Origin of the sequence: Pseudomonas sp. MF6394 (genome assembly GCF_002018845.1) — a bacterium.
GTDB lineage: Bacteria > Pseudomonadota > Gammaproteobacteria > Pseudomonadales > Pseudomonadaceae > Aquipseudomonas > Aquipseudomonas lactis.
Map to the genome: position 1 here is coordinate 1 of NZ_MVOJ01000022.1, position 112,511 is coordinate 112,511.

General features: G+C 60.9%; 108 protein-coding genes and 1 pseudogene (1 of these 109 running past the window's edge). 60 read left to right on the top strand and 49 right to left on the bottom strand.

Annotated features, from left to right (window positions below):
- Positions 1-129: 129 nt before the first annotated feature.
- The 6 genes from ssuE (at position 130) to MF6394_RS20845 (ending at position 4,797) form a co-directional block, all read left to right on the top strand.
- The gene (gene ssuE, locus MF6394_RS20820) at positions 130-723 is read left to right on the top strand and encodes an NADPH-dependent FMN reductase (protein WP_014720392.1); all 594 of its coding nucleotides are present in this window, start codon (positions 130-132) and stop codon (positions 721-723) included.
- Positions 724-820: 97 nt separating this feature from the next.
- The gene (locus MF6394_RS20825) at positions 821-1,789 is read left to right on the top strand and encodes a sulfonate ABC transporter substrate-binding protein (protein ID WP_034134016.1); all 969 of its coding nucleotides are present in this window, start codon (positions 821-823) and stop codon (positions 1,787-1,789) included.
- A gap of 26 nt (positions 1,790-1,815) precedes the next feature.
- Positions 1,816-2,964, top strand: coding sequence for an FMNH2-dependent alkanesulfonate monooxygenase (gene ssuD, locus MF6394_RS20830; protein ID WP_003195260.1), 1,149 nt, complete (start codon positions 1,816-1,818; stop codon positions 2,962-2,964).
- A 9-nt stretch (positions 2,965-2,973) separates the two neighbouring features.
- Positions 2,974-3,759: an aliphatic sulfonate ABC transporter permease SsuC gene (gene ssuC, locus MF6394_RS20835; RefSeq protein WP_078467452.1), complete on the top strand. Its 786-nt coding sequence runs from the start codon at positions 2,974-2,976 to the stop codon at positions 3,757-3,759.
- Entirely contained in the window at positions 3,756-4,562 is an 807-nt protein-coding gene (ssuB, locus tag MF6394_RS20840; protein ID WP_044269683.1) for an aliphatic sulfonates ABC transporter ATP-binding protein, read from the top strand. The genes ssuC and ssuB overlap by 4 nt, the downstream gene beginning before the upstream one ends.
- A 19-nt stretch (positions 4,563-4,581) precedes the next feature.
- Complete coding sequence (locus MF6394_RS20845; RefSeq protein WP_003176783.1) at positions 4,582-4,797, top strand: TOBE domain-containing protein; 216 nt, start codon at positions 4,582-4,584, stop codon at positions 4,795-4,797.
- Positions 4,798-4,932: 135 nt separating this feature from the next.
- Here MF6394_RS20845 and MF6394_RS20850 read toward each other — a convergent pair whose 3' ends face one another.
- On the bottom strand, positions 4,933-5,562 hold the full coding sequence (locus MF6394_RS20850; RefSeq protein ID WP_003195254.1) for a TetR/AcrR family transcriptional regulator: 630 nt from the start codon (positions 5,560-5,562) through the stop codon (positions 4,933-4,935).
- Between the two features lie 229 nt (positions 5,563-5,791).
- Positions 5,792-7,168, bottom strand: a complete 1,377-nt coding sequence (locus MF6394_RS20855) for a glutamine synthetase family protein (RefSeq protein WP_003195252.1) — start codon at positions 7,166-7,168, stop codon at positions 5,792-5,794.
- A 278-nt stretch (positions 7,169-7,446) separates the two neighbouring features.
- Between MF6394_RS20855 and MF6394_RS20860 the strand changes: the two genes are divergently transcribed.
- The 8 genes from MF6394_RS20860 to MF6394_RS20895 all read left to right on the top strand — a co-directional run bounded on the left by MF6394_RS20860 (position 7,447) and on the right by MF6394_RS20895 (position 16,169).
- Complete coding sequence (locus MF6394_RS20860; protein ID WP_078467453.1) at positions 7,447-7,686, top strand: hypothetical protein; 240 nt, start codon at positions 7,447-7,449, stop codon at positions 7,684-7,686.
- 79 nt (positions 7,687-7,765) lie between these two features.
- Positions 7,766-9,124: a glutamine synthetase family protein gene (locus tag MF6394_RS20865; protein WP_003195249.1), complete on the top strand. Its 1,359-nt coding sequence runs from the start codon at positions 7,766-7,768 to the stop codon at positions 9,122-9,124.
- A 58-nt stretch (positions 9,125-9,182) separates the two neighbouring features.
- On the top strand, positions 9,183-10,547 hold the full coding sequence (locus MF6394_RS20870) for an aspartate aminotransferase family protein (protein WP_003195247.1): 1,365 nt from the start codon (positions 9,183-9,185) through the stop codon (positions 10,545-10,547).
- Positions 10,548-10,730: 183 nt separating this feature from the next.
- Positions 10,731-11,825, top strand: coding sequence for a polyamine ABC transporter substrate-binding protein (locus tag MF6394_RS20875; protein WP_044269694.1), 1,095 nt, complete (start codon positions 10,731-10,733; stop codon positions 11,823-11,825).
- Between the two features lie 242 nt (positions 11,826-12,067).
- Positions 12,068-13,162: a polyamine ABC transporter substrate-binding protein gene (locus MF6394_RS20880; RefSeq protein ID WP_014720384.1), complete on the top strand. Its 1,095-nt coding sequence runs from the start codon at positions 12,068-12,070 to the stop codon at positions 13,160-13,162.
- A gap of 66 nt (positions 13,163-13,228) precedes the next feature.
- Positions 13,229-14,371 (top strand): ABC transporter ATP-binding protein, encoded by a 1,143-nt coding sequence (locus MF6394_RS20885; protein WP_003195240.1) that lies wholly within the window; start codon positions 13,229-13,231, stop codon positions 14,369-14,371.
- On the top strand, positions 14,368-15,288 hold the full coding sequence (locus MF6394_RS20890) for an ABC transporter permease subunit (RefSeq protein WP_003195238.1): 921 nt from the start codon (positions 14,368-14,370) through the stop codon (positions 15,286-15,288). Before MF6394_RS20885 ends, MF6394_RS20890 begins: the two co-directional genes overlap by 4 nt.
- On the top strand, positions 15,285-16,169 hold the full coding sequence (locus MF6394_RS20895) for an ABC transporter permease subunit (protein WP_003195236.1): 885 nt from the start codon (positions 15,285-15,287) through the stop codon (positions 16,167-16,169). Before MF6394_RS20890 ends, MF6394_RS20895 begins: the two co-directional genes overlap by 4 nt.
- A gap of 141 nt (positions 16,170-16,310) precedes the next feature.
- Here the strand turns inward: MF6394_RS20895 and MF6394_RS20900 are convergent, their stop codons facing one another.
- On the bottom strand, positions 16,311-16,952 hold the full coding sequence (locus tag MF6394_RS20900; RefSeq protein ID WP_047712031.1) for an HD domain-containing protein: 642 nt from the start codon (positions 16,950-16,952) through the stop codon (positions 16,311-16,313).
- Between the two features lie 248 nt (positions 16,953-17,200).
- Between MF6394_RS20900 and MF6394_RS20910 the strand changes: the two genes are divergently transcribed.
- A complete protein-coding gene (locus MF6394_RS20910; RefSeq protein ID WP_047712030.1) occupies positions 17,201-18,166 on the top strand; it encodes a GlxA family transcriptional regulator in 966 nt (321 codons plus the stop codon).
- On the opposite strand, the gene MF6394_RS20915 is transcribed toward MF6394_RS20910, so the two are convergent.
- Positions 18,144-18,497, bottom strand: coding sequence for a carboxymuconolactone decarboxylase family protein (locus tag MF6394_RS20915; protein ID WP_034128991.1), 354 nt, complete (start codon positions 18,495-18,497; stop codon positions 18,144-18,146). The genes MF6394_RS20910 and MF6394_RS20915 overlap by 23 nt on opposite strands.
- A gap of 99 nt (positions 18,498-18,596) precedes the next feature.
- On the opposite strand from MF6394_RS20915, the gene MF6394_RS20920 reads away from it, so the two are divergent.
- A complete protein-coding gene (locus MF6394_RS20920; RefSeq protein WP_044269675.1) occupies positions 18,597-19,499 on the top strand; it encodes an AraC family transcriptional regulator in 903 nt (300 codons plus the stop codon).
- A gap of 133 nt (positions 19,500-19,632) precedes the next feature.
- Here MF6394_RS20920 and MF6394_RS20925 read toward each other — a convergent pair whose 3' ends face one another.
- Positions 19,633-21,987, bottom strand: a complete 2,355-nt coding sequence (locus tag MF6394_RS20925; protein ID WP_078467454.1) for a penicillin acylase family protein — start codon at positions 21,985-21,987, stop codon at positions 19,633-19,635.
- Between the two features lie 26 nt (positions 21,988-22,013).
- Positions 22,014-22,589, bottom strand: coding sequence for a DUF6436 domain-containing protein (locus MF6394_RS20930; protein ID WP_032894642.1), 576 nt, complete (start codon positions 22,587-22,589; stop codon positions 22,014-22,016).
- A gap of 98 nt (positions 22,590-22,687) precedes the next feature.
- Here MF6394_RS20930 and MF6394_RS20935 point away from each other — a divergent pair, with 98 nt between their 5' ends.
- Positions 22,688-23,629: an alpha/beta hydrolase gene (locus MF6394_RS20935; RefSeq protein WP_047712027.1), complete on the top strand. Its 942-nt coding sequence runs from the start codon at positions 22,688-22,690 to the stop codon at positions 23,627-23,629.
- Positions 23,630-23,715: 86 nt separating this feature from the next.
- Here the strand turns inward: MF6394_RS20935 and MF6394_RS20940 are convergent, their stop codons facing one another.
- Positions 23,716-24,468, bottom strand: coding sequence for a DUF2059 domain-containing protein (locus tag MF6394_RS20940; RefSeq protein WP_078467455.1), 753 nt, complete (start codon positions 24,466-24,468; stop codon positions 23,716-23,718).
- 131 nt (positions 24,469-24,599) lie between these two features.
- Between MF6394_RS20940 and MF6394_RS20945 the strand changes: the two genes are divergently transcribed.
- Both MF6394_RS20945 and MF6394_RS20950 read left to right on the top strand, forming a co-directional pair.
- On the top strand, positions 24,600-25,232 hold the full coding sequence (locus MF6394_RS20945) for a 2OG-Fe(II) oxygenase (RefSeq protein ID WP_003195222.1): 633 nt from the start codon (positions 24,600-24,602) through the stop codon (positions 25,230-25,232).
- Positions 25,233-25,234: 2 nt separating this feature from the next.
- Complete coding sequence (locus tag MF6394_RS20950; RefSeq protein ID WP_078467456.1) at positions 25,235-25,717, top strand: DUF523 domain-containing protein; 483 nt, start codon at positions 25,235-25,237, stop codon at positions 25,715-25,717.
- Positions 25,718-26,278: 561 nt separating this feature from the next.
- Here MF6394_RS20950 and MF6394_RS20960 read toward each other — a convergent pair.
- Entirely contained in the window at positions 26,279-26,752 is a 474-nt protein-coding gene (locus MF6394_RS20960; protein WP_047712024.1) for a transporter substrate-binding domain-containing protein, read from the bottom strand.
- A gap of 134 nt (positions 26,753-26,886) precedes the next feature.
- Between MF6394_RS20960 and MF6394_RS20965 the strand changes: the two genes are divergently transcribed.
- The gene (locus MF6394_RS20965) at positions 26,887-27,327 is read left to right on the top strand and encodes a DUF4399 domain-containing protein (protein WP_044269662.1); all 441 of its coding nucleotides are present in this window, start codon (positions 26,887-26,889) and stop codon (positions 27,325-27,327) included.
- 142 nt (positions 27,328-27,469) lie between these two features.
- Here the strand turns inward: MF6394_RS20965 and serA are convergent, their stop codons facing one another.
- Complete coding sequence (gene serA / locus MF6394_RS20970; protein ID WP_003195214.1) at positions 27,470-28,699, bottom strand: phosphoglycerate dehydrogenase; 1,230 nt, start codon at positions 28,697-28,699, stop codon at positions 27,470-27,472.
- A 205-nt stretch (positions 28,700-28,904) separates the two neighbouring features.
- Between serA and MF6394_RS20980 the strand changes: the two genes are divergently transcribed.
- From MF6394_RS20980 to MF6394_RS20995, 4 genes are all read left to right on the top strand, one after another.
- Positions 28,905-30,299: an FAD-binding oxidoreductase gene (locus MF6394_RS20980; protein ID WP_003195210.1), complete on the top strand. Its 1,395-nt coding sequence runs from the start codon at positions 28,905-28,907 to the stop codon at positions 30,297-30,299.
- Positions 30,300-30,321: 22 nt separating this feature from the next.
- Positions 30,322-30,987, top strand: coding sequence for a fumarylacetoacetate hydrolase family protein (locus tag MF6394_RS20985; protein WP_034134009.1), 666 nt, complete (start codon positions 30,322-30,324; stop codon positions 30,985-30,987).
- Between the two features lie 247 nt (positions 30,988-31,234).
- Positions 31,235-32,158 (top strand): SdiA-regulated domain-containing protein, encoded by a 924-nt coding sequence (locus MF6394_RS20990; RefSeq protein WP_003195207.1) that lies wholly within the window; start codon positions 31,235-31,237, stop codon positions 32,156-32,158.
- Positions 32,159-32,279: 121 nt separating this feature from the next.
- Complete coding sequence (locus MF6394_RS20995) at positions 32,280-33,188, top strand: SdiA-regulated domain-containing protein (RefSeq protein ID WP_078467457.1); 909 nt, start codon at positions 32,280-32,282, stop codon at positions 33,186-33,188.
- Here the strand turns inward: MF6394_RS20995 and MF6394_RS21000 are convergent, their stop codons facing one another.
- Together MF6394_RS21000 and rpiA are read right to left on the bottom strand one after the other, a co-directional pair.
- A complete protein-coding gene (locus MF6394_RS21000; RefSeq protein WP_078467458.1) occupies positions 33,189-35,135 on the bottom strand; it encodes an autotransporter domain-containing protein in 1,947 nt (648 codons plus the stop codon).
- A 348-nt stretch (positions 35,136-35,483) separates the two neighbouring features.
- Positions 35,484-36,155, bottom strand: a complete 672-nt coding sequence (rpiA, locus tag MF6394_RS21005; RefSeq protein ID WP_078467459.1) for a ribose-5-phosphate isomerase RpiA — start codon at positions 36,153-36,155, stop codon at positions 35,484-35,486.
- Between the two features lie 138 nt (positions 36,156-36,293).
- Here rpiA and ilvA point away from each other — a divergent pair, with 138 nt between their 5' ends.
- A complete protein-coding gene (gene ilvA, locus MF6394_RS21010) occupies positions 36,294-37,808 on the top strand; it encodes a threonine ammonia-lyase, biosynthetic (protein WP_032894657.1) in 1,515 nt (504 codons plus the stop codon).
- Positions 37,809-37,848: 40 nt separating this feature from the next.
- On the top strand, positions 37,849-38,262 hold the full coding sequence (locus MF6394_RS21015; protein ID WP_047712021.1) for a DUF2269 family protein: 414 nt from the start codon (positions 37,849-37,851) through the stop codon (positions 38,260-38,262).
- Positions 38,263-38,378: 116 nt separating this feature from the next.
- On the opposite strand, the gene MF6394_RS21025 is transcribed toward MF6394_RS21015, so the two are convergent.
- Positions 38,379-39,035, bottom strand: a complete 657-nt coding sequence (locus MF6394_RS21025) for an HAD family hydrolase (protein ID WP_047712020.1) — start codon at positions 39,033-39,035, stop codon at positions 38,379-38,381.
- Positions 39,036-39,178: 143 nt separating this feature from the next.
- Between MF6394_RS21025 and MF6394_RS21030 the strand changes: the two genes are divergently transcribed.
- Together MF6394_RS21030 and ptsP are read left to right on the top strand one after the other, a co-directional pair.
- Complete coding sequence (locus tag MF6394_RS21030) at positions 39,179-39,658, top strand: RNA pyrophosphohydrolase (protein ID WP_003176750.1); 480 nt, start codon at positions 39,179-39,181, stop codon at positions 39,656-39,658.
- 22 nt (positions 39,659-39,680) lie between these two features.
- Positions 39,681-41,960 carry a phosphoenolpyruvate--protein phosphotransferase gene (gene ptsP / locus MF6394_RS21035; protein ID WP_003195193.1) on the top strand — a complete coding sequence of 760 codons (2,280 nt, stop codon included), beginning with the start codon at positions 39,681-39,683 and terminating at the stop codon, positions 41,958-41,960.
- A 98-nt stretch (positions 41,961-42,058) separates the two neighbouring features.
- Here the strand turns inward: ptsP and MF6394_RS21040 are convergent, their stop codons facing one another.
- Positions 42,059-42,805, bottom strand: a complete 747-nt coding sequence (locus MF6394_RS21040) for an NRDE family protein (RefSeq protein ID WP_078467461.1) — start codon at positions 42,803-42,805, stop codon at positions 42,059-42,061.
- A 216-nt stretch (positions 42,806-43,021) separates the two neighbouring features.
- Here MF6394_RS21040 and lgt point away from each other — a divergent pair, with 216 nt between their 5' ends.
- Together lgt and MF6394_RS21050 are read left to right on the top strand one after the other, a co-directional pair.
- Positions 43,022-43,834 (top strand): prolipoprotein diacylglyceryl transferase, encoded by an 813-nt coding sequence (lgt, locus tag MF6394_RS21045; protein ID WP_003195189.1) that lies wholly within the window; start codon positions 43,022-43,024, stop codon positions 43,832-43,834.
- Positions 43,835-43,885: 51 nt separating this feature from the next.
- Positions 43,886-44,719, top strand: coding sequence for a thymidylate synthase (locus MF6394_RS21050; RefSeq protein ID WP_014720362.1), 834 nt, complete (start codon positions 43,886-43,888; stop codon positions 44,717-44,719).
- Positions 44,720-44,849: 130 nt separating this feature from the next.
- Here the strand turns inward: MF6394_RS21050 and cadR are convergent, their stop codons facing one another.
- Positions 44,850-45,290: a Cd(II)/Pb(II)-responsive transcriptional regulator gene (gene cadR, locus MF6394_RS21055; RefSeq protein ID WP_047712017.1), complete on the bottom strand. Its 441-nt coding sequence runs from the start codon at positions 45,288-45,290 to the stop codon at positions 44,850-44,852.
- Positions 45,291-45,375: 85 nt separating this feature from the next.
- Between cadR and MF6394_RS21060 the strand changes: the two genes are divergently transcribed.
- The 8 genes from MF6394_RS21060 (at position 45,376) to MF6394_RS21095 (ending at position 55,106) form a co-directional block, all read left to right on the top strand.
- Complete coding sequence (locus MF6394_RS21060; protein WP_078467462.1) at positions 45,376-47,688, top strand: heavy metal translocating P-type ATPase; 2,313 nt, start codon at positions 45,376-45,378, stop codon at positions 47,686-47,688.
- A gap of 16 nt (positions 47,689-47,704) precedes the next feature.
- Complete coding sequence (locus tag MF6394_RS21065; protein ID WP_078467463.1) at positions 47,705-48,568, top strand: LysR family transcriptional regulator; 864 nt, start codon at positions 47,705-47,707, stop codon at positions 48,566-48,568.
- 247 nt (positions 48,569-48,815) lie between these two features.
- Positions 48,816-49,880, top strand: a complete 1,065-nt coding sequence (locus MF6394_RS21070) for a putative 2-aminoethylphosphonate ABC transporter ATP-binding protein (RefSeq protein WP_003195180.1) — start codon at positions 48,816-48,818, stop codon at positions 49,878-49,880.
- Between the two features lies 1 nt (position 49,881).
- Complete coding sequence (locus MF6394_RS21075) at positions 49,882-51,594, top strand: putative 2-aminoethylphosphonate ABC transporter permease subunit (RefSeq protein WP_078467464.1); 1,713 nt, start codon at positions 49,882-49,884, stop codon at positions 51,592-51,594.
- A gap of 23 nt (positions 51,595-51,617) precedes the next feature.
- Positions 51,618-52,631 carry a putative 2-aminoethylphosphonate ABC transporter substrate-binding protein gene (locus tag MF6394_RS21080; protein WP_078467465.1) on the top strand — a complete coding sequence of 338 codons (1,014 nt, stop codon included), beginning with the start codon at positions 51,618-51,620 and terminating at the stop codon, positions 52,629-52,631.
- Positions 52,632-52,761: 130 nt separating this feature from the next.
- On the top strand, positions 52,762-53,889 hold the full coding sequence (locus MF6394_RS21085; protein WP_047712013.1) for a TIGR03364 family FAD-dependent oxidoreductase: 1,128 nt from the start codon (positions 52,762-52,764) through the stop codon (positions 53,887-53,889).
- Complete coding sequence (locus tag MF6394_RS21090; RefSeq protein ID WP_047712012.1) at positions 53,886-54,440, top strand: phosphonate degradation HD-domain oxygenase; 555 nt, start codon at positions 53,886-53,888, stop codon at positions 54,438-54,440. The genes MF6394_RS21085 and MF6394_RS21090 overlap by 4 nt, the downstream gene beginning before the upstream one ends.
- 90 nt (positions 54,441-54,530) lie before the next feature.
- A complete protein-coding gene (locus MF6394_RS21095) occupies positions 54,531-55,106 on the top strand; it encodes a hypothetical protein (RefSeq protein WP_047712011.1) in 576 nt (191 codons plus the stop codon).
- 45 nt (positions 55,107-55,151) lie between these two features.
- Here MF6394_RS21095 and MF6394_RS21100 read toward each other — a convergent pair whose 3' ends face one another.
- Positions 55,152-56,531: a DUF3482 domain-containing protein gene (locus MF6394_RS21100; protein WP_047712010.1), complete on the bottom strand. Its 1,380-nt coding sequence runs from the start codon at positions 56,529-56,531 to the stop codon at positions 55,152-55,154.
- On the bottom strand, positions 56,524-57,903 hold the full coding sequence (locus tag MF6394_RS21105) for a DUF2868 domain-containing protein (protein WP_078467466.1): 1,380 nt from the start codon (positions 57,901-57,903) through the stop codon (positions 56,524-56,526). Before MF6394_RS21105 ends, MF6394_RS21100 begins: the two co-directional genes overlap by 8 nt.
- 69 nt (positions 57,904-57,972) lie before the next feature.
- Here MF6394_RS21105 and MF6394_RS21110 point away from each other — a divergent pair, with 69 nt between their 5' ends.
- Together MF6394_RS21110 and MF6394_RS35225 are read left to right on the top strand one after the other, a co-directional pair.
- A complete protein-coding gene (locus tag MF6394_RS21110) occupies positions 57,973-58,485 on the top strand; it encodes a dihydrofolate reductase (RefSeq protein ID WP_078467467.1) in 513 nt (170 codons plus the stop codon).
- A gap of 13 nt (positions 58,486-58,498) precedes the next feature.
- A pseudogene (locus MF6394_RS35225) lies at positions 58,499-58,588 on the top strand (outer membrane lipoprotein carrier protein LolA); the annotation flags it as partial.
- Positions 58,589-58,596: 8 nt separating this feature from the next.
- Here MF6394_RS35225 and MF6394_RS21115 read toward each other — a convergent pair.
- The gene (locus MF6394_RS21115) at positions 58,597-59,988 is read right to left on the bottom strand and encodes an L-cystine transporter (protein WP_044269628.1); all 1,392 of its coding nucleotides are present in this window, start codon (positions 59,986-59,988) and stop codon (positions 58,597-58,599) included.
- 242 nt (positions 59,989-60,230) lie between these two features.
- Between MF6394_RS21115 and MF6394_RS21120 the strand changes: the two genes are divergently transcribed.
- Positions 60,231-61,292: a hypothetical protein gene (locus tag MF6394_RS21120; RefSeq protein ID WP_047712007.1), complete on the top strand. Its 1,062-nt coding sequence runs from the start codon at positions 60,231-60,233 to the stop codon at positions 61,290-61,292.
- 188 nt (positions 61,293-61,480) lie between these two features.
- On the opposite strand, the gene ilvD is transcribed toward MF6394_RS21120, so the two are convergent.
- The 5 genes from ilvD to MF6394_RS21145 form a co-directional block, all read right to left on the bottom strand.
- Positions 61,481-63,322, bottom strand: coding sequence for a dihydroxy-acid dehydratase (gene ilvD, locus MF6394_RS21125; protein ID WP_078467468.1), 1,842 nt, complete (start codon positions 63,320-63,322; stop codon positions 61,481-61,483).
- A gap of 228 nt (positions 63,323-63,550) precedes the next feature.
- A complete protein-coding gene (locus MF6394_RS21130; protein ID WP_003195157.1) occupies positions 63,551-64,759 on the bottom strand; it encodes an MFS transporter in 1,209 nt (402 codons plus the stop codon).
- Positions 64,752-65,717, bottom strand: a complete 966-nt coding sequence (locus MF6394_RS21135) for a diiron oxygenase (RefSeq protein WP_078467469.1) — start codon at positions 65,715-65,717, stop codon at positions 64,752-64,754. Before MF6394_RS21135 ends, MF6394_RS21130 begins: the two co-directional genes overlap by 8 nt.
- Before the next feature lie 5 nt (positions 65,718-65,722).
- A complete protein-coding gene (locus MF6394_RS21140; protein ID WP_003195155.1) occupies positions 65,723-66,799 on the bottom strand; it encodes a SagB family peptide dehydrogenase in 1,077 nt (358 codons plus the stop codon).
- Between the two features lie 399 nt (positions 66,800-67,198).
- Positions 67,199-68,395, bottom strand: a complete 1,197-nt coding sequence (locus MF6394_RS21145; protein WP_003195152.1) for a class I SAM-dependent rRNA methyltransferase — start codon at positions 68,393-68,395, stop codon at positions 67,199-67,201.
- A gap of 298 nt (positions 68,396-68,693) precedes the next feature.
- Here MF6394_RS21145 and MF6394_RS21150 point away from each other — a divergent pair, with 298 nt between their 5' ends.
- Together MF6394_RS21150 and mutM are read left to right on the top strand one after the other, a co-directional pair.
- On the top strand, positions 68,694-69,506 hold the full coding sequence (locus MF6394_RS21150; RefSeq protein WP_177345149.1) for an HDOD domain-containing protein: 813 nt from the start codon (positions 68,694-68,696) through the stop codon (positions 69,504-69,506).
- A 21-nt stretch (positions 69,507-69,527) separates the two neighbouring features.
- Positions 69,528-70,340: a bifunctional DNA-formamidopyrimidine glycosylase/DNA-(apurinic or apyrimidinic site) lyase gene (gene mutM / locus MF6394_RS21155; protein ID WP_044269621.1), complete on the top strand. Its 813-nt coding sequence runs from the start codon at positions 69,528-69,530 to the stop codon at positions 70,338-70,340.
- A 132-nt stretch (positions 70,341-70,472) separates the two neighbouring features.
- Here mutM and MF6394_RS21160 read toward each other — a convergent pair whose 3' ends face one another.
- The 5 genes from MF6394_RS21160 to MF6394_RS21180 all read right to left on the bottom strand — a co-directional run bounded on the left by MF6394_RS21160 (position 70,473) and on the right by MF6394_RS21180 (position 75,156).
- Positions 70,473-70,724: a YfhL family 4Fe-4S dicluster ferredoxin gene (locus MF6394_RS21160; RefSeq protein WP_003195146.1), complete on the bottom strand. Its 252-nt coding sequence runs from the start codon at positions 70,722-70,724 to the stop codon at positions 70,473-70,475.
- A gap of 102 nt (positions 70,725-70,826) precedes the next feature.
- On the bottom strand, positions 70,827-71,306 hold the full coding sequence (coaD, locus tag MF6394_RS21165; RefSeq protein WP_003195136.1) for a pantetheine-phosphate adenylyltransferase: 480 nt from the start codon (positions 71,304-71,306) through the stop codon (positions 70,827-70,829).
- Between the two features lie 103 nt (positions 71,307-71,409).
- Positions 71,410-73,005 carry a GMC family oxidoreductase gene (locus MF6394_RS21170; RefSeq protein WP_044269618.1) on the bottom strand — a complete coding sequence of 532 codons (1,596 nt, stop codon included), beginning with the start codon at positions 73,003-73,005 and terminating at the stop codon, positions 71,410-71,412.
- Positions 73,006-73,153: 148 nt separating this feature from the next.
- The gene (locus MF6394_RS21175; protein WP_044269617.1) at positions 73,154-73,699 is read right to left on the bottom strand and encodes a hypothetical protein; all 546 of its coding nucleotides are present in this window, start codon (positions 73,697-73,699) and stop codon (positions 73,154-73,156) included.
- A 29-nt stretch (positions 73,700-73,728) separates the two neighbouring features.
- Positions 73,729-75,156 (bottom strand): coniferyl aldehyde dehydrogenase, encoded by a 1,428-nt coding sequence (locus MF6394_RS21180; protein WP_044269614.1) that lies wholly within the window; start codon positions 75,154-75,156, stop codon positions 73,729-73,731.
- 145 nt (positions 75,157-75,301) lie between these two features.
- On the opposite strand from MF6394_RS21180, the gene MF6394_RS21185 reads away from it, so the two are divergent.
- Both MF6394_RS21185 and MF6394_RS21190 read left to right on the top strand, forming a co-directional pair.
- Positions 75,302-75,973: a TetR/AcrR family transcriptional regulator gene (locus MF6394_RS21185; RefSeq protein WP_005792294.1), complete on the top strand. Its 672-nt coding sequence runs from the start codon at positions 75,302-75,304 to the stop codon at positions 75,971-75,973.
- 33 nt (positions 75,974-76,006) lie between these two features.
- Positions 76,007-76,861 carry a sulfurtransferase gene (locus MF6394_RS21190; RefSeq protein ID WP_078467471.1) on the top strand — a complete coding sequence of 285 codons (855 nt, stop codon included), beginning with the start codon at positions 76,007-76,009 and terminating at the stop codon, positions 76,859-76,861.
- Between the two features lie 117 nt (positions 76,862-76,978).
- Here MF6394_RS21190 and MF6394_RS21195 read toward each other — a convergent pair whose 3' ends face one another.
- From MF6394_RS21195 to MF6394_RS21210, 4 genes are all read right to left on the bottom strand, one after another.
- Complete coding sequence (locus MF6394_RS21195) at positions 76,979-77,974, bottom strand: hydrolase (RefSeq protein WP_044269608.1); 996 nt, start codon at positions 77,972-77,974, stop codon at positions 76,979-76,981.
- A gap of 112 nt (positions 77,975-78,086) precedes the next feature.
- Positions 78,087-78,692: a 16S rRNA (guanine(966)-N(2))-methyltransferase RsmD gene (rsmD, locus tag MF6394_RS21200; RefSeq protein WP_044269606.1), complete on the bottom strand. Its 606-nt coding sequence runs from the start codon at positions 78,690-78,692 to the stop codon at positions 78,087-78,089.
- The gene (locus tag MF6394_RS21205; RefSeq protein ID WP_032894697.1) at positions 78,692-80,182 is read right to left on the bottom strand and encodes a M16 family metallopeptidase; all 1,491 of its coding nucleotides are present in this window, start codon (positions 80,180-80,182) and stop codon (positions 78,692-78,694) included. Before MF6394_RS21205 ends, rsmD begins: the two co-directional genes overlap by 1 nt.
- Positions 80,175-81,530 carry a M16 family metallopeptidase gene (locus tag MF6394_RS21210; RefSeq protein WP_003195117.1) on the bottom strand — a complete coding sequence of 452 codons (1,356 nt, stop codon included), beginning with the start codon at positions 81,528-81,530 and terminating at the stop codon, positions 80,175-80,177. The genes MF6394_RS21205 and MF6394_RS21210 overlap by 8 nt, the downstream gene beginning before the upstream one ends.
- A gap of 232 nt (positions 81,531-81,762) precedes the next feature.
- Here MF6394_RS21210 and ftsY point away from each other — a divergent pair, with 232 nt between their 5' ends.
- The 4 genes from ftsY (at position 81,763) to rpoH (ending at position 85,835) form a co-directional block, all read left to right on the top strand.
- Positions 81,763-83,163, top strand: coding sequence for a signal recognition particle-docking protein FtsY (ftsY, locus tag MF6394_RS21215; RefSeq protein ID WP_047712001.1), 1,401 nt, complete (start codon positions 81,763-81,765; stop codon positions 83,161-83,163).
- Positions 83,160-83,831, top strand: a complete 672-nt coding sequence (ftsE, locus tag MF6394_RS21220) for a cell division ATP-binding protein FtsE (RefSeq protein ID WP_003213784.1) — start codon at positions 83,160-83,162, stop codon at positions 83,829-83,831. Before ftsY ends, ftsE begins: the two co-directional genes overlap by 4 nt.
- A complete protein-coding gene (gene ftsX, locus MF6394_RS21225) occupies positions 83,828-84,850 on the top strand; it encodes a permease-like cell division protein FtsX (protein WP_047712000.1) in 1,023 nt (340 codons plus the stop codon). Before ftsE ends, ftsX begins: the two co-directional genes overlap by 4 nt.
- A 130-nt stretch (positions 84,851-84,980) precedes the next feature.
- Positions 84,981-85,835: an RNA polymerase sigma factor RpoH gene (gene rpoH, locus MF6394_RS21230; protein ID WP_005792286.1), complete on the top strand. Its 855-nt coding sequence runs from the start codon at positions 84,981-84,983 to the stop codon at positions 85,833-85,835.
- Between the two features lie 648 nt (positions 85,836-86,483).
- Here rpoH and mtgA read toward each other — a convergent pair.
- Complete coding sequence (mtgA, locus tag MF6394_RS21245; protein WP_078467473.1) at positions 86,484-87,206, bottom strand: monofunctional biosynthetic peptidoglycan transglycosylase; 723 nt, start codon at positions 87,204-87,206, stop codon at positions 86,484-86,486.
- Between the two features lie 74 nt (positions 87,207-87,280).
- On the opposite strand from mtgA, the gene MF6394_RS21250 reads away from it, so the two are divergent.
- From MF6394_RS21250 to trmB, 4 genes are all read left to right on the top strand, one after another.
- Positions 87,281-87,655 (top strand): DUF423 domain-containing protein, encoded by a 375-nt coding sequence (locus MF6394_RS21250; protein ID WP_078467474.1) that lies wholly within the window; start codon positions 87,281-87,283, stop codon positions 87,653-87,655.
- 79 nt (positions 87,656-87,734) lie between these two features.
- The gene (gene thiS, locus MF6394_RS21255; RefSeq protein WP_032878918.1) at positions 87,735-87,935 is read left to right on the top strand and encodes a sulfur carrier protein ThiS; all 201 of its coding nucleotides are present in this window, start codon (positions 87,735-87,737) and stop codon (positions 87,933-87,935) included.
- Positions 87,936-87,989: 54 nt separating this feature from the next.
- Positions 87,990-88,784, top strand: a complete 795-nt coding sequence (locus MF6394_RS21260; protein WP_003195103.1) for a thiazole synthase — start codon at positions 87,990-87,992, stop codon at positions 88,782-88,784.
- A 9-nt stretch (positions 88,785-88,793) separates the two neighbouring features.
- Entirely contained in the window at positions 88,794-89,516 is a 723-nt protein-coding gene (gene trmB / locus MF6394_RS21265; RefSeq protein ID WP_032894706.1) for a tRNA (guanosine(46)-N7)-methyltransferase TrmB, read from the top strand.
- Between the two features lie 119 nt (positions 89,517-89,635).
- Here the strand turns inward: trmB and MF6394_RS21270 are convergent, their stop codons facing one another.
- The 9 genes from MF6394_RS21270 to MF6394_RS21310 form a co-directional block, all read right to left on the bottom strand.
- On the bottom strand, positions 89,636-89,959 hold the full coding sequence (locus MF6394_RS21270) for a DUF3392 domain-containing protein (RefSeq protein ID WP_003195099.1): 324 nt from the start codon (positions 89,957-89,959) through the stop codon (positions 89,636-89,638).
- A gap of 19 nt (positions 89,960-89,978) precedes the next feature.
- Positions 89,979-91,181 carry a radical SAM family heme chaperone HemW gene (hemW, locus tag MF6394_RS21275; protein WP_078467475.1) on the bottom strand — a complete coding sequence of 401 codons (1,203 nt, stop codon included), beginning with the start codon at positions 91,179-91,181 and terminating at the stop codon, positions 89,979-89,981.
- Positions 91,178-91,774, bottom strand: coding sequence for an RdgB/HAM1 family non-canonical purine NTP pyrophosphatase (rdgB, locus tag MF6394_RS21280; protein WP_032894708.1), 597 nt, complete (start codon positions 91,772-91,774; stop codon positions 91,178-91,180). Before rdgB ends, hemW begins: the two co-directional genes overlap by 4 nt.
- Complete coding sequence (locus MF6394_RS21285) at positions 91,771-92,205, bottom strand: DUF4426 domain-containing protein (protein ID WP_032894709.1); 435 nt, start codon at positions 92,203-92,205, stop codon at positions 91,771-91,773. Before MF6394_RS21285 ends, rdgB begins: the two co-directional genes overlap by 4 nt.
- Positions 92,206-92,226: 21 nt before the next feature.
- On the bottom strand, positions 92,227-92,847 hold the full coding sequence (gene metW / locus MF6394_RS21290) for a methionine biosynthesis protein MetW (protein ID WP_003195091.1): 621 nt from the start codon (positions 92,845-92,847) through the stop codon (positions 92,227-92,229).
- Between the two features lie 7 nt (positions 92,848-92,854).
- Positions 92,855-93,994, bottom strand: coding sequence for a homoserine O-succinyltransferase MetX (gene metX / locus MF6394_RS21295; RefSeq protein ID WP_078467476.1), 1,140 nt, complete (start codon positions 93,992-93,994; stop codon positions 92,855-92,857).
- Positions 93,995-94,186: 192 nt separating this feature from the next.
- Positions 94,187-94,774 (bottom strand): YggT family protein, encoded by a 588-nt coding sequence (locus MF6394_RS21300; protein WP_003195087.1) that lies wholly within the window; start codon positions 94,772-94,774, stop codon positions 94,187-94,189.
- A gap of 25 nt (positions 94,775-94,799) precedes the next feature.
- Positions 94,800-95,618, bottom strand: coding sequence for a pyrroline-5-carboxylate reductase (gene proC, locus MF6394_RS21305; protein WP_069557449.1), 819 nt, complete (start codon positions 95,616-95,618; stop codon positions 94,800-94,802).
- Positions 95,619-95,651: 33 nt separating this feature from the next.
- The gene (locus tag MF6394_RS21310) at positions 95,652-96,338 is read right to left on the bottom strand and encodes a YggS family pyridoxal phosphate-dependent enzyme (protein WP_014720328.1); all 687 of its coding nucleotides are present in this window, start codon (positions 96,336-96,338) and stop codon (positions 95,652-95,654) included.
- A 57-nt stretch (positions 96,339-96,395) separates the two neighbouring features.
- Here MF6394_RS21310 and MF6394_RS21315 point away from each other — a divergent pair, with 57 nt between their 5' ends.
- Positions 96,396-97,430, top strand: a complete 1,035-nt coding sequence (locus MF6394_RS21315; protein ID WP_078467477.1) for a type IV pilus twitching motility protein PilT — start codon at positions 96,396-96,398, stop codon at positions 97,428-97,430.
- Between the two features lie 140 nt (positions 97,431-97,570).
- On the opposite strand, the gene MF6394_RS21320 is transcribed toward MF6394_RS21315, so the two are convergent.
- Positions 97,571-98,209: a C40 family peptidase gene (locus MF6394_RS21320; protein ID WP_078467478.1), complete on the bottom strand. Its 639-nt coding sequence runs from the start codon at positions 98,207-98,209 to the stop codon at positions 97,571-97,573.
- Positions 98,210-98,458: 249 nt separating this feature from the next.
- On the opposite strand from MF6394_RS21320, the gene MF6394_RS21325 reads away from it, so the two are divergent.
- Positions 98,459-98,887: an NINE protein gene (locus MF6394_RS21325; RefSeq protein ID WP_032894720.1), complete on the top strand. Its 429-nt coding sequence runs from the start codon at positions 98,459-98,461 to the stop codon at positions 98,885-98,887.
- Between the two features lie 126 nt (positions 98,888-99,013).
- Here MF6394_RS21325 and MF6394_RS21330 read toward each other — a convergent pair whose 3' ends face one another.
- The 7 genes from MF6394_RS21330 to gshB all read right to left on the bottom strand — a co-directional run bounded on the left by MF6394_RS21330 (position 99,014) and on the right by gshB (position 104,969).
- Positions 99,014-100,285, bottom strand: a complete 1,272-nt coding sequence (locus MF6394_RS21330) for a dihydroorotase (protein WP_078467479.1) — start codon at positions 100,283-100,285, stop codon at positions 99,014-99,016.
- Complete coding sequence (locus tag MF6394_RS21335; RefSeq protein WP_014720325.1) at positions 100,282-101,286, bottom strand: aspartate carbamoyltransferase catalytic subunit; 1,005 nt, start codon at positions 101,284-101,286, stop codon at positions 100,282-100,284. The genes MF6394_RS21330 and MF6394_RS21335 overlap by 4 nt, the downstream gene beginning before the upstream one ends.
- Positions 101,287-101,310: 24 nt before the next feature.
- Complete coding sequence (pyrR, locus tag MF6394_RS21340; protein WP_056783033.1) at positions 101,311-101,817, bottom strand: bifunctional pyr operon transcriptional regulator/uracil phosphoribosyltransferase PyrR; 507 nt, start codon at positions 101,815-101,817, stop codon at positions 101,311-101,313.
- 148 nt (positions 101,818-101,965) lie between these two features.
- Entirely contained in the window at positions 101,966-102,403 is a 438-nt protein-coding gene (gene ruvX, locus MF6394_RS21345; RefSeq protein ID WP_003195067.1) for a Holliday junction resolvase RuvX, read from the bottom strand.
- Positions 102,403-102,972, bottom strand: coding sequence for a YqgE/AlgH family protein (locus MF6394_RS21350; protein ID WP_032894725.1), 570 nt, complete (start codon positions 102,970-102,972; stop codon positions 102,403-102,405). The genes ruvX and MF6394_RS21350 overlap by 1 nt, the downstream gene beginning before the upstream one ends.
- 60 nt (positions 102,973-103,032) lie before the next feature.
- Positions 103,033-103,938, bottom strand: a complete 906-nt coding sequence (locus tag MF6394_RS21355) for an energy transducer TonB (protein WP_044269540.1) — start codon at positions 103,936-103,938, stop codon at positions 103,033-103,035.
- Between the two features lie 77 nt (positions 103,939-104,015).
- A complete protein-coding gene (gshB, locus tag MF6394_RS21360; RefSeq protein WP_003195061.1) occupies positions 104,016-104,969 on the bottom strand; it encodes a glutathione synthase in 954 nt (317 codons plus the stop codon).
- Positions 104,970-105,208: 239 nt separating this feature from the next.
- Here gshB and pilG point away from each other — a divergent pair, with 239 nt between their 5' ends.
- The 5 genes from pilG to MF6394_RS21385 form a co-directional block, all read left to right on the top strand.
- Positions 105,209-105,616 (top strand): twitching motility response regulator PilG, encoded by a 408-nt coding sequence (gene pilG / locus MF6394_RS21365; protein WP_014720321.1) that lies wholly within the window; start codon positions 105,209-105,211, stop codon positions 105,614-105,616.
- A gap of 46 nt (positions 105,617-105,662) precedes the next feature.
- On the top strand, positions 105,663-106,028 hold the full coding sequence (gene pilH, locus MF6394_RS21370; RefSeq protein ID WP_014720320.1) for a twitching motility response regulator PilH: 366 nt from the start codon (positions 105,663-105,665) through the stop codon (positions 106,026-106,028).
- A gap of 11 nt (positions 106,029-106,039) precedes the next feature.
- Complete coding sequence (locus tag MF6394_RS21375) at positions 106,040-106,564, top strand: chemotaxis protein CheW (protein ID WP_047711987.1); 525 nt, start codon at positions 106,040-106,042, stop codon at positions 106,562-106,564.
- Positions 106,561-108,612 (top strand): methyl-accepting chemotaxis protein, encoded by a 2,052-nt coding sequence (locus MF6394_RS21380; protein ID WP_069557447.1) that lies wholly within the window; start codon positions 106,561-106,563, stop codon positions 108,610-108,612. Before MF6394_RS21375 ends, MF6394_RS21380 begins: the two co-directional genes overlap by 4 nt.
- A gap of 175 nt (positions 108,613-108,787) precedes the next feature.
- A protein-coding gene (locus MF6394_RS21385) for an Hpt domain-containing protein (protein ID WP_078467480.1) crosses the window boundary here: on the top strand, positions 108,788-112,511 show its 5' portion. The gene runs 2,093 nt beyond the window's last position; the window shows 3,724 of its 5,817 coding nt (coding positions 1-3,724); it begins with the start codon at positions 108,788-108,790; its stop codon lies beyond the right edge, outside the window.

Sequence of the window (112,511 nt, forward strand, 5' to 3'; positions counted from 1 at the left end):
CACTCTGTGTTTTCTGGGCAGTGTCAGTTGGTTATAAGGGTCGGATATAAATCTGCTGATAAGGTCTATCCCATCTTGGCGCTATCGCCGTACAGCGAACCGCCGACACTTGCTCAAGGAATCTCCTGCATGCTGGTCGTAACACTTGGAGGCAGTCCCAGCCAGCGTTCCCGCTCTGGGGTCTTGCTGGATAAAACCCGTCAGTGGCTGCAACAGCAGGGCGTGGAAGTGGTGAGTTACCAGGTACGGGACTTCCCGGCTGAAGACTTGCTGCATGCGCGCTTCGACAGCCCCAAGGTCATTGACCTGCTGCAACAAGTCGCCAATGCCGACGGCCTGGTGATCGCCACGCCGGTGTACAAGGCGTCGTTTTCCGGTGCGTTGAAGACCGTACTGGACCTGCTGCCAGAACGCGCCCTGGCCCATAAAGTAGTGTTGCCGATGGCAACCGGCGGCAGCATCGCCCACATGCTGGCGGTGGACTACGCCCTGAAGCCGGTGCTGTCGGCGCTCAAGGCTCAGGAATTGCTCCACGGTATTTTTGCCGAAGACAGCCAGATCGCCTATGGCGAAGGCAGCGTCCAGGCGCAGTTGGTGCCGGTACTCGAACAGCGTCTGCACGAAGCCCTGGAGCAGCTCTACAGCGCCATGGCGCGCCGGCCAAAACCGCTGGACCCTGACGTATTGAATGAACGTTTGTTGAGTGCTCGCTGGAGCATCTGAGCCTCACCCCGAAAAGCTGGAAACCCTCACCTTACTCAGCCGACAACGGCCAAGCAGGTGCAGCCAAAACCCTAATCGCACAGTTGGAGAGAGCGCCATGCGCACTGTCATCTTGCGTCGTGGTCTGGTCGCACTCTTTGCTGCGGCTGTGTCCTTCGGCGCCATTGTTCAAGCCCACGCCGCCGAGACCTTGCGGATCGGTTATCAGAAGTACGGCACCCTGGTGCTGCTCAAGGCCAAGGGCACCCTGGAAAAACGCCTGGCCGCCCAAGGTGTGCAGGTGCAGTGGACCGAGTTTCCCGGTGGCCCGCAATTGCTCGAGGGCCTGAACGTCGGCTCCATCGACTTCGGCGTTACCGGCGAAACCCCTCCGGTGTTCGCCCAGGCGGCTGGCGCCGATCTGCTCTATGTCGCCTACGAGCCACCCGCGCCTACCAGCGAAGCGATCCTGGTGCCCAAGGACTCGCCAATCAAATCGGTGGCCGAGCTCAAGGGTAAAAAGGTTGTGCTCAACAAAGGCTCCAACGTGCACTACCTGCTGGTGCGCGCCCTGGAAGACGCCGGCCTCAACTACACCGACGTGAAGACCGTATTCCTGCCGCCCGCCGATGCCCGTGCCGCGTTCGAGCGTGGCAGCGTGGACGCCTGGGTGATCTGGGACCCGTACCAGGCCGCCGCCGAGAAGCAACTGCAAGCGCGCACCCTGCGAGACGGCACCGGGATTGCCGACAACCATCAGTTTTACCTCGCCACCAAGCCCTACGCCGAACAACACCCGCAAGTGATCAAGGCGTTGGTGGAAGAAGTGCGTGCGGTAGGCGAATGGTCCAAGGCCAACCCGCAGGAAGTGACTGAGCAGGTCGCCCCATTGCTCGGCCTGCCGGCAGATATCACCCTCACTTCGGTGAAACGCCAGGGCTATGGCGCGCTGTTTTTGACCCCGGAAGTGGTCGCCGCCCAGCAGAAAATCGCCGACAGCTTCTACCAACTCAAATTGATCCCCAAGCCCTTGAGCATCAAGGACGTGATCTGGACGCCACCCGCCGCGGTTGCCAAAGCGCCGTAATCCGATTTCATTCAGGAGACAACTCCATGAGCCTCAATATTTTCTGGTTCCTGCCCACCCACGGCGACGGTCATTACCTTGGCACCGCCGAAGGCGCCCGCGCCGTCGACCACGGTTATTTGCAACAAGTGGCCCAGGCCGCTGACCGCCTGGGTTTCGGCGGTGTGTTGATCCCTACGGGTCGCTCCTGCGAAGACTCGTGGTTGGTGGCAGCCTCGCTGATCCCCGTGACCCAGCGCTTGAAATTTCTGGTTGCCCTGCGCCCCGGGATCATCTCCCCGACCGTGGCCGCGCGTCAGGCCGCGACCCTGGACCGACTGTCTGGAGGTCGTGCGCTGTTCAACTTGGTCACCGGTGGCGATCCGGAAGAACTGGCAGGCGACGGTTTGTTCTTGAGCCATGAAGAACGCTACCAGGCGTCGGTGGAATTCACCCGCATCTGGCGCCGTGTCCTGGAAGGCGAGACCGTGGACTACGACGGCGAACATATCAGCGTCAAAGGCGCCAAATTGCTCTACCCACCGATTCAACAGCCACGCCCGCCGCTGTATTTCGGGGGTTCCTCCGAAGCCGCCCAGGACCTGGCGGCCGAACAAGTGGAGATGGTGCTGACCTGGGGCGAGCCGCCGGCAGCCGTCGCGGAAAAGATCGCGCAGGTACGCGCCAAAGCCGCAAAGCTGGGGCGCACGGTGCGCTTCGGTATTCGCTTGCACGTGATCGTGCGCGAAACCAACGACGAAGCCTGGAAAGCCGCCGACAAACTGATCTCCCACCTGGACGACGAGACTATTGCCCGCGCCCAGGCGTCTTTGGCGCGTTTCGATTCGGTGGGCCAGCAACGCATGGCAGCCTTGCATGGCGGTAGCCGTGACAACCTGGAAGTCAGCCCCAACCTGTGGGCCGGCGTCGGCCTGGTACGTGGCGGCGCGGGGACGGCGCTGGTGGGCGATGGCCCAACGGTTGCGGCGCGGGTCAAGGAGTACGCGGACCTGGGTATCGATACCTTTATCTTCTCCGGTTATCCACACCTGGAAGAGTCGTATCGGGTGGCGGAGCTGTTGTTCCCGCACCTGGATATCGAACGTCCCGAGCTGCCCAAAAGCGCCGGCTACGTCAGCCCGTTCGGCGAGATGGTTGCCAACGACATCCTTCCCAAAGCTGCGTCACAGAGCTGAGGCGCCGTTATGGACTTAGAAAAAATCAGCCATCGCGTGGCGCCCTGGGTGCTACCGATCTTATTGCTGGCGGTGTGGCAGTTGTCGGTGTCGGCGGGTTGGTTGTCGACGCGCATTCTGCCAGCGCCGAGCGCGGTGATCGAAGCCGGGGTGGACCTGGTGGTCAGCGGCGAAATCTGGACGCACCTGGCCATCAGCGGCTGGCGCGCCGGCCTGGGTTTTGTGATCGGTGGCAGCATCGGTCTGGCCCTGGGCTTTATCACCGGGCTGTCGAAGTGGGGCGAGCGCTTGCTTGACAGCTCCGTGCAGATGATCCGCAACGTGCCGCACCTGGCGCTGATTCCGCTGGTGATCCTGTGGTTCGGCATCGATGAGACCGCGAAGATTTTCCTGGTGGCCCTGGGCACCTTGTTCCCGATCTACCTGAACACTTACCACGGCATCCGCAACGTCGACCCGGCGCTGGTAGAGATGTCGCGCAGCTATGGCTTGTCCGGTTTCAGCCTGTTCTGGCAAGTGATCCTGCCGGGCGCGCTGCCGTCGATCCTGGTGGGGGTGCGCTTTGCCCTGGGCTTCATGTGGCTGACGCTGATCGTGGCGGAAACCATCTCGGCCAGTTCCGGTATCGGTTACCTGGCAATGAATGCCCGTGAATTCCTGCAAACCGACGTGGTGGTGCTGGCCATCGTCATGTACGCCATCCTCGGCAAACTGGCCGACCTGGCAGCCCGTGGGCTGGAACGTGTGTGGCTGCGCTGGCACCCGGCGTATCAAGTCAAAGGAGGTGCAGCATGACCGCTCAACAACCTCCGCGCTTGTTGAAGGGCATCCCGTTGGCGGTGCGCAAATTGCGCAAGGCCTTTGGTACCCGCGAAGTGCTCAAAGAGATTGACCTGCATATTCCCGCAGGGCAGTTCGTGGCCGTGGTCGGCCGCAGTGGTTGCGGCAAAAGTACCTTGCTGCGCCTGTTGGCGGGGCTGGACAACGCCAGTGGCGGCGAGCTGCTGGCCGGCTCCGCGCCACTGCACGAAGCGATTGAAGATACGCGGTTGATGTTCCAGGAAGCGCGTTTGCTGCCCTGGAAAAAGATCATCGACAACGTCGGCCTGGGCCTCAAGGGCGACTGGCGCCCCAAAGCGCTGGAGGCGCTGGAAGCGGTCGGCCTGGCCGAGCGCGCCAATGAGTGGCCGGCGGCGTTGTCCGGCGGCCAGAAACAGCGCGTGGCACTCGCCCGGGCGTTGATCCACCAACCGCGCTTGTTGCTGCTCGATGAGCCGCTGGGCGCACTGGATGCCCTGACCCGCATCGAGATGCAGCAACTGATCGAGAACCTGTGGCGCAAGCACGGCTTCACGGTGCTGCTGGTGACCCATGACGTCAGCGAAGCCGTGGCAATTGCCGACCGCGTGATTCTGATTGAAAACGGCGAAATCGGCCTCGACCTGAACATCGACCTGCCACGCCCACGGGCCCGTGGTTCACACCGCCTGGCCGCGCTGGAAGCCGAAGTGCTCAACCGCGTGCTGTCGCTACCCGGTTCCCCACCGGAACCCGAACCTGTTTCACCGCTGCCGACGCAATTGCGTTGGGCTCAATAACTCACACAGGAAAAACATCATGACGATTAAAGCCATCAACGTGCGTAACCAGTTCAAAGGCACCATCAAGGAAATCGTGGTCGGCGACGTGCTGTCGGAAATTGACGTGCAGACCGCGTCCGGCATCGTCACCTCGGTGATCACCACCCGTTCGGTCAAGGAGCTGGAGCTGGTGATCGGCAGTGAGGTGATTGCCTTTGTGAAGTCCACTGAGGTGTCGATTGCCAAGTTGTGATTGGCGTCGGCCTTGAGGCCGCTTTCGCAGCGATGCGGCGACCCGACAAGCCAGCTCCCACATTTGAATGCATTCACCTATCAAAATGTGGGAGCTGGCTTGCCTGCGATGAGGCCGGCCCAGGCAACACTGCATTCAGCGCTTGGGCAGGTAGGCCGGCAAATAAAGCCCCACATACGCATCAAACACCCGCATCCCTTCCTCCGCCATGCGCGGCGTAATCAGCCCATGCTGATGCACCGAGCGCGCGTACACGCGGTCGCTCAACTCCAACGCCAGGGCAAACACATCCACGTCGCTCGGTAGCGTTGGCACTTCAAAGTGGCGATTGAACACCGCCAGCATCAAGTCGCCCAATTCCAGATCATGCTGGCGATCGGCCTGGGTCACTTCGGTCAACCCATGCTGGGCCAGGATCAACTGGCGTGCCGCGGCATCGTTGCTGTAGATGCTGAGCATGCGTTGTTCGACGATGTAGGACAGGTCGCGCCAATGCTTGAGTGATTCATGCTCGATGGGCGCCTGGATGGCAGCGCGAAAGGCCGCGTGAATGTCAGCGGTCAGCGCCTCCAGCAATGCCGGCACACTGGCGAAAAAGTGGTACACCGACGACGGCGGAATCTGTGCTCGTTCGGCCACGCTGTAGATCGACAAACTGGCCACGCCTTCGGCGGCCAGCAAGGTGCGGGCGGCGTCGAGGATCGCATCGATCCGGGCCTGGCTGCGGGCGCGGGGTTTGCGAACAGTGGCGGGGCGGGTGGTCATGGATGTCTCCTACAAGGCAGCGGGCATTGTATGAGCAGGAAGGTGTGTTGTCTGCCAAACCGCCTTCGCGAGCAAGCCCGCTCCCACATTTAACTGTATTCCAAAGTTGAAACCCGACCCCTGTGGGAGCGGGCTTGCTCGCGAAGAGGCCAACTCGGTCTACCGGTAGAAACCCATAAAAAAACGCCACTGACCAAAATCAGCGGCGTTCTTTTATTGCAGCAACCGCTTACACGGTATGCAGGTACCAGTTGTACTCAAGGTCGGAGATGGAGTGTTCAAACTCCTCCAGCTCACTTTCCTTACAGGCGACGAAGATATCGATGTATTTAGGATCGATGTACTTGGCCATCACCTCGCTGTCGTCCAACTCGCGCAAGGCATCGCGCAGGTTGTTCGGCAGGCTCTGCTCGTTCTGCTCGTAGCTGTTGCCTTCCACCGGAGCGTTCGGCTCGATCTTGTTGGTCAGGCCGTGGTGCACGCCCGCCAATACCGAGGCCATCAGCAGGTAAGGGTTGGCATCGGCGCCGGCCACGCGGTGTTCGATACGCACGGCATCGGACGAGCCGGTAGGTACGCGAATCGCCACGGTGCGGTTATCCAGGCCCCAGCACGGCGAGTTCGGCACGTAGAACTGTGCGCCGAAACGACGGTAGGAGTTGACGTTGGGGCACAGGAACGCCATTTGGGCGGGTAGGGTCTCCAGCACACCGCCGATCGCGTGACGCAATGCGGCGTTCTGCTCGGGATCCTCGCTGGCAAAGATATTCTTGCCGTCCTTGTCCAGAATGGAGATGTGTACGTGCAAACCATTGCCTGCCTGGCCTGGGTAAGGCTTGGCCATGAAGGTGGTGTCCATCTCATGGTCGTAGGCGATGTTCTTGATCAGGCGCTTGAGCAGTACCGCGTAATCGCAGGCCTTGATCGGGTCGGCAACGTGGTGCAGGTTCACTTCGAACTGCGCCGGGGCACTTTCCTTGACGATGGCGTCCGCCGGGATACCTTGCTCCTTGGCACCTTCCAGAATGTCCTGGAGGCAGTCGACGTATTCGTCGAGGTCGTCGATCAGGTAGACCTGTGTAGAGTGCGGGCGTTTGCCGGAGATCGGCGAGCGGGGCGGTTGTGGGCGGCCGTTCACGTTCTCCTGGTCGATCAGGTAGAACTCAAGCTCGAAGGCGGCGCAGATGGTCAGACCGAGGTCGTCAAACTTGGTAACAACTTGGCGGAGCACTTCGCGCGGATCGGCGAAGAAAGGTTCACCTTCAAGTTCGTGCATGGTCATCAGCAGTTGCGCGGTAGGGCGCTTTTGCCAGGGCTCATTGCACAGGGTGTCGGGGATTGGATAACAGATTCGGTCAGCATCACCGATGTCCAGGCCCAGGCCGGTGCTTTCCACCGTAGAGCCGTTGATATCCAGAGCAAATAAAGAGGCAGGCAGGTTAATGCCCTTCTCGTAAACCTTGTGGAGGCTGGTGCGTTCGATGCGCTTACCGCGCACCACACCATTCATATCCGCAATTAGAAGGTCTACGTACAGAACCTCAGGATGATCCTTAAGGAACGCGTTCGCTTCGTTAAGCTGAACGGCACGCGGGGGTACCGACATGATGCAACACCTTTGTTGTTAAAAATATCAATCATTGATCTTTTCTGGTTTCAGTCAACCCGAACGGCCTGCTGAAGTCAAGCGAGGCATTTTTTGCCCTAAAAAAGCGCCATGAAGGCTTTTTTGCGGCGTTTTGGGGCGGTTTTTTGGGTTTGGGGGGCTTGGGACCTGCAGGCTTGAGCGGGCCGTGTAGGATTTTTTACGGGGGTGTTGTGTAAAAAAATGAACAAGGCTAAGCTCGATTCAAACCCATAACAGCAATAATACCGGGGTGCTTCATGTTTCACCTGCCGCCAATCGGCGTCTCTGCCTGCTTCAGCCAGGCTTTGTCTGCAGCTCGTTCGCCCCGCGTGAATGCCCAGGCACCGGCCAATATTCTTGACGGCCCGGCCGATCTCCTTTTTGCCATCTCCTACGCCACTGACCGGGCCTCATCCGCCGTGCCGATCATAATTGCGCACAACTTTGGCCTGAGGAATGCAACCCATGGGCAAATGGCAGGTAAGCTCCTACCCTGAATGAAAAAACGACGCGGATGCTGCGTCAACCAACGCCTGGCCTTTAATGGATGCCAGGAAACCCAGCCCAGAGGCATTTATGAGTAACAACCTCGACCAGCTCACCGATTGGTTGAAAGACCACAAGATCACAGAAGTCGAATGCATGATTGGCGACCTCACCGGTATTACCCGGGGCAAGATCTCGCCGACCAACAAGTTCATTGCTGAAAAAGGCATGCGCCTGCCCGAGAGCGTTCTGTTGCAGACCGTGACCGGCGACTATGTCGAAGACGACATCTATTACGAATTGCTCGACCCGGCCGACATCGACATGATCTGCCGCCCCGACCAGAACGCGGTATTTCTGGTGCCGTGGGCCATCGAGCCGACCGCCCAGGTGATCCACGACACCTACGACAAGCAAGGCAACCCGATCGAGCTGTCGCCGCGCAACGTGCTCAAGAAAGTCCTCAAGCTCTACTCCGACCGCGGCTGGCAGCCCATCGTGGCCCCGGAGATGGAGTTCTACCTGACCAAGCGCTGCGAAGACCCGGACTTCCCGCTGCAACCGCCGATTGGCCGCTCCGGCCGCCCAGAAACCGGTCGCCAGTCCTTCTCTATAGAAGCGGCCAACGAATTCGACCCGTTGTTCGAAGATGTCTATGACTGGTGCGAACTGCAGGAGCTGGACCTCGACACCCTGATCCACGAGGACGGCACCGCGCAGATGGAAATCAACTTCCGTCACGGCGATGCCCTGTCCCTGGCCGACCAGATCCTGGTGTTCAAGCGCACCATGCGTGAAGCCGCGCTCAAGCACGACGTGGCCGCCACCTTCATGGCCAAGCCCATGACCGGCGAGCCCGGCAGCGCGATGCACCTGCACCAGAGCATCATCGACATCGCCACCGGCAAGAACGTCTTCTCCAATGAAGACGGGACCATGAGCCAACTGTTCCTCAACCACATTGGCGGCCTGCAGAAATTCATCCCTGAATTGCTGCCTTTATTCGCCCCCAACGTGAACTCGTTCCGCCGCTTCCTGCCCGACACCTCGGCGCCGGTGAACGTGGAATGGGGCGAAGAAAACCGCACCGTCGGCCTGCGCGTACCGGATGCCGGCCCGCAGAACCGCCGCGTGGAAAACCGCCTGCCGGGCGCCGACGCCAACCCGTACCTCGCGATTGCCGCCAGCCTGTTGTGCGGCTACATCGGCATGGTCGAAGGCCATAACCCGAGCGCGCCGGTGGTGGGCCGTGGTTACGAGCGACGCAACCTGCGTCTGCCGTTGACCATCGAAGACGCCCTGGAACGCATGGAAAACAGCAAGACCATCGAGAAATACCTGGGGCAAAAATTCATCACAGGCTACGTCGCGGTCAAGCGGGCCGAGCATGAAAACTTCAAGCGCGTGATCAGTTCGTGGGAGCGGGAATTCCTGCTCTTCGCCGTCTGATGCGCCGGGCGCGTCCTTCAAACGGCGCGCCCTTCACTGAAAAGTCTAGGAGATTGGTATGTCCAGCAACAACCCGCAAACCCGTGAATGGCAAGCCTTGAGCAATGATCACCACCTGGCGCCGTTCAGCGACTTCAAGCAATTGAAAGAGAAAGGCCCAAGGATCATCACCAAAGCCCACGGCGTTTACCTGTGGGACAGCGAAGGCAACAAGATCCTCGACGGTATGGCCGGCCTGTGGTGCGTGGCGATCGGTTACGGTCGCGATGAACTGGCCGATGCCGCCGCCAAGCAAATGAAAGAACTGCCGTACTACAACCTGTTCTTCCAGACCGCACACCCGCCGGTATTGGAGTTGGCCAAGGTCATTTCCGATGTTGCGCCGGCCGGCATGAACCATGTGTTCTTCACCGGCTCTGGCTCCGAAGGCAACGACACCATGTTGCGCATGGTCCGCCACTACTGGGCGATCAAGGGCCAGCCCAACAAGAAAACCATCATTGCCCGCAAGAATGGCTACCACGGCTCTACCGTGGCCGGCGCCAGCCTGGGCGGCATGACCTATATGCACGAGCAGGGCGACTTGCCGATCCCGGGCATTACCCACATCGCCCAGCCGTACTGGTTTGGCGAAGGCGGCGACATGAGCCCCGAGGAATTCGGTGTGTGGGCGGCCAACCAGTTGGAAGAGAAAATCCTGGAGCTGGGCGTGGACAACGTCGGCGCCTTTATTGCCGAGCCGATCCAGGGCGCCGGTGGCGTGATCGTGCCGCCCGCCACGTACTGGCCGCGCATCAAGGAAATCCTCGCCAAGTACGACATCCTGTTTGTCGCCGACGAAGTGATCTGCGGTTTCGGCCGTACCGGTGAGTGGTTCGGTAGCGATTTCTACGACCTCAAGCCACACATGATGACCATCGCCAAGGGCCTGACTTCGGGCTACGTGCCCATGGGCGGCCTGATCGTGCGCGACGAAGTGGTGGCGGTGCTCAACGAAGGGGGCGATTTCAACCACGGCTTTACCTATTCCGGTCACCCGGTCGCTGCGGCTGTGGCCCTGGAAAACATCCGCATCCTGCGCGATGAAAAAATCGTTAACCGTGTGCACGAAGAAACGGCACCGTATTTGCAGAAACGTCTGAGGGAACTGGGCGATCATCCGCTGGTGGGTGAAGTACGCGGCGTCGGTATGCTCGGTGCGATCGAGCTGGTGCAGGACAAGGCGACGCGCAAGCGTCATGAAGGCAAAGGCGCCGGCATGATCTGCCGAACCTTCTGCTTTGAAAATGGCCTGATCATGCGCGCCGTGGGCGACACCATGATCATTTCGCCGCCACTGGTTATCAGCAAGGCTGAAATCGACGAACTGGTGACCAAGGCCCGTCACTGCCTGGACCTGACTTTGGCTGCCTTGCAGGGCTAAGTGCTAGGCTCAGTGCGCGGTGTACTGGGCAGTTACAAATGCAGGGGCTTTGGTTGAAAGCCGGCCCCTGAACTTGCCAGACTGTCGCCCTGTTTTGTTGCCCTTCGGTTGGGCCGTAAAACATACAACGCTTGTGGCCCAAAAAAGAAAAAATTGGAGCATCACCAAATGAAGGCATTAGGTTTGAAGAACGCTGGCAAGACCCTCCTCGCCTTGTCGCTGATGGGCGCAATGGCGGGCGCGGCCCAGGCAGACAGCAAAGTGCTGCACGTCTACAACTGGTCCGACTACATTGCACCGGACACCATCGCCAACTTTGAAAAAGAGTCGGGCATCAAAGTGGTGTACGACGTTTTTGACAGCAACGAGACCCTGGAAGCCAAGTTGCTGGCAGGCAAGTCCGGCTACGACATCGTCGTGCCGTCGAACAACTTCCTCGCCAAGCAGATCAAAGCCGGTGTCTATCAGGAACTGGACAAGTCCAAGCTGCCTGCCTATAGCAACCTGAACGCATCCCTGCTCAAAGCCGTGTCGGTCAGCGACCCGGACAACAAGCACGCCTTCCCGTACATGTGGGGTTCGATCGGCATCGGCTACAACCCGGAGAAGGTCAAGGCTGCGCTGGGCGTGGACAAGATCGACTCGTGGGATGTGCTGATGAAGCCAGAGAACATCGCCAAGCTGAAAAGCTGCGGCGTGAGCTTCCTCGATTCGCCGACCGAAATGCTGCCGATTGCTTTGCACTACCTGGGCCTGCCGACCGACACCCAGAAGAAAGCCGACCTCAAGCAGGCTGAAGACCTGTTCTTGAAGATCCGTCCTTCGATCGGCTACTTCCACTCCTCCAAGTACATCTCCGACCTGGCCAATGGCAACATCTGCGTGGCCGTGGGTTACTCGGGTGACATCCAGCAGGCCAAGTCCCGTGCCGCTGAAGCCGGTGGCAAAGTCAAAGTTGCCTACGACATTCCGAAAGAAGGTGCCGGCAGTTTCTTCGACATGGTTGCCATCCCTAAAGATGCGGAAAACGTCGACGCTGCCTATGCATTCATGAACTACCTGCTCAAACCTGAAGTGATGGCGAGCATCACCAACAGCGTGCGTTTCCCGAACGGTAACGAGAAGGCCACCGCACTGGTAGACAAAGACATCACCAGCGACCCGGGCATCTACCCGGCCGCTGATGTGCAGGCCAAGCTCTACGCAATTGCTGACTTGCCGGCTGCTACTCAGCGTGAAATGACCCGTAGCTGGACCAAGATCAAATCCGGTAAATAACGCAAAAACCTGTAGGAGCGAGCTCGTGTGGGAGCGGGCTTGCTCGCGAATGCGCAGTGTCAGCCAGCATATGTATCAACTGATACGCCGCTTTCGCGAGCAAGCCCGCTCCCACACAAAACAGCTCTCACAAATTAAATGACAGAAAGTTTTGCCGGATCGGTTTATCGACGGTAAGTTGCGCGCCGGTTTTGTTGCCGGGCAACAACTTCAAGGCCCCAACTATTCAAGAGGACCTCCACTTGCCAATTTCTTTATTTCGCAAAGCCATGCTGGTGGGTGCAGGTATCACGCTGGCTGCCAGCGTGCAGGCCGCACCGACGGTGCATATTTATAACTGGTCGGATTACATCGGCCCCGACACCCTGGCCAACTTCGAAAAGGCCAGCGGTATCAAGCCCGTGTATGACGTGTTTGACTCCAACGAAACCCTGGAAGGCAAGTTGCTCGCCGGGCGCACCGGCTACGACGTGGTGGTGCCGTCCAACCATTTCCTGGGCAAGCAGATCAAGGCCGGGGCGTTCCAGAAGCTCGACAAGTCACTGCTGACAAACTACGCCAACCTCGACCCGGTACTGCTCAAGCGCCTGGAAAAGAACGACCCGGGCAACCAGTACGCGGTGCCGTACCTGTGGGGCACTAACGGCATTGGCTACAACGTCGACAAGGTCAAAGAAGTGCTGGGTGTCGACAAAATCGACTCCTGGGCTGTGTTGTTCGAACCGGAAAACATGAAGAAGCTGGCCACTTGCGGCGTGTCGTTCATGGACTCGGCCGATGAAATGCTGCCGGCGGTACTCAACTACATGGGCCTGGACCCCAACAGCACCAACCCGGCCGACTACAAGAAAGCCGAGGAAAAACTGCTGAAAGTGCGGCCCTATGTGACCTACTTCCATTCCTCCAAATACATCTCGGACCTGGCCAACGGCAACATCTGCGTGGCGGCCGGTTTCTCCGGCGATGTGTTCCAGGCCAAGGCTCGCGCAGCAGAGGCGGGCAAAGGCGTGAACATCGCCTACACGATTCCCAAAGAAGGCGGCAACCTGTGGTTCGACGTGCTGGCGATTCCCAAGGATGCCAGCAACGTCAAGGAAGCCCACGCCTTCATCAACTATTTGCTGCAGCCTGAGGTGATCGCTCAGGTCAGCGATCAAGTCGGTTACGCCAACCCTAACCCAGGGGCGGACAAACTGATGGAGCAATCGATACGCACTGACGCAGCGGTTTACCCACCGCAGGCGGTTCTCGAGCGGACATTCGTCAACTTTGAGCTACCCCCGAAAGTGCAGCGTTTAATGACCCGTAGCTGGACCAAGGTCAAGACGGGCAAGTAAGGCTCAAACTATCCAAGGCTGGCCCGCATTGGGCCGGCTGCACAGTTTTTTTTGGGAGTTTCGTAAATGGCAGTTGCCTCCGGCGCCTATAAGAAAGCCCTCGAGGGCGACCAGACACCGAAAAAGGTGCTGGTCAAAATCGACCGGGTCACGAAGAAGTTCGACGAGACGATTGCCGTGGACGATGTGTCCCTGGAAATCAAGAAAGGCGAGATCTTCGCCTTGCTCGGCGGTTCGGGTTCGGGCAAATCCACCTTGCTGCGCATGCTTGCAGGTTTCGAGCGCCCAACCGAAGGTCGCATCTACCTCGACGGTGTGGACATCACCGACATGCCGCCCTACGAGCGGCCGATCAACATGATGTTCCAGTCCTACGCCCTGTTCCCGCACATGACCGTGGCGCAGAACATCGCCTTCGGCCTGCAACAGGACAAGATCCCCAAGGCTGAAGTCGACGCACGCGTGGCCGAGATGCTCAAGCTGGTGCAGATGAGCCAGTACGCCAAGCGCAAGCCGCACCAGTTGTCCGGCGGCCAGCGCCAGCGTGTGGCGTTGGCCCGCTCCTTGGCCAAGCGCCCGAAACTGCTGCTGCTCGATGAGCCGATGGGCGCGCTGGACAAGAAGCTGCGCTCGCAGATGCAACTGGAGTTGGTGGAGATCATCGAGCGCGTTGGGGTGACCTGCGTGATGGTGACCCACGACCAGGAAGAGGCCATGACCATGGCCGAACGCATTGCGATCATGCACCTGGGCTGGATCGCCCAGATCGGCAGCCCCATCGATATCTACGAAACCCCCACCAGCCGCCTGGTGTGCGAGTTCATCGGCAACGTCAACATCTTCGACACCCAAGTGGTGGACGACGCTGAAGGCCACGCGGTGCTCAAGTGCCCGGACCTGGACCGCGACATCTACGTGGGCTACGGCATCGCCACCTCGGTGGAAGACAAGTCGGTGACCTACGCCATTCGCCCGGAAAAGCTGCTGGTGACCACCGAAATGCCGACCTGCGAGCACAACTGGTCCAGCGGCAAGGTGCACGACATCGCCTACCTGGGCGGCCACTCAGTGTTCTACGTGGAGCTGCCGAGCGGCAAGCTGGTGCAGTCCTTCGTCGCTAACGCCGAACGCCGTGGCCAACGCCCAACCTGGGGTGACCAGGTGTACGTATGGTGGGAAGACGACAGCGGCGTGGTACTTCGCTCATGAACATGAAGAAATTCAAGCGGCGCTTGGATCGCATCGTGCCCAATGGCAAGCAGGTGGTCATCGGGATTCCCTTCCTCTGGCTGTTCCTGTTTTTTGCACTGCCGTTTTTCATCGTGCTGAAAATCAGCTTTGCCGAAGCCGATGTGGCGATCCCGCCCTATACCGAGATCTATACCTACGTTGAGCAAAAGTTGGAGGTGGTGCTGAACCTGGCCAACTACAGCTTGCTGGCGGGCGACGAGTTGTACATTGCCGCTTACCTTGGCTCGTTGAAGATGGCGTTTTTCAGCACGCTGCTGTGCCTGCTGATCGGCTACCCGATGGCCTACGCCATCGCCACCGCGCGCAAAGAGATGCAGACCGTGCTGGTGCTGCTGATCATGATGCCCACCTGGACCGCGATCCTGATCCGGGTGTATGCGTGGATGGGCATCCTCAGCAACAACGGCCTGCTCAACGGCTTTTTGATGTCCATGGGCTTGATCAACGAGCCACTGCAGATCCTCAACACCAACATCGCGGTGTACATCGGTGTGGTCTATTCGTACCTGCCGTTCATGATCCTGCCGCTGTACGCCAACCTGGTGAAGCACGACCAGAGCCTGCTGGAAGCCGCTTCCGACCTGGGGTCGAGCACCTTCAACAGCTTCTGGAAAATCACCGTGCCGCTGTCCAAGAACGGCATCATCGCCGGTTGCATGCTGGTGTTTATCCCGGTGGTGGGCGAGTTCGTGATTCCTGAACTGCTCGGCGGCCCGGAAACCCTGATGATCGGTAAGGTGTTGTGGCAAGAGTTCTTCAACAACCGTGACTGGCCGGTGGCGTCTGCCCTGGCGGTGGTGATGCTGGCGATCCTGATCGTACCGATCATCCTGTTCAACCGCAGCCAAGCCAAAGAGTTGGAGGGCAAGATATGAAGCGCTTTCGTTTCTCCAGCTTCATGCTGGTCGCAGGGTTGTTGTTCATCTACCTGCCGATGTTGATCCTGGTGATCTACTCGTTCAACGAATCCAAACTGGTGACGGTGTGGGGCGGATGGTCGATCAAGTGGTACGTGGGCCTGTTGGACAACACCCAGTTGATGGGCTCGGTGGCCCGCTCCCTGGAAATCGCCTGCTACACGGCGGTGGCGGCGGTGGCGTTGGGTACCCTGGCAGCCTTCGTGCTGACGCGCATCAGTCAGTTCAAGGGCCGCACGCTGTTCGGCGGCCTGGTGACGGCGCCGTTGGTGATGCCGGAAGTGATCACCGGTCTGTCGCTGTTGCTGCTGTTCGTGGCCATGGCGCAGATGATCGGCTGGCCCCAGGAGCGTGGCATCGTCACCATCTGGATCGCCCACACCACCTTCTGTGCGGCGTATGTGGCGGTGGTGGTGTCGGCGCGCTTGCGTGAGCTGGACCTGTCGATTGAAGAAGCAGCGATGGACTTGGGCGCACGGCCGTGGAAGGTGTTCTTCCTGATCACTATCCCGATGATTGCGCCGTCGCTGGCGGCGGGCGGGATGATGTCGTTCGCGCTGTCCCTGGACGACCTGGTACTGGCCAGCTTCGTGTCGGGCCCCGGTTCCACCACCTTGCCGATGGAAGTGTTCTCTGCGGTGCGCCTTGGGGTTAAACCCGAGATCAACGCCGTGGCGAGCCTGATTCTGTTGGCGGTGTCGCTGGTGACCTTCCTGGTGTGGTTCTTCAGCCGTCGGGCCGAAGAACATCGCAAGAAGGCCATTCAGCAGGCAATTGAAGAAGCGGCGGCGGATGGCTGGCAACAGCCGGACAAACGCCGGGCGCCAGCACCGGTCTAATCAGGCCTGCCTGAAGAAACCGGATCAAAATGTGGGAGCGGGCTTGCTCGCGAATGCTGAGTCTCAGTCACCAGATGTCTCGACTGATCCACCGCATTCGCGAGCAAGCCCGCTCCCACATTTGATTGCATTCCAGGTTGATTACGCAGCCCACGGCGACGTGCGGATCACCTGCACAAAATTCATCGGCTTGAACCCAGGCTCCTGGTCCACCAGCACATCGGTCTTCACGTTGCCAAACGTGGTCTGCGGGCGATGGCGCAAGCCGTCGGCGAACGCGCAGATGATGCACTCCTTGAACCCTTCACCCCGTGGATGTGCATGCACCACCGCTTCGCGCTGCACGCTGCTGAACGCGGCGTAGTCCATGCCCAGTACGTCCATCTCCACACCAGCGGTCACCAGCGCTACGGTGGGGCGCAGGTGTTTCGGCACGCCTGGCGTGGTATGCAGGGCGATGGACAACCACACTTGTTCGATATCGTCATCGCTCAACCCATAAGGCTTGAGGAACGCGGCGGCGGCGTTGGCGCCGTCCACTTCGAAACGCTCATCGTCACTGCGGTGGCCTTCCACCAGGCCCAAGTCATGGAACATCGCGCCAACGTAGAGCAACTCCGGGTTGTAGGCCAATTGCTTGCGCTCACCGCTCAAGGCGCCGAACAGGAAGACCCGGCGCGAATGGTGGTAGAGCAGGTCGGACTCGACGTCACGGATGTATTCGGTGGTGGCCCTGGCCAAGGCGCTGTCAGGAATCTGGATACCGGCTATGGTGGTGCTCATGGTGGATCTCCTCTGGAAAGATTCCAGTCTGGTCCCATGACCCTGGAGCGGCTATCACCACAGGGAGGCGATCCCGGCCAATGTGCCGCCACATCGTGCCAAGCATGTAGGCGATCCCCTGTGGGAGCTGGCTTGCCTGCGATAGCATCACCTCGGTGTACCTGAGGTACCGAGTCGTCTGCATCGCAGGCAAGCCAGCTCCCACAAGGGGGGCGCGTTTATCCAGTTGGAAAAAGGTGTTTGTGAGTATGGGCAAAACCGTTGCCATCCTGATCTTCCCCGGGGTCCAGTCGCTGGACGTGACCGGGCCGATGGATGTGTTCTGCGAGGCCAACCGCTTCCTGGCGCCCGAGGATCACTATCGGCTGGAAGTGCTCGGCTTCGGCCACGGCGCCATGGCGGCCTCCAACGGTTTGTCATTGCAGGCGCACAAGCACTACAGCGAAGCTCGGCAACCCTACGACCTGCTGCTGGTCGCCGGTGGCCCGCAGTTACCCTTCGACGATTTCGGCCCCGAGTTTGACGCCTGGCTGCGCACTGCCGCCGCTAAGGCACAGCGCTTCGGCTCGATCTGCAACGGCGCCTTTATGCTGGCCCGTGCGGGCCTGCTGGACGGCAAGACCGTCACTACCCACTGGAATGACGCCGCCAGCCTGGCGCGCCTGTGCCCCTCGGCCCAGGTCGAAGCCGACCGTCTGTATGTGCAGGACGGCAAGCTCTACACCTCCGCCGGGGTCACGGCAGGTATCGACCTGTCGCTGTACTTGCTGGCCCAGGATCACGGCCCGGAAGTCGCGCTGAGCGTGGCCAAGCGCCTGGTGGTGTTCACCCAGCGCTCGGGCGGGCAATCGCAGTTCAGTCCGTTCCTCACGCCCCATGCCGAGACCACCTCGGCGGTGGCGCTGGTGCAACTGTACGTGCTGGCCAATCTGACGGGAGACTTGACCATTGCCGACCTGGCCAAGGCGGCCAATATGAGTGCGCGCAATTTCTCCCGGGTGTTTGCCCGTGAAGCGCGGATTACGCCGGCGGAATTTGTCGAGAGGGCGCGCGTGGATGCGGCGCGGGTGATGCTTGAAAGCAGCCACGCACCGCTTAAAACCGTGGCCTATCAATGCGGCTTTCGCGACGCCCAGCACATGCGCAGTGTGTTCAACCGCCGGCTGGGCGTCACGCCGCAACAGTTCAGGCTTAACTTTGCGGCGCCGGTTTGAGCGTGTCGTAGGCTTCCAGGGCGCGCAGCGAGTAGATGTAGGCCGCGCCTGCATTCAGCGAGATCGCGGTGGCCAGCGTGGCCGCCACTTCTTCGCGGGTTGCCCCGGCCTTGATGGCGGCATCGGCATGTACGCCGATGCAACCGTCGCAGCGGGTGGTGATCGCCACGGCGATGGAAATCAGTTCACGGGTCTTGGCGTCGAGTACATTGTTTTCCTCGGCAGCTTCCCCCAGCGCCATGTAGGCTTTGACCATCTTCGGGTTGCTCTTGCCCAGGGAGCCAAAGGCTTTCTTCACGGTAGGCAGCAAGTCGGACCAGTTATTGAACATTGCAGTAACTCCTGAACAGGTTGGGTGTGAAGCCAGTCTGCGCCGTTCAGGGCTGGGGCTATTGTTCAATCCGCTCATCTTTTTGACCGATATTCGCAAATGAATGCCATCGACACCCTTATCGCGCTGGCCAACCTGCGCGGCAGCCTGGATTTGCGTTGCCAGTTCCAAGGGAACTGGGCGCTGGACCATGCGCCGGAAAACCTCGGGGTGGCGCCGTATCACATCGTGCTCAGCGGCACCTGCCGCGCCGAGTTGTCTGGCGGGCAGTGTGTGACGCTGGAGGAGGGCGATATCCTGCTGATGCCCGGTGGCGGTACCCACCTGCTGCGCAGCCAGGGCGCGCGCATCCGCCCGATGCAGCCTCGCGTTATCGACGGTGGGGTGCTGACCGTGCACCGTTTGGGCGGCGAACAGCCGGATGTGGATATGCTGTGTGGCAGCTTTCACTACAACCGCCAGTCGCTGTTGTTCGATGCGTTGCCGGACTATCTGGTGGTGTCCAGCCGCCAGTGGCAGGGTGATGGGCAATTGGCGGCGTTGATCGCCTTGCTGCGCAGCGAAGCGGACGGGCAGCAATTGGGCGCCCGTTCGTTTATCAATGCGCTGTCGTCGGCCCTGTTCACCTTGATCCTGCGCAGTTGGTTGAGCGACCAGGCGCCAGTGGCGGGTACCTTCGCCTTGCTCGCTGACAAGCGCTTGAGCAAGGCCTGGCAAGCCATGCTGGCTGAACCTGGGCATGAGTGGACCATCGACAGCCTGGCGTTGGCGGCCAGCATGTCCCGCGCCACCTTTATGCGTGCGTTCGTCAAAGTGGCAGGCGTATCGCCCTGGGTGCTGCTCACTCAGTTGCGTATGGAGAGGGCGTTCAACCTGCTGCGTCAGTCACGCCTGAGCCTGATCGATATCGCCGCCCAGGTGGGGTATCAGTCCCAGGCGGCATTCAGCAAGAAATTCAAGGACACCTACGGCCAAGCGCCAGGGCGCATGCGGGCAGGCTAGCCCCATGCCTGTAGGCGCGAGCTTGCTCGGGAAGAACGCACAGGCGCCGCGTTCATTCAGGAAGCGCGCGTTAGCGTTGACGTTTTCGCGAGCAAGCTCGCTCCTACAGACAGGGGGTCGGGTAGGTTGGTCCTTATCGGGCGGGCAGCAGTTTCAAGGTGCCGCGGGTATTGGCCGTCACTTCCTCGTCACTGAAGTGCGCCTGCTCGTACCTTCCCTCGATATAGCTCTGCGCCTGGTCGCCATAGTGCGTATCAAACGGCACGCCGCTTTGCCCCACCGGGTTGATGGTGAGGGCGTGGGTCGGGTCGGCGAAGTCGATCAGGCGTCGTGTCGACGGGCCGTAGGTCACCGGCCACGGTGCCGGGCCAATTGGGGCGGTCTGGTTGTTTGGCACTTCGTGGCTGCCCGGCGCCGGGAACGGGCCGACGTTGAAGATCTTATCCAGCGGCTTTTGCAGGCCCAGCGGGTGGCCGTGGGTCAAGGTGTGCGCCTTGCCCCACTGCCACTGCGCCGGGTCATCGCCGAACGTCGCCTTGAGGTGGGCCAGGCTGTTGTCCCAGGCGAGCTTGACGGTATCGGCGCGGTTGCCGTTCCACCAGGGCGAGTCTGCCGATGCGGCCAGGCGTGGCAAGGCGGCGTCGATCACGCGGGTGCCGAGCAGGGTCTTGAACAAGGCATCGCCGAGTTTGGGGTGAAAGGTCGCGTCGCTAAGGTTGAACAGCAACTGGTTGAACAGCGTGGCACTGGTGGAGTCCAGCGGGTAGTCACCCTTCCAGTTGGCAAGCTGTTCCACCAATTTGAGTTGCGCCGGGTCCTTGACCACCTCGCGCAGCACCGGCAACAGCGGCGCCAGCAGGCGTGGGCCATAGGCGGTGGTGGTACCCAGTTGCAGGGCCTGGCTGTTGGTCACATCCCACTTCACGCTTGTGTCGCTCAACTGCGCGTTCAGCTGCTGGCCGCGATCAGCCAGGTTGTAATAGCCGGGGATCGGCATGCCGGTGGGCGATGCCGGCTGGGCATTGGCGGACACCACATAGCCGCGCGGCGGATTTTCTTCCTGGGGGTTGGCACTGAAGGGGTAGAAACCCAGCTTGTCGGCTTGGGCGGTACTGCCGTCGAGGACGAACGCCGGGTTGACGCCAGCCGGGCGGATCGGCAACTGCGCCGCCGCCCACCAGCCGATATCGCCCTTGGCATTGGCCCACACGATGTTCAGGCCCGGCGCCGAGACCTTCGCGGCCGCGGCACGCGCCTTGGCCAGGGTATCGGCACGGTTGAGCTGATAGAAACCATCGAGGATCGGGTTTTCGCTGTCGAGGAACGCCCACCACATGGCAATTGGTGTGCTGCCGGCGTTCTCACCGAGCACGTCGTTGATGATCGGGCCGTGGGGCGAGCGGCGCAGGGTGAGGGTCACCGGCGCCTGGCCCTTGACCTGGATCTGCTGCTCGCTGCTGCTCATGTCCACCCATTGGTCGTGATACCAAACCTGGTTGGGGTTGTTTGGGTTGACCTTCTCGGCGACCAGGTCGAGGTCGTCGTTCTGGAACATGGTCAGGCTCCAGCCGAAGTCCTGGTTGTGCCCCAGGAACGCCACCGGTACCAGCGCGTTGTGGTAGCCGTACAACTCAAAGCCTGGCGCCGACAACTGCGCTTCGTACCACACCGAAGGCACCGAAAAACGGATATGCGGATCACCCGCCAGCAACGGCTTGCCGCTTTGGGTATGGCTGCCGCTGACGGCCCAGGCATTGCTGCCTTCGAACTGCGGCAGGCCGTTATCGGCCAGGGCCTGTTCGCTCAGGGCGGCGATGGCGCCAAGGGTCTGCCAGTCGCTGGCCGCCAGATTGAGGGCGCCCTTGGGTTGCCAGTCCAGATCGAAGACCTTCAAGTAGTCGCTGCCCAGCCGGTCGCGCACATACGTCAGCACCGGCTCGGTGCGAAAGGCGGCGGCAAAGCTGTAGGCCATGTACCCGGCGACGCTGATGCTGTCTTCGGCGGTAAACGGGCGCTTGGCGATGCCCAGCACATCGAACTCCATAGGGCTGGCGTGGCTGTCCTGATACTGGTTGATCCCGTCCAGGTAGGCTTGCAGGGCCTTGGACGAGGCTGAGCCAGGGTCCATGTGCTCCACGTAGCTCAAGGCACGCTCGCGAATGCGCAGGCTGCGAAACAGTTTGTCGGTTTCCAGCAGCTTGGGCCCCAGCACCTCGGCCAGCTCGCCACGGGCCAGGCGCCGCATGATCTCCATCTGGAACAGGCGGTCCTGGGCATGCACGTAGCCCAGGGCGCGGTACAGGTCGGCTTCGTTTTCGGCGCGGATATGCGGTACACCACGGTCGTCGTAGCGCACCGTGACCGAGCCTTGCAGGTGCGCCAGCGTCACCGTGCCCTGGCGCGTAGGTTGTTTGCTGTAGACGTACCAACCGGCGCCCAGGGCGACCAGCACAATCAGCACCGCAAAAACCTGCAAGACGCGCTTCATGAACATTCCTTACCAGAGTGGGCGGACTACAGATCCTTAGGCCACGAACAATAGCAGCCTACCGCGAGAGTGTGAGTGGCATTCACCTCGCGTCCGGCTCCAAGGGCCTTGAGGATCGGCTCGATAAAACTGTTGCTGGCGTTGCACGTGAGGCCTTCGCTGTAGGGGCCGAAATACGCCAGCTTGCCGGTGCGATCCCAAATGCCCACGGCCGGGCTGGCGGGGATCTGGTCCGCGCCGGGCAGGGCATCAAGGACTTTCAGATGGCGCAGGTTCTCGGGCAACTGGCCGTGGCTGCCGGGTTTTTGCAGGGCATAGAACTCCACGCCCTGGGGCGCGTACTGCTCGATCAACTCGCCCAGGTGTTGCTGGTTACCGACATTGCACGGGCAGGCCGGGTCCCAGAAGTGCACCAGACGAATCGGGCCAGGGCCGCTGAGGGCGGCAGGCAGTTGCAGCGCATCGCCGGAAAATACCGCCGTGTGTTCGCTGAAGGCGCGCAGGTAGCGGCCCTGGAACCAGTCATACGCAGCCCACAGCACCCCCGCGCAGATAACCAGGATCAGGCTGGCGAACAGGGCATTACGGTAGGGCGGTCGCATTGGATGTATCCTCGCAGGTCGCGTAGCTTGCCATGCTTGTCCTGACAGATGAATATCGCAGCTCGATATTCATCTTCACCGCAAGTCTGGAAGCCTTTATGCCCGTCACCTTTGACCCTGATCATCTGCGCGAAAGCTTGCGCCCGCTGGTTGATGCGCAGCCGCTGTCAGCCGAGGCGAGGGTTTACCAGCGTTTCTACGGGCTCGACCTGGCCGCACGCCAGGTGCCGGCGGTGAGCCGCCTGGGGCGTTTTGAGGTGGATGGGTTTGAGGTGGTGGCCCAGGTCTGGTGGCCGCCGGCGCCGGTGGCGACGATGTTCCTGTTTCACGGTTTCTACGATCACATGGGGCTGTATCGCCATGTGGTGGAGTGGGCGCTGGACCAGGGCTTCGTGGTGATCGCCTGCGACCTGCCGGGCCATGGCTTGTCCAGCGGCGCGCGCGCCAGCATTGATGACTTTGCGGTGTACCAGAGCGTGGTGCAGGCCTTGTTCGTCGAGGCCAAGGCGTTGCAATTGCCGCAACCCTGGCACCTGTTCGGGCAAAGCACCGGCGGCGCCATTGTGGTGGACCACTTGCTCAACCACGGCGCCCAAAGCCCGGCCCAGGGCAAGACCTTCCTGCTGTCGCCGTTGGTGCGGCCGCGTGCCTGGGGTTGGTCGCAGGTCAGCTATTACCTGCTGCGCCCGTTCGTCAAAGGCATCGCCCGGCGTTTCAGCGATAACTCCAACGACCCGGCGTTCAAGCCGTTCCTTGAAGCCGACCCGCTACAGCCTCGCCAATTGCCTACCGCCTGGGTGGGGGCGCTGGCGCGCTGGATCAAACGCATCGAAGCCGCACCGCGCAGCCCCCGGCGCCCGGTGATTGTGCAGGGCGAGGAAGATATGACGGTGGATTGGCAGCACAATCTGCAGGTGTTGCGGGGTAAGTTCGATCAGCCTGAGGTGTTGATGCTCAAGCGGGGTCGGCATCATCTGGCCAATGAAATTGCGCAGATTCGCGATGAGTACTTCAGCTTTCTCACCCGCCACCTGAAATAACGCAATCCAAATGTGGGAGCTGGCTTGCCTGCGATAGCGGTGTAACTGACAGATCGCAATCGCAGGCAAGCCAGCTCCCACAGGGTTTACTGCGTCAGGCTTGAGGTGCTTTGGCCGACCGCCAGCCCTGCGCGAATGGCTGCAAGGGCGGCCTGGTAATACGCCTTGCCCTGCGGCGACTCGGCAAAGGTGGCGAACTCTTCCAGCTCCGGGTCGGACAAATCCCGGTAGACATACAGCAAGGTATTGTTCAAATCCTTGTCGATCTGCTGCATCAGCCGCTCGCGCTGGCCATTCAACATGCCTTGCGCCTGACCGCCGCCGAGCAGGCCGGGGATCATCTGGCTCAAGCTGTCGGCCGCCACGCCCGCAATCGCCAGGCTGACCTCGGCACCGGCCTCGCGGGCGGGCAGGGCCTGGGCCAGGTGGCCGATGATCAGGCTGCGGGTGGCATCGGCTTCGAGTTTGGGCAGGCCCTGGGCGTTTTTTGCCAGTTGGTCGCGGCGCGTGGCCAGCAACTCGGCGGTGACGATCTTGCGGCCCAGGGGCGATTGGAAAAACGCCAGGGCAGGTTTCGGGTCGGGCAAGTGCTTGCGCAGTTGCGCCTCGGCACGCTGGTCCATGGCCTGGGCGGCAAAGCGTTTATTGCTGTTGTCCACCAGCGCCTGGTACACCGCTGGCGGCAGGCTATTACGGTAGCGCTGCTGGGCGGCACTGAGGGCGTCATTGAAGTGCGCACGTTGTTCGGCCCAGCCGGCGACCTTGTACAACTGGTCATGGCCGTCTGCCCAGGCGGGCAAAACGCAGAACATCAACACAGAAAAAAACAAACGACGCATAAGGACTCCTGTCAGTCGGCCACTATTGTCCGTGTCGGGCGTAGGATTTGTCGAGAAGTCCTATCAGTCACCTGACTAAAGTGTATTCGGACGCTCAACGGCGCTGTCGGATTTTCAGGCGTATGGATACTATGCGCGCCATGCAAATACCCCTCGATCACCCGCTGCTGCAACGCATCGTCGACGACCTAGCCGAAAAAGGCTGGTCGCAGCAAAATGGCTTCCTGCCCCAGGCTCTGACCCTGGAGCTGGCGGCTGAGTGCCGTAAACGTGCGGCGCAGGGTGAACTGGCGCCCGCAGCGGTAGGGCGTGGGCCGGCCCAGGAGATTCGCGAAGGCATTCGCGGTGACCATATCCAGTGGCTGGAGGAGGGTGACGCGCCTATCTGCGACACCTACATGGGCGTGATGGACGGCCTGCGCCTGGCGATGAACCGCAGCCTGTTCCTGGGTCTGGAAGATTTCGAAAGCCACTTTGCGATGTACCCGCCGGGGGCGTTTTACCTCAAGCATGTAGACCGTTTTCGCGACGACGACCGGCGCATGGTCTCGGCGGTGATTTACTTGAACGACGCCTGGCTGCCCGAGCATGGCGGCCAACTGCGCATGTACCTCAAGGGCGGCGTCGAATACGACGTGGTGCCCACCGGGGGTTGCCTGGTGGTATTCCTGTCGGGCGAGGTGCCCCACGAAGTCCTGCCCGCTACGCGCGAACGCCTGTCCTTGACGGGCTGGTTTCGCCGGCGGGGCAACGAGCCGTTTTGAGCATGGAAAAGATTCTGGTCAGCCGCTGCCTGCTCGGGCACAAGGTGCGCTATGACGGCGGGGCCAGCGGCCCGTTCGACCAACTGGCAGCGTGGCAAGCTGAAGGCCGCGTGGTTGCCATTTGTCCGGAAGTGGCGGGCGGCTTGCCCACACCGCGGCCATCGGCCGAAATCCCAGGCGGGCAGGGGATCGACGTGTGGGAAGGCCGCGCCCAGGTGCTGACGGCCGAGGGCGAAGACTTCAGCAACGCCTTCCTCGACGGCGCCCGCCAAGCCTTGGCGCTGGTGCAACGCCATCACATCCGCATCGCCATTCTCAAGGCCAACAGCCCGTCCTGCGGCAACCTGTTGACCTATGACGGCACCTTCGGTGGGGTGAAGGTCAGTGGCGAAGGCGTCACGGCGGCGCTGCTCAAGCGCCATGGTGTGCAGGTGTTCAGTGAGTTGCAGTTGCCTGAGGCGGCGGTGGCCCTCACGCAGCTTTAGAGACTTGCATAGATCAAATGTGGGCTGGCTTGCCTGCGATCACGGCCTGCCAGCCGACGCCAATCTAGCTGACACCGCACGATCCAACTGTGGGAGCGGGCTTGCTCGCGAAGGCGGCCTGGCAGGCAACACAGTTGGATTGTGTACATATCCATTGCTGCGGTAACGGCCACTTAGGGTTCCGCTCTGACAGCGGGTCACTTTTGGAAAAGAGCCCCAAAAGTAACCAAAAGGGCTCTTGCCCCACCACTCGGCACCTCGCCTAGGCTCGGTGTGCCCGAACGCAGGCTTGAATCCGTGGGCCGCCGCCACGCGCCATCCATGGCGCGGGGCGGCTAACCCGGCGTCCTGCCGGGTTACCCACGAATTCAAGCCTGCGTTCGGCCAGCGTGGTTTAACGGGGCGCCTAAGATCAAGAGCAAGATCAAGAGCGGCTCGCTTCGCATCGTGGTTGCCGTCGACTGTTACAGAGTTGTGTAGATATCTATGCTGCGATAGCGGTGTATCAACAGCTTATGCGTAGCTGACAGATCGCTATCGCAGGCAAGCCAGCTCCCACATTTACTGCATCTCAAACCACTTCTTTGTCAGCGCCTTCAGCCGTCCATCGTCCTTCAGCCGCTTCAACGCCCCGTTCAAACTGGTCTTGAACGCCGGGTTGCCCTTCTGGAACGGGATCGCCAATGTCGGCTTCTGGTGATAAGCCTCACTGAAATCGAAACGATCCTCAAGCTCGGCAGTCATAGCGATATGGTTAATGGCCACGTCGTACTTGCCGGTTTCCACGCCGGAAAGCAGGTCGGCGTTATCGGTGGTGATAAACGAGGAGCGCACCTCCATTTCCTTGGCCAGCAGTTCACCCAGCTCCACTTCAAAGCCGGCGAGTTTGTCGCCCTCTTTGAAATTGTACGGCGGGGTGTTGGCTTCCAGGGCGATGCGCAGTTCACCGCGATCGTTGACGTCGTCAATCAGTTCGGCATGGGCCAAGGGGCTCAGAAGAGTAAGCAACAGCAACAGGCCAGGCGAAAAGCGCATGGTCACTCCTAAAGAATTCGTACAGGCGAGGCGCCGTTCAGCAACGTTTTGTTATGGTGTCGGGTGCCTTGGACCGCAATTTATCGCGAAGTTGTCATAACCCTACAGATTTCACCGAAAAACTGGAGAAGCGAATGAAAGCCCTTTTGTCCCGTGCAACGATTGCCAGCCTTTTGCTGGGTACCTCGCTGTTGGCCAGCGCCGCAGACCTTCCTCGTACGCCTGCACCTGAAGGCGCCGAAGTGTTTATTGTCTCGCCGCAAGATGGCGCCACCGTCGGCCAAACCTTCACCGTCAAATTCGGGGTCAAGAAGCTGGACCTGGAGCCGATCGACAAGCAAGTGCCTAACGCCGGTCACCACCACCTGCTGGTAGACCAGGAAGTGGGGGCGCTCAACGCCAACGAGGCGATCCCGGCCACGCCTACCTCGATTCACTTCGGCAAGGCGCAGACCGAAACCGAGCTGACCCTGACGCCAGGCAAGCACACCCTGCAACTGGTGGCCGGCGACAACGTGCATCGCCAGTTCGAACCCACTGTTGCCTCGAAAGTGATCACTGTTAACGTCAAATAAAAAAACGGGAGCCCTTTGCGGGGCTCCCGTTTTTTATTGGTAGGAGCGAGCTTGCTCGCGAAAATCCCAAGGGCGCTGCGTTTAATCAGATTAAGGTTAAACGCGTCATCGTTGACGTTCTTCGCGAGCAAGCTCGCTCCTACTAGAACAACACGCGGCTACGAATAGTGCCGTTGATGTGCTGCAGCTTTTCTTGCGCCAGGTCCGAGTACTCGGCGTCGACGTCGATCACCACGTAGCCGACCTTCTCGTTGGTCTGCAGGAACTGACCGGAGATGTTGATGCCGTTTTCTGCGAAGACCTTGTTGATCTCCATCATCACGCCAGGGATGTTCTGGTGGATGTGCAGCAGGCGGTGCTTGCCCGGGTGAGCCGGCAGGGCTACTTCCGGGAAGTTGACCGACGATACCGAAGTACCGTTGTCGCTGTACTTGACCAGCTTTTCCGAGACTTCCAGGCCGATGTTGGCTTGGGCTTCAGCGGTGGAGCCGCCGATGTGCGGGGTCAGGATCACGTTGTCCAGGCCACGCAGCGGGCTTTCGAAGATGTCATCGTTGGAGCGTGGCTCCACTGGGAACACGTCGATGGCAGCGCCGATCAGGTGCTTGTCCTTGATCGCGTCGGCCAGGGCGTCCAGTTCGACCACGGTGCCGCGTGCGGCGTTGATCAGGATCCCGCCTTTCTTGATGGCGCGGATTTCCTTCTCGCCGATCATCCACTGAGTCTCGGCCGTTTCCGGAACGTGCAGGGTGACGATGTCGGACATGCCCAGCAGCTCGGTCAGGCTGGCCACTTGGGTGGCGTTGCCCAACGGCAGCTTGGTCAGGGTGTCGTAGAAGAACACCTGCATGCCCAGGCCTTCAGCCAATACCGACAATTGCGTGCCGATCGAACCGTAACCGACGATACCCAGCTTCTTGCCGCGGATTTCGAAGGAGTTGGCCGCGCTCTTGATCCAGCCGCCACGGTGGCAGGAAGCGTTCTTCTCAGGGATACCGCGCAGCAGCAGGATGGCCTCGGCCAGCACCAGCTCCGCAACGGAACGGGTGTTGGAGTACGGTGCGTTGAACACCGCAATGCCGCGCTCGCGCGCTGCATTGAGGTCGACCTGGTTGGTGCCGATGCAGAAACAGCCGACAGCCACGAGTTTCTTGGCGTGGTCGAAGATCTCTTCGGTCAGCTGAGTGCGGGAGCGAATGCCGATAAAGTGCGCGTCGGCGATCTTTTCCTTGAGCTGGGCTTCCGGCAGAGAACTGGTGATGTACTCAATGCTGGTGTACCCGGCGGCTTTCAGAACGTCGACAGCCGATGGGTGGACGCCTTCCAGAAGAAGGAACTTGATCTTGCTCTTATCGAGAGAAGTCTTGCTCATCTGCGTAAACCTGTATCCCGGAGAAAAATGGCAGGGAATCGGATCGCTTAAGCTGACCCGGACGGCAGGAAAGCCGTCACCGCAGAAACGCCCTTTGGGTCTGTCCTGCGGGGGCGGTATGCTAGCATACGCACCCCGCTAAACACCTATTCCTGCGACGTGAAGCGTTCTCAGGATGACCATGAATTGTTCGAGAGTTCTGTCGATGACCCATCCTGCCCTGATTGATGAGCTAAAGACCCTGGTTGAGCCCGGCAAAGTGCTGACCGATGCCGACTCCCTGGAGGCTTACGGCAAGGATTGGACCAAGCACTTCGCCCCCGCACCCACCGCCATCGTGTTCCCCAAGACCACCGAGCAGGTGCAGGCCATCGTACGCTGGGCCAATGAACACAAGGTGGCGCTGGTGCCATCGGGTGGGCGCACCGGCCTGTCGGCGGCTGCCGTGGCCGCCAATGGCGAAGTGGTGGTGTCGTTCGACTATATGAACCAGATCCTCGACGTGAACCTCACCGACCGCACCGCCGTGTGCCAGCCGGGTGTGGTCACCAAGCAGTTGCAGAACGTCGCTGAAGAAAACGGCCTGTATTACCCGGTGGACTTCGCCTCGTCCGGTTCCAGCCAGATTGGCGGCAATATCGGCACCAATGCCGGCGGGATCAAAGTAATTCGCTATGGTATGACCCGCAACTGGGTGGCCGGCATGAAGGTCGTCACTGGCAAAGGCGATGTGCTGGAGCTGAACCGCGACCTGATCAAGAACGCCACCGGCTACGACATGCGCCAGCTGTTTATCGGTGCCGAGGGCACCTTGGGCTTTGTGGTCGAAGCCACCATGCGCCTGGACCGTGCGCCAAAAAACCTCACCGCAATGGTGCTCGGCACGACTGATTTCGATTCGATCATGCCGGTGCTGCACGCCTTCCAGAGCAAGCTGGACCTGACCGCCTTCGAGTTCTTCTCCGACAAGGCCCTGGCCAAAGTCCTCGGCCGTGGCGATGTGCCGGCGCCGTTCGAAACTGAGTGCCCGTTCTACGCCCTGCTGGAATTCGAAGCCACCACCGAAGAAGTCGCCAACCACGCCCTGGAAACCTTCGAACATTGTGTGGAGCAGGGCTGGGTGCTGGATGGCGTGATGAGCCAGAGCGAAACCCAGCTGCACAACCTGTGGAAGCTGCGTGAGTACATCTCCGAAACCATTTCCCACTGGACGCCGTACAAGAACGACATCTCGGTGACCGTTTCGAAAGTGCCGGCCTTCCTGAGCGAAATTGACGCGATCGTCGGCGAACACTACCCGGACTTCGAAATTGTCTGGTTCGGCCATATCGGCGACGGCAACCTGCACCTGAACATCCTCAAGCCGGAAAACCTGAGCAAGGATGAGTTTTTCGCCAAGTGCGCCACCGTGAACAAGTGGGTATTCGAGACCGTCGCCAAGTACAACGGCTCGATCTCCGCCGAGCACGGCGTGGGCATGACCAAGCGCGATTACCTGACCTACAGCCGTTCACCGGTTGAAATCGAATACATGAAGGCCGTCAAAGCCGTGTTCGACCCTAACGGGATCATGAACCCCGGCAAGATCTTCGCTGTTTAACCGCACCTGAAGGAGTCGTTCCATGAGCTACCAGCACAAGTATGTCGACGGCACCAACATCCACTTCCCGGTGGGTAAAGTGGTGTGCATCGGGCGAAACTACGCCGAACACGCCAAGGAACTGGACAACCCGGTGCCCACCGAGCCGCTGCTGTTCATCAAGCCGGGCAGCTGCGTGGTGCCGTTGGAAGGCGGTTTTGCCATACCGACCGAACGCGGTTCGGTGCACTACGAAGCGGAAATCGCCGTGTTGATCGGTAAGCCTTTGTCCGCCAAGCCGAGCCGGGAAGAAGTGCTGGACGCCATCTCCGGCTTCGCCCCGGCCCTGGACCTGACCCTGCGTGACAAGCAGGCCGAGCTCAAAGCCAAGGGCCTGCCGTGGGAAATTGCCAAGTCGTTCGATGGCGCAGCGGTGATTGCGCCCTTCGTGGTCAGCAGTACCTTTGCGGACATGGCCGATATCGGCATTCGCCTGAGCATCAACGGCGAAGTGCGCCAGGACGGCAACAGCGCGCAGATGCTCAACCCGATTGTGCCGATGATCCAGTACATGGCGGGCTGCTTCTCCCTGCAAGCGGGCGACGTGATCCTGACCGGCACCCCGGCGGGCGTTGGCCCGTTGAATGTGGGGGATGAAGTGGTGCTGGAGCTGGCGGGTGTGAATCGCTTCGAAAGCGTTGTGCGCTAAGTAGCAGGCAAACTGCGATCAAACTGTGGGAGCGGGCTTGCCCGCGAATGCGCAGTGTCAGTCAATGCATCAACGACTGGACCACCGCATTCGCGAGCAAGCCCGCTCCCACATTGGCTCTTCATTACATCCTGAATCCTTGCTTTTGCATTTTTTTCACACGCCATCCGGATAATTCCCTGCTCTTGCGCGCGGGTCCTTGAATCCTGTGCTATCCCCTACAGCTCACTTTCCGGAAAAGCGCTCAATGGTCGTGCCTCTGCCCACTTCGAAAACCTCGCTCCGCTCTCGCTTGTCCATGCGCTGGTATTCCTGGGTATTTCTGGCCGGTGCCATTTTGTATGGCATCGCCTGGGCAATGCACTGGGACGATCGCGGCCTGCTGTGGGTGCTGGAACGTTTCGAGAGTTCGGCCGAGCGCCGCGAAAGTGTGTGGCTGCCCGACTATCACGCGGTGATCGACGCCAAGTTGCTGCCCGGTATGGAGAAGGACGAGGCATCAGACCTGTCTTACAACCCCCAGACCAAAACCCTGTTTTCGGTGATGGGCAAGAACCCCTTCCTGGTCGAGCTGAGCCTGCAAGGCGATGTGTTGCGCAAAATGCCGCTCAACGGCTGGAACAATCCGGAAGGCGTGGCGGTGATGGAAAACGGCTTGATGGCCGTGGTCGATGAGCGCGATCACAGCCTCACCGTGGTCAAGGTGGACGCCAGCACCACCGCGCTGAACAAAGCCGATTTCCCCAGCCATGACCTGGGCCCGTCCAAAGACCAGAACAAAGCCTTTGAAGCCGTCACCTGGGACAAGCGTAACCAGCAACTGGTGCTGGGCGAAGAGCGCCCGCCGGCCTTGTTCACCTGGAAAAGCGATGGCAACACGCTGACCGGCGACAAGCAGAAACTGGCCAGCACCGAACTGGATGTGCGTAACCTCTCGGCTTTGTCCATCGACCCACGTACCGGGCATTTGCTGGTGCTGTCGGCCGATTCCCATCTGCTGCTGGAACTGGATGAAACGGGCGAGCAAGTCAGCTTCATGACCTTGCTTGGCGGCTTCAATGGCCTGAAAGACACGATCCCACGTGCCGAAGGCGTGACCATGGACGAGAGCGGCAACCTGTACATGGTCAGTGAGCCAAACCTGTTCTATCGCTTTGAAAAGCAGAAATAACTGACGAATTACGTCAGACTTTTCTTTATAAACGGCATTCGCCAGACAGTCCGGTGCGTTTAAGTTTAAATTCAGGTGACCTTGATATCTATTCGCCAGTTTTTTCTCTGAGCCCGCCCCGATGCGTCGACTTGCCCGCCCCAAACCTGCTGTTTTTATCCTGCTGTCGCTCGCCCTGGTTGCTGCCGGGCTGGTTGCACAGCAGTTCCGTCTGTTCGAACGTGCCTGGTTCAACTGGCGGGTGTGGTACCAGCCGGCTGATGAGCGTGCCATTGGCTTGGCGGATTACCGCGTCACCCTCGAAGGCCAAGTGATCGAAGGGCTCGACGACGATGTGTCGGCTCTGACCTACGACCCCGTGCGCAAAAGCCTGTTTACCGTCACCAATAAAAACGCCGAACTGGTCGAGTTGTCGCTGGAGGGCAGGATCCTGCGGCGTATTCCCCTGGTGGGCTTTGGCGATGCCGAAGCGGTTGAATTTATCAGCGACAACATCTACGTCATCAGCGATGAGCGCCAGCAGCGCTTGATCAAGGTGCATGTGGATGACGACACCACGTTCCTCGATGCCGCCGATGCGGAGCAAATGACCCTGGGCGTGCACGTCGGCGGCAACAAGGGCTTTGAAGGGTTGGCCTACGATTCGGTGGGCAAGCGCCTATTCGTGGCCAAGGAGCGCGACCCCATGCTGATCTACGAGGTGCATGGGTTTCCCCATTTCAAGCCGGAAAAAACCTATTCGGTGCATGTAATCAACAACCCCAAGCGCGATGCCGGGCTGTTTGTGCGCGACCTGTCGAGCCTGCAATACGACGAGCGCAGCGGCCATTTGTTGGCGCTGTCGGATGAGTCGTTCCTGGTCTTGGAGTTGGATATCGATGGTCGCCCTCTAAGCAGTCTGTCGTTGCTTAAAGGGCGCCATGGCCTGAGCAAGCGCGTGCCCCAGGCCGAAGGGATCGCCATGGATGACGACGGCACGCTGTACATGGTCAGCGAACCGAACCTGTTTTACGTGTTCAAGAAACCCTGATCAGAACATCCATTGCACGCCCAGTGAATAACCGGTCTGGCTGCCTTCGGCATGCCCCAGGCGGCCATTGACCTCGGCAAACACGCCCAACTGTGGGGTGATCGCCAGTTGGCTGCCGAGTTGTGCACGAGCAAAGCGCTTGTCCACTGAGCCCAGCCTGGCGGTGCGGGCCTGGCCATCGGCGCGTGCGGTGAGTTGCAGGTCGTCCAGGCGGCCATCGGCCAATTCCTTGACCCAGGCGATGTCGCCGTAGGGCATCAGGCTCAGCCCATAGGGCAGGGCAACCGCGCCGCGCACGCGCCAGCCGAGGCTGGCTTCCAGGGAGTCGAAAGACTGCTCTTGGTACTCCAGGGCCGTGCGCAGGTTCTGCTTTTCGTGGAACTTGTCGATGCGGTAATGGCTGTAGTCCAGGCCGGCGAACGGCCCGCTCTTGATCGCGCCAAACTCAAAATCATAGCCACCCAGCACCCGTGCGCCCAGCGCCAGGGCATCGGTGTCGCCCGTCTGTTGCTGGTTGAGCAGGATCGGCCCGCCATTGGCCTGGATGACCAGGTTGCGCTTGGAATCGAAGCGCGTGTGGCCCGCGCTCAGGTCACCGGCCAGCCAGCTTGGCCCGCCATCGTTGAGCAGCGCATAGACAGCTGCCTGCCAGGTGTCGCTGTCGAGCTTGCCACGATGTTCCAGCTTGTCGCGCCCATTGAGGTAGCTGAGGCTGGCGCCGATATTCAGGCTTGAAGTCAGTTGGTAGTCGCCGAGGGCATGCAGGCCCAGGCGCCGGGCTTCGGGGTTGGGGGCGCTGTCGAAGCCGCTGTCCGGGTTGTATTCGCCATCCACGCCGATCTCGCCATCAAAGCTGCCCACCTCGCGGCTGGCCGCTTGCAGGGTCAGCCAGCGGCGATCATGCAGGCGTACCAGGGCCTGATGCTGGCGTTGCAGGTTGTCTTGCATATTGCGCGCAACGGCACCGCCGGAAGCGGTCGAGGCCATCAGGTCGGCGTTGGTCAGTTCCAGCACCAGGCGGCTGAGCAGGCGTGAATAGTCACGCAGGCGCTGGTCGATGCGCGCCTGGCCGAATGCATCGGTCAGCACGGCTTTGTTGTCTTCGTTCGGGTCGTGCCAGGTCGAGCCGCCGGGGATTTTCGGGTTGTCGGTCTGGGTGTAGCCATCCAGGTCGCCCAGTTCCCAGTTGGTGGCCTCTATATAAAGGATCGGGATATTCAGCGGTTCGAACGCTTCACCATCGCTGCAGCAGCCAGTGCCCTTCGGGTACTGCGGGTCGAGGCCGGGGTTGCTGAACAGCGGGATGTTCAACTCCTTGGCGATCTGGAAGGTGTGCTCGCGCAGGGAGGCCAAGGCCGGGTTGGCGGTGCTGTTCTGGCCGGCGTGGGCGTACATCATGTCGCCGGTGATCAGGCTGTCGAGGTTGATCATCGCGAGCATATTAGCGCGCTGGCTGGCGCTGAGTGAGTCGACAAAGGCACGGGAGCCGCGCAGGCCTTCTTCTTCGGCGCCGAAGCCGACGATTTGCAGGCCATTTTCCAGTGACAGGCCGCCGAGGTTCTTCGCCACCTCGGTCAACACGCTGGCGCCGGAACCGTTGTCATCCAGGCCTTGCAGGGTCGGGCGGCCGAAGTAAGTGTCGAAGTGCGCGCCAATCACCACGTACTGGGGCTTGGTGCCAGCGGCAGAGGCCACCACGTTTTGCGAAGCCCGGCTGCCGTTGTTCCAGGTGAAGTCCTGGCGGCTGAGGCTATAGGCGGTGCCCATCTGGCTCTGCATCCAGTCGGCTGCCCCGGCAAAATTGGCCGTGCCGCGATAACGGCCAGGGTAATCGTTGATCAGCTTTTCCAGGGTGGTGTTGGCGTGCTGGCCGTAATCGTAGGCCTGGCTATGGGTGGACAACAGGGCACTGGCAACGCTGATGGCGAGGGCTAGAGGCTTTATCACAAGGTCTTCCTTGAGGTGAGGGGGACGTTCAAGCCCAGACCCTTTGCACAATGCGCGCCTCATTCCATGGGCGGCTGCGAATTGGCGCATTGTTAAACGCGTGGGTCGCGTGGCTGTAATTTGTATCCGATTGGATACCAGGCGGGGCATGGGATGCCGTGACAGAGCGCACGGTTTTGGCGAGGAGTGCTGCGAAAAGTAGCGTTCTTGTTACATCGCTCTAAAGCCGAGCGCCTAACAAATGTGGGAGCGGGCTTGCTCGCGAATGCGATGTGTCAGTCACTATTTTTGTTACTGACGCACCGCATTCGCGAGCAAGCCCGCTCCCACATTTAGCCCGGTTTGTTCTTAAGCTTTGAGGGTTTTCACGCCTTCCGGGGTACCCAGCAGCAATACATCCGCCGGGCGTGAGGCGAACAGGCCGTTGGTGACCACGCCCACAATGGCGTTGATCTGCGTCTCCAGCTCCACCGGGTTGGTGATCTGCATATTGAACACGTCGAGGATGATGTTGCCGTTGTCGGTCAACACGCCTTCGCGGTACACCGGGTCGCCGCCCAGTTTCACCAGCTCGCGGGCCACGTGGCTGCGGGCCATGGGGATGACTTCCACCGGCAGCGGGAACGTGCCCAGCACCGGCACCAGCTTGCTCGCGTCGGCGATGCTGATGAAGGTCTTGGCCACGGCCGCGACCATCTTCTCGCGGGTCAGGGCCGCGCCGCCGCCTTTGATCAGGTTCAGGTGTTCGTCGCTTTCATCGGCGCCGTCAACGTAGAACTCCAGGTCGCTCACGGTGTTGAGCTCGTACACCGGGATGCCATGGCCCTTGAGGCGGGCAGCGGTGGCTTCGGAACTGGCCACGGCGCCGTCGAACGCGCCCTTGTGCTGGGCCAGTGCGTCGATAAAGCAGTTGGCGGTGGAACCGGTGCCGACACCGACGATGCTCTTGTCGTCGAGTTTAGGAAGGATTAAATCGACAGCGGCCTGGGCCACTGCCTGTTTGAGTTGATCCTGGGTCATGCGGGCTCCGGAACGGGCGGGGAATTAACGAGGGCGGCGAGTATAACCCAACAAAACCTCGGGATTCGTGTGGTCGCCCGGCCAAACGCTGGGTTAGACTCCTTGGCCCTGCCCAACCCGTGAAGTAGATGCCTGCCGATGCTTGAACACTACGTCAAAAAAATCCTCACCTCGCGCGTTTACGACATCGCCGTGGAAACCCCCTTGCAGACTGCCCGCCAGCTCTCCGAGCGGCTGGGTAACAAGATTTGGCTCAAGCGCGAAGACTTGCAGCCGGTGTTCTCGTTCAAGATTCGCGGCGCCTACAACAAGCTGACCCAGCTCAGTGCCGAAGAACGTGCGCGCGGCGTCGTCACCGCGTCGGCCGGCAACCATGCCCAGGGCCTGGCCCTGGCGGCCAAGGTGCTGGGGGTGAAAGCCACCATCGTGATGCCCAAGACCACCCCGGAGATCAAGGTCGAAGGCGTGCGTTCCCGTGGCGGCAAAGTGGTGCTGCACGGTGATTCCTTCCCGGAAGCCCTGGCCTACTCGCTCAAGCTGGTCGACGAAAAAGGCTACGTGTACATCCACCCCTACGATGATCCGCACACCATTGCCGGGCAGGGCACCGTGGCGATGGAAATCCTGCGCCAGCACCCAGGGCCGCTGGACGCGATTTTCGTACCGGTGGGCGGCGGCGGCCTGATCGCCGGGATTGCGGCGTATGTGAAATACCTGCGCCCGGAGATCAAGATCATCGGTGTGGAGCCGGACGACTCCAACTGCCTGCAAGCTGCCATGGCGGCGGGCGAGCGCGTGGTATTGCCTACCGTTGGCATCTTCGCCGACGGCGTGGCGGTGGCGCAGATCGGCCAGCACACCTTCGACATTTGCAAAGACTACGTGGATGAAGTGATCACCGTCAGCACCGATGAAATCTGTGCGGCGATCAAGGACATCTACGACGACACCCGCTCCATCACCGAGCCGGCCGGTGCGCTGGGCGTGGCCGGGATCAAAAAGTACGTCGAGACCCGTGGCGTCAGCGGCCAGGCCTTTGTCGCCATCGACTCGGGCGCCAACGTCAACTTCGACCGTTTGCGCCATGTGGCCGAGCGCGCCGAACTGGGTGAAGGCCGTGAAGCCATCATCGCGGTGACGATCCCCGAGCGGCCGGGCAGCTTCAAGGCCTTCTGCGAAGCGGTGGGCAAACGCCAGATCACCGAATTCAATTACCGCTACCACTCTGGCAGCGAAGCGCACATTTTCGTCGGCGTGCAGACCCACCCGGAGAACGACCCGCGCAGCGCGTTGGTGGCCAGCCTGACCAGCCAGGGTTTCCCGGTGCTGGACCTCACCGAGAACGAACTGGCCAAGTTGCACATCCGCCATATGGTCGGCGGGCATGCGGCCAAAGTCAGCGACGAGCTGGTGTTTCGCTTCGAATTCCCGGAGCGGCCGGGGGCGTTGTTCAACTTCCTCCACAAGCTCGGCGGGCGCTGGAACATCTCGATGTTCCACTACCGCAACCACGGCGCGGCTGATGGCCGTGTGGTTGCCGGGCTGCAAGTACCGGCGGACGAGCGCCACCTGGTGCCTGCCGCGCTGGCGCAAATCGGTTACCCGTACTGGGATGAAAGCGAAAACCCGGCTTACCAGCTGTTCCTCGGTTGAGCGACTACGCTGACTGAGCGGCCTATAAGGAATAGAGACCATGGAAACGCTGACCACCCTCAAGGTTGTCCACATCACCGCCACCGTATTGCTGCTGCTCAGCGGCCTGGGCCTGGCGGTATTGGCGTGGCGTAAACGCAGCGCCGGCCCGGCCGCGACCGTGCAGCGCCCTTGGGCATTTGTATGGCTGCTGATGGGCATTTGCCTGGTGAGCATGCCCTTCACCGGCTGGTGGCTGGTGCACCTGCTCGGCTGGCCATTGGGGCAAACCTGGATCTTGGGCTCCAGCATCCTCTACACCGTGGCGGCGCTGGCGTGGTTCTGGCTGGTGGCGCGGCTCAATCGGCTGCGCAAGGGCGAGGGCGGGAGCCTGAATTTTACCCTGGTGCTGGCGGTGGTCAGCCTGGTGGGGTTTGTGGCGATTGCAGGGCTTATGGGCGCCAAGCCTGTTTGATTCCCTGTAGGAGCGAGCTTGCTCGCGAAAAACTCAAGGGCGCCGCGTTCATTCAGGATGCGCGCGTCATCGTTGACGATTTTCGCGAGCAAGCTCGCTCCTACAGGTGAAACCGGTCAGCTACGCAGTGTAATCACCGGCCAGCCACGCTTTTCAGCCTCAGCGCGCAAATTCGGATCCGGATCCACTGCCACCGGGTGAGTCACCTGCTCCAACAACGGCAAATCATTCATCGAATCGCTGTAGAAGTAGCTGTCTTGCAGGCTATGCCCGGTTTCTTCCAACCAGCGGTTCAAACGTGTCACCTTGCCCTCGCGAAAGCACGGCACATCAGTGCTGCGCCCGGTATAGCGGCCGTCCACCATTTCGCACTCGGTGGCGATCAAGGTCTCGACACCCAGGCGTGCGGCAATCGGCGCGGTGACGAAGCGGTTGGTGGCGGTGATGATCACCAGCTTGTCACCGGCGGCGCGGTGCTTGGCCAGCAGTTCGATGGCCTTGGGGAGCAGGATGGGCTCGATGCAGTCGCGCATGTAGTCGTTGTGCCACGCGTCCAGCTGGGCCATCTCGGTGCGGCCGAGGATTTCCAGGCAGAAGTTCAAGTAGGCGGCGTTATCCAACTGGCCGGCCAGGTAGTCCTGGTAGAACGCGTCATTGCGGGCCTTGTAGGCCACCGGGTCGAGAAAACCGCGTTCACACAGGTAATCGCCCCAGGCGTGATCGCTGTCACCGCCCAGAAGGGTATTGTCCAAGTCGAATAAAGCCAGGCGCATTGCAGTTACTCGCTGAAAAGTCTGTAAAAAGGCGTCCAGAATACGGTCTTTTCACAAGAGTGCACATAAGGTAAGAAGCCTCGTTGCCGCTGGAACAACCTTTGTGGAACAATGCGGCGACATGCGTTTGCGAGGTTGTTGCCGTGATCGACCCCGATGGTTTCCGTCCTAATGTCGGCATTATTCTGACGAATGATGCCGGACAGGTGCTATGGGCTCGCCGAATCAACCAAGATGCCTGGCAGTTTCCTCAAGGTGGAATCAACCCCGACGAAACCCCTGAAGACGCCTTGTACCGTGAGTTGAACGAAGAAGTCGGCCTTGAGCGCGAAGATGTGCAAATTCTGGCCTGTACCCGTGGCTGGTTGCGCTATCGTTTGCCGCAACGCCTGGTGCGTACCCACAGCCAACCGCTGTGCATCGGCCAGAAGCAGAAATGGTTTCTTTTGCGCCTGATCTCCAACGAGCAGCGGGTGCGGATGGATTTGACCGGTAAACCGGAGTTCGATGGCTGGCGCTGGGTCAGCTATTGGTATCCGTTGGGCCAGGTGGTGACATTCAAGCGCGAGGTTTATCGTCGCGCTCTCAAAGAGCTTGCCCCGCGCCTTTTAGCGCGCGACTGACGACGGAGTTCGACCCCGAGCCATGCTCAATACGCTGCGCAAGATCGTCCAGGAAGTTAACTCCGCCAAGGATCTCAAGGCGGCGTTGGGGATTATTGTGTTGCGCGTCAAGGAAGCCATGGGCAGCCAGGTCTGCTCGGTTTACCTGCTGGACCCCGAGACCAACCGTTTTGTGCTGATGGCCACGGAGGGCTTGAACAAGCGCTCCATCGGCAAGGTCAGCATGGCGCCCAATGAAGGTCTGGTGGGCCTGGTGGGGACGCGTGAAGAACCCCTTAACCTTGAGAACGCGGCCGATCACCCGCGTTATCGCTACTTTGCCGAAACCGGTGAAGAGCGCTACGCCTCGTTCCTCGGTGCGCCGATCATCCACCACCGCCGCGTTGTCGGCGTGTTGGTCATTCAGCAAAAAGAGCGTCGCCAGTTCGACGAAGGCGAAGAAGCCTTCCTGGTGACCATGAGCGCGCAACTGGCCGGGGTTATCGCCCACGCCGAAGCGACCGGCTCGATTCGCGGCCTGGGGCGCCAGGGCAAGGGTATCCAGGAAGCCAAGTTCGTCGGCGTACCGGGTTCGCCAGGCGCCGCGGTGGGTACCGCGGTGGTCATGCTGCCGCCCGCCGACCTCGATGTGGTGCCGGACAAGAGCGTCAGTGACATCGACGCCGAGATCAAACTGTTCAAGACCGCCCTCGAAGGCGTGCGCGCCGACATGCGCAACCTGTCGACCAAGCTGGCCACCCAACTGCGCCCCGAAGAGCGTGCGCTGTTCGACGTGTACCAGATGATGCTCGACGACGCGTCCCTGGGTAACGAAGTCAAGACCGTGATCAAGACCGGCCAGTGGGCCCAGGGCGCGTTGCGCCAGGTGGTCACCGATCACGTCAACCGTTTCGAAATGATGGACGACGCCTACCTGCGCGAGCGGGCATCGGATGTGCGCGACCTGGGTCGCCGCCTGTTGGCGTACCTGCAGGAAGACCGCAGCACCAACATGGTCTTCCCCGATAACACCATTTTGGTCAGTGAAGAATTGACCGCCACCCAGCTTGGCGAAGTGCCTGAAGGCAAGCTGGTGGGCCTGGTCTCGGTATTGGGTTCGGGTAACTCCCACGTGGCGATCCTGGCCCGGGCCATGGGTATCCCGACGGTGATGGGCCTGGTGGACCTGCCGTATTCCAAGGTCGATGGCATCGACATGATCGTCGACGGGCATCGCGGCGAGGTATTCACCAACCCCAGCGACGTGCTGCGCAAGCAATACGCCGAGGTGGTGGAAGAAGAGAAGCAACTGGCCCAGGGCCTGGATTCGCTGCGCGAGCTGCCGTGTGTGACCCCCGATGGCCACCGGGTACCGCTGTTGGTCAACACCGGCCTGCTGGCGGATGTAGCCCGTGCGCAACAGCGCGGCGCCGAAGGGGTGGGGCTGTACCGCACCGAAGTGCCGTTCATGATCAACCAGCGTTTCCCGAGCGAGAAGGAGCAGCTGGCGATTTATCGCGAGCAACTGCAAGCCTTCCACCCGTTACCGGTGACGATGCGCAGCCTGGATATTGGCGGCGATAAGTCACTGTCCTATTTCCCGATCAAGGAAGACAACCCCTTCCTTGGCTGGCGCGGTATTCGCGTTACCCTCGACCATCCCGAAATCTTCCTCGTCCAGACCCGCGCCATGCTCAAGGCCAGCGAGGGCTTGAACAACCTGCGCATCCTGCTGCCGATGATCTCCGGCACCCATGAACTGGAAGAAGCCCTGCACCTGATCCACCGCGCCTGGGGCGAAGTGCGCGACGAAGGCGCCGATGTGCCGATGCCGCCGATTGGGGTGATGATCGAAATCCCGGCGGCGGTGTACCAGGCCAAGGAACTGGCGCGGCAGGTGGACTTCCTGTCGGTAGGCTCCAACGACCTGACCCAGTACCTGCTGGCCGTGGACCGTAACAACCCACGGGTGGCCGACCTCTACGACTACCTGCACCCGGCGGTGCTGCAAGCACTGCAACACGTGGTGCGCGACGCCCATGCCGAAGGCAAACCGGTGAGTATCTGCGGCGAAATGGCCGGCGACCCGGCGGCGGCGGTGCTGTTGATGGCGATGGGTTTTGACAGCCTGTCGATGAACGCCACCAACTTGCCGAAAGTGAAGTGGATGCTGCGCCAGGTGGAGTTGAGCAGGGCCAAGGATTTGCTCGCCGAGTTGATGACCATCGACAACCCGCAAGTTATCCACAGCTCGCTGCAACTGGCGTTGAAGAACCTGGGGCTGACCCGGATGATCAACCCGGCCTCGGCCAAAACCCTCTAAACCGAGGCGCCTTCATCGCAGGCAAGCCAGCTCCCACAGGGAACCGCATTCCAAATGTGGGAGCTGGCTTGCCTGCGATGACGTCAGCCCAAGCGCCGTCAGATTTCCAGTTCGACCTCACCCAGCCGCCCTCCATGGGGGCCAAAGCTACGCTCCAGCATCCGTCGCGTCCCATCGGCATTCACAATCAGCGCCGTGCTCGCCCGTGTCCCGTAACTGGGGCTGGCGATAAACACGCTCGACAGCAGGCTTTCTGTCGCCAGGCCTACGCCGGTGTCCGGCAGCTCAGCAAACGGCGCGATCTGCGGGTCGCTCAGAATCTCCAGCAGGGCCTCCGGCTCGGGGTTCTCCAGCACTGCGCTGAACGCTGCCTTGGCCTTTAGCAACTTCGGCCAGGGCGTATCCAGCCCGGCATTGGATAACCCATACACCCCAGCCTTCAACCGCGTCGGTTCGGTGTCCTTGGCGTTGTAGTGCCACAGCTCATCCCGCGTGCCCACCAGCAGGTTGAACCCGGCGTATTCAATCGAGCGTCCATTCACATCGGCCAAATAATCGTCGATCGGCAGCGAACCACTGAGAAACCGCGCAACCAGTTCGCCGCGAGACTTGCGTGCCGGTGGCTGGTGCGGGTCGCGAATATTGGTCAAGGCGGCAAAGCGCCCATCCGCGTTCACCCCCAGCCAGGTGCCCCCGGCCTCCTGATCACGACCGGCGTAAACCCGGGGCGCATCCGCCCACTGGGCCAAGGGCAGGCTGGGGCGGGCGTAGAACTCATCGCGGTTGGCCGCGACGATCAGTGGTTGGGCATGGCCCGTTCGCCAGGCGAAAATAATCAGGCACATCGGGTGACCCCTTTTGTGTTTTTGCCACTCTACCCACAGACGCGCAGGTGTTCCATCGTCTCGAAGTTGGGCCGTGCACCTCTGATCCGTTAACATGCCGGGCTGTTTGGTGTGTATGTGAACTTCTTAATTTGATCTCGCAGCTGTAACGCAGGCTTAATCGCACATCGGCATGGTCCGGTGCGTCATGACTAAATGTTTTAACGAGGAGTCGCAATGCTGCCTTACCCGCAGATCGACCCGGTGGCCCTGGCCATCGGTCCGCTGAAAATCCATTGGTACGGGTTGATGTACCTGATCGGCATCGGCGGTGCCTGGCTGCTGGCTTCCCGGCGCCTGAACCGTTTCGACCCGACCTGGACCAAGGAGAAGCTCTCCGACATGGTGTTCTGGATGTCGATGGGCGTGATCGTCGGCGGGCGCCTGGGGTATGTGCTGTTCTACGACCTGTCTGCGTATCTCGCCAACCCGACCCTGATCTTCGAAGTGTGGAAGGGCGGCATGGCGTTCCACGGCGGGTTTATCGGCGTGATGATTGCCGCCTGGTGGTTTGGCCGGCGCAATGGCAAGTCGTTCTTCCAACTGATGGACTTCGTCGCCCCCTTCGTGCCGATCGGCCTGGGTGCCGGGCGCATTGGTAACTTTATCAACGCCGAGCTGTGGGGCAAGCCGACCGACGTGCCGTGGGCGATGGTGTTCCCGCCGTTCAGCGACCCGGCGCAACTGCCGCGCCACCCGTCGCAGCTGTACCAGTTCGCGTTGGAAGGTGTGGCACTGTTCCTTATTCTCTACATCTTCTCGCGCAAGCCACGCCCAACCATGGCCGTGTCGGGCATGTTCGCGCTGTTCTACGGGATTTTCCGCTTTATCGTCGAATTCGTACGGGTGCCGGATGCGCAGTTGGGCTACCTGGCGTGGGGCTGGCTGACCATGGGTCAGGTGCTTAGCCTGCCGATGATCCTGGCGGGCCTGGGCATGCTGTGGTGGGCGTACAATCGCCCGCAGCCGCTGAAGAACGCCGCGCTTTAAATTCGAATGCCAAGACCAGGAGGTCTTGGCTTCAACGATACGGGTAAAAACATGAAGCAATATCTCGAACTGCTGCAGGACGTCGTGACCAATGGCCTGACCAAGGGCGACCGCACGGGCACCGGCACCAAGGCTGTGTTTGCGCGTCAGTATCGGCATAACCTGGCCGACGGCTTCCCGCTGCTGACCACCAAGAAGCTGCACTTCAAAAGCATCGCCAACGAACTGATCTGGATGTTGAGCGGCAACACCAACATCAAATGGCTCAACGAAAATGGCGTGAAGATCTGGGACGAATGGGCCACCGAAGACGGCGACCTGGGCCCGGTCTACGGCGAGCAGTGGACCGCCTGGCCGACGAAGGACGGCGGCACGATCAACCAGATCGACTACATGGTGCACACGCTCAAGACCAACCCCAATAGCCGCCGCATCCTGTTCCACGGCTGGAACGTCGAATACCTGCCGGACGAAACCCAGAGCCCGCAGGAAAACGCGCGTAACGGCAAGCAAGCCCTGCCACCGTGCCATTTGCTGTACCAGGCGTTCGTGCATGACGGCCATCTGTCGATGCAGTTGTATATCCGTAGCTCCGACGTGTTCCTGGGCCTGCCGTACAACACCGCCGCGCTGGCGTTGCTGACCCACATGCTGGCCCAGCAATGCGACCTGATCCCCCACGAGATCATCGTCACCACCGGCGACACCCATGCCTACAGCAACCACATGGAGCAGATCCAGACCCAGTTGGCGCGCACGCCGAAAAAACTGCCCGAGCTGGTGATCAAGCGTAAGCCTGCGTCGATCTACGACTACAAGTTCGAAGACTTTGAAATCGTGGGTTACGACGCCGACCCAAGCATCAAGGCCGACGTGGCGATCTAAAGCCTTACTCGGTGAGAAACTGTGGGAGCTGGCTTGCCTGCGATGGCGGAGTGTCAGGCGACATCAATGTTGCTGGTCCACCGCTATCGCAGGCAAGCCAGCTCCCACATGGGTTCGGTGTTCGCTTGAGTTAGTGGCCGTGGCTTCTGCCCACATGCGAAGGCTCGGCCTCGCTGGGCGCAATCCCTCCGCTGACTTCCAACTGCTGCAAGATCCCGCACTGGTTCCCACCGCCGCAACGTTGGCGCAGGTCCAGCAGTTGCTCCTGCAAGGCCAACAACCCGTCGATCCGCGCTTTCACATGGTGGATATGCTCGTCGATCAAGGCATTCACGCTTTCGCACTGGTCCTGGGGACTGTCGCGCAGCCCCAGCAGGCTGCGGATTTCTTCAAGGGTCATGTCCAGGCTGCGGCAGTTGCGGATAAAAGTCAGCCGCTCGGTGTGCGCCTGGGTGTACACGCGGTAGTTGCCGTCGGTGCGGGCCGGGGGTGGCAGCAGGTTTTCCTTCTCGTAATAACGGATGGTTTCCACCGGGCAATCGGTGAGTTTGGCCAGTTCGCCGATCTTCATCGCAGCAATCTCCAAATGGGTGCTTGACCCTATAGTGGCTACAGGGTCTTTACTTGGCAACAGGCACCTTTACGGACGCGACCTGATGAGCCACTCCATTCATACCCCGCACAAGCACGACCACAAGCATGATCACGATCACGATCACGATCACGATCACGCTCATGACCACGGCCATGATCACAAACATGACCATGCGCCCGCCAAACTCACGCCTGTGGATAACCACGGCCATTCCGGCTCCTGCTGCTCCGGCGCTGCCGGGCCTGCCATCGTGACCCTGAGCGAGGCGCCCACCGCCGGCTCGCGCCTGAGCACCTTCCGCATCGAAGCCATGGACTGCCCCACCGAGCAGACGCTGATCCAGAACAAGCTGGGCAAGCTCGCTGGCGTGCAGCAACTGGAATTCAACCTGATCAACCGCATCCTCGGCGTCACCCATGACCTGCCGAACACCGCGCCGATCATCGAAGCAATCAAGTCCATCGGCATGCAGGCCGACCCTATCGAAGAAGGCAGCCCCGCCGCCGCGCCGCCCGCCAAGAAGCATTGGTGGCCGTTGGCGGTGTCGGGCGTGGGTGCCCTGGGTGCCGAGGTGTTGCATTTCACCGGCGTGGCGCCCACCTGGGTAATCGCGCTGGTGGCGCTGGTGTCGATCCTCAGCGGCGGCCTTACTACCTACAAGAAGGGCTGGATTGCCCTGAAGAACTTCAACCTCAATATCAATGCCTTGATGAGTATCGCGGTGACGGGCGCGATCCTGATTGGCCAGTGGCCGGAAGCGGCGATGGTGATGTTCCTGTTCACCGTGGCCGAGTTGATCGAGGCCAAATCCCTGGACCGGGCGCGCAACGCCATCAGCGGCCTGATGCAGATGACCCCCGAACAGGCCACGGTGCGCCAGGCCGACGGTTCCTGGCTGGAACAAGAGGTCAAAAGCATTGATCTTGGCGCGATTGTCCGAGTAAAACCCGGCGAGCGCATCGGCCTCGACGGTGAAGTCACGGCCGGCCAGTCCACCATCGACCAGGCACCGATCACCGGGGAAAGCCTGCCGATCGAAAAAACCGTGGGCGATAAAGTCTTTGCCGGCACCATCAACCAGGCCGGTTCCCTGGAGTACAAGGTCACCGCAGCGGCGAACAATTCGACCCTGGCGCGAATTATCCACGCCGTGGAACAGGCCCAAGGCGCACGCGCACCGACCCAGCGGTTTGTCGACAGTTTCTCCAAGGTTTACACCCCGGCCGTCTTCCTGTTTGCCCTCGGTGTGGCGGTGATTCCGCCCCTGTTCATGGCGGGCGTGTGGTTTGACTGGATCTACCGCGCCCTCGTGCTGCTGGTGGTGGCCTGCCCGTGTGCCTTGGTGATCTCCACTCCGGTGACCATTGTCAGTGGCCTGGCAGCAGCAGCGCGCAAAGGCATCCTGATCAAAGGCGGCGTGTACCTGGAGGGCGGCTACAAGCTCGATTACCTGGCCCTCGACAAAACCGGCACCATCACCCACGGCAAACCGGTGCAAACCGATTACCTGCCGCTGTTCCCGAATATCGAAGACAGCGCGCCGGCCTTGGCCGCGAGTTTGGCATCGCGTTCTGACCACCCGGTGTCCCTGGCGATTGCCAACGCGGCTGTGGATAAAAACTTGTCGACTCACGCTGTGGATAACTTCGAGGCCCTGGCCGGGCGCGGTGTGCGTGGTGATATCAACGGTCAGACCTATCACCTGGGTAACCACCGCCTGGTGGAAGACCTCGGCCTGTGTTCCGAGGCCCTGGAAGAAAAACTCTTCGCCCTGGAAAAACAAGGCAAGTCCGTGGTGCTGCTGCTGGACAAGTCCGGCCCGCTGGCGCTGTTTGCCGTGGCCGACACGGTCAAGGAGAGCAGCCGCGAAGCTATTCAGCAGTTGCACGACCTGGGCATCAAGACCCTGATGCTCACCGGCGACAACACCCATACCGCCCAGGCCATTGCGGCTCAGGTCGGTATCGACCAGGCCCAGGGCGACCTGTTGCCCACCGACAAGCTGCAAGCCATCGAAACCCTCTACGGCCAGGGCCATCGGGTGGGCATGGTCGGTGACGGCATCAACGACGCCCCGGCCCTGGCCCGTGCCGAGATCGGCTTTGCCATGGCCGCAGCGGGCACCGACACCGCCATCGAGACCGCCGACGTGGCGCTGATGGACGATGATTTGCGCAAGATTCCGGCTTTCATTCGGTTGTCGCGGCAAACGTCGAGTATCCTCAAGCAGAACATCGCCCTGGCGCTGGTGATCAAGGCGATCTTCCTGGCCGTTACGTTCATGGGCATGGCGACCATGTGGATGGCGGTCTTCGCCGACATGGGCGTGAGCCTGCTGGTGGTGTTCAATGGCCTGCGCCTGGTGCGCAAATAGCGGATGAGAGGGTGGTGTGCTGAGTGCTGAGTTAAAGGCGTTTTTCATGGTCGCCCGCCTGGGCAGCATTACCCAGGCGGCGAAGAAACTCGGCTTGAGCCAGCCCACGGTGACCACCCAGATTCGCAACCTGGAAAGCCAGTATGGTGTCGAGTTGTTCTACCGTGGCGGCCGCCGTCTCACCGTCAGCGACGAAGGCGCGCGGCTATTGCCGATGGTCAAGGCGCTGTTGCAGCAGGAAGCGGATATCGAGTTTTTCCTGCGCAACAACGGCCAGGTCCAGGGCGCGCTGAGAATTGCCGCAACTGCGCCGTATTACATCCTGGATCTGGTCAAAGCCTTTCGTGAGCGACTGCCCCAGGTGGAAGTCTCGGTGGAAATCGGCAATTCCCAACAGGTGCTTGAGGCGTTGGATGATTACCGCGTCGATGTCGCGGCCTCGTCGCAACTGCTGGAAGACGCCCGTCTGATCCGCCGCGTGCTGGGCACGGACCCGCTGGTGCTGGCGGTGCACCGCAATCACCCGTTGGCCAAGCTTGATCATGTACCGTTGAGCGCGCTTATCGGGCACACCTTGCTGATGCGTGAAGCGGGCTCCACCACCCGCCGGCTGACGGAAGAGATGTTGAAGAGCGCCGGCGTGGGGTACGGGCCGTTGCTGGAGATTGGCAGCCGTGAGTCGATTCGCGAGGCGGTGCTGCGCAATATCGGCATCAGCATCATCGCTCGCCAGGAAGTGCCCCATGACCCGCAGTTGCGTGTGCTGACCATCGAGAATGCACCGCAGATTCCGGAGTACCTGTATTGCCTCAAGGAGCGCAAAGGGGCGCGGTTGCCGGCGGCGTTTCTTGGCTTGGCTCAGGAAATGTCACCCCTCTGAATTTTTCGCTGGCTTTGAGGGCCTCTTCGCGAGCAAGCCCGCTCCCACATTTGATCGCGTTTCAACATGAGAATGCGGTCAGCCTGTGGGAGCGGGCTTGCTCGCGAAGGCGGTAGACCAGGCAGCTCATTACCATGAGTCCTACACAAATCCACCAATACCACTATCACCTCCTTTTGCCTTTCTGCCACACCCGCTACGCATTGCCTCCCTAGCATGGCCTTCATCCGTTCGATGAGGTGCCATCATGCACACAGCCCTGACCCAACCCGGCGCACCGATGAAAGTGCGCGCAATCCAGAAGCGCTTTGGCGCGTTCACCGCGCTGGACAACGTCTCCCTGGACGTCGCCGCCGGCGAGCTGGTGTGCCTGCTGGGCCCTTCCGGCTGCGGCAAGACCACACTGCTGCGTTGCATCGCCGGCCTGGAGCGCCAGGACAGCGGTGAGCTCTACCTGGGCGAACGGGACGTGTCCCTGCTGCCACCCCAGGCGCGGGACTACGGCATCCTGTTCCAGTCCTACGCGTTGTTTCCCAACCTCAGCGTTGAAGCGAACATCGGCTATGGCCTCACCGGCAGCGGCCGCGATGAAGTGCGCAAGCGGGTCGCGCAGATGCTTGAGCTGGTGGGCCTGGTGGGCAGCGAAAAGAAGTACCCCGGCCAACTCTCCGGCGGCCAGCAACAGCGCGTCGCCCTGGCCCGCGCACTGGCGCCGGCGCCGTCGTTATTGTTATTGGATGAGCCGATGTCGGCCCTCGATGCCCGGGTGCGCGAGCACCTGTGCACCGAACTTCGCCAACTGCAGCGACGCCTTGGCATCACCACCTTGATGGTGACCCACAACCAGGACGAAGCCATGTTGATGGCCGACCGCATTGCCGTGATGAACAACGGCAAGGTCGAGCAGTACGCCACGCCCCAGGAAATCTACGACCGCCCGGCCACGCCGTTCGTGGCGGAGTTTGTCGGCCAGGGCAACTGGTTGCCGTTCAGCCGTAACAGCGCCAGCCATGCCCAGGTGGGTGGGTTGAACATGCGCCTGGCTGAGGACGCGGGTGTCGCCCAGTCCGGCCGCTTGTTCTGCCGCCCGGAAGCCATTTGCGTCAACCCGCCGGTGCATGAAGAAAACCTGTTCCCGGCCAAAGTTCGCGAGATCACCTTCCTCGGCAACCGCTGCCGCATGAGCTTTGAACTGGAGCAGTTGCCGGGCCATCCGTTGCTGGCTGAACTGGCGCCGGAAGCCATGCCGCGCCTGGGCGCCCAGGACATCTGGGTGGCGTTGCCGCCGCGCAGCCTGCAGGTGTTTGCCTGAAATGGGGGCTGTGATGACATTGCCGGTACCGCGTCAGGTGTCCCGCGCCGAGTGGGGCGACCGCCTCTTTGTGGTCGGCGGCAAATGGCTCTGGCTGGGCCTGTTGGTGGTGGCGGTGCTGTTGCCGCTGTTGGCGATCTTCTGGCGCGGCTTCAGCAGCGAAGCCGGGCAGGGCGGTGGCCTGGTGGCCGCGCGCGAACTGCTGAGCAGCGCCAACTTCCACTGGTTGCTGGGCAATAGCCTGAAAGTTTCCCTCAGTGTGGCGGCCATCGTCGTGCCGCTGGCCTACTTGTTTGCCTATGCCCTGCAACGCACGCTGATCCCCGGCAAGTCCATCTGGCGTGGCCTGTCCTTGCTGCCATTGATGGCGCCGTCGATGCTGCCGGGCATTGCCCTGGTTTATCTGTTCGGCAACCAGGGCCTGCTGCGGGGCATGTTCTCGGAGAATATCTACGGGTTCTGGGGCATTGTGCTCGGCGAGGTGATCTACACCTTTCCCCATGCCTTGATGATTTTGCTGTCGGCGTTATCCCTGGCGGATGCGCGCTTGTTCGACGCCGCTTCGAGCATGGGCGCCAGCCCGGCCCGGGCGTTTCGCAGCATTACCTGGCCGGCCACGCGCCAGGCGGTGTTCGCCGCGTTTTGCCTGGTGTTCACCTTGACCATCACCGACTTCGGGGTACCGGTGGTGGTGGGCGGCGATTACCAGGTGCTGGCGCTGGAGGCCTACAAGGCCGTGGTGGGCCAGCAACAGTTCGGTCGCGGCGCGTTGATCGGCATGGTGTTGCTGCTGCCGGCGCTGTTCAGCTTTGGCGTGGATGCCTGGTTGCGCCGTCGGCATGGCGACGCGATGAGCGGCCGCGCCCAGGTGTTCCAGCCAGCGCCATCGCGGCTGCGCGACGGGTGCTACCTGGCCCTCGTGCTGCTGATTTGCGCGGCGTTGCTGCTGGTGTTCGGCATGGCGGTGTACTCCTCGCTGGTGAAATTCTGGCCGTACAACCTGTCGCTGTCGCTCAACCACTACCAGTTCGAAGACACCGCTGGCGGTGGCTGGCTGGCCTATCGCAACAGCCTCACCATGGCGTTGTGCACGGCGTTGATCGGCAGCGTGCTGATCTTCACTGGCGCTTACCTGATGGAAAAGACCAAGGGCCAGAAGAACCTCAACCTGGCACTGCGCATGCTCAGCTTCGTGCCGATGGCCGTGCCGGGCCTGGTCCTGGGGCTGGGCTACGTGTTCTTCTTCAACCTCAACGGCAACCCGCTGCATGTGTTGTACGGCAGCATGGCGTTGCTGGTGGTGTGCACCATTGCGCATTACCTGACCACCGCGCAGATGACCGCGACCACCGCCTTGCGCCAGTTGGACGCCGAGTTCGAAGCCGCCGCGCTGTCCCTCAAGGCGCCGTTGTATCGCCATTATCTGCGCGTCACGGTGCCGATCTGCCTGCCGGCGCTGCTGGACATCCTGCGCTACCTGTTTGTGTCGGCGATGACCACCGTGTCCGCCGCGATCTTCCTCTACAGCCCCGACACCATCCTCGCCGCTGTCGCCGTGCTGAACATGGACGACGCCGGCAATGTGGGCGGCGCGGCGGCCATGTCGACCCTGATCCTGTTCACCTCGGCCAGCGTCTCGCTGCTGCTGGCGTGGGCCTCACGTGGCGCGTTGCGCCGCTCCCAAGCCTGGCGCCAGCGCGCACCCGGCCAATAAAACATCCCTGAAGGAGGTGCTCCATGTTCAAGTCCCTGGCGCTGGTCGCTGCAGTTCTCACGGCATTCAGCCTGAATGCTTTGGCCAAGACCGAATTGACGGTGTACACGGCCCTTGAAGCCGAGCAATTGAAGACCTACAAAAAAGCCTTCGAACAGGCCAACCCCGACGTCGAGATCAAGTGGGTGCGCGACTCCACCGGCATCATTACCGCCAAACTGCTGGCTGAGAAAGACCGCCCCCAGGCTGACGTGGTGTGGGGCCTGGCCGCCTCCAGCCTGGCGATCCTCGATCAGCAAGGCATGCTCGACAACTACGCGCCCAAGGATCTGGACAAGATCGGCAAAAACTACCGCGACGCCGCCAACCCTCCGGCCTGGGTCGGCATGGACGTGTGGGCCGCCACCATCTGCTTCAACACCGTCGAAGCCGAGAAGCAGGGCCTCACCAAACCGGTGAGCTGGCAGGACCTGACCAAGCCTGAGTACAAGGGCAAGATTGTGATGCCCAACCCGGCGTCGTCGGGCACTGGTTTCCTGGATGTCAGCGCCTGGCTCCAGACCTTCGGCGAGAAGCAAGGCTGGCAGTACATGGACGACTTGCACCAGAACATCGGCCAGTACGTTCACTCCGGCTCCAAGCCGTGCAAGCTGGCGGCCTCCGGTGAGTTCCCGATTGGCATTTCCTTCGAATACCCGGCGGTTCAACTCAAGCGCCAGGGCGCGCCGCTGGACATCATCCTACCCAAGGAAGGCCTGGGCTGGGACATCGAAGCCACCGCCGTGATCAAAGGCACTGCCCATGCCGACGCGGCGAAAAAACTCGCTGACTTCTCCGCCAGCACCGCGGCGATGGACCTGTACAAGGACAACTTCGCCGTGCTCGCCCAACCGGGTATCGCCAAGCCGCAGACCGAATTGCCGGCGGACTATGAGCAACGATTGATCAAGAACGACTTTGTCTGGGCTTCCAAAAACCGTGACAGCATCCTGGCCGAATGGCGTAAGCGTTATGACGGTAAGTCGGAAAAACAATAACTTTTACCTCAACCTGTAGGGGCGAGCTTGCTCGCGAAAAACTAACAGGCGACGCGGGTAATCAGACACACCGCGTCATCGTTGGCGACCTTCGCGAGCAAGCTCGCTCCTGCAGAGGGCTGCATACTCCATGACAGATTTACTGATCGTCGGCGCCGGCATCCTCGGCCTCTCCCACGCCTATGCCGCCGCCAGGCGCGGCCTCAAGGTCAAGGTGTTCGAGCGCAGCGCCACGCCATTGGGCGCCTCAGTGCGCAACTTCGGCCAGGCCCTGGTCACCGGCCAACCACCAGGGCCCATGCTGGACCTGGCGCGGGAAAGCCGCGAAATCTGGGGCCAGTGGGCGCAAGCGGCGGGCCTGGCGCTCAAGCGCAATGGCTCCTACCTGTTCGCCCGCACCGAAGCCGAAGAGCATCTGCTCGAAGCCTTCTGCGCCGGGCGAGCGCGGGAGCACGGCTACAACGTCGAGCTGCTGCAAGGCGCTGCCATGAACGACCTGTACGCCGGCCAGTTCCGCCATCACCGCGCCGCGCTGCATGGCAAGGACGATCAGCAACTCTATTCCCGTGAGGCCATACCGGCGCTGATCCATTACCTGAGCCAGGCGCTGAACGTGGAGTTTCATTTCTCCACCCTGGTGCGCGAGGTTGAGCCGGGCCAGTTGCACAGCACGGCGGGCAGCTTTCGCGGCGAGCAGATCATCGTCTGCTCCGGCCACGATTATCAGACCCTGCTGGCCGACGCCATCGCCGCGCTCAACCCGCAAACCTGTCGCCTGCAAATGCTGCGCGCCCGGCCGGTGCTCAACCTGAACCTGCAACATGCCTTGCTCACCGGCTTGAGCTGCGTGCACTACGGCGCCTTCGCCGACCTGCCGGAAGCGGCCGCGGTGCAGGCGCAGATCCTGTGGGAAACGCCGTACCTGCACGAGCACGGCATTCACCTGTTGATCAGCCCTACGCCCCATGGTGAGTTGATCATCGGTGACTCCCACCATTACGACAGCGATCCGTCGCCCTTCAACGACGAGCAGGTGGATGACTGGCTGATCGAACTGGCGCAGCAGACCCTGGGTTGCAAGGTCCAGGTGGTCGAGCGCTGGCAGGGTGTCTACGGTTCGCGCGGGCCTGGGCCGTTTTCGTTTGTGCAGGCGGCACCCGGCGTCAGCGCTGCTTTGATGCACACCGGCGTAGGGATGAGCGTGGGGCCGGCGATGGCCGAGCGTAATATCAGCACACTGTGGGGCGCGACGCGATGAGCCCGGAACAGGCGATTGCCCAGGTGTTTGGCTTGTACGAGCAGCATGGCACGGCTGACTACATCGGCGAGCCGGTGTCGCAAATCGAGCACATGTCCCAGGCCGCACAATTGGCCATGGCCGAAGGGTTTGACGACGAGGTGGTGCTGGCGGCGTTCTTCCACGACATCGGCCACCTCTGCGGCCAGGGCGGCGCGAACATGGGCGGTTATGGTGTGGTCAGCCACGAGCGGCTGGGCGCCGATTACCTGCGCCGCGCAGGCTTCAGCGAACGCCTGGCCAAATTGGTGGAATACCACGTGCAGGCCAAGCGCTACCTGACCTTCAGCCAGCCGGATTATTACGCACGCTTGAGCCAAGCCAGCCGTCGCACCCTGGGTTATCAGGGCGGCGTCATGAGCGCCGAAGAGGCCAGGGCTTTTGAACAGGACTCGCTATATGCCGTGAGTTTGCGTATGCGCCACTGGGACGAGCAGGCCAAGCAAACGCAGGTGCCGGTGTTGGATCTGCAACTGCTCAAAGCCATGGCCGCCCGACTACTGGCCGCGTAGACGGGCCTTACACACATCGCAGATACGCCGCCTGGAGCCTCGATAGCCGCCGCACTAAGGTGCTTGCTTCTAAGCAAGGGAGCAACGCAGATGCGCTATTTAAAGGTGGTTGCACAGGATCAAACGGGAGATGGCCGAGCGAATACGGTGCGTCTTCAGTTCTACCAAGGTACGCCCTGCAATCAGGACGAGTTGCTCAATGAGGCCGTAGCCTATGACTTCACCTCAGACGCAAAGGTCGATTACAGCAGGGGAGACGTTACCCATGACGGTCAGGAAAGCAGTCTTGATCGAGCGTTGCTGGATCAATTTGCCAATGCCTATTTGAAGATCAACTGGGTGAATCGCGGCGCCAGTAGCCGGCTTTACATGAAGATCTTTTCCGAAGACTTCTATAAAGACGGCACCCCCGACACCGTGCGCCTGCACTTACACAAAGGCCCCGGGCTGCTGAGTTCGGACGCTCAGGTGTCTTGGAGCGCCGCCTATGATTTTGATAACAACGGTGAACTTGAGTGGAACATTCACGCCGACATCAACTGCGATGGCGTCATCGATGAAGTTGATAAGCACTTGGTCCAGCAATTGGCTGAGCTTTATTTGAAGTTCAATTGGCACACACCTGAGCCCTTCGATGCCAAGGTTGTGGATATTCAGGCACATTGATCAGTAAGCAAAAGACCACACCGTTTGACGCTGCTTACTGAGCATTCAAGGCATGAGCCCCGGTTCATTCAGTTGCACCGACAATGCCTCGACCTGCTCCTGACGTTCGGCCTGGCTCAGTTTGGCGTGGGGATTGAGGGACGACCATTGCGGATAGGCGCGGGCCTTGTGCAAGGCGTCCGGCAGCTTGCCTTCGCGCCAGGTTTTGTCCTGGGGCGTATCGACCTTGATGCTGTGCATCGCCGCATGCCCGCGCAGGTTCAGGGCCTTGAGCAGTTGGCGTTGGCGCAGGGCGAGCAGGCGCAGCACGCTGTCATCGACGGTGAGTTCGCGTTGGCCCTTGATCTTGCCCATCAGGCGGCTGCCATAGCTGCGCGCGGTTTGCAGCGCACCGCCGGCAATCGCGCCGGCCAGGGCAGCAGCGCCCAGTGTCAGGCCACCGACCAGCAGATCCACGCCTGCACCGGCCGCTGCGCCGGCGGCGATCCCGCCACCTACGCGCACGCCCAGTTGCTTGAGGGTTTCGGGGTTGAACAGGTCGTCGCCCCAGCGCCCGTCCAGCAGTGGCAAGTCGCTGGCGGCGGCGTCCTGTGGGCGGAAGCCGAACAGTTTGAGCAGGGCTTCGACGCACTTTTGTTCGCGCTGGCGCACGGCCTTGCGTAAATCACTGATGGCCTGGGGCTCATCCTCGGTGGTGACGCTGCGGCGGCAGGCGGCGCAGTCGATCAGCAACTCGGCGATCAGCCGTGCTGCGCTTTGCTGGCGAGCCTGGCGCTGGGCTTCTTGATCAAGGATCAGGCGTTCCAGCTGGGGGCGGGCGTTTTCCAGCAGCAGGGCCAGGCTTTCATACAGCCGACGTTCGCCGTCTTCGGGCGGTGCCACGCTGTCGAAACGCACCAGCGCATGCAGGCCGAGGCGGGCCAGGGCTTCGCGCCAGTCTGGTTCGCGGTGGTCGCTGCTGCTGACGAAGTTGAGCACCGGCAACAACGGCTTGCCACAACTGGCCAGCACTTGCAGCTCGTCGCGGTACTTGGCCAGCACCGGTTCCCGGGCGTCGATTACGTACAGGCCGGCATCCGAGGCCAGTAATTGGCGCAGCACCTTGGCTTCCTGTTCGAAACGCTGGCGCGCTTCGCTGCCTTCCAGAAAACGCGCCAGCCGCGCCGGGCCATCCAGGCGTTCGCCGGGGCGGTCGAGGCGTTCCAGGTAATCGAGCAGGGCGATGGCGTCTTCCAGGCCGGGCGTGTCGTACAGCTCCAGCAAGGCTTCGCCATCTACCGATAGGCGCGCACCTTCCACGTGCCGCGTGGTACTGGGGCGATGGGACACTTCGCCAAAGCCGACATCGCGGGTGAGGGTGCGCAGCAGTGAGGTCTTGCCCACGTTGGTGTGGCCGACCACGGCGAGTTTCAGCGGTTTAGTCATGACCGGTCTCCAGCCAGCTTAACGGCGCGCAATCGGCAAACGACAGCTCAAGCTGTTGCAGCGCGGCATGCCAGTCGCCCAGGCGCTCGGCGTCCAGCGCCTGGCCCGGTGGCGCCTGCAGCAGCCATACGCGGGTGTCTGTGGCGCTGCGTGCCAGCTCGGCGATCAGCGCCAGGCTGCCACGGTCGGGGGAGCGGCGCGGGTCACAGGCGATGGCCAGGCGCGCGGGGGGGAAACGGCTGAGTTGTTCCAGCAGCTTGTTGCGTGATTCGCGGCTGTCGAGGATGCCGGCGTTCTTGACGTTGGCGGGCAGTTTGGGCGGCCAAGGGTGTTGGTCATCGAGTTCGATGGCGACCAGCAACGCACCGTCGCTCTCCAGCTCGCTCACGCCGCCGCTGACCTGGTGCAGGTGCTCGGGCGCCACATCGTTGACCCCAAGGCGCTCGCTGCTGGGCATCAGGCGTTCGCGCAGTTGGGCGTAGCTGGGCAGGTTGAGGTCCAGGCGCAACGCTGCGCGCCCGCGTTTCCATCGCCACAGGCACAGCAGGGCGAGGATCAGCCGCGGCAACAGGCCGTAGACCAGCAACACGCCCACCAGCCAGGCGGCCCAGGCCTGGCGGGCGCTTTCGATATTCAGCGCGGAGTCGCCGCTGGCGCGGATCATCTCCACGGTTGGCACATTGAAACCCAGCAGAGCCGGGAGTGTGCCGAGGGCCTGGGTCACGGCGACAAACGTATCGGCGCCGAGAATGGTGGTTTCCCACACAAACCCGTAGCGGCGCGTGGCGAGCAGGGTCAGCAGGATCACCAGGGCGCTGAGCAAGGCCAGCAACCACAAGCTGTTGACCAGCACACCCACCGCCCAGCGATTGAGTTTTTGCCGTTGCAGCAACAGCAATAACGCTGGGGCCAGTTGCGCGGCCTTGGCGTCGCGCGCCAGTTTCTCGCTGAGCCACAACCACAGTCGGCCGAGACTGGCGCTGTGTTCACCGGCAAACAGCAGGCCCAGGGCCCAACTGACCAGCAAAATCAGGTTCAGGCCGAGCAGGCTGCCCAAGGCCCAGAACACATTCACCGGGGCCAAGCCATTGCCCAGCGCCGCGAACGCCAAACCGGCGCCGCTGATGACGGCGACCACCGCCAGTAACACCAGGGCCAGGCGTGCGCCTTGCAGCCAGCGGCTGAGCGCGGCGGTCAAACCATCGCGTTCGGCCAGGTGCAGCGCACGCTGCTGGATGCGCGTGGGCAGGTCGCCCCCGGCGGTGCGGGCCAAGCGGTTGGCTTCCAGGTCTTCCAGGGGGCCGGCGTGTTCTTCGCGCAGGCGCACGGTTTCTGTCAGCCAAAGTCTGTGCAGCGGGTTCAGTGCAGTCACGCGCCGTCCTGTCGTGTTGATGAGGTTGGAGCATAACCGCTGGCTCGCCGCTCTGGTATTCTCGTCGCCATGAAAAAAACTCTCCCTTTAAGCCTGATCGCAGCCCTCGGTGAAAACCGTGTGATCGGCGTCGACAACAGCATGCCCTGGCATTTGCCGGGGGATTTCAAATATTTCAAGGCCACCACGCTCGGCAAGCCGATCATCATGGGGCGCAAGACCTGGGATTCCCTGGGCCGACCGCTGCCAGGGCGTTTGAACCTGGTGGTCAGCCGTCAGACCGATCTTGTGCTGGAAGGTGCGCAAGTGTTTCCGTCATTGGAGGCTGCGGTAGAGCGCGCTGAGGAATGGGCCAGGGAGCAAGGCGTGGATGAGCTGATGCTGATCGGCGGCGCGCAGTTGTATGCGCAGGGGCTGGAACAGGCCGATCGCTTGTACCTGACCCGCGTAGCGCTGAGCCCGGAAGGGGATGCTTGGTTTCCAGAGTTTGATAGGAACCAGTGGAAGCTGGTGTCGAATGTCGAGAATCCAGCCGAAGGTGATAAGCCGGCCTACAGCTTCGAAGTGTGGGAGCGCAACTAGTGTAGGAGCGAGCTTGCTCGCGAAGATCGTCAACGATGACGCGGGCATTCTGAATGAGCGCGGCGCTCTCAGGTTCTTCGCGAGCAAGCTCGCTCCTACAGTTGATTGGCTTCAGACCTGCGCTAACTCGGCATGCTCATCGGCATCCAGCAACGCCTTATCCGTCTGCCCCATGATCTGGCTGGTAATCGCCCCGGCCGTCATCGAACCATTCACGTTCAACGCCGTGCGGCCCATGTCGATCAGCGGCTCCACGGAAATCAACAGCGCCACCAGTGACACCGGCAAGCCCATGGCCGGCAGCACGATCAGCGCGGCAAAGGTCGCACCGCCGCCGACGCCGGCAACGCCCGCCGAACTCAAGGTCACAATCGCCACCAGGGTCGCGATCCACAGCGGGTCCAGCGGGTTGATGCCCACGGTCGGCGCGACCATCACCGCCAACATGGCAGGGTAAAGACCGGCGCAACCGTTCTGGCCGATGGTCGCGCCAAACGAGGCGGCGAAGCCGGCGATGGATTGCGGAATGCCCAGGCGACGGGTCTGCGCTTCAATGCTCAGCGGGATGCTTGCAGCGCTGGAGCGGCTGGTAAAGGCGAAGGTCAGCACCGGCCACACCTTGCGGAAGAAGCGCAGCGGGTTGATCCCGGCCAGGGACAGCAGCAGGCCGTGCACCACGAACATCAGGCCCAGGGCCAGGTACGACACCACGACGAAACTGCCGAGCTTGATGATGTCTTGCAGGTTGGAACCGGCGACCACTTTGGTCATCAGCGCCAGCACACCATAAGGGGTCAGCTTCATTACCAGGCGCACCAGGCGCATCACCCAGGCTTGCAGGGTGTCGATGGCGTTAAGGACTTTCTGGCCTTTTTCCACGTCGTCCTTGAGTAGCTGCAGCGCGGCAACCCCAAGGAACGCGGCGAAAATCACCACGCTGATAATCGACGTCGGTTTGGCCCGGGCCAGGTCGGCGAACGGGTTGGCCGGTACGAACGACAGCAGCAACTGCGGGATATTCAGGTCGGCGACCTTGCCTGCGTAATCACTCTGGATCACTTGCAGGCGCGCCATTTCCTGGGTACCGGCCACCAGGCCTTCGGCGGTGAGGCCGAACAGGTTGGTCAGGCCGATACCGATCAGCGCCGCGATGGCCGTGGTGAACAGCAGCGTGCCGATGGTCAGAAAGCTGATCTTGCCCAGGGACGAGGCGTTATGCAGGCGCGCCACGGCACTGAGGATCGAGGCGAACACCAGCGGGATCACGATCATTTGCAGCAGTTGCACATAGCCGTTGCCGACCAGGTCAAACCAGCCGATGGAGGCTTTGAGCACCGGGTTGCCGTCGCCATAGATCGTGTGCAGCGCCGCGCCGAACAGCACGCCCAGCACCAGGGCGAACAGCACCTTCTTGGCCAGGCTCCAGTGGGTACGGCGGGTTTGTGCCAGGCCCAACAACAGGGCCACGAACACCAATAAATTGAGAATCAGGGGCAGATTCATTGAAGCTCCGTTGAGAAGGCAGCCAATCGCGTGAGCCTGCGATTGCGAACCGGGAAGCCTAACAGCTTGAAATATATTGATTTAATACCGATATGGAATGGCGACTGTCGTTTTTGGAATAAGCGTTTGACGCTCAGGCGTATGTCCTTGGCGTGATCACGACGTCCTTGGTCGTGCTCGGGCGATAACTGTCATACGGATTTGTTAGCGTCGATGTCTTTCACTTGAGGGAGACAACGCCTATGAAGCTCGCGCCGAAACTATTGGTATCCGCCGCCTTTTGCCTCGGGCTCGCCAGCCAGGCGTTTGCCGCCACCGAGTTGAAACACTGGCCGGCACCTGCCGCCAAACAACTCAACGAAATGATCGCCGCCAACGCCAACAAGGGTAACTACGCGGTGTTCGACATGGACAACACCAGCTACCGCTACGACCTTGAAGAGTCCCTGCTGCCGTTCATGGAAAACAAGGGGCTGATCACCCGCGACAGCCTCGACCCGTCGCTCAAGCTGATGCCGTTCAAAGACACCGCCGAGCACAAAGAGAGCCTGTTCAGTTACTACTACCGCCTTTGTGAAGTGGACGACATGGTCTGCTACCCGTGGGTGGCCCAGGTGTTTTCTGGCTTCACCCTCAAGGAACTCAAGGTTCAGGTGGATGAGCTGATGGCCTCCGGCAAGCCGGTGCCGGTCAGTTATTTTGAAGGCGACGCGGTGAAGACATCCGAGGTGCAGCCGCCCAAAGTCTTCACCGGCCAGGCCGAGCTGTACAACAAGCTGATGGAAAACGGCATTGAGGTGTATGTGATGACGGCCGCATCCGAGGAGCTGGTGCGCATGGTCGCCGCCGATCCGAAGTACGGCTACAACGTCAAACCCGAAAACGTCATCGGCGTGTCCACCCTGCTCAAGGACCGCAAGACCGGCGAGCTGACCACCGCCCGCAAGCAGATCGCGGCCGGCAAGTATGACCAAGCCGCCAACCTCGGCCTGGAACTGACCCCCTACCTGTGGACCCCGGCGACCTGGATGGCCGGCAAGCACGCGGCGATCCTCACCTACATCGACGAATGGAAAAAACCGGTGATCGTCGGCGGTGACACACCGACCAGCGACGGCTACATGCTGTTCCACGATGTGGACGTGGCCAAGGGCGGCGTCCACCTGTGGATCAACCGCAAAGACAAGTACATGACCCAACTCAACGGCATGATCGCCAAGCACGCGGCGGCGCAGGCCAAGGAAGGGCTGCCGGTGACGGCGGATAAAAACTGGGTGATCGTGAAGCCGGAAGATATCCAGTGACCATGGATGTAAGCCGGTAAATGTGGGAGCGGGCTTGCTCGCGAATGCGGCCGGTCAGTAACAGATGAGATGACTGACCCAACGCTTTCGCGAGCAAGCCCGCTCCCACATTTTGATCTTCAGCGTCCTGAGTTTTTCTCCAGGCAAAAAAAGCCCCGCACCTGGCGGGGCTTTTTTATGCGCGAAGCTTACAGGCCGTCGAGCATGGCTTTGTTGCGCACCGCACCTTTGTCGGCGCTGGTGGCCAACAATGCGTAGGCCTTCAACGCGGTAGTGACTTTACGCGGGCGCTTCTCCACTGGCTTCCAGCCTTTCTTGTCCTGCTCAACCCGGCGTGCCGCCAGTTCTTCATCGCTGATCAACAGGTTGATCGAGCGGTTTGGAATGTCGATCAACACCTTGTCGCCATCCTGCACCAGGCCAATCGCGCCACCGGCAGCGGCTTCCGGGGAAGCGTGGCCGATGGACAGGCCCGAGGTGCCGCCGGAGAAACGGCCGTCGGTCAGCAGGGCGCAGGCTTTGCCCAGGCCTTTGGATTTCAGGTAGGACGTGGGGTAAAGCATCTCCTGCATACCCGGGCCGCCTTTGGGGCCTTCGTAGCGGATGATCACGATGTCGCCTTCCTTGACTTCGTCCGCGAGGATGCCGCGTACCGAACTGTCCTGGCTTTCGTAGATCTTGGCGCGGCCTTCGAAGACGTGGATGGATTCATCCACACCCGCCGTTTTGACCACGCAGCCGTCGAGGGCGATGTTGCCGTACAGCACGGCCAGGCCGCCTTCTTGCGAGTAGGCGTGCTCGACACTGCGGATGCAGCCGTTTTCACGGTCGTCATCCAGGGTGTCCCAACGGGTCGACTGGCTGAACGCGGTCTGCGTCGGAATGCCCGCAGGGCCGGCCTTGAAGAAGGTGTGCACGGCTTCGTCGTCAGTCTGGGTGATGTCCCACTTGGCGATGCCTTCGGCGATGGACTTGCTGTGCACGGTCGGCAGGTCGGTGTGCAGCAGGCCGCCACGGGCCAGGGAACCGAGGATCGAGAAGATCCCGCCGGCGCGGTGCACGTCTTCCATGTGGTATTTCTGGATGTTCGGCGCGACCTTGCACAGTTGCGGCACGTGACGGGACAGGCGGTCGATGTCGCGCAGGTCGAAATCGATCTCGGCTTCCTGGGCGGCGGCCAGCAGGTGCAGGATGGTGTTGGTGGAACCGCCCATGGCGATGTCTAGGGTCATGGCGTTTTCGAACGCCTTGAAGTTGGCGATATTGCGCGGCAACACCGACTCATCGTTCTCGCCGTAGTAGCGCTTGCACAGCTCGACGATGGTGCGGCCGGCCTGCAGGAACAACTGCTCGCGGTCGCTGTGAGTGGCCAGTGTGGAACCGTTGCCCGGCAAGGCCAGGCCCAAGGCTTCGACCAAGCAGTTCATCGAGTTGGCGGTGAACATGCCGGAGCACGAACCGCAGGTCGGGCAGGCGCTTCGCTCGTATTCCGCAACCTTCTCGTCAGAAGCGCTGGAATCGGCGGCGATTACCCTGGCGTCGACGAGGTCGAGGCCGTGGGAGGCGAGTTTGGTCTTGCCGGCTTCCATCGGGCCGCCGGAGACGAAGATCACCGGGATGTTCAGGCGCAAGGCAGCCATCAACATGCCGGGGGTGATCTTGTCGCAGTTGGAGATGCACACAATGGCGTCGGCGCAGTGGGCGTTGACCATGTATTCCACGGAGTCGGCGATGATCTCGCGGCTCGGCAGCGAATACAGCATGCCGTCATGGCCCATGGCGATGCCGTCGTCCACGGCAATGGTATTGAATTCTTTTGCCACGCCACCGGCGCGTTCGATCTCGCGGGCGACCAGTTGGCCCAGGTCCTTGAGGTGAACATGGCCCGGCACGAACTGGGTGAACGAGTTGGCAATCGCGATGATCGGCTTCTTGAAGTCGTCATCTTTCATTCCCGTGGCACGCCACAGCGCGCGCGCACCGGCCATGTTGCGGCCGTGGGTGGATGTTTTCGAGCGGTAATCAGGCATTGGAGCACTCCGGGCGGCTAATCAAGTACTAAAGGGGAGTGAGCTTCTAATTGACGACTGGAACACTCAGAAAATGACCGTGTGTCCGGTAGTTGCCACTCGCATCGCGGGATCGCCGCTTGCTTGGGCCTCGAGCTCATAAACCCGCCGGGGGATGACTGGCGATGAATAGGGCCGATTCTACACCGCTGGCGGCTGGAGGGAATGGGCGTATGTGTATTGGCGGGTTCAGCCGACGTTCAGCAATTCCAGGCGACGTGAAATCAACGAATTCAACACGAGGGCCGCTGTACTCAGCAGCAAAAAAGCTAATGCCAGGGTCATCTGCGGGTTATCTGTACTCATGTTGATCAATGCGCTAATCAATCCACCCAGTATAAAAATTAAAGTGTTCCCAGCCGACGCCGCGGTGCCTGCATTTTCCGGAAACACGTCCATAGCTTTAGAGGTAGCGATGGGCCGACAAATGGTAGTTCCGGTGGTGCAGACGATCATTGGGATTAATACTGTCATCGTTGAAAGCTCAAAAGTGCTTGAAAAAAAGAGCATCAATAGCCCAGAACAAAAAATCAGGGCCAAACCGAGCACGATTTGAACCTTGGGCGCCAGCCTATTAGCGAGTATGCGAGCTACGATGCCGCCAGCAATATACGCCGCGCCGTAAAGTAGCAAGGCTAGTGAGAATTCATAAGTGGATAGCTGCAACTGATCCATGAAGATGAGCGGTGATATGACGATGAATGAAAAGTGGCAGGCGAAAGCAATTGCTGCAATTAACCAGTAACCGACGAAACTGCGGTTGCTGAGTACCCGTTGATAAGCGCAGAAAATATCTTCTTTTGGATGAGAGTTTACATGATGATTGTCTAGTAAAAAATACGCGATTGACAAAACGCCAAGGGCCAATACGATAAAAAGAAAAAAGCTGCCAGGCCAGTCAAAAAGCTGTTGCAGTACACTACCAAGTAGCGGAGATATTGAAATAAAAATGCCACTCGCCGTGATCATCAGAATTCTCAACTGGTCCCTTTCTTTACCTTCAAACATATCCTGAACCAACGCCTGTGACAGCACGAAGCAGCCGCAACCGATGGCTTGGACCATTCTAAATATCAGAAACCACATATATTCGGTAGAGAATACGCAACCGGTGGCACCTGCAATGGATACAACCATCCCGCTAATCAACAACCCCTTGCGCCCTACGATATCTGAGAGTGGTCCGATTAAAAGTTGTGATAGGGAGATACCGATAGCAAAAAGGCTAATAGAGAACGCAATATCCGAAGGTTTATTTTGAAAGTGTTCAGCCAGTGCGGGGAAAGAAGGGAGTAAGACATCTAGAGGGAAAACACCAAGTAACACCATGGTCATTAATAGCACGATCGCCGACCTTTGTCTTTTTTTGTTACCGTTAGCGGTACGTGTCTTATTCATCTATAAGCCCCACATTTGAGAACAGCTGGCGAATATCAGTTCGTTTAAAAAAACCTGCTTTTTTCAATGCTTGAAATGTGGTGCTGGCACCTTCGCGAGCGCGAAGAATATGAGCGTGCGGGTCAGCCATCATGGTCACGACTTGATCGACGGTGGTCTCACTTAATTGCACGCTTCGTAAACTCAATTCGAGCCATTTTTTATCCGTCTCAAAGAAAATAAGGATAATATCTAAGAGCTGTTTGGCAGATAAAATTCGTTGCTCGTCACTCATCTGAATCCACAAATAATGAAAGACTTCGCTAAAATATCGACTGTGTCGGGCCTCGTCAGCGAGGTGATCTTTGAGCATCTCCTGAACGCAGCAGACCAAGTTTTTTTGATAAACATCACGTAGATCTTTTGCAATGATGGTTTCCGATACGAAACCAATTAGAAGCCACGTGATCGACTTCTGCTTATTCGGGGTGGTATGGATTAGCTGATTGAGTTTTGTTATTCGTCTGTGGATAGTTGATTGAGTTGCCATATCATAAAATTTACTGACTTGTTCGGCAAGCTGATAGGAGAATAGCGCGTGATAACCTTCGTCAGTGTAAAGCTGCAGTGCCGCTGTTTTCATACGAGAAGGTATCGTAAATTCAAGCTCGTCATGAATTATTAGTTCTACGGAGCGATTAACGATCTGGTGTTCAAGTAGTGTTGTGTAGTTTAGGACGTTTACTAAGTGATTGGCGCAGAGACGCTTAGTGATGGCTTTGTCGGCTAATTTGACTTCCGGATGTTTAAGATAGGGAAGTAGGGCGGGAGGAAACCAATCTCTTGACTCCAGCTGTTTCTCTAAATCTGGAGGTAACTTGTATTGGTAATCACTGGTTCTTACTGATGCGCGGGTGTTCCAGTCTCCAAGAGTGAAGCTGGCTTTCCACAGATTAGAGTCGATGAGCGGCTCAACCATAATTCCTACCCTCGGTTGTTTAGCAGCGATTTTAGTTCCCTGCATATCACTTGTCCGTCGCTTTTACCGCACCCGACAAAAAATAAGACTTGTTCAGGATTGTTTTCTTCAAATCCTAATAAGGATTCAACCTGATTGTCTGTAAGTGCGCCCGTTAACCAAGTGCTCAGTCCCATCGCTGTCGCGACCAGTTGGTAGGTTTGTGAAATATGACCCGCTTCGACATAAGCCATTCGATAAGCTCGTGAGTGCTCGTATTTCCACCAGAGTTTGTCAAATCGACAAGTGATGAAGAGACCTGCCGGGAGTTCGTTAATGAAGTGCTGTCCTGAAAGCACTTGCCCCAATGCCGTTTTCAGTTGCGTATTGACGGTACTTAGAGTGTGCTCGGATGCGTTATAAGCGTAAATGCCGGGCTTCAACCCATCTATATTTTTAGCGTAAAGGAAACCTTCACACGCGTTTAATCCCCCACCGGAAGGGCTGCTCCTTCGGGCTTCGAGTCCTTTCGCAATACTTTCATCAACATTGTTTGCTCTTTCGTTTAAGTGTCCTAAGCACAAGTAAAGAATTGTACTTATGGTTTGCAGGGCAACGGATTCGCCTGTGAATGAACGGCAGGTTTTTCGGGTGAGCAATGCACTTTGAAGTGAGTTCTCTGACAGGTTGATAGGTGCTGGCAAGCGAATTAATGGAGTGTCAGCTTTGTGTTTGTGTATTCGGTCTGGAGGGGGAGGTGTTGATAATGTTTTTGTACAATGGTCTAGGTAGATGCTCGCCCATTCGTCTGCGTTTTCGGGCATTTGATCGCAAGGTATGTTTTTGGTGCCAATATGGAAAATTTTTGATAACTCATCCCAGCCCCAATTAATTGGCGGAGAAGGTGTGTCTGTCAAAATTTCGGCTTCTAATAGCTGAGTGTCTATTGGGTTTGAATTGTCGAAGATTTTTGGATCGTTTATCAGTTTGGTGAGTCGTACTGAGTATTCTAGATTGAGCTCGTATTGTTTGTGATTTTTATAGTTCCAAACTATCGCTGTAGGTGTTTTTGGGAGTATAAATATATAAGGGTTTATCTGCATTGCACTGCCTCCGTGCGGAGCGGAAAAACGCTGGGTAGCCGGCACTCCCCAGCGTTTTAGTTGCTTAGCGGGCTTTCAGTGCTACCAAGAAAGCCAAGTTGGCGATGTGGGAAGTTTCCAGTTTGATATTTTTCATTTTGGATCTCCTTATTTTCAACTTTATATTTAATTAAAGTGTCGCCGTCATCGGTGACAATTGAATAATAGGATTTAATGATGAAATTTCAAGAAAAAAACGCGTAGGAATGTTCGAGTTTTTTTGTCGGATTGGTACTACGAAGTGGCGTGGGGTAGTTATTCTATGCTTAATAGGCAGTCGGTAAAATACGGTCGGGCGGAATGGCTTAGATGTAATGAAATCATGGGAGATCCATTTTGGATCCCCCATTCAGATGTTAATCAGCTATTAGGCAACAACCGGCACGTAATGCTCTTGATATACCGCGTCTCGGCAATCGCCGGGTGCACCGGGTGGTCCGGGCCTTGGCCGCCGCGTTCGAGCATCTGGATGTTGCGGTCCAGGTGGCGGGCGCTGGTCAGCAGGATGTTTTGCAGGTCATCTTCCGGCAGGTGCATGGAACACGAGGCGCTGACGAGGATGCCGTCCTTGCTGAGCAGGCGCATGGCTTGCTCGTTGAGGCGGCGGTAGGCGCCTTCGCCGTTTTTCATGTCTTTTTTGCGTTTGATGAAGGCCGGTGGGTCGGCGACGATCACGTCGAAGCGTTCTTCGCTGGCTTTCAGTTCCTTCAAGGCTTCGAACACGTCGCCTTCGATGCAGGTCATCTTCTCGGCAAAGCCGTTCAGTGCGGCGTTGCGTTCTACGCCGTCGAGGGCGAAGGCGGAGGCGTCGACGCAGAACACTTCACTGGCGCCAAAGGCCGCCGCTTGCACGCCCCAGCCGCCGATGTAGCTGTACAGGTCCAGTACGCGCTTGCCCTTGGCATACGGGGCCAGGCGGGCGCGGTTCATGCGGTGGTCGTAGAACCAGCCGGTTTTCTGGCCCTGGATCACCGGGGCTTCGAATTTCACGCCGTTTTCTTCCAGCGCCACCCACTCCGGCACCAGGCCGAATACGGTTTCGACGTAGCGGTTGAGGCCTTCGGCGTCGCGTGCGGCGGAGTCGTTCTTGAACAGGATGCCGCTGGGCTTGAGCACTTGGGTCAGCGCGGCGATCACATCTTCTTTATGGGCTTCCATGGTCGCCGAGGCGATCTGTACCACCAGAATGTCGCCGAAGCGGTCGACCACCAGGCCCGGCAACAGGTCGGAATCACCGTAGACCAGGCGGTAGAACGGCTTGTCGAACAGGCGGTCACGCAGGGACAGGGCCACGTTGAGGCGGTGTACCAGCAGCGACTTGTCCAGTGGCAACTTGATGTCGCGCGACAGCAGGCGGGCGCAGATCAGGTTGTTCGGGCTCATGGCCACGATGCCCAGGGTCTTGCCGCCGGCTGCTTCCAGGATAGCCTGGTCGCCTGCCTGGAAGCCGTGGAGTGGGGTGGCGGCCACGTCGATTTCGTTGCTGTAGACCCACAGGTGGCCGTTGCGCAAACGACGATCGGCGTTGGCTTTGAGACGCAGGCTTGGCAGGGACATGACGTCGCTCCGGAAAAAAGAGCGGGAGTATAGCGTGTTGTGTATTACTTGGCGGCACCGCCGGACATGTGGGAGCGGGCTTGCTCGCGAAAGCGGGGTGCCAGTCGCCGAATGTATTGGCTGGTCCACCGTATTCGCGAGCAAGCCCGCTCCCACATTTGATCCGATTTCACAGTTGGGTTTTTGGGTGTCGGCCATGTCGGCATAAGGGGTAGAATTCGCGCCTAGCCCAGAGTGTGTACTTATGTCCCAAGAGCTTTCCCCCGAGCAGATCCAACAGGCCCTGCAAGGCATCAGCGTGCCGCCTCAACCGCAAATCATGGTGGATTTGCAGATGGAGCAGTACATGCCCGACCCGGACCTGGAAGTGATTGCGCGGCTGATCTCCCAGGACCCGGGCTTGTCCGGCGCGCTGCTCAAGATCGTCAATTCGCCGTATTACGGCCTGAGCAACAAGATCGCTTCGATCCAGCGTGCGGTGAACCTGCTGGGCAGCCGTTCGATCATCAATCTGATCAACGCGCAGTCGATCAAGAGCGAGATGTGCGACGACACCATCGTCACCCTCAACCGCTTCTGGGACACCGCCCAGGATGTGGCCATGACCTGCCTCAGCCTGGCCAAGCGCACTGGCTCCCAGGCCGTGGACGAAGCCTATGCCTTGGGCCTGTTCCATGATTGTGGCGTGCCGCTGATGCTCAAGCGCTTCCCCAATTACATGGCGGTACTGGAAGAAGCCTACGCCAATGCCGGCCCGGATTGCCGCGTGGTCGACACCGAAAACAAAGCGTTCCACACCAACCATGCGGTGGTTGGCTACTACACCGCCAAGTCCTGGCGCCTGCCGGAGCATGTGACCGACGCCATCGCCAATCACCACAACGCTCTGGCGATTTTCAGCGATGAGACGTCGCGCAACCCGCAGCTCAAGAACCTGCTGGCCATTTTGAAGATGGCCGAGCATATCTGTTCGTCCTATCGCGTACTGGGTAACCAGGCGGTGGACCATGAGTGGAATGCCATCGGCCATCTGGTGCTGGATTACGTGGGCCTGTCGGACTACGACTTCGAGAGCCTGAAGTTGTCGATCCGCGAACTGGGCGCGCACTGACCCGTTATTCAAGAGGTACACATGCCCGAGTTACCAGAAGTCGAAACCACCCGCCGCGGGATCGCCCCGCACCTGGAAGGCCAGCGCGTCAGCCGCGTGGTAGTGCGTGAGCGGCGCCTGCGCTGGCCGATTCCGGAAGACCTGGATGTGCGCCTGTCGGGGCAGCGCATCGTGCTGGTGGAGCGCCGGGCCAAATACCTGTTGATCAATGCCGAAGTGGGCACCTTGATCAGCCACCTGGGCATGTCGGGCAACTTGCGCCTGGTGGAAGTCGGCATGCCGGCGGCCAAGCATGAACATGTGGATATTGAGCTGGAATCGGGTATGGCCCTGCGCTACACCGACCCGCGGCGTTTCGGCGCGATGCTCTGGAGCCTCGACCCGCACAACCATGAGTTGCTGATGCGGCTGGGGCCAGAGCCGTTGACCGACCTGTTTGATGGCGAGCGCTTGTTCCAGCTGTCTCGCGGCAAGTCGATGGCGGTGAAGCCGTTCATCATGGACAACGCGGTGGTGGTGGGCGTGGGCAATATCTATGCGACAGAGGCGCTGTTTGCGGCGGGGATTGACCCGCGCCGCGCCGCCGGGGGGATTTCACGCGGGCGTTATTTGAAGCTGGCGATTGAGATCAAGCGGGTGCTGGCCGCTGCCATTGAGCGGGGCGGTACCACGTTGCGGGACTTTATCGGTGGCGATGGGCAGCCGGGGTATTTCCAGCAGGAACTGTTCGTGTATGGCCGGGGCGGCGAGGCGTGCAAGGTCTGCGGTACTGAGCTGCGCAATGTGGTGCTGGGGCAGCGGGCGAGTGTGTTTTGCCCCAAGTGTCAGAGCTGAATGGTGCGGAGGGCTGATGCAGCCTTCGCGAGCAAGCCCGCTCCCACATTTGACTGCATTTAACCTGAAGAAACTCGGTCAATGTGGGAGCGGGCTTGCTCGCGAAGAGGCCTTTACGGGCAATGAAGAGGCTTAGGCCTTACCGGTAATCTTGCGGTACTTCTCCATCAACTGCTCTTCAGTCTCAGGGTGTGCCTCATCCAGCGGAATGCAATCCACCGGGCATACCTGCTGGCACTGCGGTTCGTCGTAGTGGCCGACGCACTGGGTGCACAGGTTAGGGTCGATCACATAGATCTCTTCGCCCTGGGAAATGGCGGCGTTCGGGCACTCGGGTTCGCAGACGTCGCAGTTGATGCAATCGTCGGTGATGATCAGGGACATGGAAACTCCTGCCAGGGCACTCTGCCAAGGCATCTGAAAACTAATGCGCGCAATTGTGCCGCATTGGCGCCCGCAGTGCGAGCAGGCACCGACCGAGCAGCCTTACTTCTTGAAGCGTAGCGTCAGCGCATCGGCCACGGCTGGGTGGACGAACTTGGTGATATCTCCGCCCAAAGCGGCGATTTCACGAACCAACGTCGAGGAAATGAACGAATAACGCTCCGACGGCGTAAGGAACAGACTTTCGACGTCCGGCGCCAATTGGCGGTTCATGTTGGCCAGCTGGAATTCGTATTCGAAGTCCGACACCGCGCGCAGGCCACGCAGGAACACATTGGCGTTCTGCTCCTTGGCAAAATGCGCCAGCAATGTCGAAAAGCCCACTACTTCCACATTTGGCAGGTGCTTGGTGACCTCTTGCGCCAGCTCCACACGTTGTTCCAGGGGAAACAGCGGGTTTTTCTTGGGGCTGGCCGCGACCGCGATGATCACATGGTCGAACAGGCGAGAGGCGCGTTCGACCAGATCGCCATGGCCTTTGGTAATCGGGTCGAAGGTACCTGGGTACAACACTCGGTTCATCGCGTCGTCCTGGCGGAGTCCGTTGGGGAACCGGATGGTATCGCAGCATTACCGGTGGGCCAAGTCGACTTATGTAGATAGATACCGTGAATACCCTGTCTTTTCATGCCGTTTTCAGACGTTCGGCCAATGCGCTCGCCAGTTGCGCGGTCAATCCGTACACCGACAATTGCGGGTTGGCGCCAATGCTGGTGGGGAACAGCGAGCCGTCGTGGATCGACAGATTGCGCAACTGATGGTGGCGACCCAGGCTATCGGCCACGGCATTTTTTGGATCTTCACCCATGGCACAACCGCCCATCACGTGGGCACTGCCCAGGGTGGTGCGATGCAGTTCCAGGTTCAGACCGTCGATCACGCTGCGCGCTTCGGCCAGGTTGTTCACAAAGCGCGCGTCGTGATGCAAGGGCTTGACCGATTTGGCCCCCGCCGCGAACTGAATCTCGGCCATGCTGTGGAAGGCCCGGCGCAGGCCGTCCCAGGCGTAGGGCGAGACCTGATAGTCGAGCACTGGCGTGCCGTCACCGCGTAACTCCACGGTTCCGCCTGGGCTGTCGGGGTGAAAACCGTCGCGCAGCAGGGCGAGCATGGCGTGGGTATGGGGTAATTGGTTCATGTCCAAGGCGTTCTGGTTGCCGTAGCCACCGAACAGGGTGCTTGCCAGGCCTGGGTGCAAGGGTGGTGCTTCCAGTTTGTAGGACATTTTGCCGGTAGTGCCGTCCTGCCATTGGAAATGGTCGGAGTAGATGGATTGCGGCGCGCCGTAGAAGGGGTTGATCACCTCGTCGAACAGCCCGGCGGAGAAATTGACCAGGTGCAGGAAGGTGCGCTTGCCCAACCGCGAGTGCGGGTCGGGTGCGTCCGAGCGCATCAGCAGGGCTGGGCTGTTGATGCCGCCGCCCGCCAGCACATAGTGCTTGGCTTTCACGCTGATCTTGCGCCCGGTGGGCGCTACGCAGCGCTCGTCCATGGCCACGCATTCGAGGCTGCTGATGGTGTCGCCGCTGTAGATGAGCCGTTCGGCGCGAGCCAGGTAAAGCAGTTCGCCGCCCTTTTCCAGGGTGGACGGGATAGTCGTCACCAGCATTGACTGCTTGGCGTTGACCGGGCAGCCCATGCCGCAGTACCCCAGGTTGAAGCAGCCGCGCACATTGCGCGGGATCACATGCCAGCTATAGCCGAGCTTTTCGCAGCCTTTGCGGATCACATCGTTATTGGCATTCGGCGGCAGCGCCCACGGCGCGATGCCCAGGCGCTGTTCCATTTTTTCGAACCAGGGCGCCATTTCGGCGCTGCTATGGCCTTTGACCGCATATTCGCTGGCCCAATGCGAGAGGGTGGCATCGGGGGTGCGAAAGCTGGAGGTCCAGTTGATCAACGTAGTACCGCCCACGGCCCGGCCCTGCAGGATGGTGATAGCGCCGTCCTTGCTCATCCGCCCGATGCCTTCCTGGTAAAGGCTGGCGTAGGCTTCGTCTTCCAGCAGCTTGAAGTCGCTGCTGGTCTTGAGCGGGCCTTCTTCGATCAGCAACACTTTGTAGCCGGCGGCGCTGAGGATTTCGGCGGTGGTACCGCCCCCGGCGCCGCTGCCGATGATGGCGACATCCGCTTCCAGGGTGAGGTCGTTATCCAGGGCGGCGCCATTGTGGGTTTTCCAGCCACGGGCCAGGCCGTCGCGGAACAGATCGGGTACGGGCATAGCAGGGCACTCTTATTTTTGTACGAAGTTGCGGCCTATGTGGGAGCGGGCTTGCTCGCGAATGCGCAGTGTCAGTCGATACATGCGTTGCTCAGACACCGCATTCGCGAGCAAGCCCGCTCCCACATTGTTCATTGAAGTTTCAACGCTAGATCTTCGGCGGGCCGGGGTAGCCGCAATGGGCCCAGGACTCGGGCCGGAAGTACCAGGCCATGATCACCAGCTTGAGCAGTGAGCCCTGGCCCATGCGCAACAGGTTCAGGTAGCTGTTTTCCCAGCGGTGCAGGAAATTGCGGATCTGCTCACTGCTGGCATTTTCCCAACTGCCCCAGATACCGGTCAGCGGGCCGCGGGTGATGCCCATTGCCAGCACGTCGAATAATTGCTGAGTGAGTTTGAACATCTCGGGCGACAAGTGCTGCAGGCTGTAATCGAGCTTTTTCAGGGTGTCCTCAATGCCGGCAAACACTTGCTCGGCGCTGGCCGCGCCTTCCAGCAACACCGGGATCACCGCCCGTAAGAACGGCAAGTCGCTGGTGCGCAACATCGCAAAGCCGCTGGCCGGCGTACTGCTGGAGCAACCGCTGAGGCTGGCGCCCAGCCCGGCGGTGGCGAGGAAGGCGCTGGCACACAGGCCGATTTTCAAGACGCCGCGCCGTGACAGCGCGGGTGAATCAGTCAGGCTGGGGTTCATTGTTTTTATTGTCCCGAAGGTGGCGGTTATCAGCGGATAAACAGCTTCTGGATCAGCTTCTGGATCGACTTGCCATAGGGCGGGTAGATCAACTTCGCCGCGTTCAGGCGCTGTTTGACCAGCACACCCTTGGCCTTGCTGAACGTCAGGAAACCTTCGTGACCGTGGTAATGGCCCATGCCCGACGGGCCGATGCCACCGAACGGCATATCGTCCTGGGCGACGTGCAGCAAGGTGTCGTTCAGGCATACACCACCGGAATGGGTTTCGTGGAGCACCCGGGCTTGTTCGCCTTTGTTGTAGCCGAAGTAATACAAGGCCAGTGGGCGAGGGCGCTGGTTGATGTAGGCAAAGGCTTGGTCAAGGCCGCGATACGGCACGATGGGCAGGAGCGGGCCGAAGATTTCGTCCTGCATCACGGTCATGTCGTCGCTGACATTCAACAGCAGGCTGTGGACCATTCGCCGCGCCTGGCCTTGCTCGTACAGCGGGATCAAAGTGGCACCTTTGTCGGTGGCGTCCTTGGCATAGGCATTGAGCCGAGCCAGTTGGCGTTCGTTGATGATGGCGGTGTAGTCCGGGTTGTCGGCCAGCGTCGGGTAAAACCCACGAACGGCCTTGGAATACGCCTCGACAAAGCCCTCTACGCGATCTTCCGGTACCAGCACATAATCCGGTGCCACGCAGGTTTGCCCGGCGTTCAAGGCTTTGCCGAAGGCGATGCGTTCGGCGGCGTCCTTGAGCGGCACATCGGCCGAAACGATCGCCGGCGATTTGCCGCCCAGCTCCAGAGTCACCGGCGTGAGGTTTTCGGCCGCCGCACGCATCACGTGCTTGCCTATGCTGGTAGCGCCAGTGAACAGCAGGTGATCGAAGCGCAACTTGGAAAACGCCATGCCCACGTCAGCTTCGCCCAGCACGACGCACACCAGGTCCTCAGGGAAGATCTTGGCCAGCAACGCCTTGAGCAGCTCACCGGTAGCCGGCGTAGACTCACTGAGCTTGAGCATCACCCGGTTACCGGCAGCCAACGCCCCCACCAACGGGCCGATGGCCAGGTACAGCGGGTAGTTCCACGGCACGATGACGCCGACGACGCCCAGTGGCTGGTAAATGACTTTGGCTGAGGCGGGCTGGAAGGCAATGCCTACAGCGCGGCGGGAAGGTTTCATCCAGCCCTTGAGGTGTTTGCTCGCGTAGTGAATGCCATGCAGGCTGGGCATCAATTCGGCAAACAGGGTTTCGTCGGCGCTGCGATGGCTAAAATCCTCGCTGATCGCATCGATCAGCGCCTGGCGTTCGTCGCTCAGCAGATCTCTCAGGGCCTTGAGCCATTGCTGGCGCTGCCCGGCCGGCGGCATCGGGTTGGCGGCATACGCGCGGCGTTGGGCGTCGAACAGGTCCTGGAGTTGATCCAGCGCCTGGGAATCTTGCAGGTAGGCAACGTTGGCAGACATAGCGCGGCACCGTTTGTTATTGGTCTGCCTGGATTTTTAGAGTCATTGCTCTAAATTGTCAAATAACATTGCAGTAACATCCAGATTTATCCTGGCCGGGTTAGGCCGTAAGATGCCCCATCCCGTGTATAGAAGCTGATCCCCTATGGCACCACGAGTAAAGACCAGCGAGCGCATTGTGCAAACCAGCCTGGAGCTTTTTAACCAGCAGGGCGAGCGCAGTGTCAGTACCAACCACATTGCCGCCCACATGGAAATTTCTCCGGGCAACCTGTACTACCACTTCCCTAACAAGCAGGCGATCATCGCCGTGCTGTTCCGCGAATATGAAGCGTTGGTAGACAGTTTCCTGCGTCCGCCCCAGGGACGCACGATGGTGGTGGAGGACAAGCGCTTTTACCTGCAAGCCGTATTGGCCGGCATGTGGCGTTATCGCTTCCTGCACCGCGACCTCGAACACCTGTTGGAGAGCGACCCGGAACTGGCGACCGGCTACCGGCGTTTTTCCCAGCGTTGCCTGATCCAGGGCGGCGCCATCTACCAAGGCTTTGTAGACGCCGGCATTCTCAATATGGACCCGGTGCAAACCGAAGCCCTGACCCTTAATGCCTGGATTATCCTCACCTCCTGGGTGCGCTTTTTGTGCACCACCAATGAAAAATCCACCCACCTGAGCGCCGAGGCGATCAAGCGCGGGGTCTATCAGGTGCTGGTGCTGGAGGCGGGGTTTGTCACGCCGCAGGCCAAAGAGGCGGTGGACGCCTTGTTCAAAGAGTTTTACGTGCCGTTGAATCAGGCACTGGAAGAAGTGAAGTAAGACCTTTCCCCTTTGTATTCACAGGAGTCAGTCATGCCGCTTGCCCAACTGATCAGCCCCCAGCAATTGGCCGAGCGCCAACAGTCGAGCGGGTGGGTGATCCTGGATTGCCGCTTTGCCCTGGAAGACCCGGACTACGGCTTGTGCAGTTACGCCGAAGGGCATATCGAGGGCGCGCAATACGCCGACCTTGAGCGCCACCTGAGCGGCCCGGTGACCAAGGGCGTGACCGGTCGTCATCCTTTGCCGGCGGCGGACACGTTCGCCAGGCAACTGCGGGCCTGGGGTATCAGTGCCGACACCGATGTGGTGCTGTATGACGACGGCCCCGGAGCCTACGCCGCCCGTGCCTGGTGGCTGCTGGCCTGGCTGGGCAAGCGTGATGGCGTGTTTATTCTCGATGGTGGCCTCAAGGCCTGGCATGCCGCGGGTTTCCCCCTGAGTCTGGACGCGCCTGTGGTTGAGCCGGGCACCTTCGCCGGTACGCCGGATTCTCGGCTATTGCTGGATGCCGAACACCTGCAAAAACGCCTGGGCCAACCCGGCCTGACCTTGATCGACGCCCGCGCCCAGCCGCGTTTTCGTGGTGACGTAGAGCCCATCGACCCAATTGCCGGGCATATCCCCGGCGCGCAGTGCGCGGCGTTCAGTGAAAACCTGGGCAGCGACGGCCGCTTCCTGCCGGCCGAGCAGCTCAAGCAGCGCTTTGCCGCGCAGTTGCAAGGGCGCCCGGCGCAGGAATTGGTGGCGTATTGCGGGTCTGGGGTGACGGCGTGCCATAACCTGTTTGCGTTGAGCCTGGCGGGGTACCCGCTGGGCAAGTTGTATGCGGGGTCGTGGAGTGAGTGGATTACTGACCCAGCCCGGGAAATAGCAACGGGCGACTAAGGCTCGATCTGCAAACCCAATCAAATGTGGGAGCGGGCTTGCTCGCGAATGCAGAGTGTCAGTCGATACAGGTGTGACTGATACACCGCCTTCGCGAGCAAGCCCGCTCCCACATGTTTAACCGCGTTGTGTCAGTAACCAGTCAGGGATCCGGCGTTCCAGGTAGTAACCAGGACGCTTCAGCGAACCCTCCACAAACCCCACATGCCCGCCCTTGGCCAGCAACTCGAACTCGGTGCAGTCCGACAGCTCACTGGCGTCAGGCAAGCTGTGCGCAAATACAAACGGGTCATCGGCCGCCTGGATAATCAACGTGGGCGTACGGATATCGCCCAGGTAATAACGGCTCGAGGCGCGGCGATAGTAGTCTTCAGCACTGATAAAACCGTGCAGCGGCGCGGTTACCCGCCCGTCGAAGTCCCAGAACGTGCGCATCTTTTCCAAGGAGCCAAGGGCCTCCAGGGTTTTGAGCCCATCCTCACGACCGTCCTGCAGGAATTGGCGTTGCTTGACGCGGATATACGCGAGCATCTCGCGCATGAAGTGCTTCTGATACACCCGCGAGAACCCCAGGCCGATGCGATCGGCGCATTGATCCAGGCGAAACGGCACCGACACCGCCGCGGCGCCCTGCAAGCCCGAGGCCTGGCCGGTTTCCCCTAAATGCTTGAGCAACACATTGCCACCCAGGGAATAACCCACGGCATACAAGGGCGCCAATGGCCGCTTGGCGCGCAGATGAGCAATCGCGGCTGCCAGGTCTTCGCTGGCGCCGGAGTGATAGCTGCGAGCCAATAGGTTGGGTTCGCCCGAGCAACCACGCCAGTTCAGCGCAGCGCTGGCCCAGCCTTGGGCGGCCAGGACTTTTTGCAGGCCGGCCACGTAGGGCGAGTTGGACGAGCCGGTCAGCCCATGCAACACCAGCACCAAGGGCGCTTGCACGTCATGGGGGCCATGCCAGTCGAGGTCGAGAAAATCGCCGTCGTCCAGCCACAAGCGCTCGCGTTGGCGTTCGATGTGGGTGGTCGGCCGCCACAGCGGCCCCCACAGTGTCTGCAAGTGGGGGTTGCCGAGGCCGAAGGCGGGTTTGAAGCGGTCTGTCGATGGAATCATGAATTACCCGCTGCCGTGTAGGAGCGAGCTTGCTCGCGAAAAACGTTAACGATAACGCGGCGCTGTCAGACAGCCCGTGTCGCCTGTTTGACCTTCGCGAGCAAGCTCGCTCCTACAGGGCGCGATGCCACAACGCGTAATACACCCGCCCGGACTTCTGCTCCCGGTGCAGGCGCCAGCCACTGGGCAGGCCGAGCGTGGAGGGCGCGGTCTCGCTCTCAGTGTAGATCCAGGCATCCGCTGCCAGCCACTGGCGTTCTTCCAGCAGGGTGCAGACGGCCGGCAGCAGGTTCTGGTTGAACGGCGGGTCGAGGAACACTACGTCGTATTCAGTGGCTGCCTGGGTTTCCAGGTAGCGCAGCGCGTCGGCCGTCTGCACCTGGCCGGTGGTGCAACGCAGCGTGCCCAGGTGCTCCTTGAGGCTGGACACCGCCACATTGCTGGCGTCCAGCGCCTGGCCCTGGGCCGCGCCACGGGACAGCGCCTCCAGGAACAGCGCGCCGCTGCCAGCGAACGGGTCCAGCACCTTGGCCCCGCCAATGTACGGCGCGAGCCAGTTGAACAGGGTTTCGCGCACGCGGTCGGGCGTCGGGCGCAGGCCCACGACGTCGGGGAAGCTCAGCTTGCGGCTGCCCCATTCACCGCCAATGATGCGCAGTTGGCCCACACCGTTATGCACGTTGTGGACAGGTTTTTTCGGGCGAGATGAACTGGCCATTAATGCTCCGGAACCCCGAGCGGCTGCTCGGCAGGTTTATCAGTGGGGGGCGGTAGTGGCTTTTGCGCAATCGTCGGGCCGGCGGTCACGATGACCATCTTGTCGGCGCTCAAGTGTTTGTTCATTGCAGCCTTGACCTGATCGACGGTCAGGGCCTGGGATTGTTTCATGAAATCTTCCAGATAGCTCAGCGGCAGGTTGTAGAAACCCATGGCGCCCAACTGCCCGACGATATCGGCATTGCTGGCGGTGGACAGCGGGAAGCTGCCGGCCAGCTCGCGCTTGGCGTCATCCAGTTCTTTTTGCGTCGGGCCGGTCTTGAGGTAGTCAGCCAGTACGTCCTCCACCAGGCGCAAGGTGCCACCGCTCATTTCGGCGCGGGTCTGCAGGTTGATCATGAACGGGCCGCGCACCTGCATCGGTGAGAAGCCGGAGTACACGCCGTAGGTCAGGCCGCGTTTCTCCCGCACTTCGCTCATCAAACGGGTGCCGAAGCCGCCGCCGCCAAGGATCTGGTTACCCAGGGACAAGGCTGCGTAGTCCGGGTCGGCACGGTCAATGCCCAACTGCGCAAACAGCAGGTGGGTCTGCTTGGATGGGAACTCGATCCGGCTCAGTCCGGCTTTGGGTTCGGTCGGCTGGGCGATCTTGGCCATGGCCGGGCCCTTGGGCAGCGAGGCGGACACCTTGGCCGTCATGGCTTCGGCTTCGGCGCGGGTCAGGTCGCCCACCACCGCAATCACCGCGTTACCCGCCGCATAGGCCTTGGCGTGGAACGCCTGCAACTGCGCCAGGGTAATCTTCGGCACGCTCTCGGGGGTGCCTTCGCTCGGGTGCGCGTAAGGGTGGTCGCCGTACAGACGCTTGAACAGCTCGATGCTCGCCAGTTTGCCGGGGTTCTGCTTCTGGTACTCAAACCCGGCCAGGATCTGGTTCTTGATACGTGCCAGGGAATCTGCCGGGAACGTCGGCTGGCCGATCACCTGGTTGAACAGTGACAGGGCTGCGTCACGCTTGGCGCTGTCGCTCAGGCTGCGCAGGGTCACCAGCGCCATGTCGCGGTAGGCGCCGTTGCCAAAGTCGGCCCCCAGGCCTTCGAACCCGCTGGCGATCTGGCTGACATCCTTGCCCGGCACGCCTTCGTTGAGCATGGCGTTGGTCATCAGCGCCAGGCCTGGCACGTCGCCATCCTGGCTGCTGCCGGCGGCGAACAGCAGGCGCATGTCGAACATCGGCAATTCATGGGCTTCGACGAACAGCACCTTGGCGCCTTCGGCGGTGGTCCAGGTTTGTACGTCGAGCTTACGGTTGGTCGGCGCCTTGCCATCCAGTTCCGCCAGGGATTGCAGGGTGCTGGCCGTTTGGGCCTTGTCCAGGGCCTGGCTGGCGACCGACTCGCTGGGGCGCAAGAAGTAAACGGCGCTGGCCGCCATCAGGGTGACGGCGATCAGGCCGGGCAGGATCAGGCGGCTGTTTTTGCGATCACTCATGAGCGGTCTCCTCAGGCAAAACATGGGCGACGCTCAGACGTTCGCGGGTGAAATAGGTGCGTGCAGCCTTCTGGATGTCTTCCGGGGTCACGCTTTGCAGGTCGGCAAGCTCGGTGTCCATGAGTTTCCAGGACAGGCCGACCGTTTCCAGGGAGCCAATGGCCGTGGCCTGGCTGGTGATGGAGTCACGCTGGTACACCAGGCCGGCAATCACTTGGGCGCGGATGCGCTCCAGTTCTTCGGCGGTCGGTGGCTTGGCCTTCAACTCATCGAGCAGGCGCCACAGGCCGGCTTCGGCCTGGGCGACGGTTTTCTTCTTCTGCTGGTTCGGCGTGGCCGAGAGGGTGAACAGGCTGTCGCCACGGGTATAGGCGTCGTAGTTGGTGGATGCGGCGGACACCAGCTCCTCACCGCGTTCCAGCTGCTCGGAGATCCGTGCACTGTAGCCGCCGTCCAGCAGGGCCGAGATCAGGCGCAGGGCCTGCACCGAACGTTTGTCTTCAGCGGTGGCCAGGCCGGGCACGTTGAAGCCCAGGAACACGCTCGGTAGTTGGGTCTGCACGTGCAGGGTCAGCAGGCGCTCGCCGGGCTCGGCCAGTTCCATCGGGATTTTTGCCGGTGGCACGTCACGCTTGGGGATCGGGCCGAAGTAACGTTGGGCAAGGTTTTTCACCTCGTCCGGGGTCACGTCGCCGACCACCACCAGGGTGGCGTTGTTCGGCACGTACCAGGATTGGTACCAGTGGCGCAGTTCCTCGACCTTCATGCGGTCCAGGTCGGCCATCCAGCCGATGGTCGGCGTGTGGTAGCCGCTGGCCGGGAACGCCATGGCCTTGAAGCGCTCGAACGCCTTGGACATGGGGTTATCGTCGGTGCGCAGGCGGCGTTCTTCCTTGATGACCTCGATTTCACGGCTGAACTCGTCGGCCGGCAGGCGCAGGCTGGCCATGCGGTCGGCTTCCAGTTCAAAGGCCACACCCAGGCGGTCACGGGCCAATACCTGGTAATACGCGGTGTAGTCGTCGCTGGTGAACGCATTTTCTTCGGCGCCCAGGTCGCGCAGGATCAGCGAGGCTTCGCCGGGGCCAACCTTGGCGCTGCCCTTGAACATCATGTGTTCCAGGGCGTGGGACAAACCGGTCTGGCCCGGGGTTTCGTAGCTTGAGCCAACCTTGTACCAGACCTGGGAAACCACCACTGGCGCGCGATGATCTTCGCGCACGACCACTTTAAGGCCGTTATCGAGGGTGAATTCATGGGTGGGTTGTGGATCGGCAGCCAAAGCTGAGAGAGGCAGACAAACTGTGCTGAACAGCAGGCCTGCGGCGCGGCGGGCTAGAGCATTCATTCGTTTTTAAACCTGTTGGGCTGCCCGCTTGGTCTTAGCGTCGGCGGGCGAGGAGGTGCTAGGATACTGGTCCGACTTAAGGACGGCCACTGCGGCTGTCTTGTGAAGGCCCTATTTAGGCCTTACAAAATGTTGCGCATGAACGAGCTGGCTAAAAAACAGTCTGTTACGCATCGAATTTTATTTACCGGCGCGCCCTGTTGCGCGTCGCTACCTTGAGATAGCCGTCTCCATGTTTGGTTCCAACGACGACAAGAAGACCCCAGCTGCGGCTGGCGAGAAGAAAGGCCTGTTCGGATGGCTGCGCAAAAAGCCGCAGGAAACCGTCGTCGAACAGCCACAGGTTCACGCTGAACCGACCCCTGAACCCGTAATAGAAGCCGAACCGGTTGCCGAGACGCCTGTACCGGTGGTGTTGCCGATGGCTGAGCCGGTGTTGCAGCCGGTCGTCGAGGCCGAGCCGGAGCCGGAACCTGAGCCCGAGCACAAGCCCTGGTTGGAGCTGCCCGTGGCCGAAGAGCCTGTGGCGTTGGTGGAGGATGTTCAGGCCGAGCACGTCGTGCCGCCGATTCCTGCAGTGGTTGAGCCGGCGCCGGTAGAGGTTGTGGCAGAAGCACCGCCCGTCGTTGAAGTGCCTGCACCGGTTGTCGCTGCACCTGCCGTTATCGAGCCAGAACCCGCCGTTGCCGCAACCGAAACCAGCAAAACCGGATTCTTTGCCCGCCTCAAGCAGGGCCTGAGCAAGACCAGCGCCAGTATTGGCGAAGGCATGGCCAGCCTGTTCCTGGGCAAGAAAGTCATTGATGACGAACTGCTGGAAGACATCGAGACCCGCCTGCTCACCGCCGACGTGGGCGTCGAAGCCACCGCCGTGATCATCCAGAGCCTGACGCAGAAGGTCGCGCGCAAGCAGTTGACCGACGCCGATGCGCTGTACAAATCCCTGCAGGCCGAGCTGGCCGCCATGCTCAAACCGGTTGAAGCGCCGCTGGTGATCACGCCGAAAAAGCCGTTCGTCATCCTCGTGGTAGGCGTCAACGGTGCTGGCAAGACCACCACCATCGGCAAACTGGCCAAGAAGCTGCAGGGTGAAGGCAAGAAAGTCATGCTCGCCGCCGGCGACACCTTCCGTGCCGCCGCCGTCGAGCAGTTGCAGGTGTGGGGCGAGCGCAACAAGATCCCGGTGATCGCCCAGCACACCGGTGCCGACTCTGCGTCGGTGATTTTCGATGCCGTGCAAGCCGCCAAGGCGCGCAACATCGATGTGCTGATCGCCGATACAGCCGGCCGCCTGCACACCAAAGACAATTTGATGGAAGAACTGAAGAAAGTGCGCCGCGTGATCGGCAAGCTCGACGCCGATGCACCCCATGAAGTCCTGCTGGTGCTCGACGCCGGTACTGGCCAGAACGCCATCAGCCAGGCCAAGCAATTCAACCAGACGGTGCAGCTAACCGGCTTGGCATTGACTAAGCTCGACGGCACGGCCAAGGGCGGTGTGATTTTCGCCCTGGCCAAACAGTTCGGGTTGCCGATTCGCTATATCGGCGTCGGTGAAGGCATCGACGACCTGCGCACCTTTGAAGCCGAACCCTTTGTACAGGCACTGTTTGCCGAGCGGGAGCGTTCATGATTCGATTCGAACAGGTCGGTAAACGCTATGCCAACGGGCATGTGGGCCTGCATGAGCTGAGCTTTCGCGTGCGTCGCGGCGAGTTTTTGTTTGTCACCGGCCACTCGGGCGCTGGCAAAAGCACGCTGTTGCGCCTGTTGCTGGCCATGGAACGCCCGACCACCGGCAAGTTGCTGCTGGCGGGCCAGGACCTGGCTACCATCAGCAATGCGCAAATTCCATTTCTGCGCCGCCAGATCGGCGTAGTGTTCCAGAACCACCAGTTGCTGTTCGATCGCACGGTGTTCAACAACATCGCGCTGCCGCTGCAGATTCTCGGGCTGTCCAAAGCCGAAATCGTCAAGCGCGTGGATTCGGCGCTGGAGCGCGTGGCGTTGTCGGACAAGACCGACCTTTACCCGGGGGATCTGTCCACCGGTCAGCAACAGCGCGTCGGTATTGCCCGCGCCATCGTCCATCGCCCGGCTTTGCTGCTGGCGGACGAACCCACCGGTAACCTCGACCCGCGCCTGGCGGCCGAGATTATGGGGGTGTTCGAAGACATCAACCGCCTGGGCACCAGCGTCTTGATCGCCAGCCACGACCTGGCCCTGATTGCGCGCATGCGCCATCGCATGCTGACCCTGCAACGCGGCCGCCTGATCGGCGATGGGGAGGCTGGCGTATGAGTGCTACACGCAGCCCTAAAGTATCAGAACGGGTGGCTCCGAAGCCGGCCGACCCGCAACCGAAAAAGAAGAAACACGACGAAGACGACGGCCCGGACTTCGGCACCCTGGTGCACGCCTGGATCGAAAGTCATCGCGCCAGCCTGCTGGACAGCCTGCGTCGCCTGGGCAAGCAACCGATCGGCAGCTTTTTCACCTGCCTGGTCATGGCCGTGGCCTTGAGCCTGCCGATGGGCTTGTCGCTGTTGCTTAATAATGTGGAGCGCCTGGGCGGTTCCTGGCAGCGGGCGGCGCAGATTTCGCTGTACCTGAACCTGGACACCAGCAGCAAGGAAGGCGAAGCGCTGCGCGATGACATCAAGAACATCCCGGGGGTGGCCGAGGCCGAGTACATCAGCCGCGATCAGGCCCTTGAAGAGTTCCAGCAGCAATCCGGCCTGGGCGAGGCGCTCAAGGAGCTGCCGCAGAACCCGCTGCCGGGCGTGGTGCTGGTAACGCCGAACGAGGTCGACAAGCCGGCGCTGGAAGCCCTGCGACAAAAACTCGCAGAGATGCCGAAGGTGCAACAGGCCCAACTTGATCTAGTCTGGGTGGAGCGCCTGGCCGCAATCCTCAAGCTGGGTGACCGCTTTGTGTTCGGTCTGACGGTGTTATTAGTGTCTGCATTACTTTTGGTGATAGGTAATACCATTCGTCTTCATATTGAAAACCGTCGCACCGAGATAGAAGTGATTAAACTGGTGGGCGGCACGGACAGCTATGTACGTCGTCCTTTCCTGTACATGGGCGCGCTGTATGGCCTGGGTGCCGGGGTGTTGTCCTGGGGCGTACTGGCGTTTGGCCTGAATTGGCTGAACGACGCGGTTGTCGGGCTGGCCGGTTTGTATGGCAGTGACTTTGCCCTGGCCGGTGTGCCGGTAGCCGATGGTCTGAGTCTCTTGCTTGGCGCGGTCTTGTTGGGGTATATCGGTGCCTGGATTGCGGTAGCGCGGCATTTACGTGAGCTGGCGCCGAAGTAGTTAATGCCAGATTAATGTGGTTTCGTTTGTATTGACCGTATCAGCGGTTTAGGGAACTTGTCCTACGGTTCCCAGGTCAATTTTCGCAGTGCTGAACTGCACGAGTTATGTGAGTCGGAGGTTTTTTCGTATGACCACTTCTTTGCAACCTGCTTATGCCTTGGTCCCGGGTGCGAACCTGGAAGCCTATGTGCACACGGTCAACAGCATTCCATTGCTGACGCCCGAGCAGGAGCGTGAACTGGCCGAGAGTCTCTACTATGAGCAGGATTTGGGGGCGGCTCGGCAGATGGTGCTCGCCCACCTGCGTTTTGTCGTACATATCGCCCGTAGCTATAGCGGCTACGGTCTGGCCCAGGCCGACCTGATTCAGGAAGGCAACGTAGGCCTGATGAAGGCTGTAAAGCGCTTCAACCCTGAAATGGGCGTGCGCCTGGTGTCGTTTGCCGTGCACTGGATCAAGGCGGAGATCCACGAGTTCATCCTGCGCAACTGGCGCATCGTGAAAGTGGCCACCACTAAGGCCCAGCGCAAGCTGTTCTTCAACCTGCGCAGCCAGAAAAAACGCCTGGCGTGGCTGAACAACGAAGAAGTCCACCGCGTGGCCGAAAGCCTCGGCGTGGAGCCGCGTGAAGTGCGCGAGATGGAAAGCCGCCTGACCGGCCATGATATGGCCTTCGACCCAGCCGCCGAAGCGGATGACGACAGCGCCTTCCAATCGCCGGCCAACTACCTGGAAGACCACCGGTACGACCCGGCGCGTCAACTGGAAGACGCCGACTGGAGCGACAACTCCAACCACAACCTGCACGAAGCGCTGGAAGTGTTGGACGAGCGCAGCCGTGACATTCTCTACCAGCGCTGGCTGGCAGAAGAAAAAGCCACGCTGCACGACCTGGCGCAGAAGTACAACGTGTCGGCCGAGCGGATTCGTCAGCTTGAGAAAAGCGCGATGAACAAGCTGAAGTTGTCGATCGCTGCGTAAAGCGCTGTGAACAAAAAATGCCCCGGTCGAAAGATCGGGGCATTTTTGTATGTGCTCGTAAATTTCAAATCCACCACAGTCCACTGTGGGAGCTGGCTTGCCTGCGATAGCGGTGTGTCAGTTTGCAGATAAGTTGGCTGACCTGCCCTCATCGCAGCATAGGTATCTACACAACTTTGTAGCCTGTAGCAGCCGACGGTAACCACGATGCGAAGCGAGCCGCTCTTGATCTGCTTTTGATCTTAGGCGCCCCGTTAAACCACGCTGGCCGGAATTCGACAGTGATTTGGGGGGTAAACCGGCAGGGATGCCGGTTTAGCCGCCCCGCGCCATGGATGGCGCGTGGCGGCGGCCCCCCAAATCACTGGCGGATTACGGGCACACCGAGCCTAGGCGAGGTGCCGAGTGGTGGGGCAAGAGCGTTTTGCTTACTTTTGCGCTTTCAAAAGTGAGCCGCCGTCAGGGCGGAACCCTAAGTAGCCGTTACCGCAGCAATGGATATGTACACAATCCAGCTGTGTTGACTGTCAGGCCGTCTTCGCAGGCAAGCCAGCTCCCACATTTGGACTGTGGCGCGTCAGGTAGATATGCGCTGGCCGCCGGGGCCGTCACGGGAGCAAGCTCCCTCGCCACAGGTCCCGTATTGTGTCAGTCGGACCAAGGTGCCTTTCGAGAGTTGTTCAGTTCCACCAGATAACCATCCCCACCCAACTGGCTCATCTGCTGACGAATCCACGCCGCTCTACGTGCCACATACGCCGTCGGATGGCTGGCACTCCACACCCGTGGATTAGGCAACGCCGCCGCCAGGTAACTGGCCTGCTGCCGCGAAAGCCCCTTGGCGCTCACGCCAAAATGGTGCCGCGCCGCCGCCTCTGCGCCAAACACACCTTCATCCCATTCTACGCTGTTGAGGTACACCTCAAGAATCCGCTGCTTGGGCCACAACACCTCGATCAAGCCGGTAAACCACGCCTCCAGGCCTTTGCGCAAATAGCTGCGCCCGGCCCACAGAAACAGGTTTTTCGACACCTGCTGGCTCAGGGTGCTGGCACCGCGAATCGAGCCGCCGCGTTCGTTGTGCAGAAGCGCCGCCTGGATCGCGCCGAAATCAAAGCCCCAATGTTGCGGGAAGCGCTGGTCTTCACCGGCCATCACCGCGACTTTGAGGTCATCGCAGATTTCATCCCACGGCACCCAGCTGCGTTGCAGGTCAATGGGTTCGCCATCTATCCAGGACTCAACCTTGCGCTCCACCATCAGCGCAGTGAACGGTGGTGGCACCACACGAAACAGCAGCACCAGCAATACACTGCCGATGGCAAACCATTTCACGACGTTGAGAAAGCGTTTGAAGAGGACACGCAGCATAGAGATGGCTTGGCCGAACCCGTTGAGCGGGCCATTATACAGACCCTGCCCGATGAGTCTGACTGGAGTTCCCCATGCTGCGTAGCTTTCTGATGCTGGCTGCCTTTTTCGGCTTTACCGGTGTCGCCCTGGGCGCGTTCGCCGCCCACGGCCTGAAAAACCGCCTGAGCACCGACTACCTGGCGATCTTCCATACCGGCGTGACCTACCAGTTGGTGCATGCCCTGGCGCTGTTCGGCGTGGCCTTGCTGGCGGCGCATATTCCGGGCCGGTTGGTCACCTGGGCGGGTATTTCGTTTACCGTCGGTATCCTGCTGTTCTCGGGCAGCCTGTATGTGCTGACCATGACCGGCATCAGTAAACTCGGGATCATCACGCCGTTTGGCGGGCTGGCGTTCCTGCTCGGCTGGTTCCTCCTGGGCCTGGCGGCGTGGCGCTTGCAGCTTTGACCGCTTGACGCTTGGAGCTGACCTTCAGGTTCCAATCGCGCTAGAATGCGGGCCCCTAAAAACGATGGCGGCCCGTGGCATGCGCATTCAGTTGAACGGCGAACCCTTTGAACTGCCCGACGGCGAAACCGTTGCGGCCCTGCTGACCCGTCTGGACCTGACCGGGCGTCGCGTCGCAGTGGAGCTCAACCTGGATATCGTCCCGCGTAGCCAGCACGCCGAGACCTCGCTGAAAGAAAACGACCAGGTCGAAGTGGTCCACGCCATCGGCGGCGGCTAGCCCGCCAAGGCCGCAACGCATTCTGCAGAACCTCATCCAACCAGAGGATTTCCCATGAGCATCGTTCGTAGCGACAAGCCTTTCGTCCTGGCCGGTCGTACCTACCAGTCCCGTCTGCTGGTCGGCACCGGCAAGTACCGCGACATGGAAGAAACCCGCCTGGCCATCGAAGCCTCGGGTGCCGAGATCGTCACCTTCGCCGTGCGCCGCACCAACCTCGGCCAGATCGAGGGCGAGCCGAACCTGCTCGAAGTGCTGTCGCCGCAGCGTTACACCTTTCTGCCAAACACCGCTGGTTGCTACGACGCCATCGAAGCCGTGCGCACCTGCCGCCTGGCCCGTGAGCTGCTCGACGGCCACAACCTGGTGAAGCTGGAAGTGCTGGCCGACCAGAAAACCCTGTTCCCCAACGTGATCGAAACCCTCAAGGCCGCCGAAACCCTGGTCAAGGAAGGTTTCGATGTGATGGTGTACACCAGCGATGACCCGATCATCGCGCGCCAACTGGCAGAAATCGGCTGCATCGCGGTGATGCCGCTGGCCGGTCTGATCGGTTCCGGCCTGGGTATCTGCAATCCGTACAACCTGCAGATCATCCTCGAAGAAGCCAAGATCCCCGTATTGGTGGATGCGGGCGTGGGCACTGCCTCCGACGCGACCATCGCCATGGAGCTGGGCTGCGACGCGGTGCTGATGAACTCGGCCATTGCCCATGCCCAGCAACCAATCATGATGGCCCAAGCCATGAACCACGCCATCGTCGCGGGCCGCCTGGCCTACCTCGCCGGGCGCATGCCGAAAAAACTCTATGCCAGCGCCTCTTCGCCGCTGGATGGTCTGATCAAGTAAGAGCTATTGATGACTGAATCAAACGAAACGCCGAACACCGTGGAAGAGGGCGACGAGTCCAAGCACCGCCGCATCAAGAGTTTTGTGATGCGTGCCGGCCGCATGACCGAAGGCCAGCAAAAGGGCCTGGAGCAGGGCACGCCGCTGTTCGTGTTGCCCCTGGCCGATGCGCCGGTGGACTACGACCAGGTGTTTGGCCGTTCAGCCCCACGTTCCCTGGAAATCGGTTTCGGCATGGGCCATTCCCTGCTGGAAATGGCTGCGGCCGCCCCGGAGCAGGATTTCATCGGCGTGGAAGTTCACCGTCCAGGCGTCGGCGCACTGCTCAACGGTGTGCTGACCCAAGGCCTGAAAAACCTGCGGGTCTACGACTGTGACGCGATTGAAGTGCTCAACCGCTGCATCGCTGACAACAGCCTCGACCGCCTGATGCTGTTCTTCCCCGACCCATGGCACAAGGCCCGTCACCACAAGCGCCGCATCGTCCAGGCCTCCTTCGCGGAGCTGGTGCGCAGCAAGCTGAAAGTGGGCGGCATCCTGCACATGGCCACCGACTGGGAACCGTACGCGGAATACATGCTGGAAGTGATGAACGTCGCCCCTGGCTATCGCAACCTGGCCGAAGACGGCAAATGCGTACCACGCCCGGCCGAGCGGCCGATCACCAAGTTCGAACGCCGTGGCGAGCGATTGGGGCATGGGGTGTGGGATTTGAAGTTCGAGAAGCAATAAACTGTAGGAGCGAGCTTGCTCGCGAAAAACGTCAACGATAACGCAGCGCTATCAGATAGCCTGCGTCGCCTATGGGTTCTTCGCGAGCAAGCTCGCTCCTACAGGGGATGGGGTTGGGGTCAGCGGCGGTCTGCCACTACCCCAATCAACACCAGCACCACGATCAACACCGGCGCCAGGCTGTAGTTATTGAACTGGCTCAACCCCCGCACAATCCACGGCGTGGCGTAGATCAACGCTGCGCCGCTGCCGATCAGGCACAGCAGGGCCATCAAGGGCACGCGCAAGGCGCCGGCGATGCTGCCCAGGCGCGCTTCGACCCAGCCCTTGATGTCAGCGCCGAACAGCACCAGCAAACAGCCTACAAGGGCCAACGAGATTTCCGACAGGTTGCTACGGCTCCAGCGGGATACGGTGGCGAGCAGGTCGAGTACCAGATCCATTCGATTTCCTTAAGAGCTATCAGCTCAAAAACTTCTGCAACAGGTCATTGAGAAAGAGTTGCCCGCGGTCGGTGGCCGCCAGGCGTGACGGTTCGACCTGCATTAATCCACTTTGTTCTGCCTCGCGGCGGCCTTCGTCGAGGCTCGCCAGATCAAGGCCGGTGCGCTCGGCGTAAAGCCTGGCATCAACCCCTTCGGTGAGGCGCAGCGCGTTCATCAGGAACTCGAACGGCAGTTCATCGTTGGTCAGTTCTTTCGCGCCGGCCTGGAAGCTTTTGGCCGGGTTGAGGTAGTCCTTCGGTGCACGGGTTTTCCAGGTGCGGATGATGCGCCCGTCCGGGTGGCTGAGCTTGCCGTGGGCGCCGGCGCCGATGCCGATAAAGTCACCAAAGCTCCAGTAATTGAGGTTATGCCGCGCCGGCCGCCCCGGTTGGGCGTAGGCCGAGACTTCATATTGTGCGTAACCGTGTTCGGCCAGCAGCGCCTGGCCGGCTTCCTGGATATCCCACAGCGTGTCGTCTTCCGGCAGCGCGGGCGGCTGGTTCCAGAACACGGTGTTGGGTTCCAGGGTCAGTTGGTACCAGGACAGGTGCGTCGGCTTGAGTGCAATGGCCTGGCGCAGGTCGCCCAAGGCGTCCTCCAGGGACTGGTTGGGCAGGCCGTGCATCAAGTCCAGGTTGAAGTTGTCGAACCCGGCCTGGCGTGCCATGCCGGCTGCGCGCACGGCTTCATCGCCATTGTGGATGCGGCCCAGGGCTTCAAGCTTCTCTTGCTGGAAGCTCTGGATGCCGATGGACAGGCGATTGATCCCCAGTTTGCGGTACGCCACGAACTTCTCTTGTTCGAACGTCCCGGGGTTGGCTTCCAGGGTGATCTCGATATCGTCAGCAAACGGGATACGCGCTTGAACGCCCTTGAGCAGGCGGCCCAGTGCAGCCGCGCTGAACAGGCTGGGCGTGCCGCCGCCAAAGAAGATCGAACTCAGTTCACGGCCATAAACGGCGTGCAGGTCTTGGTCCAGGTCGGCCAGCAAGGCGTCCACGTACTCTTCTTCCGGCAGCACTTTGCTTGCGGTGTGGGAGTTGAAGTCGCAATACGGGCATTTGCGCACGCACCACGGAATGTGGATGTACAGCGCCAGGGGCGGCAGATGGGGCAGGGCCGCCCGTGGTGTTTGCGCGCCACCGTGGATCAGCGGCTGCGCAGAGGTGTTCTGGGTCATTTCAAACCCAGGCGCTGGCGCAGCAACGCCATGGCGCGGGCGCGGTGGCTGATTTGGTTTTTGTCGGCCGGGCTCAGTTCGGCGCTGGAGACATTGCGCTCCGGCACCCAGAACAGCGGGTCATAGCCAAACCCATGCTCACCGCTGGCGGCTTGCAGAATGCGCCCGTGCCACAGGCCTTCACACAGGATCGGCAACGGGTCATCGGCGTGCCGCACCAGTGCCAGCACGCAGACGAACTGCGCACCACGCTCGGCCTCCGGCACGTCCTTGAGGGCGTCGAGCAGCTTGGCGTTGTTGGCCGCGTCGCCCTTGCCGTCGGCGTAACGGGCCGAGTAGATGCCAGGGGCGCCGCCGAGGAAATCCACGGCCAGGCCCGAATCATCTGCCAGGGCTGGCAAGCCGGAGATACGCGCGGCATTGCGGGCCTTGAGGATGGCATTCTCGACGAACGACAGGCCGGTCTCTTCCGGTTCGACCTGGCTGAACTCACCGATCGAACGCAGTTGCACAGACTCACCGAGCATGGCCTGCAGTTCTTTGAGTTTGCCGGCGTTATGGCTGGCGAGTACGAGTTGGGTAAGGTTCATCATTGGGCGGGGAACAGTTCTTGGTTGAATTGGAAGCCGTGGGCCTTGCCGCCGGTTTCAACGTTGATGGTGAAGGTCTTGTATTCCCGTTGCGTCACGGTGTAGGGCGCGAGGTAGCTGATGCCGCCTTTTTCTTCGATCTGCTTGAACGTCAGGATCTCGCTTTTGCCGCCCAGGTCCTTGATAGTGCCGGTGACTTGCGCGGCCACTGGGCTTACGCCCTTGATCACGGTGACGTTGATCAATCCCTTCTCCTTGCTGCGCACCACGCCGACTTTCTGGGCGGTCTCGGGTGGCAGGAAGCTTGAAGTGAAGGTGTTGTAATGAACGGTGATATCGCCAAAGTCTTTTTTGCGATTAGCGTCGATAGTGTCGGCGGCCATGGCGCTGGCGCCCAGGCATGCGGTCAATAGAAAAATAGCCAAACGACTCATGAACGTCCCTCTTGAAGATGATTAGACGGCAACTTTGTGGTCGGTCAGGCCAGGACTGCTGACCCGGTAGATACCAATTTCGCCCAACAGGTTGGGCCATAGCTTACTCGCCCAGCCGTGGCGGTGCTGTTGATCGACGGCAAGGCGGTTGATCACCTTGGCTTCACGCTCGCCACACAGGGCTTCGAAGTCTTCGAAGGTGCAAAAGTGGATGTTCGGCGTGTTGTACCAGGTGTACGGCAGGAAGTCGGAGACCGGCATGCGCCCCTTGGTGGCCAGGTACCAGCGGCAGCGCCAGTGGCCAAAGTTGGGGAAGGTGATGATGCATTGGCGGCCCACGCGCAGCATTTCGTCAAGGATGCGGTCCGGGTAGTGCACCGCTTGCAGGGCCTGGGTCATCACCACGATATCGAAGCTGTTGCTGGCAAAGTTGCCCAGGCCCTTGTCCAGGTCCTGCTCGATCACGTTGATGCCCTTGGCCACGCATTGGGCGATGTTGTCCGGGTCGTTTTCCAGGCCGTAGCCGGTGACTTGCTTGTGGTCGCGCAGCCAGCTCAGCAGTTCGCCGTCGCCGCAGCCCAGGTCGAGCACGCGGCTGCCGGCGGGGATCCAGTCTTGGATGATTTCCAGGTCGGCTCTCATGGCGTTCTCACAAAGTAATGCGGTTCATGTAGTTACTGAACGCCTGCAGGTAGCGTGGGATCGGAATCAGGAAGGCGTCGTGGCCTTGCGGTGCATCGATCTCCAGGTAGCAGACGTCTTTCTTGGCGGCCATCAGCGCATCCACCAGCTCACGGGAGCGTGCCGGCGAAAAGCGCCAGTCAGTGGTGAACGACATCACGCAGAACTTGGCCGTGGCGTGCTCGAAAGTTTTTGCCAGGTCGTCATCGTGGTTGGCGGCCGGGTCGAAGTAGTCCAGGGCCTTGGTCATCAGCAGGTAGGTGTTGGCGTCAAAGCGCCCCGAGAATTCCTCGCCCTGATAACGCAGGTAGCTTTCCACCTGGAACTCGACGCTGTGGAAGTCGTAGTTGAGCTTCTCGCTCTTGAGGCCACGGCCGAATTTCTCACCCATGGAATCGTCGGACAGGTAGGTAATGTGGCCGACCATCCGCGCCAGCATCAAGCCACGCTTGGGGATCACGCCCGCTTCCTGGAACGAGCCACCGTGGAACTCGGGGTCGGTGAGGATCGCCTGGCGCGCCACTTCGTTGAAGGCGATGTTCTGCGCCGACAACTTGGGCGCCGAGGCGATAGCCAGGCAATGACGCACGCGGTCCGGGTAAGTAATGGTCCATTGCAGGGCCTGCATGCCGCCCAGGCTGCCGCCAATCACGGCGGCCCAGTGGCTGATGCCCAGCAGGTCGGCCAGGCGTGCCTGGCTGTGCACCCAGTCTTCCACGGTCAGCACCGGGAAGTCGGCGCCGAACGGCTTGCCGGTTTCCGGGTTGAGGCTGCTGGGGCCGGTGGAACCGTTGCAGCCGCCGAGGTTGTTCAGGCTGACCACAAAGAACTTATTGGTGTCGATGGGCTTGCCGGGGCCGATACAACTGTCCCACCAGCCGGGCTTGCGGTCGTCAACGCTATGGAAACCGGCGGCGTGATGATGGCCGGACAAGGCATGGCAGATCAGCACGGCGTTGCTCGCCGTGGCGTTCAGTTGGCCATAGGTTTCGTAGATCAGGTCGTAGGCTGGCAACGAACGGCCGCAGGCCAGGGCCAGGGGTTCGCTGAAATGCGCCACTTGTGGCACGACCAGTCCAACAGAATCGGGGGGGAAGGCAGCTGGCATCGACCCTGCTCTCGTTTAAATGAGGCGTAAGTCTAAAGAGCGGGGACCCTAGCGGCAAGCAAAGGTCGGGGGGGTAAGCGCATTGCTTTGTGTAGGAGCGAGCTTGCTCGCGAAAAACCTGAGAACGCAGTTGGGTATCAGGTTTCCCGCGTTATCGTTCACGTTCTTCGCGAGCAAGCTCGCTCCTACAGGTCAGATCAGGCCAAACAACTCTTTTGGCATGTAGGCAAAGTAGGCCAGGCGTGGAATCACCCAGCTTTGCAGCAGTTGAATCACGATAAACGCGAAGATCGGCGAGATATCCAGGCCACCCAGGTTCGGGATCAGGCGACGGAAGGGTGCCAGCACGGGTTCGGTGATTTGAGCCACCAACTCGGCACCCGGGCTACGGCTGCCTGGTGCAACCCAGGAGAGAATCACGCTGATGATCATCGACCAGAAAATGATCTTCAGGAACAGCGAGAAAATCCCGATCAGGCCCCATGGCAACAGCAGCACGGTGAAGGCCTGGTAGCCATTGAGCATCAGGATCACCACGAACAGCAAAATCTGCAGCAACAGCGCCAGTACCAGCGACGACATGTCCAGGCCGAACAGGCTCGGGATCACCCGGCGCAGCGGCTTGAGCAGCGGTTGGGTAGCCTTCACCACGAACTGGCACAGTGGGTTGTAGAAATTGGCGCGCACCAGCTGCAGGATAAAGCGCATCAGCACGATCAGCAGGTACAGGCTGCCCAGGGTCTGGATGATGAAAATGGCAGCGTCATTGATTCCGAGCATGTTTGATTACCTTGGTAAGGGACGACTATTTGCCCAGTTGCTCAGCCATCTCGGCTGAACGATGTGCGGCGGCACCCAGTGCTGTTTCCACCAGGGCTTCAAAGCCCCCGGCCTGGAACGACTCGATAGCCGCTTGTGTGGTGCCACCTGGCGAGGTGACGCGACGGCGCAGTTCGGCGGCATCCACCTCGCTGCCGACGGCCATCTTCGCAGCGCCAAGGGCGGTTTGTTCCGCCAGTTGCTCGGCCACGTCGTGGGGCAGGCCCAGCTTGACGCCGGCGGCGGTCATGGCCTCGATCAACAGGAAGAAGTAGGCCGGGCCGCTGCCGGAGACGGCGGTGACCGCATCCAGTTGCTGTTCCTGCTCCAGCCACACGGCGATGCCCACCGCAGACAGCAGTTCCTGGGCCTGGTCACGTTGCTGTTCGGTCACTTCGCCAGTGGCATACAAACCGCTGACGCCCTGGCGCAGCAGCGCCGGGGTGTTGGGCATGCAGCGCACGATGGGCTGGGCGCCGAGCCAGTTGGTCATGCTGGCGCAGGTGATGCCAGCGGCAATCGACACCACCAGTTGATGGGGTTGCAGGCTCGGGCGCAGGCTCTCGCACACGGCCTTCATGGCCTGGGGCTTGACCGCCAGCACGATCACATCGACGCCGTGGATGGCCTCGGCGTTATCGGCGAAGGTTTTTATGCCGTGTTCGGCGCTGACGCGCTCGCGGGTCTCGGCGCCCGGGTCGCTGGCGCGGATCTGCTCGGCGTCCAGGCCCTTGGCCCGCAGGCCACCGATCAGGCTGGCCGCCATGTTACCGGCGCCGATAAAGGCAATACGCGTGTTGCTCATGACAGGTCCTTATTTCGAGGGATGTCAGCCATTTCACGGCTGGCCGTAGTCGCGGGCGCCAAACAGGGCGGTACCGATCCGCACCCAGGTGGCGCCTTGGGCAATGGCCGACTCAAGGTCGTGGCTCATGCCCATGGAAAGTGTGTCCAGCGCCAGGTTCAAGCTGGCTTGCAAGTCGCGCACCGTGGCGAACGCCGCATCCTGTTCGGCCCGATCTTCAGTCGGCTCGGGAATCGCCATCAAGCCCCGCAGCTTCAAGCGCGGCAGGGCGCTGATCGCCGTGGCCAGGGCCGGCAGGTCGGCGGGCGTGCAGCCGGACTTGCTGGCTTCGCCACTGACATTGACCTGGATGCAGATATTGAGCGGCGGCAGGTCGGCCGGGCGTTGTTCGGACAGGCGTTGTGCGATTTTCAGGCGGTCCACGGAATGCACCCAAGCGAAGTGCTCGGCGATGGCGCGAGTCTTGTTCGATTGAATGGGGCCGATGAAGTGCCAACTCAAGGGCAGGTCGGTTAAATCCGCCTGTTTGCCCAGGGCTTCCTGCAGGTAGTTTTCACCAAAGTCGCGCAGCCCGGCGGCGTAGGCTTCACGCACTGCCTGCGCGGGTTTGGTCTTGCTCACGGCCAGCAGGTGGATGCTGCTTGCGTCACGTTGCACGGCGTCGGCTGCGGCGCGGATGCGCTGGCTAACCAGGCCGATGTTGTCTGCTATCGTCGACATTCAAGATGCGCCCGTGGATATGGAGTCCGCGGCATTCTACTGGAAATGGAAAGCCCTATGGATATCACGCAATTGCTGACGGCCAGTGTAAGCCGAGGCGCCTCAGACCTGCATCTGTCAGCCGGCCTGGCACCGATGCTGCGCATTGATGGCGAGGTTTGGCCCCTGGATGGGCCGGCGCTGAACGCTACCCAAGTGGTCGACTTATTGAGCCCTTTGCTGAATAAACATCAACAAAAGGATTTCGAAACATCTCTTGAAACGGATTTTGCCTTCGAGTTGCCAGGTGTGGCCCGCTTCCGGGCGAACGTGTTTCGCCAGGATCGCGGCGTCGGTGCGGTGTTCCGGGCTATTGCGACTGAGGTCCAGAGCCTGGAGGACCTGGGATTGGGCGAGGTGTTCCAGCGTATCGCCCGCCTCCCGCGCGGCCTGGTGCTGGTGACCGGGCCCACCGGCTCCGGCAAATCCACGACCCTGGCGGCGATGATCGACGACCTCAACCGGCATCGACGCCAGCATAGCCTCACGCTGGAAGACCCCATCGAGTTTATCCACAGGCCGAAAATGGCCCTGGTCAACCAGCGCCAGGTGCATCGCGACACCCACAGTTTCTCGGTGGCCCTGCGTTCAGCCCTGCGCGAAGACCCGGACGTGATCCTGGTGGGTGAATTGCGCGACCTGGAAACCATCCGCCTTGCGCTGACGGCGGCAGAGACCGGGCACCTGGTGTTTGGCACCTTGCACACCTCGTCGGCGGTAAAGACGGTAGACAGGCTGGTGGACGTCTTCCCGGCCGGGGAGAAGGCGATGGTCCGCTCGATGCTGTCGGAGTCGCTGCAGGCGGTGGTGTCTCAGGTGCTGGTGAAGAAGGTGGGCGGCGGGCGCGTGGCCGCCCATGAAATCATGCTGGGCACCCCGGCGATTCGTAACTTGATTCGCGAAGACAAGGTGGCGCAGATGGTTTCGGCTATTCAGACCGGTGGGGCGTTGGGGATGAAGACCCTGGATATGAGTTTGAAGGCGTTGGTCGGCGCGGGAGTGATTAGCCGGGAAGAGGCGCGGGAGAAGGCGAGGGTGCCTGGGGATATCTAGATCGGCAGGCAGGCCCGGAAACAAATGTGGGAGCGGACTTGCTCGCGAATACGGTGTGTCAGGCAACGAATAGGCTGACTGATCTACCGCATTCGCGAGCAAGCCCGCTCCCACATTTTCTACTGCATTGCAGTGTTAAATCAGCGCTGCACGATCCGCAGGTTGCTGTTCTGCTCTTTAGGCAGTACCCGCTTGGCAATCACGTAGTTCTTGTTCCAGAACGGCTTTTTCAGCGTGTCGATGCTCACCGACTTGCCACGGCGCGGTGCGTGGATAAAGCGGTCGTTGCCCAGGTAGATGGCAACGTGGTTGACCTGGCGGCTCTTGAGCTTGAAGAACAACAGGTCGCCCGGTTTGAGGTCCTTGCGGTCAACCTTCAACCCGTGGCCGGCTGCCATGGCGTTGGAAGTGCGGGGCAGGTCCACTGCTTTTACATCGTTAAATGCATATTTCACCAGCCCGCTGCAGTCGAACCCTTTACTTGGGCTGCTGCCGCCCCAACGATAAGGTGTACCGAGCACGTTGACGGCACGGCTCAAGACGTTGCTGCTTTGCTTGGTGTTCACGGCCAGTTGGGTGGAAAGCGCTTTGCCGTTGGCCTTGCTCACTTGAGTCGGGCGGCTGACGGTTGGCTTTGCCGATTTGGCAGTGCTAGGCGTGCTATGGACTTTAGGGGTGAAACCGTTAACGTTCGGAAGTCGTTGCTCACGATTGGTGGCGTGGGCGGCCAGTGGCATTAATAGGCAAATGGTTAGCCATGTCTTGAAAAATGGTCGCATTAGGCGTGGCTCTTATGGGTTTGCGCGCAACTTTATAACAGCTTTTTGTGCTGTTCTCAGGCCGTTTGTCGACTGAACCTTGGGGTCAAACTCAGGAAAAACGCGACGATTCGCCGCAATTGTCCTACACAAGGCAGGTGGCACAAGGCTTTGAGGGCAGGAAGATACCATTTACCGTACGTCGGGCGCCCGTAAAAAAGTCACAAAGAAAATGAAAAAATTTATCTATCGAAGCAAAAGAGGTCCTTCATGAACACCTATCAACAGGTTGGTCAGCAGCACGATACCCACAGTAAGGCGATTGGTTACCTGCTGTGGATTTTCGGTTTTACCGGGGCTCATCGCTTTTATTACGGTAAGCCCGTGACCGGTACAATCTGGTTTTTCACTTTCGGCTTGTTCGGCATTGGCTGGCTGATCGACTTGTTCCTGATCCCGGCCATGGACCGTGAAGCCGACCTGCGGTTTACCGCTGGGCCGATTGAATACAACGTGGCCTGGATTCTGTTGGCGTTCCTGGGGGTGTTTGGTGTGCACCGCATGTATCAGGGCAAATGGATCACCGGCCTGATCTACCTGCTGACCGGCGGTTTGTTTCTGGTCGGGGTGCTGTATGACTTCTGGACGCTGAACACGCAGATCTCGATCCGCAATGCCGAGCGCAACAGCGGGCGCTGAATTCCTAGGCATACACATAAGCAACTGTGGGAGCGGGCTTGCTCGCGAATGCAGTAGATCAGTCAAATAAATGTCGACTGAGACTCCGCATTCGCGAGCAAGCTCGCTCCTACAGTTTTGGCCGCATCAAGCCTGGTAGCTGATCCGCCCATCCATCAAGGTATACCGCACCGTCGCCGGCAGGCTGTGGCCGATGAACGGGCAGTTTTCGCCCTTGGACAACCAGCGCTCACCAGCCACCGTCGAGCTTGCCAGGTCGAACAGCACCAGGTCCGCCGGTGAGCCCACCGCCAGTTGGCCCGCCGGCAAGCGCAGGGCCTCTGCCGGGCCAGCGCTCAGGCGTGCCAGCAGCGTCGGCAGGTCCAGCAAGCCGTCTTCCACCAGCGTCATCGCCAACGGCAGCAACAACTCCACACTGCTGATGCCCGGCTCGGTCGCGCCAAACGGTGCCAGCTTGGCATCTCGCTCGTGAGGTTGGTGATGGCTGGAAATCGCTGACACAACACCCGACTTCACCGCCGCACGCAAACCATCACGGTCAGCCTTGGTGCGCAGCGGGGGCTGTACGTGGTACAGGCTGGAGAAGTCGATCAGCGCCTCATCCGTCAGGATCAGTTGGTACAGGGCGACGTCCGCGGTTACCCGTAAGCCACGGGCCTGGGCCTGGGCGATCAGGGCCACGCCCCGGGCGCTGGTCAACTGGCTGAAATGCGCACGTACGCCGCTTTGTTCCACCAGCAACAAATCACGGGCCAGGGCCACGGTTTCTGCGGTTTCCGGAATGCCTGGCAGGCCGAGGAAGCTGGCCACTGCGCCTTCATGGGCCAGGCCACCTTCGGCCAGGTCGCGGTCCTGGGAATGGAAGATCACCGTCAAGTCGAAGGTGGCCGCGTATTCCAGGGCGCGGCACAAGGTGCGCGTGCTGCGAAAGCTTTCCAGGCCATTGCCGAAGGCCACGCAACCGGCGTCACGCAGGGCGATCAATTCGGCAAGTTGTTCGCCGTCCAGGCCCTTGCTCAAGGCGCCAATGGGAAACACTTTGCAATTGCCGGCTTCGCGGGCGCGGTCGAGGATCAACTCGGTCACAGCGGAAGTGTCCAGCACCGGCTTGGTATTGGGCGGGCAGCACAGGCTGGTCACGCCACCGGCGGCGGCGGCTTGGGTTTCGCTGGCGATGCTGCCTTTGCGGCTGTAGCCCGGCTCGCGTAGGGCGACATTCAGGTCCACCAGCCCAGGCGCGGCCACCAGGCCCTTGGCATCGATGCTCTGGCCGGCATTGAAGCCTGCGGGGGCGGCGCCGATGGCGACGATCTTGCCGGCGTCCAGGTGAAGATCGGTAACTTGGTCCAGGCCACTGGCCGGGTCGATGACTCGGGCGCCGAGAATGCTGAGCTTCACTGGGCCTGCTCCTGCTCGAATTGACGTTGCGCGGTTTGCCCGCTCATGGCCATGGACAGCACGGCCATGCGCACGGCGATGCCGTAGGTCACTTGGTTGAGAATCACCGACTGTGGGCCGTCGGCCACCGCCGACTCAATTTCTACGCCACGGTTGATCGGCCCCGGGTGCATCACGATGGCATCCGGCTTGGCCTTGGCCAGGCGTGCGGTGGTCAGGCCGAACAGGCGGTAGAACTCACCTTCGCTGGGCAACAAGCCCCCGGCCATGCGCTCGCGTTGCAGGCGCAGCATGATCACCACGTCCACATCCTTGAGGCCCTCGGCCATGTCGGTGTAGACCTTCACGCCATACTGTTCGATACCGATGGGCAACAAGGTCTTGGGCGCGATCACGCGGATATCCGGGCAACCCAGGGCCTTGAGGGCCAGCATGTTAGAACGTGCTACTCGCGAATGCAGGATGTCGCCGACGATGGCCACCGAGAGGTTTTCAAAGCTGCCTTTGTGCCGACGAATGGTGAGCATGTCGAGCATGCCCTGGGTCGGGTGCGCGTGGCGGCCGTCGCCGCCATTGATGATTGCCACGTTCGGGCAAACATGCTCGGCGATGAAATGTGCAGCGCCGGAGTCGCCGTGGCGTACCACGAACATGTCGGCCGCCATGGCTTCCAGGTTGCGCAGGGTGTCGAGCAGGGTTTCGCCTTTGCTCGCCGACGAGGTGGACACGTTCAGCGTGATCACATCGGCAGACAGGCGCTGGGCCGCCAGTTCAAAGGTGGTGCGGGTGCGGGTGGAATTCTCGAAGAACACGTTGCAGATGGTTTTACCGCGCAACAGCGGGACTTTCTTCACTGCCCGGCCACCGACTTCCAGGAACGAGTCGGCGGTGTCGAGGATTTCGGTGAGCAGTTCGCGGGGCAAACCGTCGAGGGACAAGAAGTGTTGCAACTGGCCCTGAGCATTGAGCTGCAGCGGGCGCTTGGCATCTAGAGGCGTCATCGCGGGGACTCTTTACAAGGCGGTTTAAAGGGCAAGGTCTTGCAGTTCGAGTTCGAGCGGCGTGGGACCGGACAATTTTACCCGCTGCTGGGGTGCAAGCGACAGGGTGGCGCCTACGACGTCCGGGCTGATCGGCAGCTCGCCAGCGTCCAGGTCCAGCAGGCACACCAGGGTCACGCTGGCCGGGCGGCCATAGTCGAACAGCTCGTTCATGGCGGCGCGGATGGTGCGGCCGCTCATCAGCACGTCGTCGATCAGTACCAAGTGCTGGCCTTCGATCTCGAAGGGCAGCGCCGAAGGGCGCACTTGTGGGTGCAGGCCGTTCTGGCTGAAATCGTCGCGGTAGAAGGACACGTCCAGGGTGCCCAGGGGCGAATCACTGCCCAGTTCTTTGAGCAGCGCCTGGGCCACCCACACGCCACCGGTGCGTATGCCGATAAAACGCGGTTCGCTGATGGCACGGTGTTCCAGGTGCGCCTTGAGGCGTATCGCCATCTGGCTGATCAGTTCGGCAGGGTTCGGCAAGCTCATGGTGGCTCCTTGTTAAGTGTGTAGGAGCGAGCTTGCTCGCGAAAAACGTCCACGATAACGCGTGAAAACCTGGAAGTGCGCGGTGCCTGTGAGTTCTTCGCGAGCAAGCTCGCTCCTACAAAAACGGCATAGCAGCAAGCCGCGTCAGTCAGGATTCAAATAAAGCGGTGTTTTCATCCAGCCAGCCCTGCAACAGCAAGGCGGCGGCGATGGCGTCCACCGGGTTGTCGCGATAACTGCCCTTTTGCCCGCCACGGTCACGGCGCTCACCCTTGGCTTCAAAGGTGGTGAGGCGTTCGTCGTGGGTATAGAAGGGCAGGTTGTAGCGGCCATTGAGGCGGCGTGCGAACTTCTCGGCGCGCAGGCACATGTCACTGGGGGTGCCATCCATGTTCAGGGGCAGGCCGACCACCACCGCGTCAGGCTTCCACTCTTTGATGAGGGCTTCGACCTGGTTCCAGTCCGGCACGCCGTTCTGGGCCTTGAGGGTGCACAGCTCGCGGGCCTGGCCGGTGATGACCTGGCCAACTGCTACGCCGATCTGCTTGGTGCCGTAGTCAAAACCGAGGATCAGACGCAAAGCCATCAGGCGTGCCCCGCCTGGCTGGTCAGCAGGCTGAGGTTGACCCGCAGCTTGGCCGCGGCCGCTTCCAGGCGCAGTTCGCTGGCGGTGTTGAACAGGATGTCAGCGTCGAACGGGCAGGTCAGCCAGGCATTGCTGGCCAGTTCGGCCTCCAGCTGCCCGGCTTCCCAACCGGCGTAGCCCAGGGTGATCACACTTTGCTCAGGGCCGACGCCGTCGGCGATGGCGAACAGCACGTCCTGGGACGTGGACAGTGACACGCCTTCAAGGTCTACCGTGGCCTGATACTTCGGCCCGGTGGGGTGCAAGACAAAACCGCGATCGGTCTGCACCGGCCCGCCGATGTAGATCGGCACATGCTGGCAGCTTGCCGGCGGGTCGATTTCCGGGCGCAGTTGCTCAAGGATATCGGCCAGGTTCAGCTCCTGCGGGCGGTTGACCACCAACCCCATGGCACCATTGGCCGTGTGCTCGACGATGTAGGTCAAGGTCTGCGCAAAGTTCGGGTCGGCCATATGGGGCATGGCGATCAGGAATTGGTGCTTGAGGTAAGTCGGGCTGACGTTTTTCATGTCCGCTAGTGTGGCGTTGGAGGGGCGAACTGACAAGTGCGGGCGCGATCAGCAGGGGAGTCAGTTACTGGACAACCGATCGCCCTTGGCAAACCGCCAGGTGCGGATGATTTCCAGGCGATCGACGTCGTTCAAGTCGCCGCTGAACGGCGCAAAGGGCGCGGCCAGCCGTACGATACGTTGCGCGGCCTGGTCCAGCAGCGGTTGGCCGGAGGACTCCAGCACCTGCACTTCATACAGCGAGCCGTCACGGTTGATCGACACCAGTAAGCGCAAATTGCCATAAATCTGCTGGCGCCGCGCCTCGTCCGGGTAGTTGAGGTTGCCAATGCGTTCGACCTTCTTGCGCCACTCGTCCTTATACCAGGCGCCTTTATCGCGCATGGTTGAGGCGGCGTTCAGGCGGTAGATGCGCGGGCGCTTGGCATACAGCTGTTGCTCATGGGCCAGTTCGGCTTCCAGGCTGGAAATTTCGTCGGACAACGTCGAACTGTCGAACGTCGGCGCAGGTTTCACCGGTTCGGGCCTGGGCTCGGTCTTGGCCTTTTCGCGCTGGGTCGGGGCTTTTTGCGGTTTGGGCGCGACGGTGGTCACTGCGGCCTTGGGCGCGGCCTGCTTGACCTCGGGCTTGGGCGCCGGCGGCGGGGTGACCTTCTTGACCTGGTTGTCGTGGAAGGGCGCCACTTCGGTGGTCTTGGGCACGGCTTTCTTGTCGAGGGTGCCGCTGCCCTGCTGGTTGTCCTGGGCGAGAAAGTCAGCCTTCTCGGGCTTCTTTTCGCTCTTGAACGTGGCGAGGGTGATTTCCAGGGTCTTGGTAATCTGCTTGGGTTCGACCAGGGTGAACCCCACGCCCAGCAGCAGGGCGAGGTGAATCAGCGCAGCGAGAAACAGGGTAAAACCGAGACGATCAGCCGGGCGCACGCCGCTATGGGTGAATTCGGGGGGCAGATCGGACGGGAGTGTCATGACAAGAAAACCAACATCGCGCGTTTCACAGGTGGCGCATGATAACGCAATGTTGGTGTGTGTCCGGCTGTTCTATGTCACTTGGCTTTTAGCTTGCGCTCAATGGCGGCCATCAGCATTTCGCCGATGTTCGTGCCAAATGCATTGTCGATCTCGCGAATACAGGTCGGGCTGGTGACGTTGATTTCAGTGAGGTTCTCACCAATTACGTCGAGTCCGACAAACAGCAGGCCTTTTTCCCGCAGGGTCGGGCCGACTTGAGCGGCGATCCAGCGGTCCTTGTCCGACAACGGCCGCGCTTCACCGCGACCACCGGCGGCCAGGTTGCCACGGGTCTCGCCGGCTGCCGGGATACGCGCCAGGCAATAATCCACCGGCTCGCCGTCGATCATCAGGATGCGCTTGTCACCGTCCTTGATCGCCGGCAGGTAGGCCTGGCCCATGATCTGCTGGGTGCCCAGGGCGGTCAGGGTTTCGAGGATCACCGACAGGTTCGGGTCGCCGGCGCGGTGACGGAAGATCGAGGTGCCGCCCATGCCGTCCAGCGGCTTGAGGATCACGTCGCCATGCTTGGCGGCGAATTCACGCAGTACATCGGCGCGGCGGCTGACCACAGTCGGTGGCGTGCACTGCGGGAACAGGGTGGCGAATAGCTTTTCATTGCAGTCGCGCAGGCTTTGCGGCTTGTTGACGATCAGCACGCCAGCGCGTTCGGCCTGCTCCAGCAGGTAGGTGGAATACACAAATTCCATGTCGAACGGCGGGTCCTTGCGCATCAGGATCACGTCGAGGTCGCTCAGGGGGCTGTCGATTTCATCCGAAAGCTCGAACCACTTCTCAGGGTTGGCGAACACCTGCAGCGGGCGCATGCGTGCGCGGGCCTCGCCGTCACCCTGGTAAAGGTCGCGCTGCTCCATATAGAACAAGGTCCAGCCGCGGGCCTGGGCGGCCAGGAGCATGGCCAGCGAACTGTCCTTTTTATAGGAAATGCTGGCGATAGGGTCCATGACAATGCCGACGCGAACGCTCATGGGGGATTTCCTCTAGCAAATTAGGGCGCATAAAAGTGGCGTCAGAGTGGCGCTGCGGCTGTTGTGGGTCAAGGAAAAACCACTGGGCGGGCGCCTCGATAGATTGCGCCAGGAGACTGTGCTAAAAAGGCTGGCACGGCGCAGCAGCCCTTGTATTCCAAGGCTTGCGGCGTTCATCCTGTGCAACATCAGGCAGTACACACCGAAAACCGATTCGCTGTGGCGATGGTAGAGCAGATATGGAACAGCATTCCAACGCCTTGAAGGTGATGGTGATCGACGATTCGAAAACGATCCGCCGCACCGCCGAGACGCTGTTGAAGAACATGGGGTGCGAGGTCATCACGGCGATCGACGGTTTCGACGCCCTGGCCCGTATTGTCGATCATCACCCGCACATTATCTTTGTCGACATCATGATGCCGCGCCTGGATGGCTACCAGACCTGCGCCCTGGTGAAGAACAACCCGGCGTTCAAATCGATCCCGGTGATCATGCTGTCCTCCAAGGACGGCCTGTTCGACAAGGCCAAGGGGCGCATCGTGGGTGTCGATCAGTTTTTGACCAAGCCTTTCAGCAAGGAAGAACTGCTGGGGGCGATCAAGGCCTATGTGCCTGGGTTCGCCGCAGTAGAACAAGCACACTGACGCCGCCTCACGAGGGCCGGCGCCTATCAATGTAGCGGGGAAAACCATGGCACGTGTTCTGATCGTCGACGATTCGCCGACTGAAATGTACAAACTCACCGGCATGCTGGAAAAGCATGGCCACCAGGTGCTCAAAGCCGAAAACGGCGCGGACGGCGTGGCCCTGGCCCGCCAGGAAAAGCCCGACGCGGTGCTGATGGATATCGTGATGCCCGGCCTCAATGGCTTCCAGGCCACGCGCCAGTTGTCCAAGGAGCCGGAAACCAACGGTATCCCGATCATCATCATCACCACCAAAGACCAGGAAACTGACAAGATCTGGGGCGCACGCCAGGGCGCCAAAGACTACCTGACCAAACCGGTAGATGAAGAAACCCTGATTGCCACCCTGAACAAGGTGCTGGCCGGCTAAGGCTTGCGATCATGACCGAGTCGCAAACCGCCTTCGAGCTGCTGCTGGACATCGACCGCCGCTGCCGCTTGCTGGCCGCGGACCTGCCGTCCCAGGAAACGCGCCTGCAACGCTGGAGCGGCATCGCTTTTCGCGTAGGGCCAAACGCCTACGTGGCGCCCATGGGCGAGGTCGCCGAGGTCTTGCATGAGCCGCGTTGCACCTTGATGCCGGGGGTCAAGCCCTGGGTCAAGGGCGTGGCCAACCTGCGCGGGCGCTTGCTGCCGGTGATGGACCTGGGCGGTTTCCTGGGCCTTGAGTTGTCCCGGGCGCGCAAGCAACGGCGGGTGCTGGTGGTGGAGTTCAACGACCTGTTTGTCGGGCTGCTGGTAGACGAGGTGGTAGGCATGCAGCATTTCCCATTGGACGCCTGGGTGGCGAGCACCGCCTCGAGCGCGCCGTTTATTCAGGGCCAGTTCGACGGCGACCCGCTGTGGCAAGTCTTCAGCCCCTTCGCCCTGGCCCAGGCCCCTGGCTTCATGGATGTTGCCGCATGAGCACCGTTACCACGCCCAAACCCCAGGCCGCTTCGCGCAGCCGTTCGCAGATCATCGTGCTGTTTATCGCCTTGATCGTGTTCATCATGTTGCTGTTCGCCAACTTCGCGTACCTCAACACCCAGTCCACCTACGACAAACAGTACATTGGCCACGCCGGTGAGCTGCGCGTGCTGTCCCAGCGCATTGCCAAGAACGCCACCGAGGCTGCCGCCGGGAAAGCGGCGGCGTTCAAGCTGCTGGGCGATGCGCGCAACGATTTTGCCCAGCGCTGGGGTTACCTGAAAAAAGGTGACCCGCAAACCGGCTTGCCGGCGGCGCCCAGTGCGGTACGCGCCGAAATGCGGGCAGTGCAGACCGACTGGGAGGCGCTGCTGAAAAACACCGACGCCATCCTGGCCAGCGAGCAGACCGTGTTGTCGTTGCACCAAGTGGCCGCGACCCTGGCCGAAACCGTGCCGCAACTGCAGATCGAGTCGGAAAAGGTCGTCGATAGCCTGCTGCAACGCGGCGCCCCGGCCAGCCAGGTGGCCTTGGCCCAACGCCAGTCGCTGCTGGCCGAACGTATCCTGGGGGCGGTCAACACCGTGCTGGCGGGGGATGAAACCGCGGTGCAGGCCGCCGATGCCTTCGGTCGTGATGCCAACCGTTTTGGCGTGGTGCTCAATGGCATGCTCAACGGCAACCCGGGGCTGCGTATCACCCAGGTCGAAGACCCGGACGCCCGGGCGCGGCTGGCGGACATTGCCGAGCTGTTCGAATTTGTCTCCGGCTCCGTGGATGAAATTCTCGAGACCTCGCCGCAGTTGTTCCAGGTGCGCGCTTCGGCGAGCAATATTTTCAACCTGTCGCAAACCCTGCTCGATGAAGCCTCGCACCTGGCCACCGGTTTTGAAAACCTCGCCAGCGGGCGCAGTTTGGACACCATCGGCGGTTACGTGCTGGGCTTGCTGGCGCTGGCCTCGATCATCCTGATCGGCTTGGTCATGGTGCGCGAGACCAACCGCCAACTGCATGAAACCGCGCAGAAGAACGAGCGCAACCAGAACGCGATCATGCGCCTGCTGGATGAAATCGAAGACCTGGCCGACGGCGACCTTACCGTCACCGCCTCAGTCACCGAAGACTTTACCGGCACCATCGCAGACTCCATCAACTATTCCGTGGACCAACTGCGCGACCTGGTCGCCACCATCAACCTCACCGCCGGGCAGGTCGCCGGCGCGGTGCAGGACACCCAGGCTACCGCGATGCACCTGGCCCAGGCGTCGGAGCATCAGGCCCAGCAGATTGCCGAAGCGTCTACCGCCATCAACCAGATGGCGCAGTCTATCGACCAGGTATCGGCCAACGCGGCCGAATCCTCGGCGGTGGCTGAGCGTTCGGTGGAGATCGCCAACAAAGGCAACGAGGTGGTGCACAACACCATCCACGGCATGGACAACATTCGCGAACAGATCCAGGACACCGCCAAGCGCATCAAGCGCCTGGGCGAGTCGTCCCAGGAAATTGGCGACATCATCAGCCTGATCGACGACATCGCCGACCAGACCAACATCCTCGCCCTCAACGCCGCGATCCAGGCCAGCATGGCCGGTGACGCCGGGCGCGGCTTTGCGGTGGTGGCCGATGAAGTGCAACGGCTGGCCGAACGCTCCTCGGCGGCCACCCGGCAGATCGAAACCCTGGTACGCACCATCCAGGCCGACACCAACGAAGCGGTGATCTCCATGGAACAGACCACCACCGAAGTGGTGCGCGGCGCGCGCCTGGCCCAGGACGCCGGGGTGGCACTGGAAGAGATCGAAGGCGTGTCCAAAACCCTGGCGGCGCTGATCCAGAGCATTTACAACGCGGCGCAGCAACAGACCTCATCGGCGGGGCAGATTTCCCTGACCATGAACGTGATCCAGCAGATCACCACCCAGACTTCGTCGGGTTCCACCGCCACCGCCGAAAGCATTGGTAACCTGGCGAAGATGGCCAGCCAGTTGCGCAGGTCGGTGTCGGGTTTCACCTTGCCGCCGCCCAAGCAGGTGGACGATTGAAATACGACCTGAACAACACCACAGTCCAACTGTGGGAGCTGGCTTGCCTGCGATAGCGGTCTGTCAGATACAGATATAGTGCTGACCCACCGCTATCGCAGGCAAGCCAGCTCCCACATTGGATCTCCATTGTTTGTGCGATACCAGCAACTCATGAATTCTAAGCGGAGCAGTTATGGTTGATCGGCACGACTACGTGGCCCTCGAATGGGTCAAGGGCGATATTGCCGAAACCCTGAAGCAGGCCCGGTCGGCCCTGGACGCGTACGTTGAAACCCATGACGACGACGCCCTCAACGAATGCCTGGCCGGTATCCACCAGGTGCATGGCGCGCTGCAAATGGTCGAGTTCTACGGCGCGGCGCTGTTGGCCGAAGAGATCGAGGAACTGGCCCTGGCGCTCCAGGCCGGGCACGTCGGCCAGCGCGATGAAAGTATCCGCCTGCTGCAACAAGCCCTCGGCCAACTGCCGCTGTACCTCGACCGCGTGCACAGTGCCCGCCGCGACTTGCCGCTGGTGGTGCTGCCGCTGCTCAACGACTTGCGCAGTGCCCGTGGTGAAAGCCTGCTATCGGAAACCAGCCTGTTCAGCCCGCAACTACTATTGATCGAGCCGTTGCCTGAGCAAGCCCTGGCCCAACGGGCAACGCCGGATCTGCATGAGCAGTTGCGCCAATGGCGCCACCTGCTGCAACAAGCCCTTGCCGGGTTGCTGCGTGAAGACCACGGCCCCAGCAACCTGGAAGACATGGCCCGGGTGTTCGCACGCCTCGAAGCGCTGTGCCAGGGCGCGCCGCTGTTGCCGTTGTGGCAGGTCACCTCGGCGCTGGTCGAAGGCATGCTCACCGGCGTGGTCGCCAACAGCCCGGCGTTGCGCAGCCTGCTCAAGGCCAGCGATAAACAGCTCAAGCGCTTGCTGGTTCAAGGCGTCAATGGCATCAACCAGCCGGCGCCGGATGAGTTGCTCAAGAGCCTGCTGTTCTACGTCGCCAAAGTCACCCGGCCGACGCCGCGCATGCAAAGCCTGAAGGAGCGCTACGGCTTGGACGAAGCCTTGCCCGACAGCGCCGTGGTCGATGCTGAACGTGCGCGGCTGGCTGGGCCGGATCGCAATGCCATGGGTTCGGTACTCGGGGCGTTGTGTGAGGAGCTGGTGCGGGTTAAGGAACGCCTGGATCTGTTCGTGCGCAGTGATCGCCAGCACACCCAGGACCTCGACCCCTTGCTGGCGCCGTTACGCCAGATCGCCGATACCCTCGCGGTGCTGGGTTTCGGCCAGCCGCGCAAAGTGATCATCGACCAACTCGCCGTGGTGTTGAGCCTGGTCCAGGGGCAGCGCGAACCCAATGACGCGGTGTTAATGGATGTGGCCGGCGCGTTGCTGTATGTCGAAGCGACGTTGGCCGGGATGATCGGCACCGTCGAACCGCAAAGCCGTGAAGACAGCCGCTTGCCCACCACCGACCTGACCCAGATTCACCAGCTGGTGATTCGCGAGTCGTGCCAGTGCCTGCGCCAAGCCAAGGAGCTGGTGATCGACTGCATCGAGGCCGACTGGGACCGTCAGCGCCTGGAGTCCTTGCCCGAGCTGTTGAGCCAGGTACGCGGTGCCCTGGCGATGATTCCTTTGCCGCGCGCGGCGAGTTTGATGCGCGGTTGCACCGACTACGTCGATGAGCAGTTGATGGTCAATGACGCCGCGCCTTCGGCGGCACAGCTGGGGCATTTCGCCGAGGTGGTCAGCAGCCTGGAGTACTACCTCGAACGCATGCTTCAAGACCCTGACGCGGCGGGCGAAAAAGTGCTGGAACTGGCCACCCAGGGCTTGAATGCACTGGGCTACCTGCCGGCGGAAAAACCCTGGCGCCAGGCCCTGGCCGCGCCCGAGGGGGCACTGTCCGAGGCCGCACCCAGCCAGTCCCAATTCGATGCGCTGGCCAGCCCCACATCACGTCTCAACCCTCCGGCCTTGCAGCGTCCCGGCAGCTTGTTGCCGCCGCCGGCCGGTGAAGAACCGATTGACGATGAACTGCGCGAAGTCTTCCTGGAAGAAACCGATGAAGTCCTCGACGTGCTGCATCGCTACCTGCCCGACAGCGCGGACAAAACCGCCCAGGGCGAAATGCGCCGCGCCTTCCATACCCTCAAGGGCAGCGGCCGCATGGTGCGCGCCCTGGTGCTGGCCGAGCTGGCCTGGGCCGTGGAGAACCTGCTTAATCGCGTCCTGGAACGCAGCGTAGCCCTCGGCCCTGAGGTGCAGCAGGTATTGGATGAGGCCGTGGCCCTGCTGCCGGAGCTGATCGCCGATTTTGCCAGCGACGACCAACGCCAGCGCGATGAGGTCGATGCCTTGGCCGCCCGAGCCCATGCCCTGGCCAGTGGCGCCGTCACGTCGGCCACCGAGCCCCATGACCCGATGCTGCTGGAGATCTTCCGCAACGAAGCCCAAGGCCATCTGGACAGCCTCGAGTACTTCCTGCAACAGGCCGCCGAGCAGATGCCGCTGCAGGTCAGCGATGAACTGCAACGCGCCTTGCACACCCTCAAGGGCAGCGCCTACATGGCCGGCGTATTGCCCATCGCCGAACTGGCGCGCCCGCTGGATCACCTCACCCGTGAGTACAAGGCCCACCGCCTGCCGCTGGGCAAGGACGAAGTGGCGTTGCTACTTGAAGCACAAGGTCTGTTCCAGCGCGGCCTGCGAGACCTGAACACCCATCCCCTGGCGCCGATCAACGGCGCCGCCGACCTGATCAGCCGCACCCAACGCCTGCTGGACCATCAACTCGCCGCCTTGCTCGACGCGCCCACGACCGGCCTGCGCGTCAAGCGTGACCCGCACTTGATCACCAACTTTCTGGCCCAGGGCATGGACATCCTGCTCGACGCCGAAAGCCTGCTGCGTCGCTGGCAGCAACACCCCGGCGACCGTCAGGAACTCACGGCGTTGCTGGACGAGCTGACCACCCTGGGCGAGGGCGCGCACCTTGCCGACCTGCACCCTATCGACGCGTTGTGCGAAGCCTTGCTCGACCTCTATGGCGCGGTGGAAGAAAGCAGCCTGGCGGTCAGCGCCCGCTTCTTCCAGGAGGCCGAACAGGCCCACGACGCGCTGATCAATATGCTCGACCAGTTGGCCGCCGGCCAGGAAATCAGCCCCGCGCCCGCACGGCTGCAGGCATTGCGCGAGTTGCTCGATGAAGCACTGGACCCGTCCGCCACGGGCCTGATCAAAAGCGACGGCAGCCGCGCCCTGAGTATTTCCGAGTTGGGCGCGGCCACTGCGCAGCTGGATCACGCAACGGCGATGGACGACGAAATTGTCGAGATCTTCCTTGAAGAGGCCGTAGACATCCTCGACAGCGCCGGCCAGTCGCTCAAGCGCTGGCTGCTGGAACCCGAAAACGCCGCGCCCTTGTCCTCGTTGCAGCGGGACCTGCACACCCTCAAGGGCGGTGCGCGCATGGCCGAAATCGACCCCGTGGGCGACTTGGCCTACGAGCTCGAATGCGTTTATGAGGGGCTGGTGGACCGCCGCTACAGCTATTCCGTGGAGCTGTCCCAGGCACTGATGGCCAGCCATGAGCGCTTGGCCCAACAGTTGGACGAGTTGCAACAGCAGCAACCCTTGAGTGACGGCGCCGAACTGGTCGAAAGGCTACGGGAATTGCGCCAGGCCAGCAGCCCGGCAGCGCCGGCCGCTGTGACGCCAGCCTCGGGTGCCGACCCGGAATTGCTGGATATCTTCCTCGAAGAAGCCGCCGATATCCTCGACAGTTCAGGCAGCGCGTTAGTGCGCTGGCAGGCCGAGCCGGGCAATCGCCAGGAAGTGGAAACCCTGCTGCGTGACCTGCACACCCTCAAAGGCGGCGCACGCATGGTCGAGATCGGGCCAATCG

Excerpts from the sequence above, each read along its gene's own strand:
- ssuE (WP_014720392.1), top strand. The coding sequence starts at position 130 with ATGCTGGTCGTAACACTTGGAGGCAGTCCCAGCCAGCGTTCCCGCTCT.
- MF6394_RS20825 (WP_034134016.1), top strand. The coding sequence starts at position 821 with ATGCGCACTGTCATCTTGCGTCGTGGTCTGGTCGCACTCTTTGCTGCG.
- ssuD (WP_003195260.1), top strand. The coding sequence starts at position 1,816 with ATGAGCCTCAATATTTTCTGGTTCCTGCCCACCCACGGCGACGGTCAT.
- ssuC (WP_078467452.1), top strand. The coding sequence starts at position 2,974 with ATGGACTTAGAAAAAATCAGCCATCGCGTGGCGCCCTGGGTGCTACCG.
- ssuB (WP_044269683.1), top strand. The coding sequence starts at position 3,756 with ATGACCGCTCAACAACCTCCGCGCTTGTTGAAGGGCATCCCGTTGGCG.
- MF6394_RS20845 (WP_003176783.1), top strand. The coding sequence starts at position 4,582 with ATGACGATTAAAGCCATCAACGTGCGTAACCAGTTCAAAGGCACCATC.
- MF6394_RS20850 (WP_003195254.1), bottom strand. The coding sequence starts at position 5,562 with ATGACCACCCGCCCCGCCACTGTTCGCAAACCCCGCGCCCGCAGCCAG.
- MF6394_RS20855 (WP_003195252.1), bottom strand. The coding sequence starts at position 7,168 with ATGTCGGTACCCCCGCGTGCCGTTCAGCTTAACGAAGCGAACGCGTTC.
- MF6394_RS20860 (WP_078467453.1), top strand. The coding sequence starts at position 7,447 with ATGTTTCACCTGCCGCCAATCGGCGTCTCTGCCTGCTTCAGCCAGGCT.
- MF6394_RS20865 (WP_003195249.1), top strand. The coding sequence starts at position 7,766 with ATGAGTAACAACCTCGACCAGCTCACCGATTGGTTGAAAGACCACAAG.
- MF6394_RS20870 (WP_003195247.1), top strand. The coding sequence starts at position 9,183 with ATGTCCAGCAACAACCCGCAAACCCGTGAATGGCAAGCCTTGAGCAAT.
- MF6394_RS20885 (WP_003195240.1), top strand. The coding sequence starts at position 13,229 with ATGGCAGTTGCCTCCGGCGCCTATAAGAAAGCCCTCGAGGGCGACCAG.
- MF6394_RS20890 (WP_003195238.1), top strand. The coding sequence starts at position 14,368 with ATGAACATGAAGAAATTCAAGCGGCGCTTGGATCGCATCGTGCCCAAT.
- MF6394_RS20895 (WP_003195236.1), top strand. The coding sequence starts at position 15,285 with ATGAAGCGCTTTCGTTTCTCCAGCTTCATGCTGGTCGCAGGGTTGTTG.
- MF6394_RS20900 (WP_047712031.1), bottom strand. The coding sequence starts at position 16,952 with ATGAGCACCACCATAGCCGGTATCCAGATTCCTGACAGCGCCTTGGCC.
- MF6394_RS20910 (WP_047712030.1), top strand. The coding sequence starts at position 17,201 with ATGGGCAAAACCGTTGCCATCCTGATCTTCCCCGGGGTCCAGTCGCTG.
- MF6394_RS20915 (WP_034128991.1), bottom strand. The coding sequence starts at position 18,497 with ATGTTCAATAACTGGTCCGACTTGCTGCCTACCGTGAAGAAAGCCTTT.
- MF6394_RS20920 (WP_044269675.1), top strand. The coding sequence starts at position 18,597 with ATGAATGCCATCGACACCCTTATCGCGCTGGCCAACCTGCGCGGCAGC.
- MF6394_RS20925 (WP_078467454.1), bottom strand. The coding sequence starts at position 21,987 with ATGAAGCGCGTCTTGCAGGTTTTTGCGGTGCTGATTGTGCTGGTCGCC.
- MF6394_RS20930 (WP_032894642.1), bottom strand. The coding sequence starts at position 22,589 with ATGCGACCGCCCTACCGTAATGCCCTGTTCGCCAGCCTGATCCTGGTT.
- MF6394_RS20935 (WP_047712027.1), top strand. The coding sequence starts at position 22,688 with ATGCCCGTCACCTTTGACCCTGATCATCTGCGCGAAAGCTTGCGCCCG.
- MF6394_RS20940 (WP_078467455.1), bottom strand. The coding sequence starts at position 24,468 with ATGCGTCGTTTGTTTTTTTCTGTGTTGATGTTCTGCGTTTTGCCCGCC.
- MF6394_RS20945 (WP_003195222.1), top strand. The coding sequence starts at position 24,600 with ATGCGCGCCATGCAAATACCCCTCGATCACCCGCTGCTGCAACGCATC.
- MF6394_RS20950 (WP_078467456.1), top strand. The coding sequence starts at position 25,235 with ATGGAAAAGATTCTGGTCAGCCGCTGCCTGCTCGGGCACAAGGTGCGC.
- MF6394_RS20960 (WP_047712024.1), bottom strand. The coding sequence starts at position 26,752 with ATGCGCTTTTCGCCTGGCCTGTTGCTGTTGCTTACTCTTCTGAGCCCC.
- MF6394_RS20965 (WP_044269662.1), top strand. The coding sequence starts at position 26,887 with ATGAAAGCCCTTTTGTCCCGTGCAACGATTGCCAGCCTTTTGCTGGGT.
- serA (WP_003195214.1), bottom strand. The coding sequence starts at position 28,699 with ATGAGCAAGACTTCTCTCGATAAGAGCAAGATCAAGTTCCTTCTTCTG.
- MF6394_RS20980 (WP_003195210.1), top strand. The coding sequence starts at position 28,905 with ATGACCCATCCTGCCCTGATTGATGAGCTAAAGACCCTGGTTGAGCCC.
- MF6394_RS20985 (WP_034134009.1), top strand. The coding sequence starts at position 30,322 with ATGAGCTACCAGCACAAGTATGTCGACGGCACCAACATCCACTTCCCG.
- MF6394_RS20990 (WP_003195207.1), top strand. The coding sequence starts at position 31,235 with ATGGTCGTGCCTCTGCCCACTTCGAAAACCTCGCTCCGCTCTCGCTTG.
- MF6394_RS20995 (WP_078467457.1), top strand. The coding sequence starts at position 32,280 with ATGCGTCGACTTGCCCGCCCCAAACCTGCTGTTTTTATCCTGCTGTCG.
- rpiA (WP_078467459.1), bottom strand. The coding sequence starts at position 36,155 with ATGACCCAGGATCAACTCAAACAGGCAGTGGCCCAGGCCGCTGTCGAT.
- ilvA (WP_032894657.1), top strand. The coding sequence starts at position 36,294 with ATGCTTGAACACTACGTCAAAAAAATCCTCACCTCGCGCGTTTACGAC.
- MF6394_RS21015 (WP_047712021.1), top strand. The coding sequence starts at position 37,849 with ATGGAAACGCTGACCACCCTCAAGGTTGTCCACATCACCGCCACCGTA.
- MF6394_RS21025 (WP_047712020.1), bottom strand. The coding sequence starts at position 39,035 with ATGCGCCTGGCTTTATTCGACTTGGACAATACCCTTCTGGGCGGTGAC.
- ptsP (WP_003195193.1), top strand. The coding sequence starts at position 39,681 with ATGCTCAATACGCTGCGCAAGATCGTCCAGGAAGTTAACTCCGCCAAG.
- MF6394_RS21040 (WP_078467461.1), bottom strand. The coding sequence starts at position 42,805 with ATGTGCCTGATTATTTTCGCCTGGCGAACGGGCCATGCCCAACCACTG.
- lgt (WP_003195189.1), top strand. The coding sequence starts at position 43,022 with ATGCTGCCTTACCCGCAGATCGACCCGGTGGCCCTGGCCATCGGTCCG.
- MF6394_RS21050 (WP_014720362.1), top strand. The coding sequence starts at position 43,886 with ATGAAGCAATATCTCGAACTGCTGCAGGACGTCGTGACCAATGGCCTG.
- cadR (WP_047712017.1), bottom strand. The coding sequence starts at position 45,290 with ATGAAGATCGGCGAACTGGCCAAACTCACCGATTGCCCGGTGGAAACC.
- MF6394_RS21060 (WP_078467462.1), top strand. The coding sequence starts at position 45,376 with ATGAGCCACTCCATTCATACCCCGCACAAGCACGACCACAAGCATGAT.
- MF6394_RS21070 (WP_003195180.1), top strand. The coding sequence starts at position 48,816 with ATGCACACAGCCCTGACCCAACCCGGCGCACCGATGAAAGTGCGCGCA.
- MF6394_RS21075 (WP_078467464.1), top strand. The coding sequence starts at position 49,882 with ATGGGGGCTGTGATGACATTGCCGGTACCGCGTCAGGTGTCCCGCGCC.
- MF6394_RS21080 (WP_078467465.1), top strand. The coding sequence starts at position 51,618 with ATGTTCAAGTCCCTGGCGCTGGTCGCTGCAGTTCTCACGGCATTCAGC.
- MF6394_RS21085 (WP_047712013.1), top strand. The coding sequence starts at position 52,762 with ATGACAGATTTACTGATCGTCGGCGCCGGCATCCTCGGCCTCTCCCAC.
- MF6394_RS21090 (WP_047712012.1), top strand. The coding sequence starts at position 53,886 with ATGAGCCCGGAACAGGCGATTGCCCAGGTGTTTGGCTTGTACGAGCAG.
- MF6394_RS21095 (WP_047712011.1), top strand. The coding sequence starts at position 54,531 with ATGCGCTATTTAAAGGTGGTTGCACAGGATCAAACGGGAGATGGCCGA.
- MF6394_RS21100 (WP_047712010.1), bottom strand. The coding sequence starts at position 56,531 with ATGACTAAACCGCTGAAACTCGCCGTGGTCGGCCACACCAACGTGGGC.
- MF6394_RS21110 (WP_078467467.1), top strand. The coding sequence starts at position 57,973 with ATGAAAAAAACTCTCCCTTTAAGCCTGATCGCAGCCCTCGGTGAAAAC.
- MF6394_RS21115 (WP_044269628.1), bottom strand. The coding sequence starts at position 59,988 with ATGAATCTGCCCCTGATTCTCAATTTATTGGTGTTCGTGGCCCTGTTG.
- MF6394_RS21120 (WP_047712007.1), top strand. The coding sequence starts at position 60,231 with ATGAAGCTCGCGCCGAAACTATTGGTATCCGCCGCCTTTTGCCTCGGG.
- ilvD (WP_078467468.1), bottom strand. The coding sequence starts at position 63,322 with ATGCCTGATTACCGCTCGAAAACATCCACCCACGGCCGCAACATGGCC.
- MF6394_RS21130 (WP_003195157.1), bottom strand. The coding sequence starts at position 64,759 with ATGAATAAGACACGTACCGCTAACGGTAACAAAAAAAGACAAAGGTCG.
- MF6394_RS21135 (WP_078467469.1), bottom strand. The coding sequence starts at position 65,717 with ATGGTTGAGCCGCTCATCGACTCTAATCTGTGGAAAGCCAGCTTCACT.
- MF6394_RS21140 (WP_003195155.1), bottom strand. The coding sequence starts at position 66,799 with ATGCAGATAAACCCTTATATATTTATACTCCCAAAAACACCTACAGCG.
- MF6394_RS21145 (WP_003195152.1), bottom strand. The coding sequence starts at position 68,395 with ATGTCCCTGCCAAGCCTGCGTCTCAAAGCCAACGCCGATCGTCGTTTG.
- mutM (WP_044269621.1), top strand. The coding sequence starts at position 69,528 with ATGCCCGAGTTACCAGAAGTCGAAACCACCCGCCGCGGGATCGCCCCG.
- MF6394_RS21160 (WP_003195146.1), bottom strand. The coding sequence starts at position 70,724 with ATGTCCCTGATCATCACCGACGATTGCATCAACTGCGACGTCTGCGAA.
- coaD (WP_003195136.1), bottom strand. The coding sequence starts at position 71,306 with ATGAACCGAGTGTTGTACCCAGGTACCTTCGACCCGATTACCAAAGGC.
- MF6394_RS21170 (WP_044269618.1), bottom strand. The coding sequence starts at position 73,005 with ATGCCCGTACCCGATCTGTTCCGCGACGGCCTGGCCCGTGGCTGGAAA.
- MF6394_RS21175 (WP_044269617.1), bottom strand. The coding sequence starts at position 73,699 with ATGAACCCCAGCCTGACTGATTCACCCGCGCTGTCACGGCGCGGCGTC.
- MF6394_RS21180 (WP_044269614.1), bottom strand. The coding sequence starts at position 75,156 with ATGTCTGCCAACGTTGCCTACCTGCAAGATTCCCAGGCGCTGGATCAA.
- MF6394_RS21185 (WP_005792294.1), top strand. The coding sequence starts at position 75,302 with ATGGCACCACGAGTAAAGACCAGCGAGCGCATTGTGCAAACCAGCCTG.
- MF6394_RS21190 (WP_078467471.1), top strand. The coding sequence starts at position 76,007 with ATGCCGCTTGCCCAACTGATCAGCCCCCAGCAATTGGCCGAGCGCCAA.
- MF6394_RS21195 (WP_044269608.1), bottom strand. The coding sequence starts at position 77,974 with ATGATTCCATCGACAGACCGCTTCAAACCCGCCTTCGGCCTCGGCAAC.
- rsmD (WP_044269606.1), bottom strand. The coding sequence starts at position 78,692 with ATGGCCAGTTCATCTCGCCCGAAAAAACCTGTCCACAACGTGCATAAC.
- MF6394_RS21205 (WP_032894697.1), bottom strand. The coding sequence starts at position 80,182 with ATGAGTGATCGCAAAAACAGCCGCCTGATCCTGCCCGGCCTGATCGCC.
- MF6394_RS21210 (WP_003195117.1), bottom strand. The coding sequence starts at position 81,530 with ATGAATGCTCTAGCCCGCCGCGCCGCAGGCCTGCTGTTCAGCACAGTT.
- ftsY (WP_047712001.1), top strand. The coding sequence starts at position 81,763 with ATGTTTGGTTCCAACGACGACAAGAAGACCCCAGCTGCGGCTGGCGAG.
- ftsE (WP_003213784.1), top strand. The coding sequence starts at position 83,160 with ATGATTCGATTCGAACAGGTCGGTAAACGCTATGCCAACGGGCATGTG.
- ftsX (WP_047712000.1), top strand. The coding sequence starts at position 83,828 with ATGAGTGCTACACGCAGCCCTAAAGTATCAGAACGGGTGGCTCCGAAG.
- rpoH (WP_005792286.1), top strand. The coding sequence starts at position 84,981 with ATGACCACTTCTTTGCAACCTGCTTATGCCTTGGTCCCGGGTGCGAAC.
- mtgA (WP_078467473.1), bottom strand. The coding sequence starts at position 87,206 with ATGCTGCGTGTCCTCTTCAAACGCTTTCTCAACGTCGTGAAATGGTTT.
- MF6394_RS21250 (WP_078467474.1), top strand. The coding sequence starts at position 87,281 with ATGCTGCGTAGCTTTCTGATGCTGGCTGCCTTTTTCGGCTTTACCGGT.
- thiS (WP_032878918.1), top strand. The coding sequence starts at position 87,735 with ATGCGCATTCAGTTGAACGGCGAACCCTTTGAACTGCCCGACGGCGAA.
- MF6394_RS21260 (WP_003195103.1), top strand. The coding sequence starts at position 87,990 with ATGAGCATCGTTCGTAGCGACAAGCCTTTCGTCCTGGCCGGTCGTACC.
- trmB (WP_032894706.1), top strand. The coding sequence starts at position 88,794 with ATGACTGAATCAAACGAAACGCCGAACACCGTGGAAGAGGGCGACGAG.
- MF6394_RS21270 (WP_003195099.1), bottom strand. The coding sequence starts at position 89,959 with ATGGATCTGGTACTCGACCTGCTCGCCACCGTATCCCGCTGGAGCCGT.
- hemW (WP_078467475.1), bottom strand. The coding sequence starts at position 91,181 with ATGACCCAGAACACCTCTGCGCAGCCGCTGATCCACGGTGGCGCGCAA.
- rdgB (WP_032894708.1), bottom strand. The coding sequence starts at position 91,774 with ATGATGAACCTTACCCAACTCGTACTCGCCAGCCATAACGCCGGCAAA.
- MF6394_RS21285 (WP_032894709.1), bottom strand. The coding sequence starts at position 92,205 with ATGAGTCGTTTGGCTATTTTTCTATTGACCGCATGCCTGGGCGCCAGC.
- metW (WP_003195091.1), bottom strand. The coding sequence starts at position 92,847 with ATGAGAGCCGACCTGGAAATCATCCAAGACTGGATCCCCGCCGGCAGC.
- metX (WP_078467476.1), bottom strand. The coding sequence starts at position 93,994 with ATGCCAGCTGCCTTCCCCCCCGATTCTGTTGGACTGGTCGTGCCACAA.
- MF6394_RS21300 (WP_003195087.1), bottom strand. The coding sequence starts at position 94,774 with ATGCTCGGAATCAATGACGCTGCCATTTTCATCATCCAGACCCTGGGC.
- proC (WP_069557449.1), bottom strand. The coding sequence starts at position 95,618 with ATGAGCAACACGCGTATTGCCTTTATCGGCGCCGGTAACATGGCGGCC.
- MF6394_RS21310 (WP_014720328.1), bottom strand. The coding sequence starts at position 96,338 with ATGTCGACGATAGCAGACAACATCGGCCTGGTTAGCCAGCGCATCCGC.
- MF6394_RS21315 (WP_078467477.1), top strand. The coding sequence starts at position 96,396 with ATGGATATCACGCAATTGCTGACGGCCAGTGTAAGCCGAGGCGCCTCA.
- MF6394_RS21320 (WP_078467478.1), bottom strand. The coding sequence starts at position 98,209 with ATGCGACCATTTTTCAAGACATGGCTAACCATTTGCCTATTAATGCCA.
- MF6394_RS21325 (WP_032894720.1), top strand. The coding sequence starts at position 98,459 with ATGAACACCTATCAACAGGTTGGTCAGCAGCACGATACCCACAGTAAG.
- MF6394_RS21335 (WP_014720325.1), bottom strand. The coding sequence starts at position 101,286 with ATGACGCCTCTAGATGCCAAGCGCCCGCTGCAGCTCAATGCTCAGGGC.
- pyrR (WP_056783033.1), bottom strand. The coding sequence starts at position 101,817 with ATGAGCTTGCCGAACCCTGCCGAACTGATCAGCCAGATGGCGATACGC.
- ruvX (WP_003195067.1), bottom strand. The coding sequence starts at position 102,403 with ATGGCTTTGCGTCTGATCCTCGGTTTTGACTACGGCACCAAGCAGATC.
- MF6394_RS21350 (WP_032894725.1), bottom strand. The coding sequence starts at position 102,972 with ATGAAAAACGTCAGCCCGACTTACCTCAAGCACCAATTCCTGATCGCC.
- MF6394_RS21355 (WP_044269540.1), bottom strand. The coding sequence starts at position 103,938 with ATGACACTCCCGTCCGATCTGCCCCCCGAATTCACCCATAGCGGCGTG.
- gshB (WP_003195061.1), bottom strand. The coding sequence starts at position 104,969 with ATGAGCGTTCGCGTCGGCATTGTCATGGACCCTATCGCCAGCATTTCC.
- pilG (WP_014720321.1), top strand. The coding sequence starts at position 105,209 with ATGGAACAGCATTCCAACGCCTTGAAGGTGATGGTGATCGACGATTCG.
- pilH (WP_014720320.1), top strand. The coding sequence starts at position 105,663 with ATGGCACGTGTTCTGATCGTCGACGATTCGCCGACTGAAATGTACAAA.
- MF6394_RS21375 (WP_047711987.1), top strand. The coding sequence starts at position 106,040 with ATGACCGAGTCGCAAACCGCCTTCGAGCTGCTGCTGGACATCGACCGC.
- MF6394_RS21380 (WP_069557447.1), top strand. The coding sequence starts at position 106,561 with ATGAGCACCGTTACCACGCCCAAACCCCAGGCCGCTTCGCGCAGCCGT.